Source organism: Kitasatospora sp. NPDC017646 (assembly GCF_044329365.1).
Classification (GTDB): Bacteria; Actinomycetota; Actinomycetes; order Streptomycetales; family Streptomycetaceae; genus Kitasatospora.
The window spans coordinates 106,002-218,984 of sequence record NZ_JBIRJC010000004.1; the positions used below are offsets into that span (position 1 = coordinate 106,002).

Below are 112,983 nucleotides of genomic sequence, written 5' to 3' on the forward strand. Positions count from 1 at the left end.
GAGGTGGGCGCATGAGCGAGCACAGCGAGCGAGTCATCAGCAGGTGCGGGTCCCGCGAAGCGGCCGCCGAGCGCAGCGAGGTGGGCGCATGAGCGAGCACAGCGAGCGAGTCATCAGCAGGTGCGGGTCCCGCGAAGCGGCCGCCGAGCGCAGCGAGGTGGGCGCATGAGCGGCCCCATCCGACTCGTGCCGGACGAGGGCGGCCCCGAGCGGACGATGCAGCTGCGCACCCTGCCGCTGAAGCGCCGCCGCCCCGCCCCGGCCGCCGAGCCCGACCCCGCCGAGCAGCTCGGCCTCTCCGACGACCCGTTGGACGAACTCGCCGAGCGCCTGCACGACATCTGCGCCGACGCCGTCCACCCGTACGAGATCGCGGCCTTCCTGGAGTCCGACGGCCTCTCCGACGAGCAGGCCGCCCTGCTGTACGGCCGCCCCGACGCCTTCACCGTCGCCGAGGAGCTGTTCGAGAAGGTCGAGCGCCGCTACCCCGGCCCGAGCTCCGAGTTCGCCAACCCCTGGCGGGCCGACCCCTGGCGCTGCGTGGTGCGCGGCCTGGTGTTCGCCCTGCCCGGGCTCGGTTACCTGCTCGGCGCCAACCTGTTCGCGACCACCCGGATGCGCTTCGGCCTGCCCTCGGGCATGCTCGCGCTGTCCATCGCCACGCTGGTCAGCTGGGGCTTCAACCAGGCGCTGGCGCACCGCGCGTACCGCTGGCTGGGTCGGCTGCGCCGCCGGGAGGCCGCGGTCTGCCTGGCGATCGGCGCGCCGATCGGCGCGCTGCTGGCCTCCGCCGCCGCGTACGTGGTCGGCGGGCCGCTCGGCGCCCTGTGGTTCGCCGCCGGGCAGTCCTGCTACCTGGGCGCGGCCACCGCGCTGCTGGTGCTCGGGCGGGAGAAGTTCCTGCTGCTGGCGCTGGCCCCGGCCTCGGTCGGCGCGGGCGTGGTGCTGGCGGTCGACGTCCCGGAGCTGGTCCGTACGGTGGTGCTGCTCGCCTCGGTGGCGCTGGCGGTCGGTCTGGCCGTCCGGGAGCTGCTGGTCGCGGCCCGCGGCGGCGAACGGGACGGCGTGGAGCTGAAGCTGCCGATCCGCCAGGAGGTCCCGCACCTGCTGTTCGGACTGGCCTGCGGCGCGCTCACGCTGATCGCCGGTCTCGGCGAGACCGTCCACCAGGCCGTGCACGCGGCCTCCCACGTCGTGCACGCCCACCCCGGGCACGCCCACGCCGTGGCCGAGGTGAGGACCACCCCCACGGGCCCGGCCATGATCGCGCTGACGCTCAGTCTCGGCCTCGCCGAGTGGCTGCTGTTCCGCTACCGGGCGATGGCCGTGGCCGCACTGCGCACGAGCCACACCACCGGGCAGTTCACCCGCCGCACCGGCGGGATCCTGCTCGGCTGCCTCTTCATCTACCTCACCACCGTGGCCGCGCTGGACGCCGCCGCGACCGTGCTGTGGCCGGGCGCCCCGTCGCTCGGTGTGCCGCAGCTCGGCGCGATGCTGCTCCTGGGCGGCTCGCTCTGGCTGGCGCTGCTGCTGAACGCCTTCGGGTTCAGCTGGAGCACCGCCCTCATCTGTCTGGCCGCCGCGGTCGCCGAGAGCGTCGGGCTGCTGACCGGTGCGGACCCGATCGTCCTGCAGCTGATCGGCTGCGGGGCGGCCGCACTCGTCCTCACCGCCACCGCCGGGCCCGCGCTCGGCCGCACCACCCAACACCGCTGACACCTCAGCTCCGCTGAAGGGCCAGCCTCCACCGAGAACACCACCGGCCGGCTGTCACGGGACGTCCGGCCGCTCCCGAAATCGAGAAAGCGAATCCGCATGAGCAGCGTCGCGGTTACCGGAGCCGAGGGCTTCATCGGCTCCCACCTCGTCGAGACCCTGGTCGCCGACGGGCACCACGTCCGCGCGATGGTCCAGTACAACTCCTTCTCCTCCTTCGGCTGGCTGGAGACCCTGCCCCAGGAGGTGCTGGACTCGGTCGAGATCGTCCTCGGCGACGTCCGGGACCCGGGCTCGGTCAACGGCCTGGTCAAGGGCACCGAGGCGGTCTACCACCTGGCCGCCCTGATCGCGATCCCGTACTCCTACCGCGCCCCCCACTCGTACGTGGACACCAACGTCACCGGCACCCTGAACGTGCTGGAGGCGGTGCGCCACCTGGAGATCCCGCGCCTGGTGCACACCTCCACCAGCGAGACCTACGGCACCGCGCAGACCGTGCCGATCACCGAGGACCACCCGATCAACACCCAGTCCCCGTACGCCGCCTCCAAGGCCGGCGGGGACCGCCTGGCCGACAGCTACCACGCCAGCTTCGAGACCCCGGTCGTCACCCTGCGCCCGTTCAACACCTTCGGCCCGCGCCAGTCGATGCGCGCCGTCATCCCGACCGTGATCGCCCAGGTGGCGGCCGGCCAGACCGAGATCACCCTCGGTGACCTGCGCCCGACCCGCGACTTCATGTTCGTCAAGGACACCGCCAACGCCTTCCGCACGGTGGGCACCGCGCCCGCCGAGACGGTGGTCGGCCGGACCTTCAACGCCGGCACCGGCGGCGAGATCTCGGTCGGCGACCTGGTCACCCTGGTCGGCAAGCTGATGGGCGTCGACCTACTGGTGAAGGAGGACGAGCAGCGCATCCGTCCGACCAACTCCGAGGTCATGCGCCTGGTCGCGGACGCCACCCGGCTGCGCGAGGCCACCGGCTGGGCCCCGCTGTTCAGCCTGGAGCAGGGCCTGGAGCAGACCATCGAGTTCTTCCGCGACCCGGCCAACCTGGCGCGCTACAAGACCGACATCTACAACGTCTGACCGCCGAAACGATCATGCTCGTCCTGGTCACCGAGGTTCGTGTCCTACACATCCTTTCCGTGGGGGAAACACCATGCACGCAGTGATCCTGGCCGGCGGTAAGGGCGTCCGCCTCCGCCCGTACACCACCGCGCTTCCCAAGCCGCTCGTCCCGATCGGCGACCAGCACGCGATCCTGGAGATCGTGATGCGCCAGCTCGCCGCCGCGGGCTTCAAGACCGTCACCCTGGCCATCGGCCACCTCGGCCACATCATCCGCGCCTACGTCGGCAACGGATCGCAGTGGGGCCTGCGGGTCGGCTACGCCGTCGAGGACAGCCCGCTCGGCACCATGGGCCCGCTGCTCACCATGCAGGACCGCCTGCCGGAGCACTTCCTGGTGATGAACGGCGACATCCTGACCGACCTGGACTTCGCCGGAGTGCTCCGGCACCACGAGGAGTCCGGAGCCCCGCTGACGATCGCCACCTACGCCCGTGAGGTGAAGATCGACTTCGGTGTGCTGACCACCGACTCCGGCACCATCACCGGCTTCCAGGAGAAGCCCAGCATCGACTACCGGGTCTCGATGGGCGTGTACGGCGTCTCCCGCACGGCGCTCGCCAAGTACACCCCGGGCCTGCCGCTGGGCTTCGACGAGCTGGTGCTCGACCTGCTGGCCGCCGACACCCCGCCGGCCGCGTACGACTTCGGCGGCTACTGGCTGGACATCGGCCGCCCGGACGACTACGACCGGGCGAACGCCGAGTTCTCGTCGATCCGCCCGGTCCTGATGCCCTTCGAGTCGACCGCCACCGTGCCGGGCGTCGCGGAGCTGCCGGTCCCGGCCGCCCGCACCGCCCCGGACGACGCGGCCGAGGAGCCCGTCGCCGCGGGCGCCGAGAGCGACGGACGGGCCGCGTGAGAATCCTGCTGCTCGGCGGCGACGGCTTCCTGGGCCGTCACGCCTCCGCCGTCCTGCGGTCACTGCCCGGAGCCACCGTGCTGACCGCGGGCCGGCGGCCCGCTCATGACCTCCGGCTGGACCTGGGCACCGCCCAGGCCGGCCCGCTCGGCGAGGAACTGTCCGCGCTGGCCCCCGACGTGGTGGTCAACTTCGCCGGCGCGGTGGCCGGCAGCGCGGTCAAGCTCGCCGAGGTGAACGCCCGCGGTCCGGCGGTGCTCTGCGAGGCGCTCTACCTGGGCGCCCCGAAGGCCCGTCTGGTGCACATCGGTTCGGCCGGCGAGTACGGCGTCTGCGCGCAGGGCGAGTCCCTGACCGAGCAGGCCGACGCCCGCCCGGTCGGCGTGTACGGCGCGACCAAGCTGGCCGGCTCCCTCGCGGTGGCGGGCTCCCCGCTGGACGCGGTGGTGCTGCGGGTGTTCAACCCGGTCGGCCCGGGTGCCCCGGCGGGCTCGCTGCCCGGCCGGCTGGCGGCCGAGCTGCGCCGGGTGGCGCCCGAGGGCGCCGACGGCGTGGTCACGGTGGGGGACCTCTCCGCCTACCGGGACTTCGTGGACGCCCGGGACATCGCCAAGGCGGTCGGCCTGGCCGTCGCCGCCGACGGTCCGCTCCCCCGGGTGCTCAACCTCGCCTCCGGGCGGGCCCAGCCGGTCCGGGCGATCGCCGACGGCCTCGTCGCGGCCTCCGGCTTCACCGGCCGGATCGACGAGAGCGGGGCGGGCTCCGAGCGCTCGGCCGGGGTCTCCTGGCAGCAGGCCGACGTGTCGGCCGCCGCCCGCGAGCTCGGCTGGCACCCGGAGACGGTCCTCGCCGACACCCTGCGTGACCTCTGGCTCGACACCGCCGAACCCGCGCCGACCCCGGTGGTCGCATGACCACCGGGACCGTCCCCGACGGCCGCCTGCTGGTGCCGCTGTACGTCCACCCCGCGGTGGACCCGGCGGCCTGGCGGGCGGTCGCCGCCGCCGACCCCGCCCGGATCGCCGCCGTGGTGCTCAACCTCGCCGACGGTCCGGGCGAGGTGCCGGACCACGTCTTCGCCGAGGCCGCCGAGGAACTCCGGGCGGCCGGCCTGCCGCTGGTCGGCTACGCCGACACCGACTACGGCCGCAGGCCGCACGCGGCCGTGGTCACCGACATCCTGACGTACCGCCAGCGCCACGGCATCAACGGCGTGTACTTCGACCAGGTCGCCACCCACCCGGGCGCGTTGGCGCACTACCGGCGGCTCGCGACGGCCGCCCGCGCGGCCGGCTGCGGCACCGTGGTGTTCGGCCACGGCGAGCACCCGGACCCCGGCTACGCCGAGGTCGGCCTCGCCGACCTGCTGGTCACCTTCGAGGGCGACTGGGACGCCTACCGCGCCATGACGCTGCCGCTGTGGACCGGCCGCCACGCGGCCTCCCGCTTCTGCCACCTGGTCTACGACGTACCGGCCGAGTCCGCCCAGGACGCCTCCGCACTGATCGCCGCCCGGCGAGCCGGCGTCGGCTGTGCCGTGCCGGGTGCCGGGGAGAACCCCTGGCGCACCCTGCCCTACGGCCTGACCGCCGCCGAACTGACCTGACCCGATCCGGAGTTCGACTACCGTGAACCGCCGCACCCGGCTGCTGCCGGCCGCCATAGCCTTCGCCACCGTCACCGCCCTGCTGGTCAGCTCGTGCAGCAGCTCGGGCTCGGAGGACGACCAGGACCCGGCCGACGGCACCCCGAGCAGCTCTCCCGCGGCCACCGCGCCGAGCACCCCCGGCGACGGCTCCGCCACCCCCGGCACGCCCAGTGCCCCCGGCGCCACCTCGGCCCCGGGCACGCCGGGCACCACCACCGCCCCCGGCACGGCGGGCACCACCACCCCGCCCGGTGCCACCGCCCAGCCACCGGCCGGCGCCCGCTGGCAGCCCACCCCGGGCCTGGCCTGGCAGTGGCAGCTCGGCGGCACCGTCGACCAGTCGGTGGACGTACCCGTGTACGACATCGACGGCTTCGAGAACGACGCCTCGGTGGTCGCCGCGCTGCACGCCAAGGGCCGCAAGGTGATCTGCTACATCAACGCCGGCTCCTGGGAGGACTTCCGCCCCGACTCCGCCGCCTTCGCCAAGTCCCTCCAGGGATCGGACACCGGCTGGAAGGGCGAGAAGTGGTTCGACATCCGCAAGCTCGACCAGCTGAAGCCGCTGATGGCGGCCCGCTTCGACATGTGCAAGAGCAAGGGCTTCGACGCCATCGAGCCGGACACCATCGAGGCCTACAACCAGAACAGCGGCTTCCCGCTGACGCCCGACGACCAGCTCAAGTACAACCGGATGCTGGCCCAGCTCGCGCACGACCGCGGTCTGGCCATCGGCCTGAAGAACGACCTGGACCAGATCCCCGCGCTGCTGCCGGACTTCGACTTCGCGGTCAACGAGGAGTGCTCGCAGTTCGACGAGTGCGACCGGGTCTCGCCCTTCGTCAAGGCGGGCAAGGCGGTCTTCCACGTCGAGTACAAGCTCGACACGGACCAGTTCTGCGCCAAGACCAAGGCGCTGGGCTTCAGTTCGATGCAGAAGAAGCTCGACCTCAACGCCTGGCGCAAGCCCTGCTGAGGACGGGCTCCCCCGTCGTCGGGTGACCCGGGCGGGTGCGGGCCCGGCTCCTGGCCGCGGAACCAGGAGCCGGACCTACACCCGCGCGAGGGTCACTTGACCGCCAGCCAGACGACCGCGCCCAGGACGACCAGGGCGACGACGGCGACCAGCGCGATCACGCCGGTGCGACTGCCGCTCTTGCTGCTGCTGCCGTAGGTGGAGACGGAACCCGGTGCCTGACGCGCCGGGCTCTCGTCGACGAACGCCCGGAACATCTGGGTGCTACCGGCGGGGTCGTAGTCGTTGTCAGCCATGGCACGGACTCTAACGAATCCGCCCACCTCAGGCACACCCCGGACCCCTCCTGCGGCCGACGGACCACCCGGGCGTGCGACAACGGCACGACGGGATCGTGAAATCCGCGTGACGGACGGAATGCGCTGCCGCGCAAGCGGGTTGACTGCTGGCATGACCACCGGGAACCACAGCCGGGTTCGCCTCGGCACCTCCGACCTGTCCGTCCACCCGCTCTCCCTGGGCGGCAACGTGTTCGGCTGGACGGCCGACGAACAGCAGTCCTTCGCCGTGCTGGACGCCTACGCGGCCGCCGGCGGGAACTTCGTGGACACCGCCGACACCTACTCCTCGTGGGCCCCCGGCAACACCGGCGGCGAGTCCGAGACGGTCATCGGCAACTGGCTGCGCAGCCGGGGCAACCGCGACGACATCGTGATCGCCACCAAGGTCGGCATGCACCCCGAGGCGCGCGGCTTGGGCGCGGCCACCATCAAGGCCGCCGCCGAGGCCTCGCTGCGCCGCCTGGGCGTGGACCACATCGACCTGTACTACACCCACCGGGACGACGACACCCCGGTCGAGGAGTTCGTGACCGCGCTGGACGAGCTGGTCCGCGCGGGCAAGGTCCGGGCGGTCGCCGCCTCCAACATCTCCGCCGAGCGGCTCGCCGAGGCGCTGGCCTTCGCCGAGCGCGAGGGCCTGGCCAAGTACGTCGCGGTCCAGCCGCACTACAACCTGGTCTCCCGCGGCACCTTCGAGGGCCCGCTGGCCGAGGTGGTCGCCGAGCACGGCCTCGCCACCGTGCCGTACTACGCGCTCGCCTCCGGCTTCCTGACCGGCAAGTACCGCCCGGGCGGCGCGGGTGTCGACAGCGCCCGTGCCGAGGGCGCCGCCCGCTACCTGGCCGAGCCGCGCGGCCCCAAGGTCCTGGAGGCACTGGACTCGGTCGCCGCCGCCCACGGCGTCGAGCCCGCCGGCGTCGCCCTGGCCTGGCTCGCCGCCCGCCCGACGGTCGCCGCCCCGATCGCCAGCGCCCGCACCGTCGACCAGCTGCCCCCGCTGCTGGCCGGCGTCACGCTGGAGCTGACCGTGGCGCAGACCGCGCTGCTGGACGAGGCCTCCGCCTGAGCACGCGACCGGGCCCCCGGCAGCGGAGTGCTGTCGGGGGCCTGGCGTGCTCTTCGGCTACGGCCGCCCGAAGTGGGTCGGGTAGTAGCCCGGGTTGAGCGTCGATATCCGGACGGTCCTGCCCGGCCGCGGCGCCTCCACCGGCCCCCAGGAAGAGGTCGGAGAGCACGTGCGAGGCGTTGCCGCAGGCCTGCGGCACGGTGCCGAGGTCCTCGTCCACGGTGACGGTGAAGGTCTGGCGCAGCACGGGCGGGGCGGTGGTGCTCCCGTTCCGGGCGGTGGAGCGGTGCTCGACCCGGAACTCCACGGTGCGGACGGTCCCGGAGAGTTCCAGGGTGCCCTCGGCGGCCGATCCGGCCGCGTCGTCGGAGGCACCGTCGACCGTCCAGCCGGTCCAGCCGGTGCGGGCGACCAGGGTGGGGGCGGCGGGCGAGCCGCCGACGAGGATCAACCGGGCCGGGTGCCGGTGGTGCCGGAATTCCCGGTGGCCAGCGCGGCCAGCCCGCTGAGGTACAGCCGGGGGTTGCGCACCGGTTGGGAGAAAACCAGCCGAACGGTTCCGACGGTGCGCCAGGAACAGTCCGCCTGCGGACGGTTCTGGGCGATGCGAAAGGAGTGGGCCGGGTCGCCCGGGTGCATTCCGTCCGCGTACACCACTGCGGAATGCCCCCCTCCGGAACGGTCGGCCAGTCGGCCCGGCTCGGCGCCGACGTCCGTACCCGGCGCGGCCGTGAAGTCGAGCTGGACGGCGAGTCCGGACGGAAGCACCGCCCGGCGCTGCGCCGACCAGGCGTCAGGGGACTGCCAGGCGGCCGAGAGCGGGGCGTTCCAACCGGTCAGCCCCGACCGTGAGGACGGCCAGGGCGGCAGCTGTGCGGGGAAACCGTCGGCTCATCCGGCTCTCCTGCAGGGTCGGCTGCCGGGTGACGGTCAGTCCGGGCACAAGATCCGACAAGACGGAATCACGGTCCCGGACCGGTCAGACCCCGACACCTGTGTTTTCAGCCGCGTCCCCACCCGTTCGGCAGCCACCCGGGCAACAGGACGGGACGCGCCCGGAACGGCTGCATTCCGTCCGTGAGCCGGCAATGGATCCCACCCGAACGGTCGGACCGCCCGAACGCCCGAGAAGCGGGAATTCCGGCCGGATTCGGCGGACACCGGCGCCCGGAGACCGACCATTCGTCGAGGGGCTCTGTTCGAATTACCCACCGGCTCAGTAGAGTCGGGCCCGTGACCCTGGACCCCGTGCTCGTCAAGCGCAGTTCCGCGGCCGTCGAGTCCCATGGCCCCGCCGTCGCCGAATACCCCTACCGGCACCTGTTCGAGCACGCTCCCGGTGTCCGCGGCGCGGTGCTCACCGAAGCCCGGTCGGCCTAGCCGGGGGCGGTCCGGTGGCCTTCGACCCCGCGGTCGTCCGCGCCAGCTTCGCCGTCGTCGAACGCCGGGCCGACCACTTGACCACCTTCTTCTACGCCCACCTGTTCAGCCACAACCCCGGGCTGCGTCCCCTCTTCCCCGCCCAGCTGCACGAACAGCGGGACCGGCTGTTCGCCGCGCTCACCCGGATCGTGCTGCAGCTGGACGAACCCGACCGGCTCACCGAGTACCTGCGGGCGCTCGGGCGCGACCACCGGAAGTTCCAGGCCGCGCCCGAGCACTACCCGGCCGTCGGGGCCAGCCTGATCGCCGCGCTGCGGCAGTGCTCCGGCCACTCCTGGACGCCGGAGACCGAGAAGGCCTGGACCGAGGCCTACACCGTGATCGCCCGGATCATGACCGAGGCCGCCGACGACCTCCCCGAGCACCAACCGGCCTGGTGGGAGGCAGAGGTCGCCGCCCGCCGCCGGGCCGCGCCCGACCTGGTCGTGCTCACCCTCGCCCCGATGCGCCCGTACCCCTTCGCGGCCGGCCAGTACGTCACCCTCAGCAGCCCCCGGGCACCCCGGGTCTGGCGGCCGTACTCGCTCGCCAACGCGCCGCGCCCGGACGGCAGCCTCGAACTGCACGTACGGCGGGTGCCCGGCGGGCAGCTGAGCCCCGTCCTGGTGGAGGACGTGATGCCCGGCGAGCTGCTGCGGCTCGGGCCGCCGCTCGGCGGGGCCGTGCTCGCCCCCGCGTCGGACCGGCCGCTGCTGCTGGTCGCCGCGGGCAGCGGCTGGGGGCGGGCCAAGGCACTGCTGGAGCAGCTCACCGCCGAACAGCCGGGGCGGGAGGCCACCGTCCTGCTCGCGGCCCGCTCGGCGGCCGCGCAGTACGACCTGGACACGGTGCGGCGGCTGCTGGCCCGCAATCCCCGGCTGCGGGTGCTGACGGCCGCCCCCGACGACCCCGCCGGCCCGGGCGGGACCACCGCGCTGCTGCGTGAGACGCTGCTCGGGCACGGGGACTTCACCGGCTGGGAGGTCCACCTCTCCGGCCCGCCGGCGCTGGTCGCCGAACTCGCCGAACTTCTCCGCGCCCTGGGGGCCGCCCCCGAGCTGGTCCGTCACGACCCGGCGCCGGCGACCTTCAACCGGGCCCGGCCGCTGACCAGCTCGGACTGGTTCCTGGACCGCCGGGACGTGCCGTGGATCAACCGGACCGACCTGGAGTGACCTGCGTCACGGGGCCGGGACGGCCCCGGAGAACGGAGAAGCCCCCGGCCAGTGGCTGGGGGCTTCTCGCTGGTGCGCTCAGCAGGATTCGAACCTGCAACCTCTTGATCCGTAGTCAAGTGCTCTATCCGTTGAGCTATGAGCGCAAGGAACGGGCGAACCCGATCTTGCGGAGTTTGGTGCGCTCAGCAGGATTCGAACCTGCAACCTCTTGATCCGTAGTCAAGTGCTCTATCCGTTGAGCTATGAGCGCTCGCCCCGGCGAACCGTGCCTCCGGGGCGTTGCGTGGACAACATTACATGACCTGCGACGCAGGGCGAAATCGATTGATCCGGCCCCTCCGGGCCGGCCGGTGATCAACCCCCGGACATGCAGAGGAGCCCCGCCGACAAGATCGTCGACGGGGCTCCCGGCTGCGGAGGCTGAGGGATTTGAACCCTCGATCAGGAATAACCCCGAAACCGCATTAGCAGTGCGGCGCCATAGACCGGACTAGGCGAAGCCTCCCCACATGGACCGCACCCGCGCGAAGCGGACCCGTTCCGTGTGTCAGTGATGATGCCACAACCGTGGGGTTCGACACCAACCACCGCCAACGTTACTAGGCGGGTCGTCCCCGCCGCAAAGAAGAATGAGATACTGCCGACTCCGGAGGAGCTGCCCTGAGCCGAGGAGACCTGTCGACGTGAGCAGCAGGCCGATCCGAGGCGCTGCTCGCCTCGACGCCATACTCGACGCCCTGCCCGACGCGTTGTTGCTGGTGAACAGCAACGGCACCGTCGTGGACGCCAACAGCGCCGCGGTCCAGGCACTGCAGGCGCCGGGCACCTCGCTGGTCGGCATGGGCGTGCTCGGCCTGCTGCCCGAGTTCGACCCCAGCCGCATCCCCGGCTCGATGCGCCCGGCCACCCGCGACGGCGACGCCCTCGACCGCCCGGTCCGGATGACCGCCCACCGCACCGACGGCACGACCTTCCCGGTCGAGGTCTCCGGCAACGACTTCGCCACCGACGGCGGCGACGGCTACGGGCGCTCCCCGTACGACCCCTACCGCGACGGCCCGCGCGCCTCCTCGTCCTCCGACCTGCTCCTGCTGCTGGTCCGCGACCTCTCCGGGCGGCTCGGCGTCGAGGCCGAGCTGCGCCGCCAGCACAAGCAGACCGAGATGATCCTGCGCGCCGCCGCCGAGGGCGTGCTCGGCGTGGACCTCGAAGGCCGCTGCGTCCTGGTCAACCCGGCCGCCGCGCACATCCTGGAGTACCGGGCGAGCGAGCTGGGCGGGCGCGAGCTGCACCCGCTGATCCAGCACTCCCGGGCCGACGGCACCCCGCTGGCGCTGGAGGAGTCCGCGCTGCTGGACACCCTGACCTCCGGGCGCAAGCACCGGGTGCGCGGCACCGTGCTGTGGCGCAAGGACGGCCGCCCGGTCACCGTCGACCTCACCACCGCCCCGGTCCGGGACGGCGACCAGCTGGTCGGCGCGGTGATGACCTTCACCGACCGCAGCCGCGAACTCGCCCTGGTCGCCCGCAACGAGCACCTCACCGCCGTCCTGGAGAGCGAGCTCGGCGGCGCGCTGAGCGCGCTGAACCAGCGGCTGGACCGGCTCGCCGCCGATCCGGCCGGGCAGCTCTGGCCGGAGGCCAACTGGACCCTGCGCCGGCTCGCCGACGAGTGCCGCCGGTTCGGCAAGCTGATCGACGGGGTGCTGGAGCACCAGCGCTCCGAGGCCGGCGAGAGCGGACCGGCCGAGGGCAGGGAGGCGAAGGACGGCAAGGACGGCAAGGACGGGCGCAAGGCCGCGCAGCGGGTGCCGGTCGGCCTGGACAAGGTGGTCCGCCGGGCCGTCGAGGAGGCCGGCGAGCTGGTCGGCCCCGGCCGGGTGCGCTTCTCCGTGCACGCCGCCGCGGTCGAGGTGATCGCCGACGAGCGGCGGCTCGCCCAGGCGCTGGCCCACCTGGTCGCCGACGTCAGCGGCACCGGCCTCTCGCTCGACGCCCCCGCCGTCCCCTCCCCCGGCCTGGGCGTCCCCGGGCTGACCGGGCCGGGTCTGGGCAACCCGCCCGCTCCGGCCGCGCCCGCCGAACCGCCGACCGTCGTCCTGGCCGCCGCCCAGCGCGGCGAGGTCGCCCGGGTCGAGATCCGCGGCCCCGGCGTCGGCGGCAGCCCCGTCCACCTGCCGATAGCCCGCGCGGTGGTCGAGCGCCACGGTGGCGTGCTCCAGCCGCACGAGCTGCCCGGCAAGGCCGGGACCACGTACGTGGTCGAGCTGCCGTTGGACCCGGTCGCCGCGAAGGCCGCCGCCGAACGCGCGTCCGCCGAGGGCCGCTCCGACCGGCCGAAGGAGAGCGACAGCGCCGTCCTGCCCGAGCTGCCGGGCATCCCGCAGCTGCCCAGCAGCGGCTCCGCCGCCGAGGACACCGGCAGCACCCCGGCCTCTCCCGGCGCCCCGGCCGGATCGGGCGGAGCCGACGGTCCGGGCGACGAGCAGCCCGGCCGCCCGGCCCCCGAAGCCGAGCCGGCACCCGCCGAGGAGCCCCCCGCCGAGCGCCGCGGGCGCCGCGGCCGGCCCGCCGCCGAGACCCCGGCCCCCGGGACCGCCACCTCCCCGGCCGCCCCGGCCGACCAGTGGCCGAACGCCCCCGCCCGGGTGGAGCGGGCCGTCCCCGAGCAGTGGAACGGCACCGGGAACGACCCCGCGTACGGCCGCCGGGGCCCGGCCACCCCGGAGACGGCGCAGAACGACCCGTGGGGCAAGGACGACGGCCGCTCCGGCCCCGCCTACGCCGTTCCCGTCGAGGGCGGGCGCCCGCGGCAGCAACGGCCCGCCGGCCGGGAGCCGCTCGCACTCGGCCCCGCGCCCGCCGACGCCGCCGCGCGCCCCGACGGCGCCCCCGCCGAGGACGGCGCCGAGGCCAAGCCGCGCCGACGTCGCGCCCTGCCCTCCACCGAGGACGACTCCTCGGGCGGCTTCGCGCTGCCCGGCGTGGGCGACACCCCGGTGTACCCCGGCCTGGAGCACGCCCTGCCCACCGGTCCGGCGCCCGCCCCAGCCGAGCCCGCCGCCGCGCCGACCGGCCGCCGCCGCCGGCTCTCCGTGCCGCCCGGGCCCGCCGCGGACGCCCCGGCCGGCCCCCCCGCCCCGCAGCCCGGTGGCGCGCTGGAGCCCGCCCGGCCCGCGCTGCCCGTCGCGGAGGAGCAGAACGGCCCGCGCCCGGTCGGCAGCGGCCTTGCCGAACTCACCCCGCCGCGCCCGGTGGTCGCCCCGGTCGGCACCCCGCCGGTGCCCGCCCTCCCGCCGCAGCCGTCGGCACCGGTCGCGCCGCGCCCGATGGCCGAACTGCCGGCCGCCGGGGCCGACCGCCCCGACACCGAGCGGCCGCAGCCCGCGTCCGGCGAGCTGGCCAACACCCGCCGGCTGCTGGTCTGGCCCGAGCCCGACCCGGCCACCGGCCAGGCCCTCCAGTCGCGTGGCTACCTCCCGGTGATCGTCCGCTCCCGCGAGGAGGTGGACGCCCAGGTGGCCGGCTTCCCGGCCGCGCTCTTCGTCGACCCGCTGACCAGCCCGATCACCCGCACCGCGCTGCAGTCGCTGCGCACCGCGGCACTCAACAGCCGGATCCCGGTGCTGGTCACCGCCGGACTCGGCCAGGCCACCCGGGACGCCGCGTACGGCGCCGACCCGGCCGTGCTGCTGCGCGCCCTCGCGCCGCGCGACGGCGAGCACCACGCCCCGCGGGTGCTGTTGGTCGAGGGCGACCCGGACATCGCCGCCGCCATGATCAGCAGCCTGGAGCGGCGCGGCATGCATGTCGAGCACGCGGTGGACGAGAACGACGCGGTCGCCCGGGCCAGCAGCGTCCAGCCCAACCTGGTGGTGATGGACCTGTTCCAGATCCGCCGCCGCCGGGTCGGCCTGCTGGACTGGCTGCGCGCCAACGACCGGCTGCACCGCACCCCGCTCGTGGTCTACACGTCGGTGGACCTCGACCCGCGCGAGCTGCCCCGGCTGCGCACCGGCGAGACGGTGCTCTTCCTCGCCGAGCGCTCGACCAGCGAGGACGTCCAGTCCCGGATCGTCGACCTGCTCGGGCGGATCGGCGCGATGGGCGAGGCGGGCGTCGCCGCCGCGGGCTGAGCCCGGACGCGCAGGAGGGCCGGCCCCCCGTTCCGCACGGGGCCGGCCCTCCTGTCGTCCTACTCCTTGCCGAGCGTGGTGACGTCCAGCTCGTCGGCCGCGTAGCCGGCCCGGATCACCTTCTTGTCGAACTTGCCGACCGAGGTCTTCGGGACCGACTCGACGATCGCCCAGCGCTCCGGCAGCTGCCAGGAGGCGATCCGCTCGGCCAGGAAGGCCCGCAGCTCCCGCAGCCCGGCGGTCGCGCCCGGGCGCAGCACGACGGTGGCCAGCGGGCGCTCGCCCCACTTCTCGTCCGGCACCGCGACCACGGCGGCCTCGGCCACCTCGGGGTGTCCCATCAGGGCGTTCTCCAGCTCGACGGAGGAGATCCACTCCCCGCCGGACTTGATGACGTCCTTGGCCCGGTCGGTGAGCGTCAGGTAGCCGTCGGCGGTGATGGTGCCCACGTCGCCGGTGCGCAGCCAGCCGTCCTCGGAGAACTTGTCGTCCGGGCGGACCGGGTCCTGCCCGGCGCCGCCGTAGTAGGCCGCGGCGATCCACGGGCCGCGCACCTCCAGCTCGCCGGCCGCGACGCCGTCGTGCGGCATCCGCTCGCCGCCCGGGCCGATCAGCCGGGCCTCGACCGAGGCCGGGAAGAGGCCCTGGGTGATCCGGTACGGCCACTCCTCCTCGGGGGTGAGGCCGCCCGGCGGCTGGGCGAAGGAGCCGAGCGGGGAGGTCTCGGTCATGCCCCAGGCGTGGAGCACCCGGATGCCGTGGCGCTCGTCGTAGGCCTTCATCAGCGAGGGCGGGCAGGCGCTGCCGCCGATGACCACCATGCGCAGGCTGGAGGTGTCGTAGTCGCCGGCGTCCAGCTCGTCCAGCAGGCCGCTCCAGATGGTCGGGACGGCGGCGCTGACGGTGGGGCGGACGGCGGAGATCATCTCGGCCATCGGCTTGGGCTGGAGGAAACGATCCGGCATGAGGAGGTTGGCGCCGGACATGAAGGCCGCGTGCGGGATGCCCCAGGCGTTCACGTGGAACATCGGGACCACCGGCAGGGCGGTGTCGCGCGGGGTGAAGGCGAAGTTGTCGCCGGTGTTGACCTGCATGCAGTGCAGGTAGATCGAACGGTGGCTGTAGAGCACGCCCTTCGGGTCACCGGTGGTGCCCGAGGTGTAGCAGAGCACGGCGGCCTGGCGCTCGTCGATGTCGCGCTGCCACGGGTAGTCGGTGGGCCGGTCGGCGATCAGCTCGTCGTAGTCGTGCACGCCGCCCGCGAAGCCGGCCAGCAACGAACGGTCACCGGGGCCGGCCACCACGATGTGCTTCAGCGTGGGCGCGAGGTCCGGCAGGACGGCGGCGAGCAGCGGCAGGACGCTGCCGTTGACGATGACCACGCGGTCGGCGGCGTGGTCGACGATGAAGGACAGCTGTTGGGCGGGCAGCCGCAGGTTCAGGGTGTGCAGCACGGCCCCCATCGAGGGGACGGCGAGGTACGCCTCCAGGTGGATGTCGTTGTTCCACATCAGGGTGGCGACGCGGTCGTCCCCCGTCACCCCGAGCTCGTCGCGCAGCGCGTGCGCGAGCTGTGCGGCGCGGGCGCCCACCTCGGCGTAGGTTCGCACGACCGGCCCGGTGACGTCCCAGGTGGTGACGGTCGACCGGGCGTGGACCGTGGACCCGTGCTCCAGGATCCGGGCGACGGTGAGCGGTACGTCCTGCATCGTGCTGAACACGGGTCCTCCTCGACCTGGCGGCACTGGTGGCTCCTACGGCACACCTACCGGGCGGTAATACGCGCGGACGTGCCCGATTGTGCCGTTTCCGTCCACCCGCTGTCAGCATCCCGGACCCGTTGCACGGATCACGGATCCGCCCCCGCTCCCCGCCCCGGGCCGCCGGGGGCGGCTCGGCGGCAGCCGGGGCGGCCGTGGTGGCGACGGGCCGTCGGGCCAACGTGTCAACCAGGCCGCGGGCCCTCGGGAGCCCGCCTTTTCGGGCGCACCCGTCCGTATCCGTCCCGATATTCGTAACGAGCTTGCTGGTTCATTACTCCTTACGGCAAACTCACTGGTATGCCCACCTCCCACCCCAGCGAAACCGCTGCCCCGACGTCGGCCGCCGCCGTCGCCGAGGCCCTTGCCATGCCGCCCGCCCCCAAGGGCGAGCCCGCCGGCGAGCGGGGCAGCTGGCGACGAGGTGGGGAGCCCGGCTCCGCGGCGCCCCCGGGGGTGCGCCCCGGCCGATCCACCGGCCGGTTCGGCAAGGCCCTGCGGCGCCCGGAGCGGATCCCGGCGCCGCTTCTGTGTCTGGTCGCGATGTTCCTGGTGCAGACCGGCATCGCCCTGTCCAAGCCGCTGTTCGGCCCGCTCGGGGTCAGCGGCACCACCTTCCTGCGGCTGGGCTTCGCCGCGGCGATCCTGCTCGCCGTCACCCGGCCCAGGCTGCGCGACAAGCGCCCGCGCGACCTCGCCGCGGCCGCCCTGCTCGGCATCGCCTCCGCCGGGATGACCTACCTGTTCGCCGGGGCGATCGACCGGCTGCCGATGGGCACCGCCGCGACCATCGAGTTCCTCGGCCCGCTCGCGGTCGCCCTGGTGTTCGCCCGGCGCGCCAGCCACCTGCTCTGGGCGCTGCTCGCCGCGGCCGGCGTCGTCCTGCTGACCCTGCTCGGCGAGGGCGACGGCGGCGGCTCGCTCGACCCGGTCGGTCTGCTCTACGCCTTCGGCGCGGCCGCCTGCTACTCGGTGTACATCCTGTTCACCGACAAGGTCGGCGCCACCTTCCAGGGCTTCCAGGGCCTGGCGGTGTCGATGACGGTCGGTGCGCTGGCCCTCGCGCCGTTCGGGCTCGGCGAGGCCTGGGACGGGTTGACCGCCCCCGGCGCCTCGCCGCTGGTGCTGCTCGCCTCGGTGGCCGGGGTGGCGGTGCTGCTGCCGGTGCTCCCGTACGCGCTGGAGATGACGGCGCTGCGCCGGATGCCGCAGCGGGTGTTCAGCGTGCTGGTCAGCCTGGAGCCGGCGGTCAGCGCGCTGGTCGGGCTGGTGGTGCTCGGCCAGCTGCTGGGCGCGGCACAGCTGGCCGGGATCGGCTGCGTGGTCGCGGCCAGCGTGGGGTCCACGCTGACCGGACGGCGCTGACGGTACTCACGGCCCTCGCGGCGCTGACGGCGCTCGCGGTACTCACGGCCCTCGCGGCGCTGACGGCGCTCGCGGTACTCGCGGTACTCGCGGCGCCTACGGCCAGAGCAGGGTGCGGGACCATTCCGGTGTGCGGACCGGGCCGGTGCGGGTGTAGCGCAGCCGGACGTGCCGGCGCTGGGCGTCGCCCTGCCAGAACTCCACTTCGTGCGCCCACAGGGTGTAGACCGCGTGGCCGGGCGCGACGGCGTCCGGGGTGGCCTCTAGCCGGCGGCGGGCGACCGCCACCGCCTCGTCGTACTCCTCCAGCGCGCCCAGCGGCTCGCTCTGCCGGCCGACCAGCGCGCCGACCCGGGCGGCGGGCGAGCGGGTGGCGAACTCGGCGGCGGCGACCAGGTCGGCGGCCCGCTCGACGCTGCCCCGGACCCGCACCTGGCGGCCCAGCTGGGGCCAGTAGACGGTGAGCGCGGCGGCCGGGTGGTGGGCGAGCTGGCGGCCCTTGGGGCTGTCGGCGGCGGCGGAGAAGTTCCAGCCGGTGCCGGCCGCGTCCACGTCGCGCAGCACCAGCACCCGGGCGTCCGGCATGCCGTCGGCGTCGACCGTGGAGAGGGTGAAGGCCTGCGGGTCCAGCACCCCGGCGTCCAGCGCGGTGGCGAGCCAGTCCACGAACAGCGGACCGGGTTCGGCGGGAGCGGCCTCGGGATCGAAGGAGGGCAGCGGGCGGGCCATCGGCGGGCGGCCGAGCAGCAGTTCGGGGACCGACTTCGGCTCGGGCCGGCGCTCCTCCAGCGGTGCCGGGCACGCGTCGGCCTGCGGCTCCGGTGCGGGCCTGGTCCCGTCCGGACCGGTCAGGCCCTCGTCCTCCGCCGCCATCGCGCACCTTCCTTCCGGTTGCCGCGGTCGCCGCCCCGGCCGGGCCGTCCGTTCCGGGCCCGGGCGCGTGGAGCGCTGTCGGAGCGCAACCGTACCGCCGTGGGCCGACGGCTCCGGGCGCGGGCCCTCGGTCGGCGGATCCGGCCCGCTCGCACGGGTGGTGCGCCCCGCACGGTTCCGGAGACCGGTACGACGGGGGTTCATGCCGACCGGGCCCGTTGCCCCCGGACCGGCACCGGACACACCCGTGGGCGGTGCCGATGGCGGCACCGCCCACGGGACCGGTTTCGCGGCGACCCTTTCCGCTGGCCGGTCGAAGCTCTCGTCCGATCCCTCCGGTCCGCACCGGGCGGGAATCCCGCCGGGAGACCGTTTCCGACAACCCCTCCACGGGTGCTCAGCTCACCCGTGGCCGTCCACCTCCGGCGCCCCCGCCGGCGGTGGTGCCCGGGCGGTCAGTCGAAGATCGGGGAGAAGATGACGTTGACGTTCTTGTTGCCCTGGCCGGCCAGGACGTTCCCCGCGTTGTCCTTCACCGCGAGGGTGCTGTTCTGGTTCGAGGCCCCGGAACCGGTGGCCGCCTGTTGGTTCGAGACGTGGTTGCCGTCGACCCCGCCGAACACGTTGCCGGTCCCGGTGTTGGACACCACGCCGGCGTTCGAGCCGGCCGCGGCACCCGCGCCGTTGTCGGCGGCGGCGGCCCCGGCACCCGCCAGCAGCAGCCCCGCGGCCAGCGGGGCGGCGAGTAGGAACCGGGACGCCCGCCGCGTTTTGATGCGAGCCATGTGAGCCTCCAAGAAGCTGTCCGTCGTGCATTGGTCGTGCATGGAGTGCGGGGGTTCGCCGGCCAGACGAACACCTGCGGCTGCGACGCCGGAAGACAGCCTTCCGCAACAAATCGACAAAGCACTAGCTGACGGAGCCGTTTTCGCCCGTTCGCGTGATATCCACCGAGGCCGCGCATAACGGTCCCCCAACCGGACAGTGCGCCGACACCCCGCCACTGAGCTGGGGATTCGCCCGGATGACGGCCGTTGGACGGCCGCCGGGAAGTAGCGCTTCGACATGACACGAACCGCCGGGCGCACTACCCCGGCGCAGAAGACCACGGAACACGCCCCCTAAAAGTTCGGCCACCCTTCCCTGTCGACTTTTTCAGCCATTCACAGACCATCGGAAAGTCATACCGAAAATGCAGGCGATGAGGGGCTCGGGCAGGGATCCTGACCGATGCGGAAATCAGACCATCTTGCCCGGATTGAGAATTCCCAGCGGGTCGAAGACCGCTTTCAGCTGCCGCTGCAGGTCCAGCGCGACCGGCCCCAGCTCACGGGCCAGCCAGTCCCGCTTGAGCAGCCCCACCCCGTGTTCGCCGGTGATCGTGCCGCCCAGCTCCAGCCCGAGCGCCATGATCTCGTCGAAGGAGCGCTGGGCGCGGGCCGTCTGGTCCGGGTCCGAGCCGTCGAAGATCACGATCGGGTGGGTGTTTCCGTCCCCTGCGTGGCTGACCACCCCGATGGTCAGCGCGTGCCGCTCCGCGATCGCCGCGACGCCGTTGAGCATCTCGGCCAGCCGGGAACGCGGTACCGCCACGTCGTCGATCATCGTCGTTCCCAGCCGGTCCAGCGCGGGCAGCGCCAGCCGCCGGGCCGCCAGCAGCAGGTCCGACTCCGCCTGGTCCTCGGCCGGCACCACCTCGGTCGCCCCCGCCTCCCGGCACAGCTCGGCGACCCGCGCCAACCCGGCCTCCCGGTCCGGCCCGTCGAAGGCCACCAGCAGCAGCGCCCGGGTCGACTCCGGCAGCCCCATCTGCGCCAGCTCGTTGACCGCCCGGACGGAGACCGCGTCCATCAGCTCCATCAGCGACGGGGCCAGCCCGGCCGCCATCACCGCGCAGACCGCCGCACCGGCCGTGTCCGCGCTCGGGAACTCCGCCGCCAGCGCCAGCTGCGGAGCCGGCGCCGGCCGCAGCGACAGCACCGCCCGCACCACCACCCCGAGCGTCCCCTCCGAGCCGACCAGCAGCCGGGTCAGGTCGTACCCGGCCACCCCCTTGGCCGTCCGGCGCCCGGTGGACAGCAGCCGCCCGTCCGCCAGCACCACGTCCAGCCCGAGCACGTACTCGCTGGTGACGCCGTACTTCACGCAGCAGAGGCCGCCAGCGCCCGTGCCGATGTTGCCGCCGATCGTGCAGGTCTCCCAGCTGGACGGGTCCGGCGGATAGCTCAGACCCGACTCCGCCACAGCACGCGACAGTTCGGCGTTCACCACGCCCGGCTCGACGACCGCGATCCGGTTCACCGGGTCGATCTCCAGGATCCGGTTCAGCTTGACCAGCGACAGCACGATGCACCCGTCGACGGCGTTCGCCGCCCCCGACAGCCCCGTCCGGGCCCCCTGCGGCACCACCGGCACCCGCAGCTCGGTGGCGGTGCGCAGCACGTGCTGCACCTGTTCGACCGTCTCCGGGAACACCACCGCGGCGGGCGCGCCGGCGGCGCAGAAGTCCGCCATGTCATGGCTGTAGGCGGCGGTCACGTCCGGATCCACCACCACCGCCCCCGCCGGGAGACCCTGCGCCAGTCGGTCCGTCAGATCACTCATCGCCGCCTCCGCTCACCGCCGCGCCGCCTCCACCTCCGCACTCTGCCCGGAGGGCCGGGGGCGGGCAAGTGGGCCTCGGGGCGGGGCGGGCACCATAGGACGGGGTCCGGAGAAGACGCGCAGCAGGCGGAAGGGCCGGGCCAGGGGCGCCGCGGGACGGAGCCGGAAGGCGGCGGCCGGCCGGCGGACGGGCCGGGTGGCCCGCGGGACGCGGCGGAGCGCGGGGCCGGCGCGATGGCCGTCGGAGCCGGTCAGGCGCGTCGGAGGGCCGGGGTGGCGAGGCCCGCCAGGCCGACCGTGCCGGTGGCGAGGGCGCAGAGGAGGGTGGGCAGGCCGGCGCCCGTCGCGTCCGCCACCAGGCCGAGCAGTCCGGTGGACAGCACCAGCGCGAGGCTCTGCACGAGCGTCAGCAGCGCCTGGATCCGCGACAGGTGGGACGCCGGAGCACCGGCGAGCACCAGCGGGCCGAGGTGGCAGGCGAACAGCCCCGAGCCGACGCCCGTCACCGTGCTGCCGGCCACCGCTCCCGCCGGACCGGCGGACAGCGCCAGCAGCGCGATGCCCGTCGAGGCCGTACACAGCCCCGTCGCCGCGCCGACGCCCGCCCGGGGCAGCCCGCCGCGCCAGGCGACCAGCGCCGCCACCGCGAGCACCCCGGCCGCCTGGCCGCCGGTCACCAGCCCGGCTGTCCCCGCCGCCCAGCCGTGCGCCCGGGCCAACAGCGGCCCGAGCAGCGACACCACGGGCAGCAGCGCCCCGGCGGCGGCGCCGGTGAGCAGCAGCGCGGCCCGCAGCAGCGGATCGCCGAGGGCGAGCCGGACCCCGGCCGCCGCCTCCCCCAGCAGACCGACCCGGGCACCGGGCCGCTCCTCCGCCGGCCGCACCCGCAGCAGCACCAGCAGGACCACCCCGAAGCTCACCGCGTCCGCCACCGCCGCGCCCGCGAGCCCGCCCGCCGCGACCAGCAGGCCGCCGAGCGGCGCCCCGAGCAGCACCGCACTCTGCCCGCCCGCCTGCCGCAGCGCGAGCGCCCGGGGCAGCCGGTCGGCGGGCACCAGCCGGCGCGGCATCGAGCCGCTCGCCGGGAGGTGGAACGCGTCGACCGTCCCGGTCACGGCCGCCACCGCGACCAGCAGCCACAGCGGCGCGCCCCGGCCCCTGGCCACCGCGAGCGCCAGGGCGACGGTCGCGGCCAGCATCACCGCGTCCCCGGCGAGCATCACCCGGCGGGCGCCGAACCGGTCCGCGACCGCGCCGCCCAGCAGGACGAGCGCGGTGCGCGGCACGGTGACGGCCGTGAGCACCAGCCCGGCCGCGCCGCCCCCGTACCCGGAGGCGGCCCAGCCGAGGGCGAACCCCAACGCGGCGTCACCGAGCAGCCCTGCCTGGACCCCGGTCAGCCAGAGCAGGTACGGGCGGGGCAGGTACGGCCGGGGCGGCGCGGTGGTGGTCATGCTGGGCGACGCTAGGGCCCTCGACCAGGTCGAGGGCAAAACGGCGCCGGCTACCGGGGGACCACCGGCTCCTGGAGCTCGACGACCCAGCCGGACACGTCCTCCGGGGTCTCCAGGTAGCGCTCGCGGGCGTAGCCGGCCGAGCGGTAGCCGTGCTCCTCGATGAAGCGGGCGAGCGCCTGGAAGCTGCCCATCGCCGCGTCCATCGAGCCGCGGTGGACGATGGTCGCCGCCTCCGCGACCGGCGGCAGGTCGACCACCTCGAAGTCGTCCCGGCCGCCCGGCACCGAGTGCGCGACCTGGACGGCGACCCGGACGAGCACCGAGCCGTCGCCCCCCGGCGCGTCCTCGTAGCGGGCGACGGACGGTCCGACCTCCTCGATCCCGGCCTCGGCGACCCGGCGGCACAGCTCCGTGAACAGCGGGCCGATCACCGGCGTGATGTCCTCGGGCTGGTAACTCGCCGCCACACCGGTCAGTTGGGCCACCCGGACGGACGGCACGGGCTTCACCACGACATCGTGCTCGAACATGTTCCCCTCGCTCTCGATCGTCCGGAGCCTCGCCTCCACCCGGGCCAGCCGCTGTTCGTCCGCGGCGATCGCCGCGGCGAGTTGGGCCCGTCGCAAGCGCAGCATCCCGCGCAGTTCGGCGGCGTCCGGCTGTTCGTCCAGGACGGCCCGCACCTGCTGCAGCGTGAAGCCGAGCTCCTTGAGCGCGATCACCCGGTTCAGCCGGGCGAGTTGGCCCGCCTCGTAGGAGCGGTACCCGGTGGCCGGGTCGACCCGGGCGGGCCTGAGCAGCCCGATCGCGTCGTAGTGGCGCAGCATCCGCACCGACACCCGGCCGTGGCTGGCGAAGTCTCCGATGGTCAACATGGTGCTTCCACTCCACTGCCTCCCACGGTGTCAGGGTCAACCCCGGCCGCCGGAACTCCTCGGAAAACACCGAGGGCGGGTGCCGACTCGATGTCGGCACCCGCCCTGAGCAGGTGGTTCTCCTACCAGCGGAGAGCGTGGGATTCGAACCCACGGTGACGGGTCACGCCACGACAGTTTTCAAGACTGTTCCCTTAGGCCGCTCGGGCAGCTCTCCAGGCGGAGGTCAGCCTAACGGGTCCGGCGGGGTTCGGTGCACACGATTCCGCGCGCCCGGGGGTCACTGGTCGCCGTCCCGCTGGCCGAGCGTGACCTTGGTGGTCATGGTCTGGCCGTTGCGGGTGTACTCGACGTCCACGGTCTCGCCGGGCTTGTGCGTCCAGATCCGGCTGACCAGGGCGGGGCCGTTCTCGATCGGCACGCCGCCGAGCTTGGTGATCACGTCGCCCGGCTTGAGGCCGGCCTTGTCGGCCGCGCCGCCGGGGGTGACGGCCGGCTGGCCCTGGACGTCGCGGGTCTGGATCTGCGCGCCGTCGCCCTTGTAGTCGTCGTTGCGCAGCACGTCGAGCTTGGCGTAGACCGGCTTGCCGGTCTTGATCAGGGTGTCCGCGACCCACTTGGCCTGGTTGATCGGGATGGCGAAGCCCAGGCCGATGCTGCCGGCCCGGCCGTTGGCGGAGGCGTTGGACTGGATCGCCGAGTTGATGCCGATCACCGCGCCGCTGGAGTCGAGCAGCGGGCCGCCGGAGTTGCCGGGGTTGATCGAGGCGTCGGTCTGCAGGGCGTTCATGTACGAGGCCTGCGAGCCGGTCTCGTCGCCGGAGGCGACCGGGCGGTCCTTGGCGCTGACGATGCCACTGGTGACGGTGGACTCCAGGCCGTACGGCGCGCCGATCGCGATCGTGGCGTCGCCGACGTTGACCTTGTCGGAGTCGGCCAGGGCCAGCGGCGCCAGCTTGGCCTTCGGCGGGTTGTCGATCTTGACCACGGCGACGTCGTAGCCCTCGGCGTGGCCCAGCACCGAGGCGCTGTAGGACGTGCCGTCGGCGAACTTGACGGTCAGTTTGCCGCCGTTGAGCGTCGGCGCGACCACGTGGTTGTTGGTGAGGATGTGGCCCTCGGTGTCGAAGACGAAGCCGGTGCCGGTGCCCGACTCCTGGGAGCCCTGCGCCTTGATGGTGACGACGCTGGGCAGCGCCTTCTGCGCGATGCTGGCGATGGAGCCGGGCGCGGGCTCGTTCTTCTGGGTGTTGCTGGCCTGGACGGTGGTGCTGCGGTGGTCGTCGACCGAGCTGCTGCTGTTGGCGTGGTCGGTGGCGACCACGCCGATCGCGCCGCCCGCGACACCGGCGACCAGTGCGACGGCCGCGAGCAGGGCCACCAGGCCGCCGCGCTTCTTGCGCGGGCCGCCGGAGCCGGTCGGGCCGCCGGGGTAGTCGGCCGGGTAGCCGAGCGGGCCGTTCGGGCCGCCGGGGTAGCCCGCGCCGCCGGCGGCGGCGTCGTGGCCGCCCCAGCCGCCGAGCGGCTGGCCGGCACCGAAGGGGTGGTGGCCGTGCGCGGCGGGCCCGCCGGCGGCCGGAGCACCGTACGGCTCCTGGGCGTTGGCGACGGGCACGCCGTGGGTCGGGGTCGCGTACGGGTTGGCACCCGGCGGCACGGCGGGCGCGGCCGGAGCGGCGGCCTGCGCGGCCACGGCCGGGGCGGGCGCGGCCGGGGCGGGCGACGCGGACGGCAGGACCGGGGGCGGGGCGTCGATGTAGCCGGTGACCGGGTCGACGGCCGGCTCCTGGACGTCGGGCGCGGCCGGGGCCTCCGGCGCGGGGACCTTGGTGAAGGCGACGGTGGGCTTGTGCCCGCCCCCGGCCGGAGCGGCCTCGGCGACCGGCGCGGCGTCGGCCGCGGTCGGTACGGCCACCGGCTCGGCCGTCGGCTCTGGGACCCGGCTGAAGGCCATGGTCGGCTTGTGCCCGCTGTCCGCCGCCGGAGCACCGTCGACCGGAGCCGCGTCCGCCGCCGACGGCTCGGCCGCCGGGTCGGCACCCGGCTCGGCCACGGGCTCGGGCACCCGGTTGAAGGCCATGGTCGGCTTGTGCCCGCCCTGAGCGGTGCCGTCGGAAGCGGCGCCCGCCGCCTCATCGGCCCCCGCGGGCTGCTCCCCCTGCGGCCCGGTGGGCCCAACCTCGCGCTCGGTGCTCACGGACGACCTCCATAGCTGACAGATCCAAGGACCATAGTTTTTCGCACCGACGATTCGATTGCCGTAAGGACCCCTCTGAAGAACTCATAAGAATCCTTAGCCGTCACCGACGGCCGGGGGCTCCCCACCCCCGCCCGGCGTCCCGCGATGCGGACCGCGCACCCGTGGCCTTTGGCGTTCGTACCCGTGCCGGTTAGCCTGTCGCTCCAAACTGACACGCGGGAGCTTGGACCCACCAGGCTGAGAGTGCGCATGTCGACGGTACGCCAGGCGAACGGCAGGCTGACCGTCGAGGGGGCGCTGACCGCCGGAACCTGTCCGGGTAATGCCGGCGTAGGGAGTATCGGCCATGCCGCCTGCTTCGCCATCCTCTTCTTCGGGCGCCTCCGCGTCCAAGGAATTCCCCGACCTCCCCGCCGGCTCGGCCACGGCCACGGCGCTGCTCGACCAGCGGGTCGAGGCGCCGCTGGTCCTGGACACCGAACCGCCGCGCACCCTGCGCTTCCGGGACCACTTCGCGCTCTGGATGAACCTCGGCGTCAGCCTGATCGGCTTCTCGACCGCGGCCACCGTGCTCGGTGAGAAGGGCAGCGAACTGTCGCTGGCCGCCGCGGTGACCGCGATCGTGACCGGTACGGCGGTCGGCACCGCGATGCTCGGCGTGGCCGCGCTGATCGGCGCCCGGACCGGCGCCCCTGCGATGGCCAACCTGCGCGGGCTGTTCGGCACCCGGCTGTCCTACCTGCCGACCGTGCTGAACATCGTCCAGTGCATCGGCTGGGGCGTGTTCGAGCTGCTGACCATCGCGGCCGGCGCGCAGACCGTCGCCCACACCACCGGCTACCGCTGGCTGTTCGTGCTGCTCGCGGGCGCGCTGACCACCGCGCTGACGATCTGGCCGCTGGGCTCGATCACGGTGCTGCGCCGCTTCGTGGCCGGGGCGGTCGCGGTCGCGATGGTGTACTTCACCGTCCAGCTGGGCCGGCAGGGCGTGCCCGACCCGGGCGCGGGCAACTGGCACGGCTTCCTGGGAGCCACCGACGCGATGATCGCGGTGTCGATCTCCTTCGTCCCGATGGCCGCCGACTACACCCGGCACTCGCGCACCCCCCGCTCCTCCTTCTGGGGCAGCTTCTCCGGCTACACCGTCGCCCAGGTCTGGTGTTACGTCCTCGGCCTGATGGCGCTGCTGCAGTCCGACGGCGACCCGGGCCGGATCTTCGACTCCTTCCTCGGCGTCTGGGCCGGCTGGCTGTTCCTGCTGGTGCTGGTGCTGCGCGAGACCGACCAGTCCTTCGCCAACGTGTACTCGACCGCGATGTCGCTGCAGAACCTGCTGCCGCGGGTCGACCGCCGGGTGCTGAGCGGCGGGATCGGCGTGCTGACCACCGTGCTGGCACTGCGGATCGACCGGTTCACCGACACGTACAGCAACTTCCTCGGCCTGATCGGCTCGGTGTTCGTGCCGCTGCTGGCGGTGCTGGCGGTGGACTACTTCTTCGGCGCCGGCCGGCACGGCTGGGACCTCTCCGAGCGGGCGCCGTCCCGATGGCTGATGCTGCTGCCGTGGGTGCTGGGCTTCGCCGTCTACCAGTTCATCGCGCCGACTGCGGTGGCCGGCTGGTGGGTGGACTTCTGGACCTCCGCCCAGGAGTCGCTGCACTTCACCCCGCAGGAGTGGACCTCCGCCTCGCTGTTCGCCTTCCTGGTGCCGGCGCTGGCGACCTGGGCGCTCACCCCGCTGACCCGGCGCGCCACCGCGAGCTGACCGGCCGGAGGCGGAGCCGGCCCCACGGGTTGGGACCGTCTTCGCCTCCACGACACCTGCGCCCCCTATCGTTGGGGCCGTGACCAGCCCAGACCTGCCCCCGGCGGTGGCGCGCACCGCGCCCTCCGTCCAGGTGATCGCCCACCGCGGTTCCTCCCACGCGCTGCCCGAGCACACCCTCGCGGCCTACCGGCGCGCGCTCGACGAGGGCGCGGACGCCGTCGAGTGCGACGTCCGGGTGACGGCCGACGGTCACCTGGTCTGCGTCCACGACCGCCGGATCGGCCGGGTCTCCAACGGCCGGGGCACCGTCTCCGCGATGACCCTCGCCGAGCTGGAGGCGTACGACTTCGGAGCGTGGAAGACCGGCAGGCCCAGCACCGACCCCGAACTGCGGGGCGTGCTGCGGCTGGAGCGGCTGCTGGAGCTGGTGGTGGACTGCGGCCGCCCGGTGGACCTGGCGATCGAGACCAAGCACCCGGTGCGCTTCCGCGGCCGGGTCGAGGCCGAACTGCTGCGGATGCTGGAACGGTTCAAGATCGGCGCGGCCCGGGAGGGCGACCGCCCGTCCGCCCGGATCATGAGCTTCTCCTCGATCGCGCTGGACCGGGTGGCCGCCGCCGCGCCCGACTTCCGGCGGGTGTTCCTGATCGAACGGATGCTGCCGCTGCTCGGTCAGCTGCGGCCGGGCCGTCCGCTGCCGGGCGGGGCGCGGATCGCCGGTCCGGGCATCGAGCTGATCAGGGCCAGGCCGCAGCTGGTGCCCCGGCTGCGCGAGCTGGGCCACGAGGTGCACGTGTGGACGGTGGACGAGCCGGCCGACGTCGAACTCTGCCTGGAGCTCGGGGTGTCCGCGATCATCACCAACCGGCCCGCCGAGGTGCTGGCGCAGCTCGGGCGCTGATCCGGGGCGGGAACCGCCGCCGTACCGGTGGGACCCGGTCACTCTGGTCGGCAGGCAAACCTTCCGCGCACGGTATTGCCGGAATTCCCGCCTGCGGGCGACGGAGGGTGAGCGTGGAATGGACTCTCGTCGACCCTGGGTCGTGCTGCTCGAAATGGACTCGCGGGATCCCCCGATGGTCGTTTCCGACGCATTACCAAGGGGCATCCATCCCTCGGCATACGCTGAAGGAGGTCCGGGGGTGGCGTTGATGGTGGCGCGCGAAGTGCCTACTTCATCGACCATGGCAGTGCCGCACGGCCCAGCGAGTGTCGGGGTCGCACGGCGCCGACTGCGTCGAGATCTGGGTGACAGGCAGATACCGGAACCGGTTATTGACGATGCCGTACTGATCCTCTCCGAACTGTTGAGCAACGCCTGTCGGTACGCCCGTCCGCTCGGCCCGCTGCCCGCCCTGGGCCGCGGGACCCGGGCCGAGGTGGTCGACCAGGTGCTGGTCGGCGTCCCGTCCGGGACGCACCCGGCGCCGGGCGGGCGGGAGCGCGAGGACGGCCCGGCCGAGCCGGACGGCGGGGTGCTGGTCCGCTGGCAGATGCACGCCGACGGCGTGCTCACCCTGGAGGTCACCGACGGCGGCGCGGCCACCCGGCCGGTGCCCGGAAGCCCTTCGGTGAGCTCGCGCGGCGGCCGCGGCCTGGGCATCGTCGACCAGCTGGCCAGCGACTGGGGCGTGCGCGACGCGCCCGGCGAGGTGACGGTCTGGGCGGCGCTGCCCGCCCGTGCCCGGCACGCCCGGCGCACCGGCGGCGACGCGCGCAGCGCGTAGCGGGTAGCCGCGGGCCGCGCACGACGCCCGCCCCGGCGCGTCCCGCGCGCCGGGGGAACCTCAGTAGGCTTCCCGGTGAACAGGACCACCGTCCCCGGGAGAGCCGCAGCATGGGCAAGAAGGCCGCCAAGAAGGCGCCGCAGCGCCAGTCCACCACCGCCGTCACGGGTGAGATCCCCGTGGTCGGGGCCCGCGAGGACTGCCCCTGCGGCTCGGGCCGCCGCTACAAGGCCTGCCACGGCCGGGAGGCGTCGCACGCGGTGCAGGAGCTGGTGCACCGCCCGTTCGAGGGCCTGCCGGGCGAGGCCGACTGGGTGGCGCTGCGCGAGCTGGTGCCCGCCGCCACGGTGCCGCTGACGCTGGCCGCCGGAGTGGCCGGGACCGCCGGCGGTGACGTCCCGTCGGTGACCCTGGCGACCGTGCTGCCGCTGGCCTGGCCGGCCCTGCGCCGCCCGGACGGCTCGATCCTGCTGGGCCTGCAGACCCAGTCCTCCTCCGGCGACCTCAGCCGTGACCTCGCGGACGCCCTGGAGCTGGCCCTGGCCACCGAGCCGGGCAGCCCCGTCCCGGCCCGCCGGACCGTTCCCGGCGGCCGCCGTCTCCAGGACCTGCTGGACACCACCGCCGCCTTCACGCCGACCGTGCACACCGGCTTCGAGTTCTGGCTGGAGGACGCCGAGACCGCCACCGGCGAGGTCGCCGCCTCGCTGGAGCGCGCCAACGCCTCGGCCATCCCGACCGAGAAGCTCGCCGGCGTCGACGCCGCCTACTGGTGCGGCACCCCGGACAAGAACCACCTGCGCTGGGTGATGACCGTGCCCGAGGAGCAGCTGCTGGACGCGCTGGCCCGGCTGAACGCCGCCGGCGAGGCCTCGCTCGGCCCGGACACCCGCCTGGTCGGCTCCTTCCGCGCGCACGGCCTGACCGTCCCGGTGTGGGACCTCCCGCTCGCCATGACCGCCGCCGACTGCGAGAAGCCGGCCGCCGAGTTCGCCGAGCGGCTCGCCGCCGTCCTCGCCGACGCCACCCCGCTGACCGCCGAGGAGCGGCGCGCCCGCGCGAACCTGGTGAACCGTCAGGTCACCCTGAACTAAAGCGCGCAGGATCCGGGTGATACGCGTCACATTGTCGCCGCGAAGCCGCAATTTCCGGGCCTGGAGGGCGTCTTGGAAATTGGCGCGGGCGCGGATCCTTGTTACTGTCTAAAGAGTCCGGCCGCTGGTGCATCCCCCGTCGCCAGCGGCCGGATCTTTTGTTTTTCCGGAACGTCCCGCACCGCCGGGCGCCGAGTCCGGTACGACCCGGCGGTCCGTCAGTACGCCGAGCGGCCGCTGTCCAGCCGGACCGTCGCCTCCACCAACTCGCCCAGCAGCGGCCCGACCTGCGGCAACCGGACCCCGCCGCCCACGGCCGGTCGCGGCGCCAGCACCCAGCGCACCCTTCCGGCCCCGCCGCCGGGCGGCAGTGGCAGGAAGCCCCCCGGCCCGTGGTAGCGCAACGAGCCGGGAACCCAAGGGAGTTGGGCGAGCATCTCACCCAAGGCGTCGAGCGAGTACGGGGCCACCAGCAGCGCGTAGCGGCCCGGCATCGCGAGCACCGGCCCGAGCGGCAGCCGCAGCGCCCCCAGGTAGACCAGCGCCCGGGCACCGGCCGCCGCGGGCAGGCTGACCGCCGACACCGCGGAGCCGGTCGCGGCCAGCACCGGCGCGTCCGGGCTCTGCCGCTCCCACCACCAGCGCACCATCCGGGCGTCCGTGGTGGCGGCCAGCAGCGAGGGGTCGTGCGGGTGGGCGCCGGGCACCGGACAGTCCGGGTCGCCGCAGGAGCAGCGGCCGCCGCACAGCACGGTGCCCGGCACCACGGGCCAGCGGTGGTCGACGGCGGCCGTCAGGGCCGCGGCCAGCCGGGCGGACGACTCCTGCGACCGACTCTCCGGGCTCTTCGGGTTCTCACGCATGGCGCTCGTTCCTTTCCCTGACCGCTCGGTTCGCTCCGCCCCACCGACATCCGTCGGGACCCGCCACGCGGGCCCGCGGCGACACGGCCCCGGGCTGCGCGAAGCGGGGCGGGCGGCATGGCGGACGGCGCGGCTAGGACGTGGAGCACGGTGTGGAGCACGACATGAGAAGGGCCGCGCACTGGAACAGCCCCTGGAACGAGAATCCCGTATGCGACCGGATGGACGCCGCCCGGGCGCGCTTGGTTCCACCGTACGAGTGAGAGACTTCCGGCCAGGCCGGGAGCGCGGGCGGCTCGGACATACGATCCCGACGGCCGCCCGGTCCGTCCCCTCGGTTCTGCCCGCTCGCGGCTCGCTCCATGCCTGCGGCCACGACCGGCGCGCGCACCGACCGCGCACGCCCTCCGACCGGGTCGAGCAGCCGCGGAAGCGGCCACCGCGTCGCCCTGGATCTGGACATGCCCCGAATGGCCTGTGTAGAAGTGGTGGCATTGCTGTCGATCAATGACGAGTAGTAGCGAATCGAGGCGAAACACGCCCTTTGGCCGTGCTCGCTCCACATTGGCCGTACCTGGGGGTTCCGCATGGCACGTAGCACCGCGTCAGGAGTGGCGGCATGACCAACTCCCACCCGTCGACGTCCCACCCGTCGCCGACGACCGCCGAACCGGGCGATCCCGGCTGCCCAGGCGGGCTCACCGTCCTCGACCCGCCCGACCTGTCCGGCCCCGCCGACGCATCGGACGGCCCCGCGGACGGCCCCGCGGCACCGTCCACCACCGTGCAGGACCGTTTGGCCGGACGCCTGTCCGATATCACCAGCCTCCACGAGCACACCGGGCGCCTCGTCCGCGCCCGCGGCCTCCCCGCCACCCTGGACGCCGTCCTCGCCTCCGGCGCCGCCCTGCTCGGCGCCGACCGCGGCGTCCTGGTCACCCTGACGCCGGGCGGCGGCCCCGGCCAGCCCGTCGGCCTCGGCCTCGACCGGGCCAGCCTCGGCGCCCTGGAGACCGTCCCCACCGAACAGAGCCTGCTCGCCCGGCTGCTGCGCGAGCACGACCGGCCCGAGCAGCTGCACTCCCCCGACCTCGCCGAGGACCCGGCCATCGGCGACCGGCTGCGCGAACTCGCCGTCCACCTCGGCCTCGGCGGAGCCGTCGGCCTGCCGCTCGCCACCGTCGAGGACGGCCCGCTCGCCGCCGCCGTCTGGTTCTACGACCGGCCCGCCGAACCGACCCCGTGCCAGCGCGAACTGGCCCGCCACTACTGCGAGATCGCCGCCCCGCTGCTCGCCAAGCAGCTGGAGGCCGAGCGCATCCGGCGCACCACCGAGGCGCTGCGCCGCGGCCTGTTGCCCGACCACCTCCCCCGGGCCGCCGGGCTGCGACTGGCCGCCCGGATCGCCCCGGCCGGCCTGGACCGCTCCAGCGGCAGCGACTGGTACGACGCCATCCCGCTGCCGGACGGCACCGTCGGCCTCACCGTCGGCTCGGTCTCCGGCGACGGCCCCGGGGCGGGCCCCGGCTCCGCCCCCGGCGCGGCCGCCGCGATGGGCCGGATCCGGGCCGCGCTGCGGGCGTACGCGGTGCTGGAGGGCGAGGACCCGGTCTCCGTCCTCGGCGACCTGGAGCTGCTGCTCAAGACCACCGAGCCGACCCGCACCGCCACCGCCGTCTACGCCTGGGTCGAGCCCGAGGAGCGCCGGATCACCCTGGCCGGGGCCGGGCACTGCCCGCCGGTCCTGGTCGGCCGGCACGGCGCCGCGTTCGTGGAGACCTCGCTCTCCGCGCCGCTCGGCATGCTGGCCTGCTGGGAGGCCCCCGGGGTCGAGTTCACCGCCGAGCGCGGCGACACCCTGCTGCTCTACACCGAGGGCCTGGCCCGCCGCTGCGGACCGACCCTGCACTCCGGACAGGCCAACCTGCGCCGGGCCGCCGCCGACGCCCCGCGCGACGTACGGATCGACCCGGACCGGCTCTGCGCCCACCTGCTGGCCGTCTGCCCCGACCCGGACGCCGCGCCCGCCACCGAAGACCTGATGCTGCTGGCCGCGCGCTTCGAGTAGGCGCACGAACCCCGGACCGGTGAGCGGCCGGGCGTCCGTACCATGGGACGCACGGCCGCCCGCGCGTGTCGCGACCCGACACCTCCCCCGAGGGCGGCGGTACCACCCCCAAGGAGGCGTTGCACGTGACCGAGGACCGGACCCCCGCGGTGGCCGAGAACCCCGAGGCCGAGGGCGGCGAGGAGCCGCCGCAGTTCAAGGGCCGCAAGAACGGCCTCTACGGCGAGATCTCGGACGAGCTGTCCGCCTCGATGAAGTCCGGCTGGGCCGACACCGAGCTGCACGGCCTCTCCCCGATCGCCCAGGCCCGGTACGCCGCCGAGCGCCGCGCCAAGCTGTCCGCCGCCCACCCCGGCGTGCGCCTGGTCGTCCCCGCCGGCAACCTGCGGGTGCGCGCCAACGACACCGACTACAACTTCCGCGCCGCCAGCGAGTACGTGCACCTCACCGGTGACCAGACCGAGGACGCGGTGCTGGTCGGCGAGCCGACCGGTGACGCGGGCCACGAGTTCACGCTCTACCTGCTGCCCCGCTCCGACCGCGAGAACGGCGAGTTCTGGCTCGACGGCTACGGCGAGCTGTGGGTCGGCCGCCGGCACAGCCTGAGCGAGCAGGAGCAGCTGCTCGGCCTGCCGGCCCGCGACGTCCGCAAGGCCGCCGAGGAGCTGGCCGAGCGCGCCAAGGGCTCCGCCGTGCCGACCCGGATCGTCCGCGGCTACGACGCCGGCCTGGAGGCCGCGCTCGCCGACGTGCTGGACGCCGACGAGGACGCCGGGTTCAAGGAGTTCCTGAGCGGCCTGCGGCTGGTGAAGGACGAGTGGGAGATCGGCGAGCTGCGCGCCGCCTGCGACGCCACCGTCAAGGGCTTCACCGACGTGGTCCGCGAGCTCGGTCAGGCCGTCGCCACCTCGGAGCGCTGGATCGAGGGCACGTTCTGGCGCCGCGCCCGGGTCGAGGGCAACGACGTCGGCTACGGCACCATCGCCGCCGCCGGCCCGCACGCCACCACCCTGCACTGGGTCCGCAACGACGGCGACGTGCGCCCCGGCGAGCTCCTGCTGCTGGACGCCGGCGTGGAGACCCACACCCTCTACACCGCCGACGTCACCCGCACCCTGCCGATCAACGGCTCCTTCACCGAGCTGCAGCGGAAGATCTACGACGCGGTGTACGACGCCCAGGAGGCCGGCATCGCCGCGGTCAGGCCGGGCGCCCGCTTCCGCGACTTCCACGAGGCCTCGCAGCGCGTCCTCGCCGAGCGGCTGCTCGCCTGGGGCCTGCTGGACGCCTCGGCGTACGATGTCGAGAAGGTCCTGGAGCTCGGCCTGCAGCGCCGCTGGACCCTCCACGGCACCGGCCACATGCTCGGCCTGGACGTCCACGACTGCGCCCACTCCCGCCGCGAGGAGCACGTCGACGCCCTGCTGGTGCCCGGCATGGTGCTCACCGTCGAGCCCGGCCTGTACTTCCAGCAGGACGACCTGACCGTGCCGGAGGAGTACCGCGGCATCGGCGTCCGGATCGAGGACGACATCCTCGTCACGGCGGACGGCAACGAGAACCTCTCGGCGGGTCTGCCGCGCCGCTCCGAGGACGTCGAGGCGTGGATGGCCTCGCTCTCCTGACCCGAGCGCCGGAGGGCCAGGCCCCCGTCACACCGGGGGGCCGGGCCCTTGCGCCCGTCGGTGGGGGTCAGCGACGAACGGCGGGACGGACCGTGGTGACGGCGCCGTAGTGGCCGTCCGAGTCACCGCCGACCGCGATCTCCACCGGCCGGGCCGTGTCGGCCCGCTTCAGGCCCACCCGGACGGTGTACTCGGTCGGGTCGCCCTTCATCACACCCGTCAGCTGGGACGGCGCCACTCCGAGCAGTCCGTTGCAGTCCGGGGCCACCTCGAAGTTCTTCCACTCGTCACGGACCTTCACCTCCACGGTGACGTCCTGCCAGGTCAGGCCCTCGCTGACCGCGAGGGGCAGCCGCACCACGGGGCGCAGCAGGCCCGGACCGTCGGGCGACGAGACCGTGAAGGTGAACTCGGTCGGGGTCTTGCCGAGGACGAGGTCGGTCGGGGCGGTCACCGAGGTCACGACCGGACGGTGGCTGTCGACGACCGCCGTGTTCACCACGCTCTTCGCGACGGTGGCGAAGGAGTGCGGCACCACGGCGTCCGCCTCGACGGCCAGCTTGCCGGGCTGGTTGCGCGCGTCGAGCACCATCCGGTACTCGACGGTCCGGCTCTCACCTGCCGCCAGGGTGAAGGCCGCGTCGTCGCCCGTGCGCGCGTAGTCCATCCCACCACCCTGGCTCAGCGACGGCAGGGCCTTCCAGCCGGAACCGTCCTTGCGCTCCAGGGTGCCGTTCGCCATCGCGAGCACCTGCCGGCACTGCGCGCCTTCGAACGGCTGGGTCGCCACCACCGGCGCCACCTGACGGCTGCCCGAGGCGTCGTTGTTCTTCCAGGTCACCGAGAAGGACACCCGGTCGCCGATCTCGACCCGCCGGTTCTCGTCCAGGCCGTTGAAGGTGATGCCGATGTCCTGGGCCCCGGTGCCGCTCCCGGCGGTGGACGGGGTGCCGCTGCCGACGGTGGACGTGGTGCCGCTCTTCGCGTTGTCGCGGGAGGTGCTCCCCGTGGTGCTCCGCGAGGTGCTCCGGGCGGCAGGCGCGTCCCGGTGGCCGTGGGTGGCGGGGGTCGACACCCCGGCGGAGGTGGCCGCCGCGGTCGGGGCGGGGGTGGAAGGGGTACCAGGCGCGGTGCCGAAGGGGGTCGCCGGTGCGCTGACCGCGGGGGCGGCCGGGCGGGTGGCGCTTGCGGCGGACTGGCTGCCGTTCTCCTGGGGGCCACAGGCGGCGAGCCCGACGGCGGTGACGACAACAAGCGGAACAATCTTCGCAATACGGGCGACAACGGACGTGCTCATGTGACAGCCCCCCAAGGACCTGGTGAAGATGATGGTGACGGTGATCGGGTGTGCGGGCGCCTCGTCCCTCGTCCCGAGGAGCCGGCCCGAGTCCCGGCCCCGCCGGCTCGCTCCCCGCCTCTCACCCTGATAGACGTGCATCCCCCCAGGGGGTTGCACATGGGTTCGGAGATTTTTCCGCGAACTCCCCTGGACGCCGAAAGGCGCCGCGACCAGGGGAGGAATCCCTGGTCACGGCGCCTCAGCGGTCCGGCGCGCTACTTCACGACCGTCACCGGAACGGTCTGGGCGCCGAGGACGACCAGCGGCGACCCGACGTACGGCAGTGTCGCCCGGGCGATCACGGGCATCGTTCCGGGACCGTCCGCCGGGTCAAGCGTCAGTCGGTACGTCACCTTCCGGCTCGCGCCCGGTGCCAGTGGGAACCAGGCCGCCTTGTCCACCATGGCGTAGTCCATCCCGCCCCCCGGCGAGATCGTCGGCAGCTGGGTCCAGTGGTCGCCGTCCTGACGCTCGAGCTTGCCCACGTTCATGTCGACGGCCCCGCCGGCCGGCGTCCCCGCGTACTGGTCGGTGTACACCAGCGGCTGGATCTGGGCGTAGGAGTTCTGGCCGGTGTTCCGGTACGTCACCGTGAAGGTGACCGGGACACCCTTGTTGGACACCTGCTGCCCCGGACCGAGCCCGTCGGAGATCGTGACGGCGATGTCGTCGGCGCTCGCGCGGGCGGGCGGCGGCGAAGCGACCGGCGCCTTGTGGCCGCGCACGTCCAGACTGTCGACGATCGACTGCAGGCCGGCCTGGTAGTCAGCCTTCAACCCGTTCGCCACGACGTACACCTGGTCCGGACCGATCCCCCACAGTTGGGCCGTGAAGGTGTCGCCCGGCTTGCAGGTGACCTGCCACTGCGTCTTGTCGGCCGTCTTCCCGGCCACCGCGGGCCGGGTCCGTACGGGCGCGCCGACCGCCGAGTAGGCACCGGCGGGAACGTACGGCCGGCCCCAGATCGGACAGTTCGGCTGGTGGCCCCAGCCGGAGCCGGAGGCCAGGTCGTCCGTCGTCGGCCAGGCGCCGCCTTCGAGTTCGTCCGGGCTGTCGTAGGCCACGACCAGGACGCCGTACGGCTCGCACTGCGTCTGGCTCCAGTTCTGCTGCGAGTCGGTGGGGGCACCCGGACTCAGGACGCAGACCCGGTCGGCCGAGACCGGCACGGCCTTCCACCCGGCCGGAACCCTGAACTTGACGCCCCGGAAGGTGTACGAGCTCGCCGGGCTGGTCGCCGTGGGGGGCGAGGACGGGGTGTCGTCGTCCGCCAGCGGCACGTCCGTCTCCGCGTCGCCGGTCGGAGTGGCGGCCGTGGTGGGGGTGTCGGTCGCGGTCGCGCTGGGCGTGGGCGTCGGGCTCGGGGAAGTGGTGAGGCTGGCGGCCGGGGGCGGGGGGACGTCCTGCTTGGCGACCGGGCTGCCGTGCAGGGCGACCACGCCGATCGCCGCGGCGGCGGCGAGGCCGAGCAGCGGCACGGTGACGGCGTACACCGGGCGCAGCCGGCGCACCCGGCTCCTCGGGGGTGCGGCCGGGCGCAGGTCGTGGGCGGTGATCAGGGACGTACGGGCGTTCATCGCCTCCCGGAGCAGCCGTTCCATCGGGGTCCCGGCCGACCCGTCGTCGTCACCGCCGCCCGGGCGGTGGGGCTTGTCGGTCATCGAACCTTCTCCAGGTGCTTTTCCAAGGCGTCCAGGGCGCGACTGGCGGTGGACTTCACGGCGCCCCGGGACAGCCCCAGGGTCTCGGCTATCTGCGCCTCCGACATGTCGGACCAGTAGCGCAGCACCAGCACCTCGCGCTGGCGGGGGGTCAACTCCTGCAGGGCGACGAGCACCCGCCGGTGTTCGTCGTTGAGCACCGCGTGGTCCTCGGCGGAGGGTGCGTCGGGCTCGTGCGGGGGCACGTACTCCCGGGCGGTCTTGCGGCGGCGCAGCATCGAGCGGGCGCCGTTGACCACCGAGGTCCGCAGGTACCCGAGCGCGTTGTCGAGGTCGTCCAGGTGCTCGCCGTGGCGCTGGTAGAGCTGGGTGAAGGCCTCCTGCACGACGTCCTCGGCCAGGTCCTGGTGGTCGACCAGCAGGACGGCCATCCGGACCAGGCCCAGCCGGTGGGCGTGGTACAGGTCGGTCAGGCTGGGCCGGTCCTCCGCGGGCTTGCGGCCGCCGCGCAGCAGCCGGAAGCCGGAGCGGCGCCGGGCCGCCTGCTGGTCCGTGGTGAGCGGGTGGTCCGGCTCTCCGGCCTCCTGCGCGCCGAACAGTGCGACGACCGCTCCGCGGACTCCGCGGGCTCCCCGGACTCCGCGGACGGAGAGGCCGTGCTCCCGCCGTGGCGCGGCGAACGGCCCGATGGCCATGGACATGTACGGTTCCGCTTTCCCCCGGGACGGTGACGGCGTACTCCGCCGGACCGTCAGGCACCTGATGTCGATCTTGATCGGGGAGATCCTCGCAGCCACCTCCGGCCCGGCTCCCTCCGCCCCCGTAGCAATGGACGTGTGGAACGGGAGGAGGTTGCAGGGGGATTCGAAGAAACATCCGGGGTGGCCGAAACAGCTACACTCACCGGGATTCCGCCACCCGTGAACAGGGGGTTCCGCATGGCCGAGCCGATCGCCGAGCCGACCACCGAGCCGAACGGCGGGGACCGGGTCGCCCGGTCGCGCCCGGTGGCCGTCACCATCGGCCGGCGCCCGGAGCCCGTGCACGACGTCGCGGTGTACGCCTTCGAGGGCATGGCACCGTTCGAACTCGGCGTGGTGGTCGAGGTGTTCGGGCTCGCGCGGCCCGAGTTGGGCGGACTGCTGGCGGCGCCCTGGTACGGCCTGAAGGTGTGCGCCGACCGACCGGGGACGGCACTGGACGCGGTGGGCGGCTTCGCGCTGACCGCCCGGCACGGCCTGGACGACCTCGCGGCGGCCGACACCGTCGTCATCCCCGGCGTGCGCAACGCCTTCAGCGGCGTGGGCGCACCTGGGGGAGTCTCCCCCGGTCTGGTCGAGGCGCTGCGGACGGCGCACGAGCGCGGCGCCCGGATCGTGTCGATCTGCTCGGGTGCCTTCGCGCTGGCCGCCGCCGGGCTGCTGGACGGCAAGGAGGCGACCACCCACTGGCGGTACGCCGAACTGCTCCAGCAGCGGTACCCGCGGGTGCGGGTCAACCCGGACGTCCTGTACGTGGACCACGGCGACGTGCTGACCAGCGCGGGCAGCGCGGCCGGCATCGACCTGTGCCTGCACCTGGTCCGCCGGGACCACGGCGCCAAGGTGGCCAACAGCGTGGCCCGCCGCTTCGTGGTGGCGCCGCACCGGGACGGCGGGCAGGCCCAGTTCATCGAGGCCGCGGTCCGCCCGGTCGAGGAGGACGAGGACGGGGTCGCCCGCAGCATGCAGTGGGCGCTGGACCACCTGTCCGAACCGCTGACCGTCTCGGCGCTGGCCCGGGCCGCCCGGATGTCGGACCGCTCGTACCTGCGGCACTTCACCGCACGCAACGGCACCAGCCCGATGCGCTGGGTGGTCACCCAGCGCATCGCGGCCGGTCTTGCGCTGCTGGAGACTCCGGAGGGGACGGTGGAGGAGATCGCCGCGGCCGTCGGCTTCGAGAGCGCGGCGACCTTCCGGCACCACTTCGGCCGGGTGATGCGCACCTCGCCGACCGCCTACCGGCGCTCCTTCGGGCGCGGGGTGGCGTGACCCGCCCCGCCTGCCGCTACGCCTGCTCGTGGCGGTCGGCGTTGGCCACGATGGCGTCGTGCAGCCACTGGGCCAGGCCGGGGGCGAGCTCCTCGTAGGTGGTGGTCCAGCGCGGGTCCGAGACGTACAGGCAGGCCAGCCCGCGGTGGATGGTGAAGGTGCAGTCGTAGAAGTTCCGGCAGATGTGCTGCCGGTGGGCCTCGGCGAGGTCCATGGCCGCGGTGCCCTCGGCGGGCTCGCCGGCCGTGACCGCCTCGGCCAGGCGGGCGTTGAGTTCGGTCATCTCGGTCTGGATGCGTTGCCAGTCGGCCTTGGTGTAGCCGCCGGTGCGGCGCTGGGACTCGGCCCAGGCCTCGGTGTCGCCCCAGCGCTGTTCGGCTTCCTGCTCCCAGTCCTCCTGGTAGCCCTCGCCGAAGATCTCGAACTTCTCCTCCGGGGTCAGCTGAATGCCCATCCTGCGTGCCTCCATGGCGTGTTCGACGGCTGCGGCGAGGTCCTGGAGGTGCCGGATCCGGTCGGTCAGCAGCTGGTGCTGCCGCCGGAGGTGCTCGCTCGGGCTGACCGAGTCGTCGTCCAGGATCGCCGCGATCTCGTCCAGGGGGAATCCGAGCTCGCGGTAGAACAGGATCTGCTGCAGCCGGTCGAGGTCGGCGTCCACGTAGCGGCGGTAGCCGGCCCGGGTGCGCCCCGCGGGGGACAGCAGGCCGATCTCGTCGTAGTGGTGCAGGGTGCGGACGGTCACCTTGGCGATCTTCGCCACGGCGCCGACCGAGTGGCCCTCGTCCTCGCTCATCCGGAAACTCCTCCCTGGTGCTGACTCCACCCTGCGCTCTCACGTCGCGTGAGGGTCAAGCCGCCTCTCCGGGCCGGGCTCAGACACCGACCGGCTCCCGCTCGCGCCGCCGGGCCGGGCTCAGGCGTCGACCAGCTCCCGCTCGCGCCGCCGGGCCGCCCGACGGCGCCCGTCCCCGCCGCCCCGGGCCGATGGCCGGGGTCGGCGGGTCTGCTGGGTGGGCCAGAGCAGCACGTACACGGCGGAGACCACCACGAAGGCGAGCCGGACGAAGCCGCGGGCCGAGTCGGACGGGAGGAACAGCGTGCCGCCGTACAGCGCGCCCAGCGCGATCCAGCTCCACCACGGGACCAGCCGCTTCTGCCCGACCGCGTCCCAGAGCAGGGTGCCGAGCAGGATCGAGGCGGTGTAGTACGTGTAGACGCTCGGGTCGAGCAGGATCCGGGCGTCCGCGCCGAGCAGCACAACGGCGGGCCAGCGGCCGCGCCACACGGCGACGCAGCCGAGGCCGATGCCCAGCGCGAACTGGGTCGGCCGGTCCCACCAGGGCGTGGACGGGTCGGTGACCCCGAACCAGCGCAGCGCGGAGGCGGGCTGGTTCGGGATGGTGAACTTGGCCGCCGCCATGGTGTCCAGGTTGCCCAGGTAGAACGGCAGCCAGGCGATCGCGACGAGGAGGCAGAACCAGAGCGCGGTGCGCAGCCAGGCGGGCCGGGGCAGGGCCAGGACCAGCGGGGCGAAGGCGATCGCCCAGGGTTTGGAGTCGACCGCCAGGGCCAGGAAGACCGCGACCTGGACGGGCTTGCCGCGGGCCAGGGCATGGGCGGCGAGGGTGGTGAAGAACAGCGCGAGGACGTCGTCCAGGTGCGCGAAGCGGACCGAGACCTCGACCCACATCGGGATGAACGCGAGCCCGGCGATCAGCAGGCGCTGCTGGAGCCGGCGGTGGTTGGTGCCGGTGCCGAGGTAGTGCAGGGCGGCGGTGCGGCCGACCAGGACCAGCATCACCAGGCCGAGCCCGGCGCTCACCGCCTCGGCGACCAGCTGGCCGACGTGCGGGGAGAACGGGGCGGTGAGCCGGGCGGCGGCCAGGCTGACCGGACCGATCTGCAGCTCCGGGTGGTGGGCGTAGAGCGAGAGGCCGCCGTCGGGCTGCCCGCTGAAGAGCAGCTGCTCGCCCTGGCGCAGGTAGTGCCAGGAGAAGCCGCCGCTGGGCTCGACCAGGAAGAACCAGAGCACTGTCCACGCCGTCAGCAGCACGTGGTGCCTACGGAGTGGCAGGCCCGCGATCCGACCGGTCGCGGATTCGTAGTCGGTGGTGGTCTGTGCCGTGCGTTCTCCCCGCACCTGTCCCTCTCCCCGCCGTTCCGCCCCCTCCGGCCGGACATCCTATGTGACGGAGGAGAACGGCCCGTGCCGCCCGGAGGTCCGTCAACGAGGACGGCCGGGCGGCACGGGGGTGGTCGGGGTGCTCAGGAACAGCTCCCCGTTCCGTCAGTCGCGGGTCAGCTCTGCTGCCCGGCCTTGCGGCGGCGCAGCACCACGAGGGTGCCGACACCGGCGACCAGCACGGCGCCGCCGGCGGCCGCGATCGCGGTGGTGTCATCGCCGCCACCGGTGGTGGCGAGGCTCTTGTCCGCGTCGGCGGCGGCCGACTTGGCCTTGGTGACGACGGCCGGGGTGATCTTCGGCGGGGTGACCTTCGGCACGTCCACCGGGAAGTCGATCGGCTGCTGGGCGTCGGTGCTGCTGCCGGACGGGGCCGGGGTGGTGGTCGCGCCGGAGTCGCTCGGGGAGGCGGACGGCGAGGCGGTGCCGGTGGCCGGGGTGGTCGGCGCGGGGGTGGTCGGGGCCGACGTGGTCGGGGCCGGCGTCGTCGGCGTGGTGGTGGGGGTCCCCGTCGCGGTGGTCGAGGACGACGCGGTGGCGGTCGGGCTCGGCTTGCCGGTCTTGGTCGGGGTGGGGGTCGGGCTGGGCTTGCCACCGCCACCGGCCTTGATGGTGAAGCCGGCGCCCTTGATCCCGTCGCAGCTGAAGCGGCCGTTGTCGGACTCGTCGTCGGCGTTGGCCGAGAAGACCACCGGCACGACGCCGGCCTTGCCCAGCGGGGTGTCCTTGGTGAAGGAGACCCGGACGTCGATGTCGATCCGCTTGTCCGGGGCGAGGTAGAGCAGCGCGTCGTCGGCGGGGCCGCCGTCGCTCACGCCACCGAGCAGGATCAGCACCGCGCTGTCGTCGCCGTCACCGCCACCGGGCGCGATCGAGCCGGTCCGCCAGGTGCCGCCGCCGGGCAGGCCGGCCGGCAGCTGGTACTCGACCTTGAGGTCCTTGGCCTTGAGCGTGCCGGCCTTGTTCTTGAACTTCAGCAGCGGGAAGGCGACGAAGTCGTTCTTGGTCGAGTTCTGGATCCGGTAGGAGAAGACACGGGCGTCGCCGCCGGCGACGAAGGTGTCCGGGACGCCGCGAACCGAGAGGTCGAGGCTCTGGTGCTTCGCCTGCGCGGCCTGAGCGGCGGCGGACGGGGCGGCGGCGGACGGGGCGGCGGCGGACGGGGTGCCGGCGGACGGGGTGCCGGGGGAGCCGACGGCCATGGCGCCCTGCGCGCCGGTGAGCACCAGCGAGGACGTGAGCGCGGCGACGCCGGCCAGGGCAAGACTGCGACGTATGGACAAGAGAGACCTCACGGAAGTGTCCGGGCGAGGCCCGGGCGCGAGGGGGCGGCCGCAGACGCCGCGAAACCCCCCGCGAAGCTGAAAGTCCGACGGAGAGTACCGAACGATCCAACCACTCCGGAAGGCAGGTGGCCCGCTGTGGCCCACTTCCGGGGCCAGGGCGTCCGAATCGCCCCAACTACGTCCACTATCAGGGCTTTTGTGCTGCGGCAAAAGATGAGCACAGAGTGACGGGTACACGTCCGGACGGACAGCACCGCACGGCTCTCGATGGCGTGAATGCGTCAGTCGGTCCCGGGCCGGCGTGACGCCCGCCCGGGACCGCGGCGTCGGATCGGCCTCAGCCTCGGCCCCGGGCTCAGCACCGGCGCCGGCCTCAGCCGGCGAAGAAGGACTTGGCCACGATCAGCGCCCGCTCGTCGCGCAGGACGTCCCCCGGGCGGGTGCCGTTGCCGATCAGCGCGCCGCCCCAGCGCATCCCCATGTACTCGGCGGTCAGCTTGAGCGTGCCGATCATGGGCTCGGCCTTGTCCTCCGTGCCGGCCAGGACGGTGACGCCCCAGAGCGTGCCCCCGTTCATCCCGGCGCGGAAGTCCACCCCGGGCACCCGGAACCAGGCCGACCAGTAGTCGAGGTAGAGCTTGGCGGTGGTCGGCAGCGTGTACCAGTACACCGGCGCGACGAACACCAGGTCGGTGGCCTCCAGGGTGGCCTCCAGCAGGGTCTTCTCGTGGCCGACCGGCTCCGGGTAGCTGCCGTCACCGGTGTGCCGCAGGTCCTGGAAGGGCGGCAGCGGGTGGTCGGCGAGCCGCAGCCAGCGCTGCTCCGCACCCTCGGGCAGGCTCGATTCGGCGGCGAGCCGGGCGAGTTGTCCACTGTTGCCGCCGGCCCGCGAGCTGGCGTCGAGGAACAGGAAACGGCGCGGCGCCTCGGCGCCGGACGACTGAACGGTCATCGGTACTCCCCCTGTCAGGTGTTGCGGACAGAGGTGCGAGCACCCGCCGCGCGCCGGGTATTCCACGCCCGCGCCCTGACCGGGGGCCCGCGCGCCGCCTGTCCCACGCTGCCCTGCGCTTCGGGTAAGCAGGGCAGGCAGGAGTCAGGGCGTGCTCGGTCCGGCAGGGCTGCGGGGCAGTCGGCGCGTGCTCAGTCCGGCAGTCCGGCCCGGCGGCGGGCGACCTCGGCGACGGCGGCCCAGTCCTTCTCGCCGTCACCGTGCGCCAGCGCGTCCAGGAAGGCGTCCCGCAGGATCCCGCCGAACGGCAGCGGAACGTGGCGCGCGGCCCCGGCCTCCAGCGCCAGGCCGACGTCCTTGAGCCCGAGCGGCAGCCGGAACCCGGCCGGCTCGTACCGGCGTTCGGCCACCATCGAGCCGTAGCCGGAGTAGATCGGCCCGGGGAAGAGCGTGCCGGTGAACATCTCCACCAGGTCGGTGGGCCGCACGCCGTGGGCCTCGGCCAGGCTGCACGCCTCGGCCATCGACTCGATCGCGCAGGCCAGCAGGAAGTTGGTGCTGATCTTGGCGGTGTTGGCCTGCCGGGGCGCGTCACCGAAGTGCCAGGTGCGCTCGCCCATCGCTGCGAACAACGGCTCGGCCCGCTCCAGCAGTGCGGGCGCGCCCGCGGCCAGGATGTTGAGCTTCCCCGCCTCGGCGACCGGGGGCCGACCGAGGACGGGCGCGGCGACGTAGCCGATGCCGTGCCCGGCGTGCAGCTCCTCGGCGCGTTCGGCCAGCGTCAGCGAGACGGTGGCCATGTTGACGTGCAGGGTCGCCTTCGCACCCGCCAGCAGCTCGGCATCGAGCAGCAGCCCTTCGACCGCCTGGTCGTTGGCCAGCATGGAGACCACCGTGTCGGCGGCGAACACCTCGGCGAGCGAACCGGCCGCCTCCGCCCCCTGGGCCACCAGGGCGGCCACCGGCCCGGGCGAGCGGTTCCAGACCCGTACGGCGTGGCCGGCCCGCAGCAGGCTGCCGGCCATCCCCCGCCCCATCGCGCCCAGCCCAACGAAACCGACCGTCGCCCCGCTCATCCGCGCACTCCCGTCGCCGCCGCCCACCCGTACGGTGGTTCGTCCGGGGCAGACTGTACGTCAGGATCCCTGCGGTTCCAGGGCGATCGGCGCCCGTCGTGCCCAGACGCTAGGCGACTCGGGCCGGACGGCGGAGCCGGCTCGCGGCGGCCCCGCGCTCCAGCTCGGTGACCACGCGGTGGCGCAGCAGTTCGTACTGGGCCTGGAGCCGGCCGGGGCGGGCCGGGCGGGCGACCGGACGGCCGGGGCCGACCAGCTCCTGCGGACCGAACTGCTCGCGGGTGAGGTCGATCTCGAAGCCGGTGGCGAAGCGGTTCCACCAGTGGAGGTCCGTCCGGACCCCGTCGACGTACACCTCGCCCATCATCAGCTCGCCACCGAGCAGGTCGTGCACCACCATGGCCGTCACACCGCACTGGCCGCGGGCGGGATTGTCGGGACGCCAGTGGGCCAGGTCCTCGGGCGCACAGGTGTCGACACCCCAGGAGGAGCGGATCGCACGTTCGATGTCGTTGAGGGTCCACGCCGTCATACCGGGAAGCCTGCCACGCGGCACTGACAACGACACCGGCTTTTCCAAGGGTCACCGCCTGTTCTGCGGCGCCCCCTCCCCTGTTCACCCGAACGAGGACGTGGTGGGGTGGCGGGCGAGAACACGTCCGGCCGGTCGGCGCCCCGGAGGCTGGCCGACCGGCCGGGGCGGGTCACCGCGCCACGGGCAGTCCGTCTCGGTCACTTCGCCAGCGCGGCGACGCCGGCCTGCGCCTGGTGCTCGCCACGTACGACACCGACGCCGACATCACCCGGGCCATCGCCGCGGGCACCACCGGCTACCTGCTGAAGGCCGAGCGGCCGGAGGAACTGTTCGCCGCCGTCCACGCGGCCGCACGGGGCCGGACGGTGCTCTCGCCGCCGGTCGCCCCCCCCCCCGGGTGATGGCGCAGATGCGGGCGCACGCGCCGCAGCTCACCGAGCGCGAGCAGGACATCCTCGAACAGCTGGTGCAGGGACTGGGCAACCGGGAGATCGCCCGGGCGCTGTTCATCAGCGAGGCCACGGTGAAGACCCATCTGGGCCGGGTCTACGACAAGTTGGGCGTGGACACCCGGGCGGGGGCGGTGGCGGTGGCCAAGGAACGCCGGCTGCTGCGCTGAGCGCGCGCCGTCGGAAGGACCGGCTCGACCGGGCTCCGGGGACCATCACTGCGCTGGGCACTCGCGCAGTGTCACTCCGTGCTGACATGATGCATGGAATGTCGGATTCCAAGCCTTCCGTTCGCCGGGCCTGAGGAATGCGGCGGCGGCCTCGCGAAGCTCTGACGAACCCCCAACTGCCTGGTGGGACGCCCATCACACCCGCCCGACCGGACCACCACGATTGTGGATTTTTCGTGGATCCCACTATTGACAAACCAACCACGCGGTTTGTTAGCTTGAGATCAACGACGCCCCCGGTGGAGGGGGCTCGCCGGGTCTGTGCGGACGCTCTCGCCGGAGGGTGATGCCAGGGGGGACGGCGGGATTGCCGGGGTGTCGGGGGGAGCGGCAGCGCCGAAGCCGCGCGACGAGGCGGGGGGGGGGGGGGGGGGGGGGGGGGGGGCCCCCCCCCCCCGGGGGGCGGGGGGGGGGGGGCGCGGGGGGGGGGGCCCCCCCCCCACGCCTCCCCCGGTCGTCACCCCTGCCGCGCCACCGTGACCCGCCCCCCCGTTCACACCAGCGCGCTCCAGTACGCGCAGTGCACACGGGGCAGCGGCGCCGGGTCGGGTTCGCCGGCCCCCGGCAGCGCGGGCACGCGCTCCGAGCAGGCCACCCCGAACAGGCTCGCGGTCAGCCGGATCTCTCCGAACTCACCGAAGCACAGCACCAGTTGCGACCCGTCCCGAGTGGTGGCCGCGACCCCGGGCCGGTCCCGCCCGGCGTTCAGCGAGGTGATCGTCCACCCGCGCCGCCGCCACTGCCGCTCCACCATCTCCGCCAACTCCGGTCGCCGGCCCGGGGAGACGACGGTGAGCACGTCACGGCCCCGGGTGACGTACCAGAGCACCTCCGGCCCACGCCGACCCGGCGCGGACAACCGCACCCCCGCCCGCGGCACCGCCTCCTGCCACTCCGGTGCCGGCCGAACGGCGCCCATCGTGTCCTGAAGCAGGGTCTCGCAGCGCTCCCCGGCATCGAGCTGATCCACCGTCACATCCGGCGCCAGCACCGGCCACCAGTCCGGCGCGGCCGACGCGCCACTGCGGAAACCGTCCGGGCATCCGAGGTTCAGTTCGGCACCACCTGACTGCACAGGGCCCTCCGTACTCCTCCCGGCGTTCAACCCGGGCAGGCATTCCGTCACTGCTTGGACGGTAGCCGGGTACGGACAGTTCCCTCATTCACTCGACCAAATTGCACTGTACGGTGCAGTTGAATCAGTGATCTGCACCGTGTAGTTTACTTGAGCCACCGTCAAGGCCGCCGAGAACCGCCCGGCCCCGGCCCAGCACACCGATCCGGAGGAACCCCGCCATGCCCACCATCACCGTCGGCACCGCCCGCATCCCCTACCGCATCGTCGGCGACGGGCCCGACACCCTCGTCCTGGTCCACGGCACCGGCCCCGGCTCCGGCATGTGGGACGCCATGCTGGACGCCTTCACCGACCGCTACACCGTGCTGCTGCCCGACCTCTCCGGCAGCGAGGCCGCCGAGGACGACGGCGCCCCGCTCACCCTCGAAGCCCTCGCCGAGCAGGTCAACGCCGTGATCGACCATGCCGGCCGCGGCCCCGTCGACCTCCTCGGCTTCTCACTCGGCGCCGTCGTCGCCACCGCGGCCGCCGCCCTGCGCCCCGACCAGGTCCGCCGCCTGATCGCCACGGCCGGCTGGATCAGCGCCGAACAGGACGAGTACCTGCGGCTCTCCATGGCCACCTGGCTCTCCCTCGCCGACGACCCCACCGCCTTCGGCCGGTACGCCACCCTCACCGCGTTCAGCCGCGGCTTCCTGAACCGCATCGGCCGAGCGGCCGTCGAGGCCAACACCGCCTACATGCAGCCGACCCCTGGCACCCTGCGCCACATCACCCTCGACCTCACCCTCGACCTCGCCCCGCTCCTCCCCCGCGTCCAGGCCCCCACCCTGGTGATCGGCTGCACCCAGGACGCCACCGTCCCGGTCGAGAACACCCGCCGCCTCCACGCCGCTCTCCCCACCAGCACCTACACCGAGTTCGACACCGGCCACATCGCCCCCGCCGAAGAGCCCGCCGCCTTCGTCAAGACCGTCCGCGACTTCTTCGCCACCGCCTGACCCCCCCGGCCCCTGACCCGAACCGGCACCCCGAAAACACGAAAGCCGCAGGTCATGTGACCTGCGGCTTTCGGTATGGAGCGGGCGACGAGAATCGAACTCGCGCTCTAAGCTTGGGAAGCTCATGTTCTACCATTAAACTACGCCCGCCTGATGAGCCGTCAGAGACCGCTCGATCCAGTGTCACTGTACCCCATCCGTCGCCGTGGTTGCACGGCCGGCCGGGGGTCGTGGCGGAGCCGGACGGGGGAGGGCGGGGGGCGTACTGTTTGGGCCGCGTGTGAGTGCTCCGGTGGGTGTGGGGTCGGGGCGGCGAGGCATGGTGTGGAATGTCCGGAACATCCCCTAATGTGACGCTGCCCTTGGGCCTGGCCGCCTGGGCGCGATGAGTACGGGTGAGTACTGGGTTAGGGATGGGAAGGGGATCGATGGAGCAGCGCGCCGTCGTTCGTTGTGCCGAGGGGCACCTGTTCAGCACCACCACGTTCCCGATGCAGAACCTCGGTCCGGGCCGGCTCGGGCCCGGTCGGTTGATCCGCTGTCCGCAGTGCGGACGGCTCCGGAGCTCGGTGCTGGCCGACGTGCGGGAGCTGTCCACGGCCCAACTGGCGCAGGCGATGCGGTCGGAGGCCGCTGAGTTCCTGGCCTGACGGCCGGCGGGAGGACACCGGGGCCCCGGACGGATTCGTCCGGGGCCCCGTCGTGCACGTAACCTCGAAGCGTGCTGCTCTCTGACAAGGACATCCGGACCGAAATCGACCTGGGCCGGGTCGTCATCGACCCGTTCGACCCGGCGATGATCCAGCCGTCGAGCATCGACGTGCGTCTCGACCGCTTCTTCCGCGTGTTCGAGAACCACAAGTACCCGCACATCGACCCCTCCGAGGAGCAGCCGGACCTGACCCGGCTGGTCGAGCCGGACGGCGACGACGCGTTCATCCTGCACCCCGGCGAGTTCGTGCTGGCCTCGACGTACGAGGTCATCACCCTGCCCGAGGACGTGGCCTCCCGGCTGGAGGGCAAGTCGAGCCTGGGCCGGCTGGGCCTGCTCACCCACTCCACGGCGGGCTTCATCGACCCCGGCTTCAGCGGCCACGTGACGCTGGAGCTGTCGAACGTCGCGACCCTGCCGATCAAGCTCTACCCGGGGATGAAGATCGGGCAGCTGTGCCTGTTCCGGCTCTCCTCGCCGTCGGAGCACCCGTACGGCTCCGAGCGCTACGGCTCGCGCTACCAGGGCCAGCGCGGCCCGACGCCGTCCCGCTCGTACCTGAACTTCCACCGCAGCCAGGTCTGACCGCGCCACGGCTCTGACCTTTCGCCGCGACTCTGACCGCACCACGACCTGACCGCACCACACCGGAGTGCACGCACGGCGGGGGGGCCGCCCCCCCCCCCCCCGGGGGGGCGCCCCCCCCCCGGGGGGGGGGGCCCCCCGGGGGGGGGGCCGCCCCCCCCCCCCGGGGGGGCCGCCCGCCCGCAGCGTTTCTCAGGCCCGCTTGGGGCTGGTGACCGCGACCAGCTCGGCGCCGTCCTCGGACAGCCGCAGCTCGGTGCGCAGCTCGGCGAGCTCGCCGAGGTGGTGCAGGTGGGTGCCGCCGCAGAAGATCTGCGCGCCGCCCTCGGGCAGCTCGCAGTGCCACTGGCGGCGGGCGGTCAGCTCGGGGCCGGGAACGTCGATCCGGACCGGGGCGTCGGCCGCGACCCAGGCGACGAGCTGCGCGTTGACGGCCTCGGTGAGGGCCGGCAGGGCGTCGGCGAGGGCGGGGAGCTCCTCGGTGGCGTCGACGGTGAAGCCCTTCTTCTTCAGCGACTTGCCGAGCCGGTAGGTGTCCGTGCTGGCCTGGGTGTCCATCACCGAACTGGCCATGGCGAGGCTGTCGAAGTCGGGGTTGCCGAAGGCGTCCGAGCGGCCCGGATCCTTGCGCCAGCGCGGGGCGAGCGCGGCGTTGAGGGCGAGGGCGAGCAGGTGGCAGCCGCTGTGCGAGGCGCTCAGGGCGGCCCGGCGCCCGGCGTCGACGGCGAGGACGGCGGTGCGGCCGGTGAGGTCGCCGGGGTCGGCGTCCAGCACGTGCAGCACCAGCCAGGACCACTCCTCGTCGCCGCGCTTGACCGGGATCTCGGCGCCGACCAGCGGGGCACCGCCGTCCGGGCCGACCGCGCCGGTGAGGCAGTCCACCACGGCCAGCTCCCTGCCGTCGACGGTGAGCGTGCCGTGGTCGGCCGGCTGGTCGGGCCAGGTGTGGTCGAGCGGGTGGAACGGGGTGGCCCCGGTCACCACCGCGTACCGGCCGTCCGCCAAGGGGTGCACCGCCAGCACCGGGGACTCGCCGGTCACCGCCCCGGTCGGGAAGCTGACGTGGGTGGTGGGGAGGGTCATGGCGCACTCCGTGGCTGGGACTGGGGCTGGACGGGGGTGGGCGGGCCCCGCGCCTAACCGGCCGGACCCGCCCACCATTGTGCCCTTCGCCCCTCAGCCCAGTGTCGGCAGCTTGATCAGCACCAGCAGCGCGACCAGCTGCAGGGCCGCGGCGCCCGCCGCCTTGCCCCAGGGCAGGTCGTGCACCCGCCGGACCATGCTGGTCAGCAGGTACGCGCAGAGCATCCAGGTGGCCCAGCCGACGGCCTGCACCACCGCGCTGCCGGAGGGCAGCACCAGGTCGAGCAGCAGCCGGGGGGCGTCGGTCAGCCAGCCGATCAGCGCGGCCAGGCCGACCGTCGACTTCCACGGGCCGTCGCCGCCGAGCTGGCGGGCCAGCGCGTAGGTGACCGTGCCGAAGACCGCCCCGGCCACGGCGAAGCCGACGGCCGCGGCGAACAGACCGGTCAGCGCGACGGAGAAGGTCGAGTTGACGATGTCGTCGTGGGTCAGCCCGATGCCGAGCACCGCGAGCACGCCGTACAGCAGCGAGACGGTGAGGGCGGGCAGCCAGACCTGGTGGTCGCGGGTGCGGTCGAAGATCGCGGTCGGGGTGCGGAAGATGCCGACGAACAGTTCGCGCCACTGCGGCCGGGGCCCGCTCACGTGCGGGGCGGACTGGCCGCCGGCGCGGTAGACGGTGACGTTGTCCTGGCCGTAGGGGGGCTGCTGGTCCTGGCCGCCGTACGGCGGCGGGGGCTGCTGCCCGTACGGCGGCTGCTGCCCGTAGCCGCCGTCGTAGTGGCCCGGCCCGGCCGGCTGGCCGTAGTACGGCTCCTGCTGGTACGGGTCACGCTGCTGCTGGTACGGGTCGACGAGCGGGAAGGCCCGGGTGTTGCCGGGCCGGTCGGCCGCGTACGGGTCGTACCCGTCGCCGACCGTGCCTCCCGGACCGCCGTGACCGCCGGGACCGCCCGGTCCGCCCCGACCGCCGGGACCGCCCACCGGCCCGCCGGCCGCCGTCGGATGCGCGGCCGTGAAGTACTCCGGGCCGTCCACGGGCCCGTCCGTCCGCCCGTACCCCCCGGGCGCCCCCGCAGGCGGCGGAGGAGGGACCGGCCATCCGCCGTGCGGACGGTCGGCGCCCTGACCGCTGTCGTATCGATTACCAGCCACGCTCCGAAGGTACCCGTCCGGCCCAATGCGCGTCGGCCCCGGACGAAGCCGGGGCCGGTTTGCAGCGAGCCTGAGACGAACGGGTCCGAAAGCCGCCCCCGGAGCCGGGCCGGAGGAGCGGACCGAAGGAGCCGCGCCGGGGCAGCCGCGCGGGGCAGCCGCTACCGCTGGGCGGTGACCGAAGGCCCGTGCACCGCCGCGGCCGCCGTGGTGCCGGCCGGGCAGCCGCCCGGGCCGGCCGTGGTGCGCACGGCGCCGACCGGCAGCAGGGTGCCGCAGGCGATCCGGATGCCGGTCGGCAGCTCGTTGTCGGACTCCACGATCGCGCCGTCGCCGATCACCGCGCCGTCCAGCGCCGAGCGGTCGCCGACGGTGGCGAACGCGCCCACGATCGAGTCCTTGACCAGGGTGTCCGGGCCGATCACCGCGCCCGGCAGGATCACGCTGCCCTCGACGATCGCGCCGGCCTCGACCACCGCGTCCGTGGAGACCACGGTGCCGCCACTGAGCACCGCGCCCGGGTGGACGGTGGCGCCGGGCAGCAGCAGGGCGTCGCCGGTCTGGCCGGGCACGGCCGGGGAGTCGACCTTGCCGAGCACCAGGTCGGCCGAGCCGCGCACGAACGCGGCCGGGGTGCCGAGGTCCAGCCAGTACGAGGTGTCGACGACACCACGCAGCAGGGCGCCGGTGGCGAGCAGCTCGGGGAAGGTCTCGCGCTCGACGGACACCTCCCGCCCGGCCGGGATGCGGTCGATGACGGACCGGGTGAAGACGTAGCAGCCGGCGTTGATCTGGTCCGTGACGATCTGCTCCGGCGTCTCCGGCTTCTCCAGGAACTCCAGCACCCGCCCGTTCTCGTCGGTCGGGACGAGGCCGAACGCCCGCGGGTCCTCGACCCGGGTGAGGTGCAGGGTGACATCGGCTCCGGCGGCCACGTGGCCGTCGCGCAGGGCGGCGATGTCGAGGCCGGAGAGGATGTCGCCGTTGAACACCAGGACCGGCTCGTCCGGGCCGCAGGTCAGCCCGGAGGCGGCGTTGCGGATGGCCCCGCCGGTGCCCAGCGGCTCGCGCTCGGTCAGGTACACCAGCTCGATGCCGTACGGGGTGCCGTCCTGGAAGTGGTCCTCGAACACCTCGGCCAGGTAGGAGGTGGCCAGCACCACCCGGGTGACCCCGGCGGCGGCCGCGCGGGCCAGCTGGTGCGCGATGAACGGGACGCCTGCCACCGGCAGCATCGGCTTGGGGGTGTGGGTGGTCAGCGGACGCAGTCGCGTGCCCTTACCACCGACGAGCATGATCGCCTCGGTCATGGTCTGCGCTGTTCCCCTTGTGGTCTCTGCGGCCCGGCCCGGCGGGCCGGTGCCTCCGTCGGTGGTCCGTTCCCGTCCGGAACGGGTCGACCGGCTCGTCGCCGGTCCGGCGCCTACTGTATTTCCTTCCGACCGAATGCCCGTCCGGCGGCCGTGCGATTGACGTCACTCGCCGTCCGCCCGCCGTACCGCCGGCGGTCGCCCGGGGCACCGAAAAACCCGGCCCGGCGGGCGCCTTGGCGGCGTCCACCGGGCCGGGCGGTTGTAGCAGAACTGTCGAACAGCGATCGCGTTACGCGTCCACCGTCGCCGGCTCCTCGGCCTCGGTCGGCGGGGTCGCCTTCACCGAGTCGAGCAGCAGCTGGGCCACGTCGACCACCTTCAGGTGCTCCTTGGCCGCGCCCTCGTTCTTCTTGCCGTTGACCGAGTCGGAGAGCATCACCAGGCAGAACGGGCACGCGGTGGAGACGATGTCCGGGTTGAGCGACAGCGCCTCGTCCACGCGCTCGGTGTTGATCCGCTTGCCGATGCGCTCCTCCATCCACATCCGGGCGCCGCCGGCGCCGCAGCAGAAGCCGCGCTCCTTGTGGCGGTGCATCTCCTGCTGGCGCAGACCGGGGACCTTGTCCATGATCTCGCGCGGCGGGCTGTACACCTTGTTGTGGCGGCCCAGGTAGCAGGGGTCGTGGTAGGTGATCAGGCCCTCGACCGGGTTGACCGGGACGAGCTTGCCCTCGTCGATCAGGTGCTGCAGCAGCTGGGTGTGGTGGATCACCTCGAAGTGACCGCCGAGCTGCGGGTACTCGTTGGCGATGGTGTTGAAGCAGTGCGGGCAGGTGGCCACGATCCGCTTGGTCGGGGCGTCCTCCAGCGCGGCGTTCAGCGTCTCGACGTTCTGCGCGCCGAGCATCTGGAAGAGGAACTCGTTGCCCAGGCGGCGCGGGGAGTCACCGGTGCAGGTCTCCTCCTTGCCGAGGATGGCGAACTTCACGCCCGCGGTGTGCAGCAGCTCGGCGAAGGCCTTGGTGGTCTTCTTGGCGCGGTCCTCCAGGGCACCGGCGCAGCCGACCCAGTAGAGGTACTCGACCTCGGCGGGGTCGATGTCCTCGCCGATCACCGGCACCTCGATGCCGGTCTCCTTCTTGAGCTCCTTGACCCAGTCCAGGCGGGCCTTGGTGGCCATGCCCCACGGGTTGCCCTTGTTCTCCAGGTTCTTGAGCATCGTCCCGGCCTCGGTCGGGAAGTTGCTCTCGATCATCACCTGGTAGCGGCGCATGTCGACGATGTGGTCGACGTGCTCGATGTCCACCGGGCACTGCTCGACGCAGGCGCCGCAGGTGGTGCAGGACCACAGCACGTCCGGGTCGATGACGCCGTTCTCCTCGGCGGTGCCGATCAGCGGGCGCTCGGCCTCGGCCAGTGCGGCCGCCGGGACGTCCTTGAGCTGCTCGGCGGTGGCCTTCTCGGTGCCCTCCATGTCCTTGCCGCCGCCGGCCAGCAGGTACGGCGCCTTGCCGTAGGCGTGGTCCCGCAGGCTCATGATCAGCAGCTTGGGCGAGAGCGGCTTGCCGGTGTTCCAGGCCGGGCACTGCGACTGGCAGCGGCCGCACTCGGTGCAGGTGGAGAAGTCGAGAATGCCCTTCCAGGAGAAGTGCTCGACCTGGGAGACGCCGAAGACGGCGTCGTCGGCCGGGTCCTCGAAGTCGATCGGCGCACCGCCGGAGGTCATCGGCTGCAGCGCGCCGAGCGCCACGGCGCCGTCGGCGTTGCGCTTGAACCAGATGTTCGGGAAGCCCAGGAAGCGGTGCCAGGCCACACCCATGTCGATGTTCAGCGAGACCGTGATCATCCAGATGAAGGAGACCGAGATCTTGATCGTCGCGACCAGCCAGAGCAGGTTGTGCAGGGTGGCGACGCTCAGCCCGGAGAACAGCTTCACCAGCGGGTACGAGACCACGTACGCGGCCGAGTAGTGGTCGGCGCCCAGCTGCGCGCCCTCCAGGCCGCGCAGCGTCAGGATGGCCGCGCCGATGATGAAGATGACGGCTTCGATGAAGTACGCGAAGCCCATGTTGGAGCCCGCGAAGCGGGACTTGCGGCCCGCCTTGTTCGGCAGGCTCAGCTGCCGGATCACGATCAGCACCGCGATGCCGAGGAAGGTCACCAGGCCGAGCAGTTCCTGGAACACCAGGTAGGGCGTCCAGTCACCGACGACCGGGACCTCGAAGTCCGGGTCGAAGAGCTGACCGAACGCGCCGACCAGGGTGAGGATCAGCGCGTAGAAGCCGACGGCGACGCACCAGTGGGCGATGCCGACGACGCCCCACTTGTTCATCCGGGTGTGGCCGAGGAACTCCCGGACCAGGGTCACCGTGCGGGCCACCGGGTCGTTGATCCGCGCGCCCTTCGGGACGGGCTGGCCGAGCCGGATGAACCGGTAGATCTGTGCGATGGCACGAGCGAACAGCGCCACGCCGACCACGGTCGTGCCCAGTGAGATGAGGATCGCTGCTAGCTGCATCCGGCTTCTCCGTACTCCAGCGGCGGTGGGGATAGAGGTCGGTCAAGTGTACTCGTGGGTAACTTATCCACCCACCGGCCGGACACTATCGCCCACTAGCACCTATTCAGAAGCGGCTCAAGGTATGGCGGCAGTCACGTGCCGCCATACTCGCTCATTCGGGTCAAAAAGGAAGGGAGCCACTCGATCGCAGGAAACTTGAGCCGAAGCGACTCATGGCTGTTGACTCGCCCGTACCCCTCGTGCATGCTTGAGTCCGTAAAGCTCAACTCTTCCGTGGAGGTATCTACGATGGCACGCGCGGTCGGCATCGACCTCGGTACGACGAACTCGGTCGTCAGCGTTCTGGAGGGTGGCGAGCCCACCGTCATCACGAACGCCGAGGGCGCGCGGACCACGCCGTCCGTCGTCGCCTTCGCCAAGAACGGCGAGGTCCTCGTCGGCGAGGTGGCCAAGCGCCAGGCGGTCACCAACGTCGACCGCACCATCCGCTCGGTCAAGCGCCACATGGGCACCGGGTGGAAGATCAACATCGACGGCAAGGACTTCACGCCGCAGCAGATCTCGGCCTTCGTGCTGCAGAAGCTGAAGCGCGACGCCGAGGCGTACCTGGGCGAGACCGTCACCGACGCCGTCATCACCGTCCCGGCGTACTTCAACGACTCGGAGCGCCAGGCCACCAAGGAGGCCGGCGAGATCGCGGGCCTGAACGTCCTGCGCATCGTCAACGAGCCGACCGCGGCCGCCCTCGCGTACGGCCTGGACAAGGACGACCAGACCATCCTGGTCTTCGACCTCGGCGGCGGCACCTTCGACGTCTCCCTGCTGGAGATCGGCGACGGGGTCGTCGAGGTGAAGGCCACCAACGGTGACAACCACCTCGGTGGTGACGACTGGGACCAGCGCGTCGTCGACCACCTGGTCAAGGTCTTCCAGGCCGGCCACGGCGTCGACCTGTCCAAGGACAAGATGGCCCTGCAGCGTCTGCGCGAGGCAGCCGAGAAGGCCAAGATCGAGCTGTCCTCGTCCTCCGAGACCTCGATCAACCTGCCGTACATCACGGCCTCCGCCGAGGGCCCGCTGCACCTGGACGAGAAGCTCACCCGCGCCCAGTTCCAGCAGCTGACCGCGGACCTGCTCGAGCGCTGCAAGGTCCCGTTCAACAACGTCATCAAGGACGCCGGCATCTCGCTCGCCGAGATCGACCACGTCGTCCTGGTCGGCGGCTCGACCCGCATGCCGGCCGTCGCCGAGCTGGTCCGCGAGCTCACCGGTGGCAAGGACGCCAACAAGGGCGTCAACCCGGACGAGGTCGTCGCCATCGGCGCCTCGCTCCAGGCCGGTGTCCTCAAGGGCGAGGTCAAGGACGTCCTGCTGCTCGACGTCACCCCGCTGTCCCTCGGCATCGAGACCAAGGGCGGCATCATGACCAAGCTCATCGAGCGCAACACCACGATCCCGACCAAGCGCTCCGAGATCTTCACGACGGCCGAGGACAACCAGCCGTCCGTACAGATCCAGGTCTACCAGGGCGAGCGCGAGATCGCCGCGTACAACAAGAAGCTCGGGATGTTCGAGCTGACCGGCCTCCCGCCGGCGCCGCGCGGCCTGCCGCAGATCGAGGTCACCTTCGACATCGACGCCAACGGCATCATGCACGTCGCCGCCAAGGACCTCGGCACCGGCAAGGAGCAGAAGATGACCGTCACCGGCGGCTCCTCGCTGCCGAAGGACGAGGTCGACCGCATGCGCCGCGAGGCCGAGCAGTACGCCGAGGACGACCACAAGCGCCGCGAGGCCGTGGAGACCCGTAACTCCGCCGAGCAGCTCGTCTACTCGACCGAGAAGTTCATCGCCGACAACGCCGACAAGCTCCCCGCCGACGTCAAGACCGAGGTCGAGACCGCCATCGGCGAGCTCAAGGAGGCCCTGAAGGGCGAGGACATCGCGAAGATCCGCGAGGCCTCGGAGAAGGTCTCCACCACCGCCCAGAAGCTCGGCCAGGCGCTGTACGCCAACGCCGACGCCGCCGGTGCCGCCGCGGCCGGCGAGTCCACCCAGGCGAAGGACGACGACGTCGTCGACGCCGAGATCGTGGACGACGAGAAGCCCAAGGGTGGTGCGTCGGCATGACGGACAAGCCGCAGGGCGGCAAGCCCGGCGACGACTCCGCCGCCGAGGAGGCCGTGATCAAGGCTGCCGAGGAAGCCGCCGCCGGCGGTGCCGGCGAGGGCTCCGAGGACCTCGCCACGGCCAAGCGCGAGCTGGCCGAGCGCACCGCGGACCTGCAGCGTCTGCAGGCCGAGTACCAGAACTACCGCAAGCGGGTCGAGCGCGACCGGCTGACCGTCCGCGAGATCGCGGTCTCCAACATCCTGGAGTCCCTGATCCCCGTCCTGGACGACATCGGCCGCGCCCGCGAGCACGGCGAGGTGACGGGCGGCTTCAAGTCCGTCGCCGAGTCCCTGGAGACGGTCGTCGCCAAGCTGGGCCTGCAGCAGTTCGGCAAGGAGGGCGAGCCCTTCGACCCGACGCAGCACGAGGCGCTGATGCACAGCTACTCCTCGGACGTCACCGAGGACACCTGCGTGCAGATCCTCCAGCCCGGCTACCGCATCGGCGAGCGGATCATCCGCCCGGCGATGGTCGCCGTGGCCGAGCCCCAGCCGGGCACCCAGACGACGGCCGGCCCGGACGCCGAGCCCAAGTCCGCCGACGCGGACGAGTCCGACGGTGGCTCGGACAGCTGACAACCTGTGACAGCTGACAACCAGTGCGCTGCGGAGTCGCGTGCCTGCCAGTACGGCGGCCGACTCCGCAGCGCGCTGTCAACGGCTCCTCCTTCGGCGGCTGTTGACAGCGCAGTGACGATGGACATCGGGAGGTGGCGGAAGCCGTGAGCGAGCGCAGCGAGCGAACCATGAAGAGGTGCGTGTCCCGCTCAGCGGCTGCCGAGCGCAGCGAGGTGGGCGCATGAGTGGCAAGGACTTCGTGGAGAAGGACTACTACAAGGTCCTCGGCGTGCCCAAGGACGCCACCGCCACCGAGATCAAGAAGACCTACCGGAAACTGGCGCGCGAGTTCCACCCCGACGCGAACAAGGGTGACGCCAAGGCCGAGGAGCGCTTCAAGGACATCTCCGAGGCGTACGACGTCCTCTCCGACGAGAAGCGCCGCAAGGAGTACGACGAGGCCCGCAGCCTCTTCGCCAACGGCGGCTTCCGCACCGGCGGCCCCGGCACCGGCAGCTACAGCTTCGACTTCGGCGACCTCTTCAGCGGCAGCCAGGGCGGCGGCACCGGCGGCGGCGGACTCGGCGACGTCTTCGGCGGCCTCTTCAACCGCGGCGGCACCCGGCAGGCCCAGCCCCGGCGCGGCGCCGACGTCGAGACCGAGGTGACGCTCTCCTTCGAGGAGGCGGTGGACGGCGCCACCGTCCCCCTTCGGATGACCAGCCAGGCCCCCTGCCGCCTCTGCAACGGCACCGGCGCCAAGTCCGGCACCACGCCGCGGGTCTGCCCCACCTGTGTCGGCGCCGGCACCGTCAGCCGCGGCCAGGGCGCCTTCGCGCTCTCCGAGCCCTGCAAGGACTGCCGCGGCCGGGGCATGATCGTCGACGACCCGTGCCCCGACTGCCACGGCAGCGGCCGGGCCAGCTCCGCCCGCACCATGCAGGTCCGCATCCCCGCCGGGGTCCAGGCCGACCAGCGGATCCGGCTCAAGGGCAAGGGCGCCCAGGGCGAACGCGGCGGCCAGCCCGGCGACCTCTACGTCACGGTGCACGTCGACCCGCACCCGGTCTTCGGACGCAAGGGCGACAACCTCACCGTCACCGTCCCGGTCACCTTCCCCGAGGCGACCCTCGGCGCCACCATCGAGGTGCCCACGCTCAACGGCCCCGCCGTGAAGCTCAAGCTGCCCCCGGGCAGCGCCAACGGCCTCACCATGCGCGCCCGCGGCAAGGGCGCAACCCGCAAGGACGGCACCCGCGGCGACCTCCTCGTCACCGTCGAGGTCGTGGTGCCCCAGCACGTCACCGGCGACGCGCTGAACGCCCTGGAGCAGTACCGCGAGGCCACCGCCTCCGACGACCCGCGAGCCGCCCTCTTCCGGGCGGCGAAGGGAGCGTGACGACCAGATGTCCCCGAACCCGATGAACCCGACGAACCCGATGGACGCCGGCGGCCCGATCGGCCCCGGCCTCGGCGAGGGCCTGCCCGGCAACGGCCCCCGTCGCACCCGGCGCACCGCCGCGGCCCCGCCGCAGTACGTGCTCACCGAGGACACCCCGGTGTACGTCATCTCCGTCGCCGCCGAACTCTCCGGCCTCCACCCGCAGACCCTGCGCCAGTACGACCGCCTCGGCCTGGTCAGCCCCGACCGCACCGCCGGCCGCGGCCGGCGCTACTCCGCCCGCGACATCCAGCAGCTGCGCGAGGTCCAGCGGCTCTCCCAGGACGAGGGCATCAACCTGGCCGGAATCAAGCGGATCATCGAGCTGGAGAACCAGGTCACCGCCCTCCAGGCCCGCATCACCGAACTGGTCGACTCCCTCGAAGGCGCCGCCACCGCCCTCCAGCAGCGCGAGGCCGCCGTCCACGCCTCCTACCGCCGCGACCTGGTCCCGTACCAGCCCCCCACCCCGCAGTCCAGCGCCCTCGTCGTCTGGCGACCCAAGCGCTGACCCGGGGCCCTGCTCACCCCCAGCCGCCGGCTCCCTCCTGTTCGGGGGGTGCCGGCGGCTGGGTGTTGGTGAGAGAGTGGCGGCTTCGGGTCGGCTACCGGGCGTCTTGACCTCCTGTATTTGAGCTACGCGTCGGATCGCGGTCTCCGATTAAGATCCCTGAGGCCGCGGACTTCAGTCGCGTTGACTACTTGTCCGGTCGACGACAAGGAGCCAGAAGTGAGTGATCGAGAACACCTGGTGAACCACCACGGTCGATCGCCGATCCTGTCTCCCGGCGCACGCAAGCTGTACCTCAAGGCACTGGCTGGGGACGGTCGGCTCGTCAGGGCCGCCTGCACCCAGGAGGAGAACGAGGCGCTCCAGGAGTTGCTGGGAATCGGGCTCCTGATATCCGACAACGACGAGCCCGGGTCATTGTTCGCCGTCGACCCTGAAAAACTCGCCGCCAGTCTGAGCTCGACCTGGCAGCGGCAAGCCCTCGACCTCCTGGCCCGAGCGGTTTCAATTCCAGGTGAATTGACCGATCTGGCGGAGGCATTTCACACTCCGGATCAGAGTGGTGGCCCCATCGAGTACGTCCAGGGCCGGGCACTGATTAATCAGCGGCTGCAACAGGCCATGGCCAGCGGAATGTCGGAGGGTCTCGCCATGCAGCCCGGGGGGCCGCGACCCTCGGAAATGTTGACTTCATTCCTGAAACGGGACCTCGACATCATTCGCACCGGCGCATCGATGCGGTCGATCTACAACGCGAGCACCCGCTACCACCAGCCCACTAGGGACTACGTCGCCACACTTGCCAAAGAAGGGTGGCAGTTTCGTACCCTGGACGAGCCGTACACGCGCCTGTTGATCTTTGATCGACGACTCGCCGTGATTCCCGTCGCCGGAGACAATCTGGCCGCTTTCATCCATGATGCGGCGGTGATCAACTATCTCGCCCAGGAGATTTTCGAACGGAACTGGAGCAGAGCCCTGGATTTCGAGGGCGACCGCACCGTGCCCCAGCAGGTGGTTTCACAGCTCCGACACACCATCATCGACCTGCTGCTGTCCGGAACGAATCACCGAGTCATCGCACGGAGACTCGGCATCAGCGAGCGCACCCTTGCCAGGCACATCGCGGAAATGCGCGAGGAGTACAACGTCGACTCGCTCTTCCAGCTCGGATACGTCCTGGGGCACGCCTCGGGGGCAGACCGCGGGACCACTGGCACCGCAACGCCGGCCCCCTCGGCGGCCGACGGGCCGCCGTAGCCGAACGCGGGCCACCCACAACCGTCGGTGACAGCGGCGCGCAGTCGGGACGCCGCCGACCACGCGCACCGCGCCATTGAACCGCTCGCCATGCGCGGGAGATCCCGCGGCTTCCCCCGCCTGCCGGTGGAGCAATGGTTATGGGTGAGCCCTACCAGTGAAAGTCGTCAGCCACCGTCTCAGCCCCGACAACAGCAACGGTCGCACGGTCATGCGCCGGCCCCGAAGCCCCATAACCCGCGATAGAGACGCAAGCGGCCAAGAGGGAAGCGGCTACTGCCGTGGACAGCACGACCTTACGGACAAGTCGGCATATAGGGGACATGGACCCACCCTCTCTCAAGTCCGCAAGTTGGACTAATAGCACTAGCGTCCACATGATGCCGCATGTCTTGCTCCATTGTCACCCGCCGACCAGCAGGGCGGGCGTCATCTCTCTGCCAGGCATCCAGATGCCAGGGCGTAGCGCTGGACGAAGCCAACGCCACTGATAGACGATCAGTTCGCTCCCGATGGTCCCAAGCAGTCCGAAGAGTTGCCGCTGTACCGTCAAATTTCGTCCTGCTTAACCATCAGATTCCTTGAAGCAGCAACCAAACGCGCCTACCGGCACCGCCTCCTCCACCCGGTCGGCCTTCCCCCGGAGTCGACATGACCGAGCCCTACCTGCGTCAGCACGACAGCCAGGCCCCTGAGGGTCGGCGTGCACGTGTGTTCCTGGCCGCGCCGCTGATGCGGCTGACCGGCCCCGCGGACAGTGTGGTGACGCTCGCCAGCCGGACGCGGCTGACGACGCTCCGCACCACCCTCCTCCGCAGCGGTGCCGCCGTGTACAGCGCGCACCACAGCGACGCCTGGACCGTCGCCGGCCGGGCCCCCGAGCCCCGGGTGCCGTCCGACTTCCGGGCACTGCAGTCCGCGGACCTGGTGTTCGCCTACGTCGGAGCCCCGCTCTCGGCCGGCGTGAGCCTCGAACTCGGCTGGGCGTCGGCCCTGCGGAAGCCGATCGTCCTGCTCGTCGACGAGGCCATCACCCACAACCCGCTGATCGCCACCATCGAGCAGGTCGCCCCCGTCCTGCCGCTGGTCTTCGACGACACCTGGTCGCAGGAGGCCCTCCACCACACCGTCGAGACCGCCCTGGACTGGGCCGGCATGGCGCTCTCCCTCCGCGAGGGCTTCTGGACCGCCCCCGGCGACCGCTTCAACGTCCCCCGACAGCAGGCCGCCGTCCCCGGCTACTGGCCGACCGGCGCCGCCACCGGCTGAGCGGAGCTCACCCACCGGACTCCCCCGTCCGGGCTCCCCGCATCTGCCAGCCGAGCTGGACCAGGGTCTCGGCGTCGTACATCTCACGCAGGCGGGCGATGTGACCGGCCACGGTCCGTTCGCCCAGCCCCATGCCGCTGGCGATCGCCCGCCGCGTGAGCCCCCTGGGCGAGCAGACGACCTCCCGCAGGATCGCGCGGTAGAGCTCGCGGGCGGCGGGATCTGGCAGCTCTGGCTCAGGCATCGCGCGACCCCCGCATCTGCCGGCCGAGCTGGAACAGGGTCTCGGCGTCGCACGGTTCCCACAGGCGGGCGACGTGGCCGGCCACCGTGCGCTCGCCCACGCCCAGCCGCGCCGCGATCGACCGCTGGATCCGGGAGGGCCTCCGCGAGCACGGCGGAGGGGTCAGCCATGGTGTTCTCCGCGGAGGTGCCAGCCGAGGTGGAAGAGGGTCCGGGCGCCGTAGCGGTCGCGCAGGCGGGAGATGTGGCCGGCGACGGTGCGTTCGCTGATGCCCAGGCGGGTGGCGACGGCGCGCTGGGTGAGGCCGCGGGCGAGCAGGCGTCCGATGCGGACGGTGGTGGGGTGGGGGGCGACGAGGTGGCGGTCGGCGGGGGCGAGGTCCTCGGGGCGCAGGCGCCCGCCACCGCGCACGGCGGCGAGGTAGAGGGCGCGTTCGGCGGCTCCGGGCTCATCGGTCATCGCGGGCGCCTCTCATCAGCCAGCCGAGTTGGAAGAGGGTCTGGGCGCCGTAGCGGTCGCGCAGGCGGGAGATGTGGCCGGCGACGGTGCGTTCGCTGATGCCCAGGCGGGTGGCGACGGCGCGCTGGGTGAGGCCGCGGGCGAGCAGACGGCCGACCCGGTCGGGGCTGGTGCGGCCGGGGCCCTGGCCGAGGGCGGCGGCTTCGGCGGTGTCGGCGCGGGTCCAGTCGCGTTCGAAGCCGCTGATCAGGAAGGCGAGGGCAGCCGGGTCGCTGATGAAGGCGGCGGCGCTGTTGTCGTCGTTGGCGGAGATGACGGCGACGCTGCGGTCGAAGACGATCAGTCGTTGGAAGGGTTCGTCGAGGATCCGGATCTGGGAGCCGTGCCGGGTGACTTCCTCGGCGTAGGCGATCGCGGGGGGCTCGGCGAGTGCGACGGGCTGGTAGATGGTGCGCAGCGAGCAGCCGCGCTGGAGGAGCTGGACGTCCTGGGCGAGGGCTACCTGCAGCGCGTCGGCGGGGCGGGGGCCGGGTTGGGCGGTGAGGACCTCGGAGCGGCAGTCGGAGACCAGTTGGGAGATCCGCTGACGGATGTGGACGTGGCCCTCGACGTGGACCGCGCCGCCGGAGCGGCCGGACGGTCGGGGCATCGCGTCGTAGGCGCGGGTGAGGCCGTCCAGGGCGCCGGGGAGGTTCTCGGCGCGGACCAGCAGCCGGGTGGCCTCGCTGCGGAGTTCGGCGCCGAGGCGGTCGCTGACGGAGCGCGGGCTGACGGCGGTGTAGCAACGGTCCATCCGGTTGACCATGACCAGGCCGATGTCGAGGAGTTGCCGGAGTGCGGGGCGTCCGTCGTCGGCGACCCCGGCGAACGGGATGCGCCCTCCTTCGGCGATGATCGCCAGGTACAGCTGCCGGGCGGCCTCATCGGGTTCCCCGTCCTCGGGCACCTGGTGCGGCGTGACCGCCGGTTCCGCCGTCACGTCGCACTCTCCCCTGCCGGACGCGCCTCCCCTGTTCCCCCCAACCCGTACGCACGGTCGGCGGGTACCGGTGGCCGGGGGCGTCTCACGGTACCGGTCGGACGGGTGGACCCCCGGGACCGGGTGCCGTCGCACACCGGATCCCGAGGGTCCCCATCGGCACGCCAGTGCCTGGGCGCTTCCGTCGAGGCGGAGCAGCAACGCCTCGCCGGCTCCGGTTCCGGGCCCCATCACCACACATGGGCCCCTGCCGGGGCTCTTCCCCCCCGTTCCACGGATGCGGGTCGTGCACCCGTGGTCAGTTCTGAAGAGCAAGTCGCCACCATCGGGCTGCGGTGCCCGGACGACCTGGCGTGCCTCCACCCTCACAGCGTGACGGCCGGTGGACAAGTGCCGTCCGAGTGCAGGTTCGCGCAATTGCAGTTATCCGCATCCCGGCAGGAGCGCGGGATCACGGGCGGCGGATCGGATTCCGGTGAAGGCCGAGGCCAGCGGGGGGCGGGAACGGGGGGCGCCGGTTGGCTGTACACCGTCACCCTGCGGCTGCGTGTTCCTGCAGCGACAGCGCGCTCCTGACGGCGGACGCCCGGTGGGCGGCGGTGCAGCCGCCGGTGGCGGCGGGCGTCCGCCGGGTGACGGGCGTCCGCCGCGCGACGGGTCGCCGCGGCTCAGCGCGCCAGCAGCCGGCCGCGCAGCAACCCTGCGGCCGTACCGCCCGCCACCAGCAGCCAGGCCGCGCCCAGCAGCAGGTAGAGGCCGACGGCCAGCCCGGTGAAGCCGCCGAACCCGGTGTGCTTGGCGAGCGCCGCGGCGCCGGTGACGCAGGTGCCGACCGGGAAGGTGTACGCCCACCAGGTCATCGCGAACGGCATCCCGGCCCGCCGGGCGCGCAGGTTGGCGGTGAGCGCGACGGCCAGCCAGAGCATCGCGACGCCGATCACCGCGACGCCGTACAGCTCGGCCAGTGGCAGCATGACGGGCGCCAGCGCGGGCAGCACCGGCCGGGCCGCGTCGGCGAGCTGGTGGATCGCGGTGACGGACTGGCCGAGCGGGCCGAGCACCAGGAACAGCGCGGGGGTGAGCGCCAGAGAGGGCACCTTGCTGTGGAACAGGCCGGTGAACACCACCGGCAGCAGCACCAGGGTGGCCAGCAGGCCGACCCCGAACAGCGCCCAGCAGCCGTACAGCAGGGCCTGCTGCGGCGGGCCCGCGGGCAGGTGCGGGACGAGCGCCGGGCCGCAGGCGGAGGCGACCAGCGGGGCGACCACGGGCAGCAGCCAGGTGGGGTTGGCCTCCAGGGCGGACACCCGGTGCCGGGTGATCATCAGGTACGGGATGCCGCCCGCGACGGTCAGCGCGTACAGGGTGCCGACGCCCCACAGCACGGCGTCCAGGGCGACGGCCGGGCCGGTGCCGATGACCCGCGAGCCGAGCAACAGGGTGCCGAGCCCGACCGCCAGCAGTGCCATCGGCGGGCAGCCGTAGAAGACGGCGGTGGCCGGGTTGTCCAGCAGCTGGGCGCGGGCCACCTCGCGGTGCCGGGTGAGGTGCACCAGCCGGGCCGCCGCCAGCACCAGCAGGGCGGTCGCGCCGAGCGCCCACATCACCTCGCCGAAGCCGACCAGCCCGGGCAGCCGGACCGGCAGGGCGGCGGCGCCGTTGGCCAGGATCGCGGTACCCATCACGGCGGCGTACCAGTTGGGGCCGAGCTGGGCGAGGTCCGGGCGGGGGAGCGGGGAGCCGACCGCGGAAGCGGCGACGGCGCCGGGGACAGCGGCGGGGACGCCGGGGACGACGGGGCGGGCGAGCGGGCGGACATCGGCCGAGGTGGACATGGTTACACCGTCGCCGAGCGGTCCGGCGACCGGTAGCGCCGTGGGTTCTATGAGGACATAGCCTGAACCTATGGCTCTCTCCCCGCACGTCCCCGAACTGGGCGCCCTCGAACTGCTGCTCGCGGTGGCCCGGCTGGGCAGCGTCGGACGGGCGGCCGCCGAACTGGGCGTCAGCCAGCCGACCGCGAGCGCCCGGATCAAGGGCATGGAGCGGCAGATCGGCGTCCCGCTGCTGGAGCGCTCGCCCCGGGGCAGCCGGCCGACCGGGGCGGGCCGGCTGGTGGTCGAGTGGGCCCGGCAGGTGGTGGAGGCGGCGCAGGCGCTGGACGCCGGGATCGACGCGCTGCGCGAGCGGCGGGACGCCAAGCTGCGGGTCGTGGCCAGCCTGACGGTCGCCGAGTACCTGATGCCGGGCTGGCTGCTGGCGCTGGCCGAGGCCAGTCCGGGGACGGCGGTGACGCTGCGGACGGCGAACTCGGCGGAGGTCGCCGGGCACGTGCTGGCCGGGGACGCCGACCTGGGCTTCGTCGAGGGTCCGTCCACCCCACCCGGACTGGCCGGCGCGGTGGTGGCGGCGGACCGGCTGGTGGTCGTGGTGGCGCCCGGCCACCGGTGGGCGCGCCGCCGCACCCCGCTGACCGGGACGGAGCTGGCGGCCACCCCGCTGGTGCTGCGCGAGTCCGGCTCGGGCACCCGGGAGGTGCTGGAGACGGCACTGACGCCGTACGGGGGCGCGGTGCCGCCCCGGTTGGAGCTGGCCTCGTCCACCGCGCTGAAGGCGGCGGCGATGACCGGGGCGGGGCCGGTATGCCTGAGCGAGCTGGCGGTGGTGGAGGAGCTGGCCACCCGGCGGCTGGTCGAGGTGCCGCTGGCGGAGGAGCTGGACCTGCGGCGGCCGCTGCGCGCGGTCTGGCCGGCCGGGCAGCGGCCGGGCGGGCCGGCCCGGGAACTGCTGGGACTGACCCGGCGCAGGCCCGGCCGGGCGCCGAGGCGCGAGGGCTGAGGCCCGGGGGATCCGGCGGCGCTGTTCCCAAAAAAGTTGAGCGGAATACACTCAACTTAGTGCATGCTGTACGCAGCAGCAGTGAAGGACGACGAGGGAGGATCCCCCAGCAGTGGACGCGAGCAAGTTCACCACCAAGACGCAGGACGCCCTGTCCGCCGCGATCCGGCAGGCGGGCGCGGTCGGCAACCCGGACGTCAAGCCGGTGCACATCCTGATCGCGCTGCTGGAGCAGCCCGAGGGCCTCGCCCGGCCCCTGCTGGAGGCGGTCGGGGCGAACGTCCCCCGGATCGACGCCGAGGCGCGCCGCCAGCTGACGGCGCTGCCCAGCGCGATGGGTTCGACGGTCGCCGCCCCCCAGTTGGCCCGGGACACCCTCGCCGTGCTCACCGAGGCCGGCAAGCGCGCGGACGACCTGGACGACCAGTACGTCTCCACCGAGCACCTGATGGTCGGCCTGGCCGCCGAGGGCGGGGCGGTCGCCGAGCTGCTGGTGCAGCAGGGCGCGACGCCCAAGGCGCTGCTGGCCGCCTTCAAGGACGTCCGGGGCAGCGGCCGGGTCACCTCGCCGGACCCGGAGGGCACCTACAAGGCCCTGGAGAAGTTCGGCACCGACCTCACCCAGGCCGCCCGGGACGGCAAGCTCGACCCGGTGATCGGCCGTGACCACGAGATCCGCCGGGTGGTCCAGGTGCTCTCCCGCCGGACGAAGAACAACCCGGTGCTGATCGGCGAGCCCGGCGTCGGCAAGACGGCCGTGGTCGAGGGCCTGGCCCAGCGCATCGTGGCCGGCGACGTGCCGGAGTCGCTGCGCGGCAAGCGGCTGGTCGCACTGGACCTCGGCGCGATGGTCGCGGGCGCCAAGTTCCGCGGCGAGTTCGAGGAGCGGCTGAAGGCCGTCCTGAACGACATCAAGGCCTCCGACGGCCAGGTGGTCACCTTCATCGACGAGCTCCACACCGTGGTCGGCGCGGGCGCCGGCGGCGACTCCGCGATGGACGCCGGCAACATGCTCAAGCCGATGCTGGCCCGCGGCGAGCTGCGGATGGTCGGCGCCACCACGCTGGACGAGTACCGCGAGCGGATCGAGAAGGACCCGGCCCTGGAGCGCCGTTTCCAGCAGGTGCTGGTCGGCGAGCCCAGCGTGGAGGACTCCATCGCCATCCTGCGCGGCCTCAAGGGCCGGTACGAGGCGCACCACAAGGTGCAGATCTCGGACGCCGCCCTGGTCGCCGCGGCCACCCTGTCCAACCGCTACATCACCTCCCGCTTCCTGCCCGACAAGGCGATCGACCTGGTCGACGAGGCGGCCTCCAGGCTGCGGATGGAGATCGACTCCTCCCCGGTCGAGATCGACGAACTCCAGCGCTCCGTCGACCGGTTGCGGATGGAGGAGCTGGCCCTGGAAAAGGAGTCGGACCCTGCCTCGGTCGACCGGCTGGCCCGACTGCGGCGCGATCTCGCCGACAAGAACGAGCAGTTGAGCGTGCTGACGGCGCGCTGGGAGCAGGAGAAGAAGAGCCTCAACCGGGTCGGCGAGCTCAAGGAGCGGCTGGACGACCTGCACGGCGCGCTCGAACGGGCCCAGCGCGACGGGGACTTCGAGCGTGCTTCCAAGCTGATGTACGCCGAGATCCCGGCCGCCGAGAAGGAGCTCAGCGACGCCCAGGAGCGCGCTGCGACCGCGAGTGACGAGCCCGGGGCCGCCGCCGCCTCGATGGTCAAGGAGGAGGTCGGCCCGGACGACGTGGCCGACGTGGTCGCCTCCTGGACGGGCATCCCGGCCGGGCGCCTGCTGGAGGGCGAGAGCGCCAAACTCCTGCGCATGGAAGAGGAGTTGGGCAAGCGCCTGATCGGCCAGGCGGAGGCCGTGCAGGCCGTCTCGGACGCGGTGCGCCGCACCCGCTCGGGCATCGCCGACCCGGACCGGCCGACCGGCTCCTTCCTGTTCCTCGGCCCGACGGGCGTCGGCAAGACCGAACTCGCCAAGGCCCTGGCCGACTTCCTGTTCGACGACGAGCGGGCGATGGTCCGGATCGACATGAGCGAGTACGGCGAGAAGCACTCCGTCTCCCGCCTGGTCGGCGCCCCGCCCGGGTACGTCGGCTACGAGGAGGGCGGCCAGCTCACCGAGGCGGTCCGCCGCCGCCCGTACAGCGTGGTGCTGCTGGACGAGGTGGAGAAGGCCCACCCCGAGGTCTTCGACGTGCTGCTCCAGGTGCTCGACGACGGCCGGCTCACCGACGGCCAGGGCCGTACGGTGGACTTCCGCAACGCGATCCTGATCCTCACCTCCAACCTGGGCAGCCAGTACCTGGTGGACCCGGCCACCCCGGAGGAGCGGAAGAAGGCCCTGGTGCTGGACTCCGTCCGGGCCGCGTTCAAGCCGGAGTTCCTCAACCGGCTGGACGACATCGTGGTCTTTGACCCGCTGGGCACCGACGAGCTCAGCCGCATCGTCGACCTCCAGGTGGCCCGCCTCGGCGAGCGGCTGCGCGAGCGGCGGCTCACCCTGGACGTCTCCGCGGCCGCCCGCGACTGGCTGGCGCTCACCGGGTACGACCCGGCGTACGGCGCCCGCCCGCTGCGCCGGCTGGTGCAGTCCGCGATCGGCGACCAGCTGGCCCGGGCGATCCTGTCCGGCGAGGTCCACGACGGCGACACCGTCCTGGTCGAGCGCGACGACGAGGTCGACCGCCTCACGGTCCGCGGCCGGGGCCCGCTGGAGAAGTAGCAGCCGCACCGGGTACGGGTCGTTCCCCCCGCACGGGCGGGGGGAACGACCCGTACCGCTCCCACGGCCAGTACCGCTTCCGCGCGACGGGCCGCCTCCGCGGGACCGGCCGCGTCGGCGGGCCGCGTCCCTAGTCCCCCGCTGCCCGCCGCTGCCGAGCGCGGTCCCGCCACGCGCGCGCCAGCCGGTGCAGCTCGGCCCCCTGGGACTCCGGCAGGTTCCAGGTCTGGGTGAGCAGCCGCAGCGTGGACACCCTCGGGCAGGACATCCCCCGCTCCAGGTCGCGGATCGACCGGACACTCAGCCCCGATGCCTCGCCCAACTGCTCCTGCGTCATCCCCCGGTCCAGTCGGATGTTCCGCAGCAGCACCCCGAACGAGGCGCCCTCCCTGGTCACCGTACGCTCCATCACCACTCCCCCTATTCGGCTCAAATCACCTCAACTCACCCGGTTGGGAAGGATTTTGGCCCGGGTGAGTTCCGTCGCACGCTAACCGCATCCGGCCCGGACGGCAGGCGAACCCGCGCGCCGGGCGCGTGACGTGGCTCACGCACGCGCCGGGCGCGCGGCAGCGGTCGGCGGAACGACGGAAAGGGCGACGGCACCCCGGACACCGTGCGTCACGACGGCCTCCGCGCCCCCCGGAACGAAGATCGACGCGCCCCTCGGCGCCCCTGTGAGCGGAGCCCCGGATGAGGCAGGATGGGAGGTGGAAAGGGCGGCCTCTCATTGCCGGCCACCACGTGCACTGAGGAAGAGGACCCCCATGAGCATCGACCCGTCGTCCATCCCGTCGTTCGGCGTGCCCCAGGGCGGCCAGCCCGGTGGCCAGGGCGGTCGCCCGGCCGGCCCTCCGCCGATCATCGTCCCGGACCAGGCCCTGGTCACCCAGCTGCTCGACCAGATGCAGCTCAAGCACGTCGTGGACGAGGAGGGCGACCTCACCGCCCCCTGGGAGGGCTTCCGCGTCTACTACATGTTCCGCGGCGAGCAGAAGGAGCTCTTCGCGGTGCGCGCCTTCTACGACCGCGCGTACCCGCTGGAGAAGAAGGGCGAGATCCTCGACCTGATCGACGAGTGGAACCGCGAGACCCTCTGGCCCAAGGTCTACACCCACACCCACGAGGACGGCGTGGTCCGTCTGATCGGCGAGGCCCAGATGATCGTCGGCACCGGCGTCAACCTGGACTACTTCGTCACCACCACCGCGAACTGGACCCAGGCCGCGGTCGGCTTCGAGCAGTGGATCGTCGAGCGCCTCGGCCTGCAGAACGAGATCGAGGGCGAGGACGGCGAGGGCGAGGACGGCGAGGAGGCCTGATCCCGGCCCCCGGCACGCACCCCGCGGCCCGGCCCCCGGCACCTCCGGGCGGCCGGGCCGTCCTTAGCAGCGCTTCCACGACCTCATCCCCGACACCGAGGTCCTGGTCACCGCCGGCGCCACCGAGGCCGTCGCCGCCGCCCTGCTCGCCCTGCTGGAGCCCGGCGACGAGGTGATCGCCCTCGAACCCTTTGCGGGCTGCGGGCGACGCCCCGGGGCCGACTGCGGGGGGAACAAATGGCGGATCCTGATCTGTCCTTGGAGTTCAATCCGGCCGAGCTGGACGGCTGCGGACAGAGCGCCCAGCACATGGGGGCGCCGGACCCCTTCAACCCGAACTTCGTCGCTGGCCCGGTGGCGCCCCGCAGCGCGAAGGCGGCCGAGTAGACGATGGACATCAAGACCCCGCTCGGGGTCGGTGCGGATCACGTGTACGTCGGCACGGCCAAGTACGACCCCGTCGCGATGGCGCCCGCGCCCGGGATGTTCGTTCCCGGTGGGGCTGCGTACGAGACGATCACGAATCCCGACGGGTTGTGGCACGGCACGGACCCGGCGACCAGAGCTTCGGCGCGCAGCGCTTCTCGGTGGCGGACGGGTCAGTGACCGACTCCCACGACAACTACTTCGGGAAGCACGACAAGGGCGGCGACTCGCTCCTCAACATCGGGAAGATCGTGCGCGGCCACGGAAACACGATCACCCGGGAGGACCCGAGGTGAGGGCCGCGGTACGGCGCATGACCGTGCCGGCGGTACTGCTGGCGCTCCTGGTCGGCTGGTACGCCTGGCCGGAGTCCTCGGAACCCACCGTGCCGGTTGAGCAGGCGCAGCACCGGATCGAGGTCGAGCTCGCCGACGTCGCGGGGGCCTTCCACCCGGGGCCGGAGAAGCAGGATGAGCGCTCGACGAGGTACAGAAACTCTGGACCGCGAAGGGGTACGCGGTTCGACGTGAGCAGCGGCTGCTGGAGGTGAAGGATTCGCAGCAGCACCTCCAGTTCCTGATGGGCGCGGACGGCTGTGCCGAGCTGCATGTCTCCGCGGTCGATGTCGCCGACTCCACCGAGCCCGACGGCTCAGGCGGATTCGCGCAGGGGCCACCGGAGTCCATCAAGGCGGAGTGCGCGACGGTCGACGACCCCTACTGGTCGCACTGACACCGCCGAGCACCAGCAGCGCTTCCACGGCCTGACCCACGACCCCGACACCGAGGTCCTGGTCACCGCCGGCGCCACCGAGGCCATCGCCGCCGCCCTGCTCGCCCTGCTGGAGCCCGGCGACGAGGTGATCGCCCTCGAACCCTTCTACGACTCCTACGCGGCCTGCATCGCGATGGCCGGAGCCACCCGCCGCCCGCTCACCCTCCGGGCCCCGCACTTCCGCCCCGACCTCGACGAACTGCGCGCCCTGGTCACCCCGCGCACCCGGCTGCTGCTGATCAACACCCCGCACAACCCCACCGGCACCGTCCTCACCGCCGAGGAACTGGCCGGCGTCGTCACCCTCGCCGTCGAACACGACCTGCTGGTGATCACCGACGAGGTCTACGAGCACCTGGTCTTCGGCGCCACCCACCACCCGCTTGCCGCCCTCCCCGGCATGCGCAAGCGCACCGTCACCATCTCCTCCGCCGGCAAGACCTTCTCCTTCACCGGCTGGAAGGTCGGCTGGGTCACCGCGAGCCCCGCGCTGGTCTCCGCCGTCCGCACCGCCAAGCAGTACCTCACCTACGTCAGTGCCGGCCCCTTCCAGTACGCCGTCGCCGAAGCCCTCCGCCTGCCCGACGACTACTTCCGCGCCCTGCGCACCGAACTGCTCCGCAAGCGCGACCTGCTTCTCGACGGCCTCACCTCGGCCGGCTTCCGCGCCTTCACCCCCGAGGGCACCTACTTCGTCACCACCGACATCACCCCGCTCGGCGAGAAGGACGGCATCGACTTCTGCCGCTCCCTGCCGGAACGCTGCGGCGTGGTCGCCATCCCCAACGCCGTCTTCTACGACAACACCGACGCGGGCCGCAGCCTCGTCCGCTTCACCTTCTGCAAGAAGGACGAGGTGCTCCAGGAAGCAGTGGCCCGGCTCAAGACGCTGACCTGAACACCGAGGCCGCGGGGGACGAACTGGTGCACAGCAGGACGCACTACCAGAGCATTAGGCCCTGCCGGAAGCCCTTGAAAGGGCGGGCACCAGCCGGGCTGCCTCTCCTGACCGCCGAGCTCACCTCTGCGGCTGAATGGCACGAATCTTGGCATAGAGCTCGGAGCCAGGGTCGGTCAGCGCTTCAAGGGTGCGATGGCCCAGCTCCTTGACGCCGCCGGCGGCCGAGAACCTACCGCGGTCGGTCAGCTTGCCAGCGACACCCGCCCACCTCCGGGCTCCGTCCGGAGTTGCTTTGTCCCAATTCACGTTTGACAGGTCTTGCAACAATTCCCCCACGCCCTGCCCCCTGCCCCGTGCCTCATGTGCTGCGATACCGATCGCAGTAAGGACTACTGGCAAGCCGACGACAGTGTCGTGCCGCAGGTGCCGCTGAAGGTGCTCGAACACCTCGGACCAAAGTGCGGTGACTGCATTGCGATCGCCATCTGTCATCTCTTGCGCGAGCGGCCTGTTACCCAAGGCGAAGATCTTCCGGCCGATCAAGCTTGCCGCGACAGCACGACGCAAGGTGGTGAGCGTCATGATCGCGTCGCCGCCGGCACTGACCTGGCGGGCGTTGTAGGACACCTTGCCAACGAGGGGGGGAACGGTCTCGGCGAGCGCCTTTGCCAGTGCCGTGGCAGAGTCCCGGCCGTCCGCAGCAATGGCAACCGCAGGGGTGACGGCCACACCGAGGATGTTGAGATCGTGGAAGGCCTGGCTGCTCCATCCGAGGGAGCGGTCATGATCGACGACGACCGCAAGCGGCTCGCTGCCGGTCGCCGGGTGACGATTACGCAGGCTGAGCCGAGCCAAGTACTGAGTCTCACCATCGTCATGAAAAGCTTTGGTGCCAGGCGGGATGTGAGCAACCGTCACCGCGTTCGGCGCTTCCGACATCCGATAGATGATGATCTTGTCAAGGAACACCAGACTCATCGGCGGCGTGACGTAGTCCTCGCCTTTGATCATGCCTCGCTCCAGGTAGGCAGCGTAGGCCGGGACGTTCTCACGTTTGGCCTTGTTGTCAGCGATCATCCGTTGGGCTCTTGTACGCATCTCGTACGCCTGCCGCACTCGGTAGTCCTCCTCCCGCCGCCTCGGGTCCTCCGTCAGGCTCGGGTTGATCACGAAGGACTCCATCTCCTCCAGCGTCGGCCTGATGAGGAACCTGCGCCCGTCAATAACGAGGCACGGCAAGAGCATGCCGGGCAGGGGCAGTGAGCTGGTGTCTAGCACCGGATAGTCGGAGGACTGCACCATGACCGGGTCCTTTCGGCGAGCCGGGGAGCCCGCAGCCGCGAGAGAGGTAGCGACGATGTCCAAGGTTTTCTGACCGCGGCTCAATTCGTCAACACCGCGGCCGAGTTGACCGGAACCGCGGTAGGGTGCCAGCGTAAGCAAGGACGGGCAACCGCCCGATCCACCCGCCAGCACGTCGGCGCCGGTACAGACGAACTCCTCTGCCAGGATCGCAACTGGCAAGGCCGTCAACGAGGATCAGGGAAGTGGTGGGGACGATCAGCAAGCTCGAACCTGCGGACCGCGTGGTGGTGCCGATGAACCAGCCAACGGCCGTCGCGTTCCTGGATGAGAGCGGCGCCATCGCGAAAGACCGCTTCTTCGCCGTCGGGTGCCTCAAGCTGGAGGAGCCTGCACGGCTTCTCCGCGCCGTACAACTGCTTCGCGACCGGGAGCACTGGTACCAAGAGATCCACTACGTCGCCCTCACGCGTGACACACTGCCTTTCTACCGCAAGGTAGTTGACCTGCTCGTCGAGTCGGATGCCGTGTTCTCGTGCTTCGTCTGCGACCGCGACGCCGCTGACCCAGTAGCACGGTTCGGCGGCCAGTTCGAGGCATACGAATCCCTCGCGTTCCAGCTCCTCCTCGGAAGCATCCGACCGTTCGAGGTGGTCACGGTCCTCGCGGACAACTACTCCACCCCGGCAGGCGTGACGTTCGAGGAGTCCATCAAGGCTCGCGTCAACCAGCGCCTCCAACGCCTTGCCGTCTCCAAGGTCGTCCGGCTCGACTCGCGGGCCGCCGACGCCCTACAACTCGTCGACCTGCTCGTAAGCGCCGTTGCGTTCGAGTTCCGCCAGAGCGTAGGCGCGGCCGGCTTGCGAAGCCCGAAGGCCCAACTCGCAGGCTATGTCCGCCAGAAGTACGAGGTTGCGACGTTCCTCAATGGCTGCAAGACCGAAGCACTCAACATCAAGATCTACCGCGACAACCAGCTCGTCCCAGCCCAGGGCGGCAGCGCAACGACCAACGCCGACAGCTCAGCGTAACCAATGGTTGCAATCCTCGGTGCGGTCCATCTAGACTACCGGTGCGGGTGTGGGCCTCTGGCCTTTAGCCCGTTTTTTCTTTCCTGGACCGTCAGCGTGTCGATTCCGCCCTCAGGTCTCCAGCCGAGGTCCCGCCTCGCCCCAGATCATCTGCAGCATCCACGCTCAACAGCTCACCGGCCAGCTCGTCACGGGCGTGAGCCTTGAACACGTTCTCCGGGCCGTGGTCGGATCGGCACTGGCGCTGCCCGGGAATCACCCGTCCTCCACACTTGCCGTGCAGCGTAGCTGTCCACCCACCGAGGGCACGTTCGCTCACGCGGGAGCGTCAGAAACAGGTGCACGAAAACGGAGTCACCTGGGTCACCGCGAGCCCCGCGCTGGTCTCCGCCGTCCGCACCGCCAAGCAGTACCTCACCTACGTCAGTGCCGGCCCCTTCCAGTACGCCGTCGCCGAAGCCCTCCGCCTGCCCGACGACTACTTCCGCGCCCTGCGCACCGAACTGCTCCGCAAGCGCGACCTGCTTCTCGACGGCCTCACCTCGGCCGGCTTCCGCGCCTTCACCCCCGAGGGCACCTACTTCGTCACCACCGACATCACCCCGCTCGGCGAGAAGGACGGCATCGACTTCTGCCGCTCCCTGCCGGAACGCTGCGGCGTGGTCGCCATCCCCAACGCCGTCTTCTACGACAACACCGACGCGGGCCGCAGCCTCGTCCGCTTCACCTTCTGCAAGAAGGACGAGGTGCTCCAGGAAGCAGTGGTCCGGCTCCAGCAGCTCTGACGGGCGACGACTGCGCGGAGCTGCGGCCCGGCCGGGCCGAAGAGCTGCAACTGTCGCATGCGCAAACCGACTTGATGGCGCCGTCACCCGGTAGCCGGACTGTTCACCGTCAGTCACTGCCGCCGGCGAGCGGGCCGTAGCCCAACCGGAGTCGGTTTGTGCAAGAGGGCGGGGGACTCCCGGAGTGCGTTGCGCTCCTGCGGCGCCGAAGGGGGTTTCGCGCGCCCCCTTTATCGGGGCCAACTCTGGCCCGACACCAGTGCTGATTAGCGATCAACTGCCCTAGGTGGCATGCTCTTTTGCTGCCCGTTGGGCAAATCCGGCGACCCGCCGGGTACGCCCGGCCGCCCTCCATCGCGCTGCGTGTGGAGGGCGGCGGCGTGTAGAGCGCGCGAAGGGCGCACACCCAGCGCGCACGGCGCACGGGCCGGTGACAGGGGCGCGCGCTGTGCAAAGTCGCACACCGGGTCGATCAGAGCCGGGAAGCAGGTGAGCTCGAAACGGTGAATGCTTGACAAAGTTGGGTAAATCACCGACGGACCCGGCGTATTCATGCTTCTCTGCTGCTGAATCTCCAGCCGGAATCCTTCCTTCCACGGTCGGCCGCGCCCAGGGCCGCACAGCCACGAACAGCCTCGCCATCGCCTAGGCCTACTCGCTGCTGCTCGGCGGGCGCGCACGGAGCTGAAACGCGGAGCCGAGCATGCTCACCACACTGCAGACCTCCTACACGGACACCCGCGCCGGTGACCTGGCCTGGTGCCTCGGCGGCGACCCGCTGCCCGCTCTCGCCGTCCGCGACCTGAGACTCGACGGCGGCCGCCCGGGTGCGTCCGGAACCCTCCAGCTGCGGCTGCTGGGCGCCTCGCACCAGGTGATGATCTCGGCCGGCCCCGGCGACTGCCTGGAGACCGTCGCCTGCCTGCCCGGCCGCCGCACCCCGCTGCCGGCCCGGGTGGCCAAGCAGGTCGGCGGCTGGGAGTACGAGTTCGCCGCCCGGATCGAGGCGCTGCCCCCGCACGACTTCGCGGCCCGCGCCCAGGAGCTGCTGGCCCTGGTCGAAGGACACCCGCGCGGCCTCGCCGGGGTCTTCCCGGGCGACCCGAGTGCCTTCACCGCCCTGGTCACCCAGGGCGGTCAGAACCGTCTGCTCTGGCGGACCTGGCACGCCTACCCGCAGGAGGGCCAGCTGGTCTGCACCCGCTCCTCGTTGGTGGTGTCGGGGACGTGACGACCCACGAGCCGGGCAGGACCACCTGTCCGGTCTTACGCCACCCAGTACAAGCCTACGAATCGCACGCAGGAACGATTCGTCAATCCGACGGCCCTCACTGTCCGTCGGATGGGCGCAGCTATCCGTCCCGCACGTCCCCTAGCGTTTGTTCGTGATCAACCATCCGGCCGGTCCGCCCGCACACCCGCAAGTGGACCTCGACGACGGCACCCCACCCCTGCCCGGGCGAAGCCTCATCGCCCTGCCCGCCCGCCGTCGGTCCCGGCTGCGCTCCCGCCCCCGGCTCGCCCGGCTCACCGTCCTGCTGGCCGCGTTCGTCTGCGCGGCCTGCGGACTCGTCTACGAGCTCGAACTGGTGGCGCTCGGCGACTACCTGCTCGGGGACTCGGTCACCCAGACCTCCGTCGTGCTCTCCGTGATGGTGTTCGCGATGGGACTCGGCTCGCTGCTCGCCAAGCGGCTCACCCGCCGCCCGGCGACCGCCTTCGCCCTGGTCGAGTGCGCCCTCGCGCTCACCGGCGGACTCTCCGTCCTCGCCCTGTACTCCTGCTGGGCGTGGATCGGCCGCTACCAGGCCGCGATGGTCGGCCTCACCTGCCTGATCGGCATCCTCATCGGCGCCGAGATCCCCCTGCTGATGACCCTCATCCAGCGGATCCGGCGCGAGGACGCCGGTCGCGCGGTCGCCGACCTGTTCGCCGCCGACTACGTGGGCGCGCTGATCGGCGGCCTCGCCTTCCCCTTCCTGATCCTCCCCCGCCTCGGCCCCGGTGACGGCGCCCTGCTCACCGGGGCGGTCAACGCCGTCGCCGGGGCCGCCGTGGTGCTCTGGCTCTTCCGCGAGGAACCGGCGCCCCGGATACGACGGCTGCTCTGGGGCGGCTGCGCCCTCGTCCTCGCCGTGCTCGCGGGCGCCGCCGCGGGCTCCGACTCCGTCGAACGCGCCGCACGGCACGCCCTCTACGGCGACCAGGTCCGCTACGCCACCCGCAGCCGGTACCAGGAGATCGTGCTCACCGGCCCCGCCGACGGCCCGCTCCGGCTCTACCTCGACGGGCGGCTCACGGTCTGCGGGCCCGACGAGTACCGGGGCAGTGAGGCACTCGTCCACCCCGCCCTGGCCGCCGGACCCGACACCCGGATCCTGCTGCTCGGCGGCGGTGACGGCCTCGCCCTGCGGGAGGTGCTGCTGCACCGGGGCGTCCGCTCCGTCCGGCTGGTCGACGCCGACCCGGCCCTCCCCCGGCTCGCCCGCACCGACCCCGGGCTCGCCGCCCTCAACGGCCACTCCCTCGACGACCCCCGGGTCAGCACCACGTCGGCCGACCCGCTGGCCTGGCTGCGCGGCGCGACCGGCGAGGAGTACGACGTGGTGCTCGTCGACCTGCCCGCGCCCTCCGACCGCGGGCCGGTCGAGTTCCACTCCCAGGAGTTCTACGGCCTGGCGGCCCGGCTGCTGGCCCCCGGTGGCCGGATCGCCGTCCGGGGCGGCGAGGGCGGGGACGGGGCCGCGGACGGCCTGTGGCAGATCGAGTCGGGGATGCGGGCCGCCGGACTGCTGACCACCCCCTACGCGGTCCAGGGCAGCGCCACCGGCACCTGCCGCCCCGGCCCGCCGGAGGCCTTCCAGGACTTCCTGCTCGCCGCGGCCACCCCGCCCTCGCTCACCCTCGCCCCCGACGCCCCTGCACCCCGCGCCCTCAGCCCCGACGCCCTCGGCAGCTCCACCACCCGCCTCACCGCCCTCCGCCCGCCCCGGCCCCCGGCCCCGCTCACGCTCCTCGGGCCACGCTGACGAGGAGGTCGGGCCCGGCGGAAGGCAGGGCGGGAGAGGCCGGCCGAGCTCGAAGTGACTCGCAGCGCCGACGGACCCGCCGGAGCCGCACGCACGCCCACCCCGGCCGCGCTCACGCTCCTCGGGCCACGCCGCCGACGGCCCACCGGGCGATCGTGGAAAGTCGGGCGGTGGTGGGTAGGGACCGGGCGGGGCCCAGTCGGTAGGCTCCGTGGCATGGAGCATGAGGTTGTCGTCCCGATGTCCGCAGAGCTGGTGCGGCAGGCCTTGCAGGATCCGGCGCTGCTGGCGCGGAGCGTGCCCGGGCTGAGCACCGAGCCGGCGGCGGTCGGGGCCGGGTCGGCCGAGGAGATCGGCGGGCGGCTGAAGCTTCGGATCGGCGGCTCCACGATCACCTTCAAGGGCGTGCTGTCGCTGATCGAGGGTCGCAACGGTGTTCTCACCGTGTTCGCCGAGGGTCAGGAGGCCCGGGGCAGCGGTGAGGCGACCGCCACCGTACGCGTGAGCGTCACGGACGGCGCCGAGGACGGCACCGCGACGGTCCGCTTCACGGGCGATCTGAGCGCCACCGGTCGGCTGACCGAGTTCGACGCCGAGACCCTCGACGCCACCGGTCGCCGCCTGCTGGAGCGCTTCGCCACCGCGCTCACCTCCCCGGACGGCCCGGACGCCCCGGAGGAGGGCGACGAGGAGCTCGCGGACGGGACCGGGAACGAGAACGGCGGCGAGGGCACGGACGGGACCGGGGCCGACGCCGAGATCGTCTTCATCGAGGAGCGCCAGGACCAGCCCGGCGACGACCTGGACGACGACCTCTCCGACCTGATCGCCTTCTCGGACGCCGACGCCGAGCGCTTCGGCCTCCCCACCGGCTCCGCCGACGACGCCGAGGACGAGGACGACGACGTCGACGACCACGACGACGAGGCCGACGCCCCCGGGGACGGGGTCGCCGAGGAGCTCCCCGCCCAGCCCCTGTTCGCCTACGAGGACGAGCCCGAGCTCAGCGGCCCGGTGCGCCGCAGCATCGTCGGCCGCTCGGCCGAGGAGGTGGACCACGCCCCGCCGCGCGGCCGGTACGCCCCGGCGCTGCCGGCCCGCAGCGCGCGGGCCCGGGCGGCGTCCCGCTGGGGCGGCGAGGCGGGCGGCATCGTGGTGCCGGGCACCGGCGGCCGCAACGCGGTGCCGTGGGTGATCGGTGGTTCGGTGGCCCTGCTGGGCGGTGCCGTGGTGCTGGTCAGGGCGCTGCGCCGCCGCTAGCCGGGAGCGCCCCGCGGGAGTTCAGGGCCTAGACTGAACGCCCATGAGCAACGACCGCGACGCCCTGCTGGCACAGATCAAGGACAAGGCCGTCGTGCACGGCAAGGTCACCCTTTCCTCCGGCAAGGAGGCCGACTACTACGTCGACCTGCGCCGGATCACCCTGGACGGCGAGGCCGCCCCGCTGGTCGGTCGGGTGATGCTGGACGCGACCTCGCACCTGGAGTACGACGCCGTCGGCGGTCTGACCCTGGGTGCCGACCCGGTGGCCACCTCGATGCTGCACGCCGCCGCCGCGCGCGGGCGGAAGCTGGACGCCTTCGTGGTCCGCAAGACGGGCAAGGCGCACGGCCTGCAGCGCCGGATCGAGGGTCCGGAGGTGAAGGGCCGCCGGGTGCTGGCGGTCGAGGACACCTCCACCACCGGCGGCTCGGTGCTGACCGCCGTCGAGGCGCTGCGTGAGGCGGGCGCCGAGGTGGTCGGTGTCGCGGTGATCGTCGAGCGCGGTGGCGCGGGCGCCGTCGAGGAGCAGGGCCTGGAGTACGTGACCGCGTACACCCTGGACGACCTGGGCCTCTGACCGTACGGGACCCCGGACAACACGAAGGGCCGGGTCCTGTTTCACGTGAAACCACGTGGAACGGGACCCGGCCCTCGAAGCAACGACGGCGGGGCCATCCACAGCGGGGCCGTCGACACGAGGCCAGCCGCAGCGAGGCCGTGAACGAGGACCTCAGCCGCGCCGGTGCCGCCCGCTGCCGCCGCCCTGCACCGCGTCCGCGGCGGGCGCCTCGACGAGGCCGGCCTTCTTCTTCCTGCGCTCACGCATGACCTCGACCAGGATCGGCGAGATCGACAGCAGCACGATCAGCAGCACCGCCGGGATCAGGTACTTGTCGATCACCGGGGCGAGCGCGTCGCCGAAGAAGTAGCCGATCAGCAGCATCGACTCGGTCCAGAGCACACCGCCGACGACGTTCCACACGAAGAAGGTCCTGGCGGGCATCTCCAGGGTGCCGGCCACCGGGTTCAGGAAGGTGCGGATGATCGGCATGAAGCGGGCCAACACCACGGCCTTGCCCGAGCCGAACTTGTTGAAGTACTCCTCCGCCTTGACCACGTAGTCGCGGCGGAAGATCTTCGAGTCGGGCTTGTCGAACATCTTCGGCCCGACCTTCGCCCCGATCAGGTGCCCCAGCTGGGCACCGGCGATCGCCGCGATCGGGCAGCCGGTGAGCAGGACGGCGATCGGCAGCTTGGCGCCGTCGCCGAGCACCGAGGAGGCGGCGTTCGAGGCGGCGACACCTCCGATGATCAGCAGCGAGTCGCCCGGGAAGAAGAAGCCGACCAGCAGGCCGGTCTCCGCGAAGATGATCGCGATCAGCCCGATGGCGCCGAGGGACGAGATCAGGGATTTGGCGTCGAGCAGGTTGACGGCCAGCTGGTTGTAGTCCACGGGCGCAGGATAGCGGGCGTACCTTTCCGACGACTTCAGGCCGAGGCCCGCGAGCACGCGTCCGGCCGCGCGTCCGGGCCCGCCGTCGACTTCCGGCCGCCCCTCCCCGGGCGACGTCCCGACAGGCGGGCTCCTGCTGACCTGCGGGCACGAGTCTGGGAAGATGGCCCCGGCGTCCGGTCCGCGGCGGCCCACCACCCTCATGGCCGTACCGCGGAGGTCGCCTCGAACCTTGGTGCCGGAGAGCCACACCGCAGCGCCGCGCGTCGGCGGGCCGGCACGGAGTCGTCACGAAGGCGTACACAGCGTCGGACAGCACCGTCCGTACGCCGCAACCCGACAGGAGCGGATCGCATGCCCATCGCAACTCCCGAGGTCTACAACGAGATGCTCGACCGGGCCAAGGCGGGCAAGTTCGCCTACCCGGCCATCAACGTCACCTCGTCGCAGACCCTGCACGCCGCGCTGCGTGGTTTCGCCGAGGCCGAGAGCGACGGCATCATCCAGATCTCGACCGGTGGCGCGGAGTTCCTGGGCGGCCAGCACAACAAGGACATGGTGACCGGCGCGGTCGCGCTCGCCGAGTTCGCGCACATCGTCGCCGCCAAGTACGACATCACCGTCGCGCTGCACACCGACCACTGCCCGAAGGACAAGCTGGACGGCTACGTCCGCCCGCTGCTGGCGATCTCCGCCGAGCGCGTGGCCAAGGGCGAGAACCCGCTGTTCCAGTCGCACATGTGGGACGGCTCGGCCGAGACCCTCGCCGACAACCTGTCCATCGCCCAGGAGCTGCTGGCCCAGGCCGCAGCCGCCAAGATCATCCTCGAGGTCGAGATCACCCCGACCGGCGGCGAGGAGGACGGCGTCTCGCACGAGATCAACGACGAGCTGTACACCACCGTCAACGACGCCGTGCGCACCGCCGAGGCCCTCGGCCTGGGCGAGAAGGGCCGCTACCTGCTGGCCGCCTCCTTCGGCAACGTGCACGGCGTGTACAAGCCGGGCAACGTCGTGCTGAAGCCGGAGCTGCTGCGCGAGCTGCAGGACGCGATCGGCAAGCAGTACGGCAAGACCGACCCGTTCGACTTCGTCTTCCACGGCGGCTCGGGCTCCACCGCCGAGGAGATCGCCACCGCGCTGGAGAACGGCGTCGTGAAGATGAACCTGGACACCGACACCCAGTACGCCTTCACCCGCCCGGTGGCCGGCCACATGTTCGCCAACTACGACGGCGTGCTGAAGGTCGACGGCGAGGTCGGCAAGAAGAACACCTACGACCCCCGCACCTGGGGCAAGCTGGCCGAGGCCGGCATGGCCGCCCGCGTGGTGGAGGCCGCCGAGCAGCTGCGCTCGGCCGGCAAGCGCCTGAAGTGAGCCCGCTGGGGGCCTGAGGAACAGGGCCCGGAACGGTCGTGCCCCCGGCGGTCTCCCGCCGGGGGCACGGTCATGTCCGGTTGGTTCCGTGGTCCTACTGCTTGAGCTCCGCGTACGCCTCCGCGCTGCTGTCCTTCAGGAACTGCCAGCAGCGGGCCTCCTCCTCGGTCTCCTTGATCGCGCCGGCCGCCCGGGCGAGCGCCGCCAGGCAGCGCAGGAAGCCGCGGTTGCCGCGGTGGTCCCACGGCACCGGCCCGTGTCCCTTCCAGCCGCTGCGGCGCAGCTGGTCGAGGCCGCGGTGGTAGCCGGTGCGGGCGTAGGCGTACGACTCGACGTAGCGGCCGGCCGCGTAGGCGTCGTCGGCGAGCATGGCCCAGGCGAGGCAGAAGGCCGGGAATTCGGCGGCCACCTGGGTCGGGGAGGCCGACTCCTCCGCCAGCATCCGGTAGGGCTGCTCGTCCTCCGGCAGGAGGGTCGGTTCGGGGCCGTCGAGAAGATTCCTGTGAATCGCCATGCGTGCAGTCTGCCACCCGCGGCCCAGGGGTCAACCGCCGAGGCTGCATACCTGGTATGTAGACATTCACCCATTCGCATGCCAAGGTGTCGCTCGTGCCCGCAGTCAGATCCGCCCGCAGGCGAGCCACTCCGCCCAAGAACGCTCGCAGCGCCCGTCGACGCCGCAGGACACGCCGCCGGATCGGCCCTGGCATGCTCACGGCACTGGTTGCCTCCGTGCTGCTGCTGGGCCTGGCCGCCTTCGCGCTGAACCGCCCCGCGGACGCCCCGGCGCCCGCCGCGACCGCCCAGGCCCGGGTCGCCCCGCCCGGCGAGCAGTCACCCAGCACGGCACCGGCGGCCCCGACGCCCACCGGCACCCCCACCCCGACCCCGACGGCGGCCCCCACCCCCACGGCCACCGGGCCCGACCCCGGCCCCACCAAGGGCTCCGGCACCTTCAGCATCGCCCCCGCCAGCGCCAAGGCAGTCGGTAGCGGCACCGTGCGCCGCTACCGGGTGGAGGTCGAGGACGGCATCGGCATCGACGCCGCCTCGGCCGCCGGGCAGATCCACGGCATCCTCGGCGACCGCCGCGGCTGGACCAACGACCACAAGAACGCCTTCCAGCTGGTCGCGGGCGGCTCGTACGACTTCACCGTGAAGATCGCCTCCCCGGCCACCGTGGACAAGATCTGCGGCGCCTCCGGCCTGGACACCCACGGCGAGGTCAACTGCAACGTCGGCAACCAGGTGCTGGTCAACTCCAAGCGGTGGAACACCGGTTCACCGCAGTTCAGCGGCCCGTTGGACGAGTACCGGGCGCTGATCGTCAACCACGAGGTCGGCCACCGGATCGGCCACGGGCACGAGACCTGCCCCGGCCCCGGCAAACCCGCGCCCGCGATGATGCAGCAGATCTACGGCCTCAAGGGCTGCGCGCCGAACGCCTGGCCGTACTCCGCGGACGGCACCTACCTGAGCGGCCCGGCCGTCCCGTAGCCGTGCCGTAGTGCAACGGAGTTGAGACCCGAACGGCAACCGGCCGGCACAACCACGGCCTACCCTCCGATCATGACCGCTGCCCAACGCCGAAAGCTCACCGCCGCGTTCGCCATCGCCGGGATCACGCTCGGCGCCGCCGCCTGCTCGTCCTCGTCCGACACCGGCAGCGCCACCGGTGGTGGAGCACTCTCCTACGACCGCGTCCGGTCCACCGCCCTGGACCTGTCCAAGGACAAGTCCAGCACCTGCCCGTTCGGCCTCGACTTCGCGAAGGCCGCGTCCGGAGCCGGGATCACCGGCACCGTCGCCCCCGCCGTGACGGACGGACGCTCCGTCACGGGCAACACCGGGGAGGGCGTCCCCGCCCAGCCCTGGCCCTCGGGGGACACCAGTCACCCGCCGACCATGACCGAGATGCCGGCCGTTCCCCCGAACGCCGAGATCACCTGCTCCTACACGGTCGGCGCGTCCACCGTCGACGTCGAGCTGATGGCCGTGCCGAAGAACGACTACGGCATCAGCATGATGCTTCCCGCGATCGCGCGAGCCGGGCTGCTGAGTGTGGACCAGCTCTCCCGGTTCTCCGCCGACCGGCCCGCCGTCGGGCAGACCAAGCTCACCCCGGGTGGCGGCAGGGCCGCCGTCGCCCGGATCGCGCTGCACGGCGACGGCGACCTGGTGCTGATGCTCGACCAGAACACCACCGGCCAGGCCGCCCAGGACCCGGCCCTCGCCGGCGAGCCGCTGCGCAAGGCCGCCGAAGCCCTGGCCGGGCAGCTCAAGGGCTGACCGACCGGTTCGAGGACAGCCGCTACCCCAGGACCGGCAGGTACTCCGCCAGGTCGCTGCGCTCCCCCGAGGCGGCCACCCCGTGGTCCGCCACCGCCGCCGCCCACGGCACCCGGCCGGTGGCCAGCCGGATCCAGGTCAGCGGGTCGGTCTCGACCACGTTGGGCGGGGTGCCGCGGGTGTGCTTGGGCCCCGGGACGGCCTGGACGACCGCGTACGGCGGGATCCGCAGCTCGACCGCGCCGCCGGGCACCCGGTCGGCGAAGGCGTCCGCCAGCAGCCGGGTGACGGCGGCGACGGCCTGGCGGTCGTGCGGGAAGGCGGCGAGGCCCAGCGCGTCGGCCAGGTCGTCGGCGTGCACGACCGCCTCGACGAGCCGGGTCACCAGGTAGTCGGCCAGGAGCATCGACCGCCCACTCAGCAGGGGGATCCGCCGCCCGGGTTCGGCGACCGCCGGACCGTCCAGCACGGACCGCACGGCGTCCAGCTGCCGGTCGAACGCGGCGGCCACGTCCTCGGGCGGGCCGGCGAACGCGTCCGCCGCGAAACGGGTCACCGCGGTGTCGACCGTGTCGGCCATCGTCCTGCTCAGCCCGGCGTAGTCGCTCAGCGAGATCACCGGCCCCGGCGACGGTTCGTCCAGGCGGGCCGGCAGCGAGCCCAGCGCCAGACTCAGATGGGCCACCAACTCCCGTACCCGCCAGGAGCCGAGACGGGTGGGCCGGTCCAGATCCGGCGCCGACAGCCGGTGCACGGCGGCGCGCAGCGCCTCGTTCTGCGCCGCCAGCGCGGCGCGGACCTTCTGCGGTTGGTACGTACGGGACTTGGCAGGCATGGGGCCCAACATACGCCGAGGGGCGGACGGTTCCGGAATGGAACCGCCCGCCCCCTCGGAACAGCCAGGTCAGGCCAGCAGGGCCTCGATGACGCCGGTGTGGGCTTCCTTCAGCTCGGCCAGCGAGACGGTGAACTGCCCCTGGATGTCCAGGGCGTCGCCGTCCACGACACCGATCCGGGTGGCCGGCAGGCCACGCGCGGTGCACATGTCGTTGAAGCGGAGCTCCTCGCTGCGCGGCACCGCCACGACGGCGCGGCCGGCCGACTCCGAGAACAGGAACACGAACGGGTCCGTGCCCTCGGGCACGACGATCCGCGCGCCGTGGCCGCCCTTGAGGCAGCTCTCCACGAGCGCCTGGCCGAGGCCGCCGTCGGACAGGTCGTGCGCGGCGTCGATCATGCCGTCGCGCGAGGCCGAGATCAGGATCTCGCCGAGCAGCCGCTCGCGCTCCAGGTCCACCGCGGGCGGCAGGCCGCCGAGGTGGTCGTGGACGACCTGCGACCAGGCCGAGCCGCCGAGCTCGTCCGCCGTGTCGCCGAGCAGGTAGAGCAGCTGCCCCTCCTCGGCGAAGGCGACCGGGGTGCGCCGGGTGACGTCGTCGATGACGCCGAGCACCGCGACCACCGGGGTCGGGTGGATGGCGACCTCGCCGGTCTGGTTGTACAGCGAGACGTTGCCGCCGGTGACCGGGGTACCGAGCACCAGGCAGGCGTCGGCCAGGCCGCGGGTGGCCTCGGCGAACTGCCACATCACGTCCGGGTCCTCGGGGGAGCCGAAGTTGAGGCAGTCGGAGACGGCGAGCGGCTTGGCACCGCCGGCCGCGACGTTGCGGTACGCCTCGGCCAGGGCCAGCTGGGCGCCGGTGTACGGGTCCAGCTTGGCGTAGCGGCCGTTGCCGTCGGTGGCGACCGAAACGCCGAGGTTGGTCTCGTCGTCGATCCGGATCATGCCCGAGTCCTCGCCGTGCGAGAGCACGGTGTTGCCGAGCACGTAGCGGTCGTACTGGTCGGTGATCCAGGACTTGGAGGCCTGGTTCGGGTGGCTCGCGACCTTCAGCAGGTCGGCCTTGAGGCCCTCGCCGGTGGTCGGGCGGGCCAGCCGCTCGGCGGTGGGGGCGTCGGCCTGCAGCGCGTCCTGCCAGCTCGGGCGGGCGTAGGGGCGCTGGTAGGTCGGGCCCTCGTGGGCGACGGTGCGCGGGGGCACGTCCACCACGAGCTCGCCGTGCCAGAAGATCTCCAGGCGCTCGCCGTCGGTGACCTCACCGATGACGTTGGCGATGACGTCCCACTTCTCGCAGATCTCCAGGAAGCGGGCGACCTTGTCGGGCTCGACGATCGCGCACATGCGCTCCTGCGACTCGCTCATGAGGATCTCCTCCGGCGAGAGCGTGTGGTCGCGCAGGTGCACGGTGTCGAGGTCGATCCGCATGCCGCCGGAGCCGGCCGAGGCCAGCTCGCTGGTGGCGCAGGACAGACCCGCGCCGCCGAGGTCCTGGATGCCCTTGACGAGCTTCTCCCGGAAGATCTCCAGGGTGCACTCGATCAGGAGCTTCTCCTGGAACGGGTCGCCGACCTGGACGGCCGGGCGCTTGGCCGGCTTGGTGTCGTCGAAGGTCTCGGAGGCCAGCACCGAGACGCCGCCGATGCCGTCGCCGCCGGTGCGGGCGCCGTACAGGATGACCTTGTTGCCGGCGCCGGAGGCCTGCGCGAGGTGGATGTCCTCGTGCTTCATGACGCCCACGCACAGTGCGTTGACCAGCGGGTTGCCCTGGTAGCAGGAGTCGAAGACGACCTCGCCGCCGATGTTCGGCAGGCCCAGGCAGTTGCCGTAGCCGCCGATGCCCGCGACGATGCCGGGCAGCACGCGCCGGGTGTCCGGGTGGTCGGCCGCACCGAAGCGCAGCGGGTCCATCACGGCGACCGGGCGGGCGCCCATCGCCAGGATGTCGCGCACGATGCCGCCGATGCCGGTGGCCGCGCCCTGGTAGGGCTCGATGTACGACGGGTGGTTGTGCGACTCGACCTTGAAGGTCACCGCGTAGCCCTGGCCGACGTCGACCACACCGGCGTTCTCGCCGATGCCGACGAGCATCGCGTCCGAATCGGGCTTCTTCTCGCCGAACTGCTTCAGGTGCACCTTGCTGCTCTTGTACGAACAGTGCTCGGACCACATGACCGAGTACATCGCGAGTTCGGCGCCGGTCGGGCGGCGGCCGAGAATCTCCCGGATGCGCGCGTACTCGTCCTCCTTGAGGCCGAGTTCGGCCCACGGCTGGGCGGCGTCCGGGGTCTGCTCGGCGTTCTTGACGGTGTCGAGGCTCATCAGGCGTTCACCAGCTGCTTCAGTACGGAAGTGAAGAAGCCCAGGCCCTCGGTGGTCGGACCGGTGAGCGGCTCCACGGCGTGCTCCGGGTGCGGCATCAGGCCGACGACATTGCCGGCGGCGTTGGTGATGCCGGCGATATCGCGGTACGAACCGTTCGGGTTGCCGTACCCGTCAGCGGCGTTGCCGCGGGCGAGGTACCGGGCCACGACGCGGCCCTCCGCCTCCAGTTCGTCCAGGACGTGCGCGTCGGCGACGAAGCGGCCCTCGCCGTTCTTCAGCGGGACGACGATTTCCTGGCCCACCGAGTAATCCCCGGTCCAGGCCGTCTCCGCGTTCTCGATGCGCAGCTTCTGGTCGCGGCAGACGAAGTGCAGCGAGTCGTTCCGGGTGAGGGCGCCGGGCAGCAGGTGCGATTCGCACAGCACCTGGAAGCCGTTGCAGATACCCAGGACCGGCATTCCGAGCCTGGCCTGCTCGATGACGGTCTCCATCACCGGCGAGAAGCGGGAGATCGCGCCGCAGCGCAGATAGTCGCCGTAACTGAATCCGCCCGGCAGGACGACGGCGTCGACCTGGTGGAGATCCTTGTCACGGTGCCAGAGGGCGACCGGCTCGGCGCCGGCCAGGCGGACCGCACGCTGGGCGTCACGGTCGTCGAGCGAGCCGGGGAAAGTGACGACGCCGATGCGGGTGGTCACTTCGCCGCCTCCTCGACGCGGACGGTGAAGTCCTCGATCACGGTGTTGGCGAGAAAGGTCTCGGCGGCTTCGCGGATACGGGCGAGCGCGGCGTCGTCGACCGGACCCTCCAGCTCCAGCTCGAAACGCTTGCCCTGGCGGACGTCGGCGATCCCGGTGAATCCGAGACGGGGCAGTGCACGCTGCACCGCCTGTCCCTGGGGGTCGAGGATCTCCGGCTTGAGCATGACGTCGACTACGACGCGTGCCACTGGCACTCCCGGTGGTGTCTTCGGTGAGGCGGGGGAACTCCAGACTACCGGCCGTTTGGGGGAGGAATGCTGGCCGGGGAGGGTGACGCGCGTAGACCCAGGACCCTTACGCCGCAAGGGATCCGACGTCCCCACCCCCCGTCCGGCCCGGCCCGTTTCCGGGGTTTCGGGGCCGCGAACGGGACCCCCCGGAGAACACCCGAATACGGCACTTGGGGACAGAACCGCCCGTCCCGCACGCCGGTATCCGGCAGTCCCGCGAAGACTCGTGAATATCCGGAAAAGAATGCCGGACTCTTCGATTTCGACCCCCTTCGGGTGCAGAATAGGGCCACCTGTCGCGGCAAGTGCTGCGTATCCGGCGGGCCACCAGGCCTGCCCGTGTGCGCTTGCGCGAGTTGGTGCACATCAGGCCACGGGGCGCACTCCGTGAACCGGCGGCCGAATTGCCGAGAGGATTGACACCCATGGCTCAGCGTGTAGTTGTCACGCTCTCCGACGACCTGGACGGCGGCGCCGCCGCGGAAACCGTCCACTTCGGCGTCGACGGGAAGTCGTACGAGATCGACCTGTCCGTGGACAACGCGGAAAAGCTGCGGGAGGCCCTCGCCCCGTTCGTCGCGGCCGGCCGGCGCCAGAGCCGCACCGGAAAGTCCTTCCGCCGCACCGCGCTCACCCCGGACCCGGCCGCCGTGCGCGCCTGGGCCCTGTCGCGCGGCATGGAACTGCCGGCCCGCGGCCGGATCCCCAAGCACGTGTACGAGGCGTTCGCCGAGGCGAACTGACCCCGTCGGGGCACCTTCCCCGGTCGCCCTGCCCGCCCGGACCGAAAGGGTGGGGCGACCACCCCGAACGATGCTGTAGAGTATTCCTCGTCGCCGCAACGGAGAGATCCGAAGAGGCGGCGGGTGCCCCACCAGGCACCATGCGGACGTGGCTCAGTTGGTAGAGCATCACCTTGCCAAGGTGAGGGTCGCGAGTTCGAATCTCGTCGTCCGCTCGCAGTGCGCGAGCACAGCACAACTCAATAGTTTGACCATGCGGACGTGGCTCAGTTGGTAGAGCATCACCTTGCCAAGGTGAGGGTCGCGAGTTCGAATCTCGTCGTCCGCTCCAGAGCGAAGGCCCCCTCGATCGAGGGGGCCTTCGACGTTTCGGTTCCGCTGATTGCAGCGGCACTGCTCCTCCCCCATTCCCCCATGACATTTGTCATCGCCGACCCGTGGATCCGCACCACCGACCCGTGACGGCGCGCACTGCCCGCGCGCCCGGGGCGGCGGAAGGCTCGGGGGCATGGAAACGAGCGAGCCCGGCCGCCCCGGCGACAGCGTGATCGAGGTCACCGACCTGCACCGGCACTACGGCACCGGCGCCACCGAGTACCACGCCGTCCGCGGCGTCGACCTGACCGTCGGCCGCGGCGAGCTGTTCGCCCTGCTCGGCACCAACGGCGCAGGCAAGACCTCCACCATGGAGGTCATCGAGGGCCTGGCCGCGCCCAGCGGCGGCACCGTCCGGGTGCTCGGCCACGACCCCTTCAAGGAGCGCGCCGCCGTCCGTCCGCGGATCGGCGTCATGCTCCAGGAGGGCGGCTTCCCCGGCGAGCTCACCGCCGCCGAGACCGGCCGCACCTGGGCCGGGGTGACCAGCGGCGCGCGCCCGGTCGCGGAGGCGCTGGAGCTGGTCGGCCTCGGCCACCGGGCCGGCGTCCGGGTCAAGCAGCTGTCCGGCGGCGAACGGCGCCGGCTCGACCTCGCGATGGCCCTGCTCGGCCGCCCCGAGGTGCTCTTCCTGGACGAGCCCAGCACCGGCCTCGACCCGGAGGCGCGCGCCGCCGTCTGGCGGCTGGTGCGCGAGCTGCGCGCCCAGGGCACCACGGTGCTGCTCACCACCCACTACCTGGAGGAGGCCGAGGAACTCGCCGACCGGCTGGCCATCATGCACGGCGGCCAGATCGTCACCACCGGCACCGTCGCCGAGGTGATCGCCGGCCGGCCCTCCAGGATCACCTTCGAACTCCCGGAGTTCACCGGGACCGCTCTGCCCGTCCTGCCCGGGGCCGAGGTCACCGTCGACGGCCGCAAGGTCACCGTGCAGAGCGTCGGCCTCCAGGACACCCTCACCGACCTGCTCGGCTGGGCCCGGCACCACGGGATCGCGCTCGGTGCCCTGGACGCCCGCAGCGCCTCGCTGGAGGAGGCCTTCCTCGCCATCGCCTCCGAGGCCGCCCACCAGGCTCCGCCGCAGTCCCCCGCTGCCACCCGTCCCGCCCGCCGCCTGATCGGATCCGCCCGATGACCACCGCCGTCCCCGCCACCGACACCGTCACCGGCCCCCCGAGCACCACCGCCGGCCGGCTGCTCGCCCTCGGCCGGGCCGAGGCCACCCTGCTGCTGCGCAACCGCACCGCGCTGTTCTCCGCCGTGGTGCTGCCGGTGGTGCTGGTCAGCGTGCTGCACGGGACGCTCAAGAAGCAGTCCGAGAACAACCCCGGACTGGACGTCCACTCGCTGCTGGTCTACGGCTCGGTCGGGATGGTCCTGGCCTTCGTCGTGTACTACAACCTGACCGCCGCGTACGTGGGGCGGCGCGGCGAGCTGGTGCTCAAGCGGCTGCGCACCGGCGAGGCCAGGGACCTGGAGATCCTGCTCGGCACGGCCGTCCCCTCGCTCGTCCTCGGACTCTTCATGGCCGCCCTGATCGGGATCGGCGGCAGCGTCGGCCTGCACCTGGCCGTACCGGTCAACCCCGTGCTGATGCTGGTCGGCCTGCTGATGCTGCTGGCCACCATGATCGCCCTGGCCGCGCTGTCGAGCGCCTTCACCAAGACCGTGGAGAGCGCGGGCATCACCACCCTGCCGGTCATGCTGGTCATGCAGTTCGGCTCCGGCCTGTTCGTCCCGCTGGAAGTCATGCCCTCGCAGCTGGCCGACGTCTGCCGCCTGCTGCCGACCACCCCCGCCTTCCAGCTGATCCGGGTCGGCTGGTTCGGCACCGACGGCTCCGCCGTCGCGACCGACTTCCTCGGCAGCTGGGGCGCCGCCGCCCCGCACCTGGTCACCGGCGCCGTCTGGCTCGGCCTGGCGGTCTGGGGCGCGGTGCGCTACTTCCGCTGGGAGCCGCGCCGCTGACGAGCGGAATCGGAAGATCCATCCTCGTCTGACCTCTGATATGAAGGCGGAGCAATATCGCGGTCGAACGGGGGGCAGAGGATTTGAGAATGCGGTCACCGCTTCGTGACTGGCGGAGTCTGAGCAAGCCGCAGCGCACCGAGTTCTACCTCCGCTGGTGCCTCTACCTGATGGCCCTGTTCCTCCTGCCCGGTGTGCTCGTCGCCATCGGCAGCGGAACCGGACCGGCCGGGAACGGAACCGGACCGGCCGGGAACGGCCCCGCGGTCCGGATGTCCCTCCTGATCGGCCTCGCCACCACCCTGGTGCTGCTGCGGACCTTCCGGGTGACCCTCGACCACTACCTCCGGCGGCCCACCGACCACCGACGCTGGATCGCCCTCACCATCGGCCTGGTGGTGGCCGGTTCGTGGGCGGCCCTGCTGGTGGGACCGACCGGCGACACGACGGAGCAGCCGGTGCAGATCCCGTTCACCGCCCTCGTCGCCGGCTACCTGCTGATCTTCGGCTTCAGCCCGGTGTGCGTGGGACTGACTCCGCGCTGGTCCGCCCCCGCCGGGCTCGGCATGGTGCTGGCGGTCCTCCCGGCCATGGTGCTGGCCGGGATCGGTGTGGCCGCGGCCACCGGATTCCTGATGGTCATGACGATCGCCATGGCCTTCCTCGGGGCCAGCTGCCGCAGCTTCGCCTGGCTGACCGCCATCGTCTGGGAACTGGACGCCGCCCGCGAGGCGCAGTCCCGGCTGGCCGTCGCCGAGGAGCGGCTGCGCTTCTCCCGCGACCTGCACGACGTGATGGGCCGCAACCTCACCACCATCGCGCTGAAGAGCGAACTCGCCGTCCAGCTCGCCCGGCGCGGACGCCCGGAGGCGGCCGAGCAGATGGCCGAGGTGCAGAGGATCGCCCAGGAGTCTCAGCGCGAGGTCCGGGACGTCATCCGCGGCTACCGCACCGCCGACCTGCACGCCGAGGCGATCGGCGCCCGCGCGGTGCTGCGCGCCGCCGACGTGCACTGCGTGATCGACCTCGGCGAGGAGGCCGACCGGCTGCCGCCGCCGGTGCAGTCGGTGCTCGGCTGGGTGATCCGCGAGTCCACCACCAACGTGCTGCGGCACAGCGAGGCCGCCCGCTGCCTGATCCGGCTGCGGCGGGAGGACGGCCGGGCGGTGCTGGAGCTGGAGAACGACGGGGTGCCCGCCGTGCCGCTCCCCTCCCAGGGCGGCGGCACCGGGCTGCGCGGCCTGCGCGAGCGGCTGGCCGCCCACGACGGCGAGCTGACCGTCCCGGCCGCCGCACCCGGCACCTTCCGGATGCTCGCCACCGTCCCGCTCTGATCCCGCTGCCGCCGAGGAAGGCCCTCCGATGACCGACACCGAACCCGTCCGCGTCCTGCTCGCCGACGACGAGCACCTGATCCGCGGCGCGCTGGCCGCGCTGCTCTCGCTGGAGGACGACATCGAGGTGGTCGCCCAGGCCGGCTCCGGCCCGGAGGCGCTGGCGATGGCCCGGGCCCACCGGCCGGACATCGCCGTGCTGGACCTGCAGATGCCCGGCAAGGACGGCATCGAGGTGGCCACCGAGCTGCGCCGGCTGCTGCCGGACTGCCGCTGCATGATCGTCACCGGCCACGGCCGCCCCGGCTACCTGAAGCGGGCTCTGGAGGTGGGAGTCCGGGGCTTCCTGCCGAAGACCGTGTCGGCGGCCGACCTGGCCGGCATCATTCGCACCGTGCGCTCGGGCGGCCGGTACGTGGACCCGGAACTGGCGGCGGACGCGATCAGCGCCGGGGAGACCCCGCTGACCCCGCGCGAGACGGACGTCCTGGAGCTGGCCGCGGACGGCACCCCGATCGCGGAGATCGCCGAACGGGCCGCGCTCTCCCAGGGCACCGTGCGCAACTACCTGTCCTCGGCGGCCACCAAGCTGGGCGCGGAGAACCGGCACGCGGCGGTGCGGATCGCCCGCGAGCACGGGTGGATCTAGCTGGTGCGTGTCGGAAACGCCCCGTGCCCACGGGCCCCGCTCGTGCGGGTCAGACCCAGCTGGTGCCGGTCAGCCGCTCGTACACCTCGATGTACTTGGCGCGGGTCTGCTCGACCACCTCGGCCGGCAGCTCCGGCGGCGGCTGCTCGCTGTAGCGGTCCCAGCCGGAGGCCGGGGAGACCAGCCAGTCGCGGATCAGCTGCTTGTCGAAGGAGGCCTGCGAGCGGCCCGGCCGGTAGTCGTCGGCCGGCCAGTAGCGCGAGGAGTCCGGGGTGAGAACCTCGTCGCCGATCACCAGCTCGCCGTCCAGCAGGCCGAACTCGAACTTGGTGTCGGCCAGGATGATGCCGCGGTCGCGGGCGATGTCCCGGGCCCGGGCGTAGACGTCCAGGGTGGTGCGGCGCACCTGGGCGGCCAGCTCGGCGCCGATCCGGCGGGCGGTCTCCTCGTAGGGGACGTTCTCGTCGTGCTCGCCGACCTCGGCCTTGAGGGCGGGGGTGTAGATCGGGGCGGGCAGCTCGGAGCTGTTCTCCAGGCCCTCCGGCAGGGCGATGCCGCAGACCGTGCGGCTCTCCTCGTACTCGGTCAGGCCGGAGCCGGCCAGGTAGCCGCGGGCGACCGCCTCGACCGGGATCATGTCCAGGCTCTTGCAGATCAGCGTGCGGCCCTTCCAGTCGGCGGGGGCGCCGGCCGGGACCTCGGTGGAGATCACGTGGTTGGGGACGATGTCGGCGATCCGCTCGAACCACCACAGCGAGAGCTGGGTGAGCACCCGGCCCTTGTCCGGGATCTCGTTCGGCAGCACCCAGTCATGGGCGGACATCCGGTCGCTGGCGACCATCACCAGCTCGCCCGATCCGGTGCGGTACAGGTCGCGCACCTTGCCGGTGTGCAGGTGGACCAGGCCGGGTACCTGAACCGGCTCGGGCTTGGTGACAAATCCGCTCAAGGTGTCTCAGTCCTCAGGGGTCGTTCACGGGCGTAAGGCACCGCGAAAGGGGAGGTCACTGCCCCGCAGTCTTTCACGCCCGCTCGGCCCCGGTCCTTGCGGCGCCGGAGCTCAGTTCTTGCAGAGCCGGTCCAGCAGGTTGGCGGTGGCCCGCTGGACCCGTTCGTCGGTGAGCCCGGGGCGGCCGAGGGCGGGCGACCAGGCGAAGGTGCCGGCCGCGAAGACGTACGCGCCGCTCGGCGCCCGGTACAGCGAGGTCTCCTGGTAGCGGGTGCGGCCGACCAGGTCCCGGTACGGCGAGTGGGCCAGCAGCACCCGCTCGGTGTGCTCGGGCAGCGCGACCTTGGGGTAGTACCGGTCGGCCTCCCCCGCGACCAGGCCGGGCAGTTCGTCGCCCTCCTGCAGCCCGGTGCCGTCCCAGAGCCAGTGCGCCGTGTGCCGGGCGACCAGCGGGACGGGCGCGGCGACCCGCCCCGAGTACTGCACCCCGAGCAGGTGCTGCTCGGGCTCCCCGGCGTCCCGCCACAGCGCGCTGGCCGCGCCGGGCACCCCGGCGGCCGCACTGCCCGGCCCGGGCTTCTGCCGCTTGCGGCAGTTCAGCAGCCGGTTGGGCTCGCCGGAGGCGGCGGCGCTCAACTCGACCCGCCAGTACATGGTGTTGGCGGACAGGAAGACCAGCGAGGTGCCGCCGTCCCGGGCCCGTTCGGCGGCCCGCCGCATCGGCTCGGACCAGTACTCGTCGTGGCCGGGGAAGACCAGCGCCCGGTGCTCGGTCGGGTCCACCAGGCCGGCGTGCAGGTCGGTGGCGGTGGCGTAGGAGAGGTCGTAGCCGTAGCGCTCGGCCCAGCGGATGAAGTCGTAGGCGTGGCCGACGTGCAGCGGGAGCCCGGCGGTGGCGTGCGGGCGGTCGAAGGAGACCGTGACGGCCGCCTCGGCCTCGCCGACCAGGCCGCCCCGGCCGTCCCAGGCGTGGTAGAGGCTGGCGCCGGTGCGGCCGTCCTCGGGGAACAGGTTGTACGCCTGCCAGGTCACGTCCGGGAGCACCAGGAGCAGTTCGGCGGTGTGCCCCTGGTCGGCGAAGTCCCTCACGGTGAACGGGACGTGGCTGCGGTGCAGCATGTCCGCGGTGGTCAGCACGGCGACGTACGCACCGGGCTTCCAGTGCAGCGGGACCTGCAACCGCCAGGAGTGCCACCAGTGGTGGCAGGAGACCGTCCGCTCGACCACCAACGGGGCGGGCTGGGCCAGCCCGGCGATCAGCGGACTGGACGTCATGTGCCGGGCGCCGTCGCCGCCGTAGTGGCCGATCCGGTAGACATCCACGGTGAACTCGCGGGGCGGGTTGACGGTGACCCGGAAGTCCACCGAGCCGCCGGGGCGGACCACCCCGGCCGAGGCGAAGCCCTTGATCTGCTGGTCCACGTCGTTGGAGCTCTGCGGGGTGCCGACCGGCGGCTTGGGCCGCACGCCCGCCGACAGCGGCTGCTGGCCGGGCGCGTCCACCGAGACGTACCAGGGCACGGCGCCCTCCGCCCCGGCCAGATACTGGTCGGGGCTGCGCAGCCAGGGCAGCGGGCCCTGGCCGAAGGGGTCGGAGACGCTGTAAGCGTGCGTGCCCGACTCCCAGCGGCGGTTGAGTTCGGTCCCCACGCGCCCCTCCCAGGTGCACTTCCGTCCGGGCGGCACGTGCCCCCCGGATGTGCGTGCGGTCTAATACACCACACAGTGCTGGCGCTCCGTCACCCCACGGTAGCAATTGGTGTCGGGAATCTCGCGCGCCTCTCGGGCAGGGCCTCCTGCCTGCGGAGACGGCCGGCGGCCGGGGCTCCCGGGGGCGCGTGCGGGGGCGCCGAGCGCCGCCCGGGAGCCCAGGGCGTGTCCGGCGGTCCCCACCGGGCGCGAATCGCCGGACGCTCCTCAGAGACGCACGGGTTTCTCCAGCCGGACCTCCGCGGCGTCCAGCCAGGCGCGCAGCGGACCGTCCTGGCCCTGCTCCACGGCCTGGGCGACCGGGGCGGCCAGGTCGGTGCGGCGGACGCCGCCGAGCAGCAGCACCGGGCCGTCCAGCCAGTCCAGGCCGGGGGCGCCGCCGGTGGTGTCCACGGCGGCGCAGCAGACCATCGCGGTGACGTGGTCGACCAGCAGGTCGCGGCCGGTGCGGTCGGGTTCGAGCAGCGGGACCGGCGTGGTGGTGCGGGCGAGCTGGGCGGCCAGGGCCGCGGCCAGCTGCTCGCCGTCGCCGTCGGCGAGCCGGACCAGCAGCCGGGTGAGGGTCGGGGCGCCGGGGCGGGACTGCGGGGCCAGCCGGTCCAGGGCGGCCTGCAGGGCGGCGGCCCGGACCCGCCAGCCGGCGTCCACCACCTCGGCCGGGTAGTCGGCCCACTCCAGCTCGTGCCAGGCGCCGGCCGCGGGGCGGCCGAAGAACAGGTCGGCGGCGAGCCGGGACACCGCCCGGTCGACCGTGCCGGGCTCCTCCAGCAGGTCGCAGGCGGGGCGGTCACCGAGCCGGGTGCCGTAGCCGTCGGCCAGCCGGTCACGGCGGGACAGCTCGGTGAGCGCGGCGACCACTCCGGCGTTCAGGTGCGCGGGGTGGCGGCCGAGCCGCCAGGCGGGCAGCGCGACCCGGGTCAGCAGCCGGTCCCAGCCGGCGTAGGCCAGGCCGACCTGCTCCTGGGCGGCGATCCGCAGGCCGTAGTCGACCGCCCTGGCCTGCTCGGAGGCCCAGCCCGCGACGGAGCGCTCCAGTTCGGCGGAGTGGCCGCGGCAGGCGCCCAGCAACCGGCGGGTGATCCGCCGGGTGACCCGGTCGGCGAGCCCGGCCGGGCCGCGGCGCGGCGGGGCGGGCGGAACGGCCAGGGTGGCGCCGCCGAGGCCGGGGGCCGCGCCCGGTCCGGAGTCCAGGCAGGCGTCCAGGCTGCGCAGGAAGCGGCGGGCGGCGGCGATCTCCGGGTCCGCGGAGGCTGCGGTGCCGGCCACCACGGGGGCGAGCAGGGCGCGCAGTTCGCCGGCCCGCATCCACCACAGGAAGGGCGAACCGATCACCAGCACCGGCGCGGGCGCCCCGGGGTGCGGCCGCGGCCGGTGGGAACGCCGCGGCGGCGGGACGTCCTCCAGCCAGCTGTCGCAGTCCGGGGTGAGGGCCACGGCGGAGGGCGCGGGGACGTCCAGCCGGTCGGCCAGTTCGTCGATCAGCCGGTACAGCTCGGGGGCGGCGGCGCGTTCGACCGGCACGGCGGGCGTCTGCGGCGGGACGGCCCGGCGCAGGGCGCGGGCGGTCAGCCCGGCCACCAGCAGGGTGAGCGCGGCGAGTGCGCAGACCACCGAGCGGGCGGTGTCCCACCCGGCGGCGTCGGAGGATCCGGCGGCCCCGATCCGGCCGGTGAACCGGCCCGCGAGCAGGACCACCGCGACGGCGGCGGGCAGCACTGCGGCGGCCAGGGCGAGGCCCCGGATCCGCAGGACCGCTTGGGCGTGAGCGCGCGCGGTGTCGACGGCCATACGGTGCGGCACCCCCTTCGGAGCCCTCGGGCGCCCGCCTACGGGCCCTGAGCCGACTCGAAACGATCAGTTCCGACCGGGAAGCGGAGGCGTCCGATCCCGGCAGTGCATGCTGTGTGGCGCTACTGACATTTTCGACGCGCCGGTCCGGGCGGATGTTCCGGATCGCCCCGGTTTCCACTCGTCCCGGTGACGCCGCCCGGACCTCCCGGTGACGCCGCCCGGACCTCCGTGGCCGATCCGGTGCGAAGCACCGGGCGACCGCCCGGCCGATCGCCGTCCAGCATCCCCCCGCGGGCGCGCCGCTACCCGGCGGCGACCCCGGCGCACGGCCCCGTCGCACGGCGATCCAGCGCACCATAAGGCCGGGCGCCCGGCTGCGTCAGCCGGATGCGGTTGCTGTCACCCGATGGGCTGGAATCCGCCCGCCGAACGGTGCGTCGGCCCCCGGAACCGCCCCCGCCCCGGAAACGCCGGGGGCGCTGCGCCCTGCGGGTTGTTTCCCCTTCCTCGGGGGCTCGCCCGCTTTCCCGCGGGCTCGCCCGCCTCCGAGGCGTTCCCGACCGGTGCGGCCCGACGCGCCGCACGGATGCGGCGGCTGTACGGATGCGGCCGCCGTACGGACGCGGCCCCCGTGCGAGCGGTTCGCACGGGGGCCGCGGGGGCTTGGGTGCCTCAGGCGGTGGCCGCCTTCAGCGCGATGTCGGTGCGGTGCTGGCCGCCCTTGAGCGAGATCCGCTCCACGGCCGCGTACGCGCGGTCGCGCGCCTCGGCCAGGTCGGCGCCGGTCGCGGTGACCGACAGCACGCGGCCGCCGGCGCTCAGCACCCGGCCGTCCTGGTCCGCCTTCGTCCCGGCGTGCAGCACGTACGCGGTGCCGTCCGCCTCGGCCTCGGCCAGGCCCTCGATCGGGTCGCCGGTCCGCGGCGCGGCCGGGTAGCCCTCGGAGGCGACGACCACGGTGACGGCCGCCCCCTCGTCCCAGCGCAGCGGCTCCAGCTGGTCCAGGGTGCCGGTGGCGGAGGCCAGCAGGACGCCGGCCAGCGGGGTGCGCAGCCGGGCCAGTACGACCTGGGTCTCCGGGTCGCCGAAGCGGGCGTTGAACTCGATCACCCGGGTGCCGCGGGAGGTGAGCGCCAGGCCCGCGTACAACAGGCCGGAGAACTCGGTGCCGCGGCGGCGCAGCTCGTCGACGGTCGGCTGCAGGACGGTGTCCAGGACCTCCCGGACCAGCCCGGCCGGCGCCCACGGCAGCGGGGAGTAGGCGCCCATGCCGCCGGTGTTGGGGCCCTCGTCGCCGTCCAGCGCGCGCTTGAAGTCCTGCGCGGGCTGCAGCGGCAGCACGGTGGTGCCGTCGGTGATCGCGAACAGCGAGACCTCGGGGCCGTCCAGGTACTCCTCGATGACCACGCGCTCGCAGGAGGCGGCGTGCGCCAGCGCGGCCGCGCGGTCGGAGGTGACCACGACGCCCTTGCCGGCCGCCAGGCCGTCGTCCTTGACCACGTACGGGGCGCCGAAGGCGTCCAGCGCCTCGGCGGCCTCCTCCGGGGTGGTGCAGACGTAGGAACGGGCGGTGGGCACGCCGGCGCCGGCCATCACGTCCTTGGCGAAGGCCTTCGAGCCCTCCAGCTGCGCGGCCGCGCCGGAGGGGCCGAAGACCGGGATGCCGGCCGCGCGCACGGCGTCGGCGACGCCGGCCACCAGCGGGGCCTCGGGGCCGACCACGACCAGGTCGGCGCCGAGCTCCGCAGCCAGGTCGGCGACCCGGGCGCCGTCCAGCTGGTCGACCGGGTGGACCGTCGCCACCTGGGCGATCCCGGCGTTGCCCGGGGCACAGTGCAACTCGGTCACGGAGGGATCTTGGGACAGGGAGCGGCACAGGGCGTGTTCGCGGGCGCCGCCGCCGATGACGAGGACCTTCACGCCTGGCAGCGTAGTCGGTGGCCTGTTCCGGCCGCTCTCCGGTCCCGCCCGATCCTCGTCGGATCCTCCAGGAAAAGCGGTCCGTACGCCGACGGCCTCGGCCGATCCTCCAAGATCGGCAGCCCTGGATGCGCGGCGGGTACGCGGGTCAGGACGGCGGGTCACCGGGGCCTCGCTCGGACGGGTGAAATCTCGCCGCCCCCCGCAACCCTCCCACCTCGGGTTCCAGTGGCCGAAAGCGGTAACGATCAGCGGGGAAGCGCCCCCACGGTCAGCCATTTGGCGGTAAGAAGTGCTGTTGGACGACCACCGGCAGACGCCATGTCAGCCGATTCGCCGCCAGAACCCAGCCGTCCGCCCGCCACAGGGAGCCCCACAGGTGAGCCAGCCGGAAATGCAGCCCGAGGAGAGTGCCTGGGGCAAGGAGATCGGTGAGGAGGACCCGCCCACCGCAGTCGTGGCCCGGCGGGCCTCCACCCGCCGCCGGGCCGATCTGAGCGCCCGTCAGTTCCCGCTCGGCGACTGGGGCGAGCCCGCCGAACGGCTGGAGGAGCTCTACCGCTGGTCCGAGGAGCGCGCGGTCGAGGCGATCGAGTGGTACCGCCGGGACCGGGTCTGGAAGCGCCGCTGGGCGCGCCTGCTGCGCTTCGCGGCGGCCGGCTTCGCGGTGGGCGGGGTGACCGCCCCGCTGGTGGGCCTGACCGGGGCCCTCGCCCACGCCGCCGGCTGGGGCTACGTGGGCCTCGCGCTCTCCGCCGCCTGCTACGGCGCCGACCGGGCCTTCGGGCTGACCTCCGGCTGGATGCGGGACGTCTCCACCGCGCAGGCGCTGCAACGCCGGCTGGAGGCCTTCCAGTTCGACTGGGCCTCGGAGTGCGTGCGCGAGGTGCTCGGCCCGACCGAGGGCACCGCGGGCGAGGCCGCCGAACGCTGCCTGGGCGTGCTGCGCAGGTTCTGCGAGGACGTCTCGGACGTGGTCCGCACCGAGACCTCGGAGTGGATGCTCGAGTTCCGCGCGTCGATGACCCAGCTGCCCACCCAGTCCGCGGGGTCGTGGGGCGGTCGCACCGAGCCCGGGGTGGGCGCCCAGGTGCGGGTGCTGCCGCCGCCCGGGACCAGGCCCACCATGCCGCGCCAGCGGCCGCCGGAGGGGCCGCTGCGCTGACTCCGGGCCCGCGCAGGACGGGCACCACGGACCACGGACCACGGCACTACGCGAAAACGATCATCGAGCCCTGGCTGACGCTCCTGGTCGCCGCCGCGTACAGGCCCGACCAGGCGTGCCGCTCCCGGGCGAAGGGGTGCAGGTCGTCGATCGGCGGCCCGAACGGCTGCTCCAGGCCGGTCGGGCCGAGCGGCCGGGTCGGGTCCGGAGGGTTGAGCGGGTCGATGCCCAGCGCCGGTGCCACCGCCTGGAGTTCGCGCAGCAGCCCGTGGCTGGAGCCGAGCGGGCCGCCGGAGGCGAGCAGCACCTCGTCCACCAGCGGGATCTGGAACTCGATCGGCACGTACGCGCCGGCGTGGTCGAAGTGCCAGACCAGGTGGGACTGTTCGGCGCTGCTCTCGAACATCTCCAGCAGCTGCTCGTAGTCACCACCGAGCGAGTCGACCGGGGTGATGTCCAGGCCGGTGAGGCCCAACAGGTAGGCGCGGCGCAGGAAGTGCAGCGAGTCGTAGTCGAAGGCGGCTATCGGCTCGACCGCTCCGCTCAGCCCGGGGACGAACTGGTAGACCGGCACCTCGGGCAGTCCGCGCGAGGTCAGCACCGCGTTGTAGAGCGCGAGGTCGTCCCGGAAGGGGTTGTCGGGGCTGTGGCTCAGCACGTCCACCAACGGGACGAGCCAGAGGTCGCAGGCCATGGCCGGCAGTTCCTCTCCGGACGGCGGGATCGCCCGCGGGGGCGGGGCGACGACGGGGGCGGAGTCGCTACCCGGAGGGCCCGTACGGGGCACCCGGTTCGACGACCGCCCACCCTACCGGCCCGGGGCCGGGTGCGGGTCGGGCCGTCCCGGCGGAGCCTCGGGCGGCTGCTCGGGCAGCCGGCGGCCGAACCGGGTGTGTGGCAGCCAGCGCGGTTGCGGCACCAGGCCGAGGCCCAGACCGAGTTCACGGCCCAGCTCCCGGCCGACCTCGTCGCTCCGCCGGGACCGCCCGGCCCCGGCCCCGCCTGGCTCCGACGCGAACGCGGGCTCGGTCTGCGGTCCGGGCCGGGGCTCGGACCGGCGCTCGGACACCGACCGGGCCGGCGGCGGCTCGACCGGGACGGGCAGCGGCTCCCCGTCGGCCGCCTCGGCGAGCAGCCCGAGCACCGCCACCGACTCCAGCGGCCGTCCGGCCAGCCCGGCCAGCAGCCGGACGGTGAACAGGTTGTACTCGCAGATGATCCGGTGCGCGCCGACCAGGTCGTGGGCCCCGATCGCCTCCACCAGGTCCGGGTGGCGGTCCCAGCAGACCCCGGCCAGGGCGGGCATCGCGCGCAGGTAGGGCGCGGCGAACATCCACGACTGCACCCGCAGCCAGTCCAGGTAGTCCCCGATCCGGCGGTTGCCGAGCAGCGCGGAGACCTCCTGCCAGAACCGGCGGTCGCAGCCCACCATCACGTCCAGGTTGCCGGCCCGGGCGGCCCGCACCGCCGCGTCGGCCCGGCGGCGCAGCGAGGGCAGCCGGGTGAGGTCGGGCAGCGCCCGGCGGGCGGAGAACTGGCGGTAGAAGCTGTCGGTGAGCAGCACCCGCGCCTCGAAGATCTCCAGGAAGTCCTCCCAGCACAGCTCCGGCACGGTGAAGCCTCGGTGGTGCTCGGCCCGCAGCAGCCCCTGCGCGCCGAGGTCGACCAGCGCCTCGCGGGCCGGGGTCGCCGAGACGCCGTACAGCTCGGCGATCTCCTTGACGGTGAAGTTGCGGCCGGCCTCCAGTCGGCCGGCCATCATCTCCTCGCGCAGTGCGCCGGCGATCTGCTCGCGCAGGCTGTTGCGGTGGATGACGGGACGGGGGGTGTCGCCAGCGCCGGTGCCGGACATGCGCGCGACCTCCTCGGGCAGGCCGCCGTGCCGACCCGCGACGGACCGGCCGACCGGCGGCAGGGAACACGACGAGTGCTCATCTTCTCAAACCGCCCCGGAGCGGGTCCGAACCAACCCTCCGGAAGGCCGGTCGGCCGGGTCGTCCCCCGTGGACCGCGCCGGACGGGCCGCGGACCCGGCGGGGATCCGCACGGCACGCCCTAACGCTGGACGGGCGCCGGAATGCCGAGCAGGCGGTCCCGCAGCACCGGGAAGTCCTCGCGCGCCCGGCCCACCTCGGCCGGGTCGAACTCCACGGTCAGCACCTCCTCCTCCGCCCCCGCCTCGGCCAGCACCCGGCCCCACGGGTCCACCACGACGCTGTGCCCGGCCTGCTCGACCCCGGCGTGCGTCCCGGCGGTGTTGCAGGCCAGGACGAAGGCCTGCTCCTCCAGCGCCCGGGCCCGGGCCAGCAGCGTCCAGTGCTCGCGCCGCTTCGCCGGCCAGGCCGCCGGGACCACCAGCAGCTGGGCGCCGGCGTCCAGCAGCGCCCGGAACAGCTCCGGGAAGCGCAGGTCGTAGCAGGTGGCCAGGCCCAGGGTGCCGAACTCGGTGGGTGCCGTGACGATCTCCTGCCCGGCGCCCATCACCACCGCCTCGCCGCTGTCGAAGCCGAAGCGGTGGATCTTGCGGTAGGTGTGCACCAGCTCGCCGTCCGGGGCGAACACCATCGAGGTGTTGTAGATCGGGCCGTCCGGGTCGCGTTCGACGATCGAACCGGCGTGCAGCCAGACTCCGGCGGCCCGGGCGGCCGCCGCCATGGCGTCCGAGGTGGGCCCGTCCAGCCTCTCCGCGCCCTCCGACCAGAGGTCGTGGGCGAAGCCGCCCAGCGGCCACAGCTCCGGCAGCACCACCAGGTCGGCGCCCTGCTGCGCCCGTACCAGCGACGCGGCCCGGGCCCGCCGTTCGGCGGGCGGCTCGGCGTCGGACACCGCGAGTTGGATCAATGAAGCGCGCACAGTACCACCGTCCACGGCAAGAGACCTACGATCGTCACCCGAAAGCGCTGCCCAGCTGTCTCCCGGCAGCGTAACGTGCGGTTAGCGTGTGCGCCCGGAAGCCGGAGATCCCGGCCGACCGCGACGGCCGGGCGCCGAGCGTAGGAAAGCTGACGGAGGGCCGGAGATACCCGTGACGGACAACCAGACCGTGCAGGCTTACACCGAGGCGTGGACGCAGAGCATCGAGTCCATATCGGAGCTGGTCGCCCCCCTCCCCGAAGGCTCCTGGAACCGGGCCACCGAGTGCCCCGGCTGGTCGGTCCGGGACGTCGTCTCGCACGTGATCGCGGTGGAGTCCGAGCTGCTCGGCGACCCGCGCCCGATCCACTCGCTGCCGCGTGACCTTCGCCACGTGACCACCGAGTTCGCCCGCTACATCGAGCTGCCGGTCGACAAGCGCCGCTGCCACACCGCGCTGGAGATGACCAGCGAGCTGGAGTACACGATCATCCGCCGCTCCCGCGCGCTGCGGAACGCCAAGCAGACGCCGGGCGAGCTGGTCCGCTGGCCGGCCGGGCCGCTGGCCGGGGAGATCCCGTACCACGAGCTGCTGCGGATGCGGGCCTTCGACGTCTGGGTGCACGAGCAGGACCTGCGCCGGGCCCTGGACACCCCCGGCAACCTGGGCGCCCCGGGCGCGCTGGTCGCCCGGGACGTGCTGCTGGAGCGGCTGCCCAAGGCCGTCGCCCACACCGCCGGTGCCCCGGCCGGGACGACCCTGGTGCTCGACGTGACCGGCCCGGTGGAGTTCCTGCGCACCGTGCGGGTGGACTCCACCGGCCGCGGCAGCGTGGACGAGTCGATCAGCCTGGCGCCCGACGTCCAGCTCACCATGGACTGGGAGACGTACGTCCGGCTCGCCTGCGGCCGCGGCCGCCCCGGGCCGGTGTCCATCGAGGGGGACAAGGAGCTGGCCGAGCGGGTGCTGGCCAACTTCTCCGTCACCATCTGACGCCGTCTGACATCACCTGACACCCCCAGCGCGCGCCACCCGGCGTACACGCACGACCACACGCCGGGTCGGCACCACTCGTGCATCCATGCGTCAACCTCGCACCGGCCACCTCACCTGTTTGGCCTCGTTGTTCCGGGCAGTCCTGCCATCACTCGGAAGAAGGAGGGGCGTCCCCCATGGACGACGAACAGGAACAGCAGGAACAGATGGTGCTGGTGCGGTCGAGCTTCCCGGTCACCGGGCAGCCGATCCGCGTCGTGATGATCGACGGGGAGCCGTGGTTCGTCAGGCGGACGTGTGCCGGGTGCTGGGACGAGGCAACCCCACCGACACCGTCAAGGTGCCGGACTCTCGCCAGCACCGCATCGTCGACGGTAGGTAACCCTTGTTCGGAACAAGGGTTACCACGTTCCCGCAGGTCAGAAAGCCTATCGGCGAGGCACCCGGCCTGACCGTCCACTCGGACGGTTGCTCGTGGAGATGCACGGCGCTCGGATCCACGGAACCGTGCCACAGATCGCCGAACTGATGCGCGAATACGGCGGCTGACCCACCTCGCGTCCATGCCCCCGCTATGCGTGAGTTGAACTCGGGCATAGCGGGGACAAACCGTCCACCAGATGGAGGGTTCGACGTTTCCGCAGGTCAGAAACGCTACGACTCCAAGGCGACAGTCCTTCGCCGCAGCCGGAGGATCATCAGCGTCCCCACCGCCAGCGGCACGTACTGCCAGCAGAACGCCCAGCGGAAGGCGGTGGCCGAGTAGGCCTCGGCGCCGGCCGGGGAGAGGGCGTCCAGCAGCACCCCGATGCCGAAGAGCGTGATCATCGTGCCGATGAAGCCGCCCATGTTGACGATCCCGGAGGCGGTGCCCAGTCGCTCGGCCGGGTTGCGGGTGCGGGCGTAGTCCAGGCCGACGAGGGAGGCCGGGCCGTTGCTGCCCATGACCAGGATGATGCCGACCAGCAGCCACGTCGGCGGGTGTCCGCCGGGCCAGGCCAGGACCAGGGCCCAGCCGAGGCCGGTGGTGGTGATGACGGTGAGCACGATCGGCATCCGGGCCCGCGCCGAGCGGGAGAGCAGCCGGCCGAAGAGGAAGCCGAAGCTCATGTTGGAGAGCACCAGCAGGGTGAGCAGCCCGCCCGCCTCACTCCGGGACATGCCCTGCGCCTCGACCAGGTAGGGCATGCCCCAGAGCAGGCCGAAGGCGTTGCCGGGGAACTGGGTGGTGAAGTGGACCCACAGCCCCAGCCGGGTGCCCGGCTCCCGCCAGCAGTCCAGGACCTGCCGCCGGACCTTCGGGCGGGCGGGCGGCGGGTCAACGGGCCGTACGGGTCGCACGGCCGCCGGCGCCTCCCTGAGGAACAGCGCGACCAGTGCGAACACCGCGACGCCGAGCAGCGCGATCGCGGTGAAGGTGGGCGTCCAGCCCTCGCTGTGCAGCGCCTGGGCGAGCACCACGGTGGTGACCAGGTTGCCGCCCATCCCGGCCAGACCGGTCAGCTGGGCGACGAACGGGTTCTTCGCCGCCGGGAACCACCGGGCGGCTATCCGCAGCACGCTGATGAAGGTCATCGCGTCGCCGCAGCCGAGCACCGCCCGGGAGGCCAGGGCCGGGGCGAAGGAGGAGCTGAAGGCGAAGGCCAGCTGGCCGGCGCTCAGCAGCAGCGCACCGAGCAGCAGGACCCGGCGCGGTCCGAACCGGTCGACCAGCAGGCCCACCGGGACCTGCATGGCCGCGTAGACCAGCACCTGGAGGATCGAGAAGGTGGACAGCGCGGAGGCGCCGATGCCGAAGCGCGCGGCGGCGTCCAGTCCGGCCACCCCGAGGCTGGTGCGGTGGATGACGGCCAGGACGTAGACACTGACGCCGATGGACCAGGCCAGCCAGGCCGCACGCCCACCGGGCGGCGCGGGGTGGGCGGCGAGGACGGCTGCGGCCGGGGGCTCGGCGGTGGCTCGGGGAGCGGGTACGGACAGGGACGGGGCTGAACGAGCTGGCTCCACGGTCATAGTTCGTCCAGATTAGTCATCCCATGATTGGGCGCCCAGGCCCGGGGGGAGGCTGGCCGCTCAGCCGGTGACCGTCCAGGACACCGACCTGGTCATGTAGCGGTCCCGGAAGGCCTCGTCCCGCACCCAGTCCGTGGTGTCCCGGACGGTCGCGGTGACGGTCGCCGGCCGGCCAGGGGGCAGGTTCAGCTGCGCGGTGTCCAGTGAGCCGCCGTTCACGTCCTGCGGGGTCACCGGCACGCCGTCCACCTTCCAGTCGACCTTCAGCTGCCGGGAGCCGGTCAGCGGCAGCGGCCGGACGTCCAGCCGGGGCCGCCCGGTGACCTCGCCGGGCGGCGGGGAGGGGGTGTCGGTCGGCCGGACCCTGCGGTACAGCTCCTCGATGATCGCCTCGCGGGAGGGCAGGTTGTAGGCACTGCCCAGGGTGCGCATCACCGAGTCGGGGGTGGGCCGGTAGAGGCCGTTGGCGCCGCGGTACGCCCCCACGGTGCCGGCACCGTCCGGGGACGCCGCGCCCAGCCAGCGCCACCACTTGGTCTGCTTCTTCTTCATGTCCTCGGCGTTGAGGGTGGAGAGGTTCGGGTAGTCGGCGTCGTCGGGGGCGCTGTCGTACTCGTCGCCGAGGTCCCCCACGGTGTGCCCGATCTCGTGCTGGATGATCCGCCCGGCGTCCGGACTGCCCCCGGCCAGGGTGGTCACCCCGGTGCCCCCGGCGCCGCCGTACTCGGTCGAGTTGGCCAGCGCGATCAGGTACTGCGGCCCGGCGCCGTCCCCGGCGTAGCGGGCGGTGGCGCCCTCGTCGGCGCAGAGCAGCCGGGCGGTCCCCTCGCACCAGAAGTGCATGCCCAGCGGGGTGGCGGGGTTGTGGCCGCGGCTCTCGGTCTCGGCTATCCCGGAGACCGGGGAGACCACTTCGACCCGCCGTATGTTGAAGAACCCCTGGTAGGTGCGGAACGGCTCGACGTCCATCAGGGCGCGCCAGGTCTTGTCGGCCTGTTTCCGGAACAGCTCCTGTTCGTCCGCGGTGTAGCCGTCGCCGAGGAGGACCAGGGTGATCCGGTTGGCCGGGTCCCCGGTCCGGCGTACGTCGAAGGTCGGGGCGGCCGCGGGTATTCGTTGGTCGGCGCGGAGCGCGGTGCGCGGGGGCGCCGCCCGGTCGAGGGTGGCACCCGGCCCGATCACGCCGAACGGCGAGGGGCCGACCAGCTCCAGGGTGGCCGGGAGTACGGCGGCGGACACCAGTGCGAGGGCGGCCAGACTCCGTACGAGACGGCCAGGGTTGCCAGCAGGCATACGGGTGCGTCCTCGGGGCTCCGGGCACCCGGTGTCGCCCGGGTGGTGGAGCGGAGACGTACCCGGAGCGGCGTGTCGCCCCCACCGGCGGACGAAAAAGTCACCGACCTGGCCGAACGATTAGCATCGTCCCGGTCATACCAACCAATTACGTCGATCAGCATCAGCGTGGGGAGCGCTTCCCCAGGTCCAGCAGCAGGTGGGTGCCCAGCCCGAAGAGCAGTCCCCAGAAGGCCGAGCCGATGCCGAACAGGCTCATCCCCGAAGCGCTCGCCAGGAAGGTCACCACCGCCGCGTCCCGCCCGCGCTCCTCGGCGACCGCAGCCGCCAGGCTGCCCTGCAGCGAGGCCAGCAGCGCGACCCCGGCGATCACCGCGATCAGCTCCTTCGGCAGCCCGGTGAACAGGCTCACCAGCACCCCGCCGAAACTGCCCACCAGTACGTACAGCGCACCCGAGGACATCCCCGCGACGTACCGGCGGCGCGGGTCCGGGTGGGCCTCCGGGCCCGAGCAGATCGCCGCGGTGATCGCCGCCAGGTTCACCCCCGGCGAGCCGAACGGCGCCATCAGCAGCGACACCAGGCCGGTGGAGCCGATCAGCAGCCGGTCGTCGGCCCGGTAGCCGAAGGCCCGCATCACCCCGAGGCCCGGGGCGTTCTGCGAGGCCAGCACGACGATGGTGAGCGGCAGCGCCAGCCCCACCGCCGCGGACCAGGAGAAGGCCGGCGCCGTCAGCACCGGCACGGTCGGCCCGCCCGCGCCCAGGTGCAGCGGCAGCCCGACGGTGAGCGCCGCCAGCACCCCGCCGACCAGCAGCGCGACCGGGACGGCGTACCGGGGCGCGAGCCGCTTGGCCAGCAGGAAGGCGGCGAAGCTGCCCACCACCAGCACCGGCGCGCTGTGCACCGCACCGAAGATCCCGGCGCCGAAGGAGAACAGGATGCCCGCCAGCATCGCGTTCACGATCCCCACCGGCACCGCCGCGATCAGCCGGCCGAACCAGCCGGTCACCCCGAACAGCGTCACCACCACCGCGCTCAACAGGAACGCCCCGACCGCCTCCCGGTACGGGTAGCCGCCCAGGCTGGTCACCAGCAGGGCCGCCCCGGGGGTGGACCAGGCGGTGATCACCGGTGTCCGGGTCCACCAGCTGAGCGCGAAGCCGCTCACCCCGCTGCCGATCGCCACCGCCCATATCCAGGAGGCCGTGTGCGCCGCGTCCAGCCGCCCGGCGGCGGCCGCGGCGAGCACCACCACCAGCGGCCCGGAGAAGGACACCGCGACGCAGACCAGCCCCGCCAGCAGCGCCGGCGCCGACACGTCCCCTCGCAGCGACCGGCGTTCCCCGCCCTCAACCGTCGTCTTCTCCGGTCGGACCATCAGCTCATCCGTCATTCCGGCAGTATCCCGAAGCCCGGCCGAAGACTCCCGAAAAAACTCTTCAACCCACCTGCAACCCCAGGCGGGGATGGGCGTCTATACGGATGAAGGCACGGAGAGCGAGACCGGCGGAGCCGGGGGGCGCTTCCGCTCACGAGGAGCGGAGCCGGTCGTCTTCACCCACACACCGTCAGACCATGACCTTGGGGAGTCACGTCATGCGCACGTCCGTTATCAACCGTTTTGCGAAGAACGACCGCGCCTTCTCCGTCCGCCGCCGCGTCGCCGTCCTCGCCGCCACCACCGTCCTGGCGGGCGGTGTCCAGCTCCACGCGATGAGCGACACCGCCTGGGCCTGCGGCAGCTCCACCGGCACGACCTTCCCCGCCCCGACCATCCCCTCCTCCGCGCACCACGGCTCCTTCTCGGCGGGCTTCCACATGACCCCGGGCGGCCAGACCATCACCCCGGGCGGCGCCAAGGTCGAGGTCGGCGTCGGCGTCGGCAACTTCACCGGCGCCCCGTACGAGAACGTCTCCGCGATGCTCTCGCTGTACAACCCGGCGTCGAGCCACCCGGAGGAGGGCGTCGACCTGCGGACCGCCAATCTCCGGCCCGAGGACTTCACCGTCGAGGTCATGAGCGGCGGTGTCTGGAAGCCGGTCGCCCTCCGCCACAGCTGCGACCCGACCCTCTTCACCGTTGCCTCCCCCGCCACCACCGCCACGCGCCTGGAGGACGGCCGAGCCGCCAACTTCATGTTCCGCGTGGGCCTTTCCGCGAAGGCGCCCAAGGACCTGGCCGAGATCCAGATCGGCGTGGGCGCCCAGGCTCCCGGCTTCCCGGGCGTGGCCGGGGACACCCACACCTACCGCGTGGAGCGGGCCGCCCCGACCAAGCCCGCCCCGACCAAGCCCGCCCCGACCACCTCCAAGGCCGCCAAGCCCGCTCCGGCCGAGCCAGCCGCCGACCGCACCCCCGCCGGGAACGCCCAGGCCGCCGAGGCCCCCGTCGCCACCCCGTCCGCCGCGCCGGCGACCACCGCCCCGGCCGGCACGCCGGAGCTCGCGCACACCGGTGCCGCCGAGACCGACACCTTCCTCGCCACCTCCTCCGCAGCGCTGCTCGCGCTCGGCACCGGCGTCCTGCTCGCCGTCCGCCGCCTCCGCCGTCAGCGCTAGTCGAAGGGACGGTCGGAACGGAAGGGGCCCTGCTCCGCACGGCGGTGCGGAACAGGGCCCCTTCCTCATTGCCACCCGGCGGTCAGCCCCAGGTGATCAGGCGCTTCGGGAACTCCAGCAGGCCGGCGATGTCGGC

Annotated in this window: 95 protein-coding genes, 7 tRNA genes, 4 pseudogenes and 1 riboswitch (1 of these 107 cut by a window edge); of the genes and pseudogenes, 53 read left to right on the forward strand and 53 right to left on the reverse strand. The window is 72.8% G+C overall.

Features of this window, described 5'->3' with window-relative positions; genetic code table 11:
* The first annotated feature begins 165 nt into the window (after positions 1 to 165).
* The 6 genes and pseudogenes from ACH4J0_RS08710 (at position 166) to ACH4J0_RS08735 (ending at position 6,339) form a co-directional block, all read left to right on the forward strand.
* Positions 166 to 1,719, forward strand: a complete 1,554-nt coding sequence (locus tag ACH4J0_RS08710) for a hypothetical protein (protein WP_396237681.1) — start codon at positions 166 to 168, stop codon at positions 1,717 to 1,719.
* A 99-nt stretch (positions 1,720 to 1,818) separates the two neighbouring features.
* Positions 1,819 to 2,811 carry an SDR family NAD(P)-dependent oxidoreductase gene (locus tag ACH4J0_RS08715; protein WP_396237683.1) on the forward strand — a complete coding sequence of 331 codons (993 nt, stop codon included), beginning with the start codon at positions 1,819 to 1,821 and terminating at the stop codon, positions 2,809 to 2,811.
* Between the two features lie 73 nt (positions 2,812 to 2,884).
* Positions 2,885 to 3,586: pseudogene (locus ACH4J0_RS08720) on the forward strand (NDP-sugar synthase); the annotation flags it as partial.
* Between the two features lie 125 nt (positions 3,587 to 3,711).
* On the forward strand, positions 3,712 to 4,629 hold the full coding sequence (locus tag ACH4J0_RS08725) for an NAD-dependent epimerase/dehydratase family protein (protein ID WP_396237685.1): 918 nt from the start codon (positions 3,712 to 3,714) through the stop codon (positions 4,627 to 4,629).
* Positions 4,626 to 5,321: a spherulation-specific family 4 protein gene (locus ACH4J0_RS08730; RefSeq protein WP_396237687.1), complete on the forward strand. Its 696-nt coding sequence runs from the start codon at positions 4,626 to 4,628 to the stop codon at positions 5,319 to 5,321. The genes ACH4J0_RS08725 and ACH4J0_RS08730 overlap by 4 nt, the downstream gene beginning before the upstream one ends.
* Positions 5,322 to 5,343: 22 nt before the next feature.
* Positions 5,344 to 6,339: an endo alpha-1,4 polygalactosaminidase gene (locus tag ACH4J0_RS08735; RefSeq protein WP_396237689.1), complete on the forward strand. Its 996-nt coding sequence runs from the start codon at positions 5,344 to 5,346 to the stop codon at positions 6,337 to 6,339.
* Positions 6,340 to 6,431: 92 nt separating this feature from the next.
* Here ACH4J0_RS08735 and ACH4J0_RS08740 read toward each other — a convergent pair whose 3' ends face one another.
* Entirely contained in the window at positions 6,432 to 6,635 is a 204-nt protein-coding gene (locus tag ACH4J0_RS08740) for a hypothetical protein (RefSeq protein ID WP_033346912.1), read from the reverse strand.
* 154 nt (positions 6,636 to 6,789) lie between these two features.
* On the opposite strand from ACH4J0_RS08740, the gene ACH4J0_RS08745 reads away from it, so the two are divergent.
* The gene (locus ACH4J0_RS08745) at positions 6,790 to 7,746 is read left to right on the forward strand and encodes an aldo/keto reductase (protein WP_396237691.1); all 957 of its coding nucleotides are present in this window, start codon (positions 6,790 to 6,792) and stop codon (positions 7,744 to 7,746) included.
* Here the strand turns inward: ACH4J0_RS08745 and ACH4J0_RS08750 are convergent.
* Together ACH4J0_RS08750 and ACH4J0_RS08755 are read right to left on the reverse strand one after the other, a co-directional pair.
* The gene (locus ACH4J0_RS08750) at positions 7,691 to 8,197 is read right to left on the reverse strand and encodes a hypothetical protein (protein ID WP_396237693.1); all 507 of its coding nucleotides are present in this window, start codon (positions 8,195 to 8,197) and stop codon (positions 7,691 to 7,693) included. The genes ACH4J0_RS08745 and ACH4J0_RS08750 overlap by 56 nt on opposite strands.
* On the reverse strand, positions 8,194 to 8,514 hold the full coding sequence (locus ACH4J0_RS08755) for a hypothetical protein (protein WP_396237695.1): 321 nt from the start codon (positions 8,512 to 8,514) through the stop codon (positions 8,194 to 8,196). The genes ACH4J0_RS08750 and ACH4J0_RS08755 overlap by 4 nt, the downstream gene beginning before the upstream one ends.
* Positions 8,515 to 8,979: 465 nt before the next feature.
* On the opposite strand from ACH4J0_RS08755, the gene ACH4J0_RS08760 reads away from it, so the two are divergent.
* Complete coding sequence (locus ACH4J0_RS08760; protein WP_396237697.1) at positions 8,980 to 9,126, forward strand: hypothetical protein; 147 nt, start codon at positions 8,980 to 8,982, stop codon at positions 9,124 to 9,126.
* 14 nt (positions 9,127 to 9,140) lie between these two features.
* Positions 9,141 to 10,343: a globin domain-containing protein gene (locus ACH4J0_RS08765; protein ID WP_396237699.1), complete on the forward strand. Its 1,203-nt coding sequence runs from the start codon at positions 9,141 to 9,143 to the stop codon at positions 10,341 to 10,343.
* A gap of 70 nt (positions 10,344 to 10,413) precedes the next feature.
* Here the strand turns inward: ACH4J0_RS08765 and ACH4J0_RS08770 are convergent.
* From ACH4J0_RS08770 to ACH4J0_RS08780, 3 genes are all read right to left on the reverse strand, one after another.
* Positions 10,414 to 10,489 (reverse strand) — tRNA-Arg (locus tag ACH4J0_RS08770).
* A gap of 31 nt (positions 10,490 to 10,520) precedes the next feature.
* Positions 10,521 to 10,596: transfer RNA gene (locus ACH4J0_RS08775), tRNA-Arg, on the reverse strand.
* A 164-nt stretch (positions 10,597 to 10,760) separates the two neighbouring features.
* Positions 10,761 to 10,851: transfer RNA gene (locus tag ACH4J0_RS08780), tRNA-Ser, on the reverse strand.
* Between the two features lie 178 nt (positions 10,852 to 11,029).
* Here ACH4J0_RS08780 and ACH4J0_RS08785 point away from each other — a divergent pair.
* The gene (locus tag ACH4J0_RS08785; protein WP_396237701.1) at positions 11,030 to 14,482 is read left to right on the forward strand and encodes a PAS domain-containing protein; all 3,453 of its coding nucleotides are present in this window, start codon (positions 11,030 to 11,032) and stop codon (positions 14,480 to 14,482) included.
* Between the two features lie 59 nt (positions 14,483 to 14,541).
* Here ACH4J0_RS08785 and ACH4J0_RS08790 read toward each other — a convergent pair whose 3' ends face one another.
* Complete coding sequence (locus ACH4J0_RS08790) at positions 14,542 to 16,203, reverse strand: long-chain fatty acid--CoA ligase (RefSeq protein ID WP_396237703.1); 1,662 nt, start codon at positions 16,201 to 16,203, stop codon at positions 14,542 to 14,544.
* A gap of 339 nt (positions 16,204 to 16,542) precedes the next feature.
* On the opposite strand from ACH4J0_RS08790, the gene ACH4J0_RS08795 reads away from it, so the two are divergent.
* Positions 16,543 to 17,607: an EamA family transporter gene (locus tag ACH4J0_RS08795; protein ID WP_396237705.1), complete on the forward strand. Its 1,065-nt coding sequence runs from the start codon at positions 16,543 to 16,545 to the stop codon at positions 17,605 to 17,607.
* A 96-nt stretch (positions 17,608 to 17,703) separates the two neighbouring features.
* On the opposite strand, the gene ACH4J0_RS08800 is transcribed toward ACH4J0_RS08795, so the two are convergent.
* The 7 genes from ACH4J0_RS08800 to ACH4J0_RS08830 form a co-directional block, all read right to left on the reverse strand.
* Positions 17,704 to 18,480: a pyridoxal 5'-phosphate synthase gene (locus ACH4J0_RS08800; protein WP_396237707.1), complete on the reverse strand. Its 777-nt coding sequence runs from the start codon at positions 18,478 to 18,480 to the stop codon at positions 17,704 to 17,706.
* A 455-nt stretch (positions 18,481 to 18,935) separates the two neighbouring features.
* A complete protein-coding gene (locus ACH4J0_RS08805) occupies positions 18,936 to 19,265 on the reverse strand; it encodes a hypothetical protein (RefSeq protein WP_396237709.1) in 330 nt (109 codons plus the stop codon).
* A gap of 454 nt (positions 19,266 to 19,719) precedes the next feature.
* A complete protein-coding gene (locus tag ACH4J0_RS08810; protein WP_396237711.1) occupies positions 19,720 to 21,084 on the reverse strand; it encodes an FAD-binding oxidoreductase in 1,365 nt (454 codons plus the stop codon).
* A gap of 251 nt (positions 21,085 to 21,335) precedes the next feature.
* A complete protein-coding gene (locus ACH4J0_RS08815) occupies positions 21,336 to 22,538 on the reverse strand; it encodes an MFS transporter (RefSeq protein WP_396237713.1) in 1,203 nt (400 codons plus the stop codon).
* Positions 22,539 to 22,588: 50 nt separating this feature from the next.
* Complete coding sequence (locus ACH4J0_RS08820) at positions 22,589 to 23,416, reverse strand: MerR family transcriptional regulator (protein WP_396237715.1); 828 nt, start codon at positions 23,414 to 23,416, stop codon at positions 22,589 to 22,591.
* Between the two features lie 129 nt (positions 23,417 to 23,545).
* Positions 23,546 to 23,633 (reverse strand) — tRNA-Ser (locus ACH4J0_RS08825).
* Positions 23,634 to 23,696: 63 nt separating this feature from the next.
* Positions 23,697 to 25,613 carry a S1C family serine protease gene (locus ACH4J0_RS08830; protein WP_396237717.1) on the reverse strand — a complete coding sequence of 639 codons (1,917 nt, stop codon included), beginning with the start codon at positions 25,611 to 25,613 and terminating at the stop codon, positions 23,697 to 23,699.
* A 208-nt stretch (positions 25,614 to 25,821) separates the two neighbouring features.
* Positions 25,822 to 25,970, forward strand: a riboswitch (TPP riboswitch).
* On the opposite strand from ACH4J0_RS08830, the gene ACH4J0_RS08835 reads away from it, so the two are divergent.
* The 4 genes from ACH4J0_RS08835 (at position 25,963) to ACH4J0_RS08850 (ending at position 30,205) form a co-directional block, all read left to right on the forward strand.
* On the forward strand, positions 25,963 to 27,381 hold the full coding sequence (locus ACH4J0_RS08835) for a purine-cytosine permease family protein (protein ID WP_396237719.1): 1,419 nt from the start codon (positions 25,963 to 25,965) through the stop codon (positions 27,379 to 27,381). Its footprint overlaps the riboswitch before it by 8 nt.
* A 79-nt stretch (positions 27,382 to 27,460) precedes the next feature.
* On the forward strand, positions 27,461 to 28,285 hold the full coding sequence (locus tag ACH4J0_RS08840; protein WP_396237721.1) for a glycerophosphodiester phosphodiesterase: 825 nt from the start codon (positions 27,461 to 27,463) through the stop codon (positions 28,283 to 28,285).
* 283 nt (positions 28,286 to 28,568) lie between these two features.
* Positions 28,569 to 29,111 carry an ATP-binding protein gene (locus tag ACH4J0_RS08845; RefSeq protein WP_396237723.1) on the forward strand — a complete coding sequence of 181 codons (543 nt, stop codon included), beginning with the start codon at positions 28,569 to 28,571 and terminating at the stop codon, positions 29,109 to 29,111.
* Between the two features lie 110 nt (positions 29,112 to 29,221).
* Complete coding sequence (locus ACH4J0_RS08850; RefSeq protein WP_396237725.1) at positions 29,222 to 30,205, forward strand: DUF5926 family protein; 984 nt, start codon at positions 29,222 to 29,224, stop codon at positions 30,203 to 30,205.
* A 218-nt stretch (positions 30,206 to 30,423) separates the two neighbouring features.
* On the opposite strand, the gene ACH4J0_RS08855 is transcribed toward ACH4J0_RS08850, so the two are convergent.
* Complete coding sequence (locus tag ACH4J0_RS08855) at positions 30,424 to 31,068, reverse strand: bifunctional DNA primase/polymerase (protein WP_396237727.1); 645 nt, start codon at positions 31,066 to 31,068, stop codon at positions 30,424 to 30,426.
* A 619-nt stretch (positions 31,069 to 31,687) separates the two neighbouring features.
* Between ACH4J0_RS08855 and ACH4J0_RS08860 the strand changes: the two genes are divergently transcribed.
* Together ACH4J0_RS08860 and ACH4J0_RS08865 are read left to right on the forward strand one after the other, a co-directional pair.
* Positions 31,688 to 33,136: a PP2C family protein-serine/threonine phosphatase gene (locus tag ACH4J0_RS08860; RefSeq protein ID WP_396237729.1), complete on the forward strand. Its 1,449-nt coding sequence runs from the start codon at positions 31,688 to 31,690 to the stop codon at positions 33,134 to 33,136.
* A 125-nt stretch (positions 33,137 to 33,261) separates the two neighbouring features.
* Positions 33,262 to 34,761, forward strand: a complete 1,500-nt coding sequence (locus ACH4J0_RS08865; protein WP_396237731.1) for an aminopeptidase P family protein — start codon at positions 33,262 to 33,264, stop codon at positions 34,759 to 34,761.
* A gap of 67 nt (positions 34,762 to 34,828) precedes the next feature.
* On the opposite strand, the gene ACH4J0_RS08870 is transcribed toward ACH4J0_RS08865, so the two are convergent.
* The 3 genes from ACH4J0_RS08870 to ACH4J0_RS08880 all read right to left on the reverse strand — a co-directional run bounded on the left by ACH4J0_RS08870 (position 34,829) and on the right by ACH4J0_RS08880 (position 38,462).
* Complete coding sequence (locus ACH4J0_RS08870; protein ID WP_396237733.1) at positions 34,829 to 36,058, reverse strand: hypothetical protein; 1,230 nt, start codon at positions 36,056 to 36,058, stop codon at positions 34,829 to 34,831.
* A 257-nt stretch (positions 36,059 to 36,315) separates the two neighbouring features.
* Complete coding sequence (locus ACH4J0_RS08875) at positions 36,316 to 37,761, reverse strand: hypothetical protein (protein ID WP_396237735.1); 1,446 nt, start codon at positions 37,759 to 37,761, stop codon at positions 36,316 to 36,318.
* Positions 37,758 to 38,462, reverse strand: a complete 705-nt coding sequence (locus tag ACH4J0_RS08880) for an RNA polymerase sigma factor (RefSeq protein ID WP_396237737.1) — start codon at positions 38,460 to 38,462, stop codon at positions 37,758 to 37,760. Before ACH4J0_RS08880 ends, ACH4J0_RS08875 begins: the two co-directional genes overlap by 4 nt.
* A 237-nt stretch (positions 38,463 to 38,699) precedes the next feature.
* On the opposite strand from ACH4J0_RS08880, the gene ACH4J0_RS08885 reads away from it, so the two are divergent.
* On the forward strand, positions 38,700 to 39,794 hold the full coding sequence (locus ACH4J0_RS08885) for a helix-turn-helix domain-containing protein (protein WP_396237739.1): 1,095 nt from the start codon (positions 38,700 to 38,702) through the stop codon (positions 39,792 to 39,794).
* A gap of 16 nt (positions 39,795 to 39,810) precedes the next feature.
* Here ACH4J0_RS08885 and ACH4J0_RS08890 read toward each other — a convergent pair whose 3' ends face one another.
* From ACH4J0_RS08890 to ACH4J0_RS08915, 6 genes are all read right to left on the reverse strand, one after another.
* Positions 39,811 to 40,587: a MerR family transcriptional regulator gene (locus ACH4J0_RS08890; protein ID WP_396237741.1), complete on the reverse strand. Its 777-nt coding sequence runs from the start codon at positions 40,585 to 40,587 to the stop codon at positions 39,811 to 39,813.
* Positions 40,588 to 40,707: 120 nt separating this feature from the next.
* Positions 40,708 to 41,934: a hypothetical protein gene (locus ACH4J0_RS08895; RefSeq protein ID WP_396237743.1), complete on the reverse strand. Its 1,227-nt coding sequence runs from the start codon at positions 41,932 to 41,934 to the stop codon at positions 40,708 to 40,710.
* Positions 41,935 to 42,092: 158 nt separating this feature from the next.
* Positions 42,093 to 43,259 (reverse strand): LPXTG cell wall anchor domain-containing protein, encoded by a 1,167-nt coding sequence (locus ACH4J0_RS08900; protein ID WP_396237745.1) that lies wholly within the window; start codon positions 43,257 to 43,259, stop codon positions 42,093 to 42,095.
* Positions 43,260 to 43,635: 376 nt separating this feature from the next.
* Complete coding sequence (locus ACH4J0_RS08905) at positions 43,636 to 44,214, reverse strand: flavodoxin family protein (protein ID WP_396237747.1); 579 nt, start codon at positions 44,212 to 44,214, stop codon at positions 43,636 to 43,638.
* Between the two features lie 191 nt (positions 44,215 to 44,405).
* Positions 44,406 to 45,290: an NAD(P)-dependent oxidoreductase gene (locus ACH4J0_RS08910; RefSeq protein WP_396237749.1), complete on the reverse strand. Its 885-nt coding sequence runs from the start codon at positions 45,288 to 45,290 to the stop codon at positions 44,406 to 44,408.
* A 109-nt stretch (positions 45,291 to 45,399) separates the two neighbouring features.
* The gene (locus ACH4J0_RS08915; protein WP_396237751.1) at positions 45,400 to 45,822 is read right to left on the reverse strand and encodes a hypothetical protein; all 423 of its coding nucleotides are present in this window, start codon (positions 45,820 to 45,822) and stop codon (positions 45,400 to 45,402) included.
* 233 nt (positions 45,823 to 46,055) lie between these two features.
* Between ACH4J0_RS08915 and ACH4J0_RS08920 the strand changes: the two are divergent.
* Positions 46,056 to 46,444, forward strand: a pseudogene (locus ACH4J0_RS08920) (LuxR C-terminal-related transcriptional regulator); the annotation flags it as partial.
* Between the two features lie 553 nt (positions 46,445 to 46,997).
* Here ACH4J0_RS08920 and ACH4J0_RS08925 read toward each other — a convergent pair.
* Complete coding sequence (locus ACH4J0_RS08925) at positions 46,998 to 47,474, reverse strand: hypothetical protein (protein ID WP_396237753.1); 477 nt, start codon at positions 47,472 to 47,474, stop codon at positions 46,998 to 47,000.
* 326 nt (positions 47,475 to 47,800) lie between these two features.
* Between ACH4J0_RS08925 and ACH4J0_RS08930 the strand changes: the two genes are divergently transcribed.
* Complete coding sequence (locus tag ACH4J0_RS08930; protein WP_396237755.1) at positions 47,801 to 48,583, forward strand: alpha/beta fold hydrolase; 783 nt, start codon at positions 47,801 to 47,803, stop codon at positions 48,581 to 48,583.
* A 76-nt stretch (positions 48,584 to 48,659) separates the two neighbouring features.
* Here the strand turns inward: ACH4J0_RS08930 and ACH4J0_RS08935 are convergent.
* Positions 48,660 to 48,733 (reverse strand) — tRNA-Gly (locus ACH4J0_RS08935).
* Between the two features lie 278 nt (positions 48,734 to 49,011).
* Between ACH4J0_RS08935 and ACH4J0_RS08940 the strand changes: the two genes are divergently transcribed.
* Together ACH4J0_RS08940 and dcd are read left to right on the forward strand one after the other, a co-directional pair.
* Positions 49,012 to 49,233 (forward strand): hypothetical protein, encoded by a 222-nt coding sequence (locus tag ACH4J0_RS08940; protein ID WP_396237757.1) that lies wholly within the window; start codon positions 49,012 to 49,014, stop codon positions 49,231 to 49,233.
* Positions 49,234 to 49,304: 71 nt separating this feature from the next.
* Positions 49,305 to 49,880: a dCTP deaminase gene (dcd, locus tag ACH4J0_RS08945; protein WP_396237759.1), complete on the forward strand. Its 576-nt coding sequence runs from the start codon at positions 49,305 to 49,307 to the stop codon at positions 49,878 to 49,880.
* 192 nt (positions 49,881 to 50,072) lie between these two features.
* Here dcd and ACH4J0_RS08950 read toward each other — a convergent pair whose 3' ends face one another.
* The 4 genes and pseudogenes from ACH4J0_RS08950 to ACH4J0_RS08965 all read right to left on the reverse strand — a co-directional run bounded on the left by ACH4J0_RS08950 (position 50,073) and on the right by ACH4J0_RS08965 (position 55,949).
* The gene (locus ACH4J0_RS08950; RefSeq protein WP_396237761.1) at positions 50,073 to 50,963 is read right to left on the reverse strand and encodes a metal-dependent hydrolase; all 891 of its coding nucleotides are present in this window, start codon (positions 50,961 to 50,963) and stop codon (positions 50,073 to 50,075) included.
* Between the two features lie 93 nt (positions 50,964 to 51,056).
* Entirely contained in the window at positions 51,057 to 52,001 is a 945-nt protein-coding gene (locus ACH4J0_RS08955) for a Yip1 family protein (RefSeq protein ID WP_396237763.1), read from the reverse strand.
* Between the two features lie 362 nt (positions 52,002 to 52,363).
* Positions 52,364 to 53,428 (reverse strand): annotated as a pseudogene (locus ACH4J0_RS08960) (sugar phosphate nucleotidyltransferase); the annotation flags it as partial.
* A gap of 292 nt (positions 53,429 to 53,720) precedes the next feature.
* The gene (locus ACH4J0_RS08965) at positions 53,721 to 55,949 is read right to left on the reverse strand and encodes a (Fe-S)-binding protein (RefSeq protein WP_396237765.1); all 2,229 of its coding nucleotides are present in this window, start codon (positions 55,947 to 55,949) and stop codon (positions 53,721 to 53,723) included.
* A 291-nt stretch (positions 55,950 to 56,240) separates the two neighbouring features.
* Between ACH4J0_RS08965 and dnaK the strand changes: the two genes are divergently transcribed.
* The 6 genes from dnaK (at position 56,241) to ACH4J0_RS08995 (ending at position 63,162) form a co-directional block, all read left to right on the forward strand.
* On the forward strand, positions 56,241 to 58,082 hold the full coding sequence (gene dnaK / locus ACH4J0_RS08970; protein ID WP_396237767.1) for a molecular chaperone DnaK: 1,842 nt from the start codon (positions 56,241 to 56,243) through the stop codon (positions 58,080 to 58,082).
* Positions 58,079 to 58,699, forward strand: a complete 621-nt coding sequence (gene grpE / locus ACH4J0_RS08975; RefSeq protein WP_396237770.1) for a nucleotide exchange factor GrpE — start codon at positions 58,079 to 58,081, stop codon at positions 58,697 to 58,699. The genes dnaK and grpE overlap by 4 nt, the downstream gene beginning before the upstream one ends.
* Before the next feature lie 223 nt (positions 58,700 to 58,922).
* A complete protein-coding gene (gene dnaJ, locus ACH4J0_RS08980) occupies positions 58,923 to 60,080 on the forward strand; it encodes a molecular chaperone DnaJ (protein WP_396237772.1) in 1,158 nt (385 codons plus the stop codon).
* Between the two features lie 7 nt (positions 60,081 to 60,087).
* Positions 60,088 to 60,633, forward strand: coding sequence for a heat shock protein transcriptional repressor HspR (locus tag ACH4J0_RS08985; protein ID WP_396237774.1), 546 nt, complete (start codon positions 60,088 to 60,090; stop codon positions 60,631 to 60,633).
* A gap of 219 nt (positions 60,634 to 60,852) precedes the next feature.
* Complete coding sequence (locus ACH4J0_RS08990) at positions 60,853 to 61,893, forward strand: hypothetical protein (protein ID WP_396237776.1); 1,041 nt, start codon at positions 60,853 to 60,855, stop codon at positions 61,891 to 61,893.
* Between the two features lie 651 nt (positions 61,894 to 62,544).
* Complete coding sequence (locus tag ACH4J0_RS08995; RefSeq protein WP_396237778.1) at positions 62,545 to 63,162, forward strand: hypothetical protein; 618 nt, start codon at positions 62,545 to 62,547, stop codon at positions 63,160 to 63,162.
* Positions 63,163 to 63,169: 7 nt separating this feature from the next.
* On the opposite strand, the gene ACH4J0_RS09000 is transcribed toward ACH4J0_RS08995, so the two are convergent.
* The 4 genes from ACH4J0_RS09000 to ACH4J0_RS09015 form a co-directional block, all read right to left on the reverse strand.
* Entirely contained in the window at positions 63,170 to 63,406 is a 237-nt protein-coding gene (locus tag ACH4J0_RS09000) for a hypothetical protein (protein WP_396237780.1), read from the reverse strand.
* Between the two features lie 162 nt (positions 63,407 to 63,568).
* Positions 63,569 to 63,865 (reverse strand): helix-turn-helix domain-containing protein, encoded by a 297-nt coding sequence (locus tag ACH4J0_RS09005; RefSeq protein WP_396237782.1) that lies wholly within the window; start codon positions 63,863 to 63,865, stop codon positions 63,569 to 63,571.
* Positions 63,855 to 64,844, reverse strand: coding sequence for a LuxR C-terminal-related transcriptional regulator (locus ACH4J0_RS09010; RefSeq protein WP_396237784.1), 990 nt, complete (start codon positions 64,842 to 64,844; stop codon positions 63,855 to 63,857). The genes ACH4J0_RS09005 and ACH4J0_RS09010 overlap by 11 nt, the downstream gene beginning before the upstream one ends.
* 668 nt (positions 64,845 to 65,512) lie before the next feature.
* Complete coding sequence (locus tag ACH4J0_RS09015) at positions 65,513 to 66,679, reverse strand: TDT family transporter (RefSeq protein ID WP_396237786.1); 1,167 nt, start codon at positions 66,677 to 66,679, stop codon at positions 65,513 to 65,515.
* A 70-nt stretch (positions 66,680 to 66,749) separates the two neighbouring features.
* Here ACH4J0_RS09015 and ACH4J0_RS09020 point away from each other — a divergent pair, with 70 nt between their 5' ends.
* Together ACH4J0_RS09020 and clpB are read left to right on the forward strand one after the other, a co-directional pair.
* Positions 66,750 to 67,682 (forward strand): LysR family transcriptional regulator, encoded by a 933-nt coding sequence (locus ACH4J0_RS09020; RefSeq protein WP_396237788.1) that lies wholly within the window; start codon positions 66,750 to 66,752, stop codon positions 67,680 to 67,682.
* Between the two features lie 112 nt (positions 67,683 to 67,794).
* On the forward strand, positions 67,795 to 70,416 hold the full coding sequence (clpB, locus tag ACH4J0_RS09025) for an ATP-dependent chaperone ClpB (protein WP_396237790.1): 2,622 nt from the start codon (positions 67,795 to 67,797) through the stop codon (positions 70,414 to 70,416).
* 130 nt (positions 70,417 to 70,546) lie between these two features.
* On the opposite strand, the gene ACH4J0_RS09030 is transcribed toward clpB, so the two are convergent.
* Complete coding sequence (locus ACH4J0_RS09030) at positions 70,547 to 70,825, reverse strand: helix-turn-helix domain-containing protein (protein WP_396237792.1); 279 nt, start codon at positions 70,823 to 70,825, stop codon at positions 70,547 to 70,549.
* A gap of 358 nt (positions 70,826 to 71,183) precedes the next feature.
* Here ACH4J0_RS09030 and ACH4J0_RS09035 point away from each other — a divergent pair, with 358 nt between their 5' ends.
* The 4 genes from ACH4J0_RS09035 to ACH4J0_RS09050 all read left to right on the forward strand — a co-directional run bounded on the left by ACH4J0_RS09035 (position 71,184) and on the right by ACH4J0_RS09050 (position 73,836).
* Positions 71,184 to 71,738, forward strand: a complete 555-nt coding sequence (locus ACH4J0_RS09035; RefSeq protein ID WP_030278363.1) for a YbjN domain-containing protein — start codon at positions 71,184 to 71,186, stop codon at positions 71,736 to 71,738.
* 237 nt (positions 71,739 to 71,975) lie between these two features.
* Positions 71,976 to 72,125: a hypothetical protein gene (locus ACH4J0_RS09040; RefSeq protein WP_396237795.1), complete on the forward strand. Its 150-nt coding sequence runs from the start codon at positions 71,976 to 71,978 to the stop codon at positions 72,123 to 72,125.
* Between the two features lie 3 nt (positions 72,126 to 72,128).
* Positions 72,129 to 72,344, forward strand: a complete 216-nt coding sequence (locus ACH4J0_RS09045) for a hypothetical protein (RefSeq protein ID WP_396237797.1) — start codon at positions 72,129 to 72,131, stop codon at positions 72,342 to 72,344.
* Between the two features lie 442 nt (positions 72,345 to 72,786).
* Positions 72,787 to 73,836 carry an aminotransferase class I/II-fold pyridoxal phosphate-dependent enzyme gene (locus ACH4J0_RS09050; RefSeq protein ID WP_396237799.1) on the forward strand — a complete coding sequence of 350 codons (1,050 nt, stop codon included), beginning with the start codon at positions 72,787 to 72,789 and terminating at the stop codon, positions 73,834 to 73,836.
* 120 nt (positions 73,837 to 73,956) lie between these two features.
* Here the strand turns inward: ACH4J0_RS09050 and ACH4J0_RS09055 are convergent, their stop codons facing one another.
* Positions 73,957 to 75,141, reverse strand: a complete 1,185-nt coding sequence (locus ACH4J0_RS09055; protein WP_396237801.1) for a DNA sulfur modification protein DndB — start codon at positions 75,139 to 75,141, stop codon at positions 73,957 to 73,959.
* Positions 75,142 to 75,386: 245 nt separating this feature from the next.
* On the opposite strand from ACH4J0_RS09055, the gene ACH4J0_RS09060 reads away from it, so the two are divergent.
* The 6 genes and pseudogenes from ACH4J0_RS09060 to pyrE all read left to right on the forward strand — a co-directional run bounded on the left by ACH4J0_RS09060 (position 75,387) and on the right by pyrE (position 81,826).
* Positions 75,387 to 76,172, forward strand: a complete 786-nt coding sequence (locus ACH4J0_RS09060; protein WP_396237803.1) for a DUF3800 domain-containing protein — start codon at positions 75,387 to 75,389, stop codon at positions 76,170 to 76,172.
* A 353-nt stretch (positions 76,173 to 76,525) separates the two neighbouring features.
* Positions 76,526 to 76,957: pseudogene (locus ACH4J0_RS09065) on the forward strand (aminotransferase class I/II-fold pyridoxal phosphate-dependent enzyme); the annotation flags it as partial.
* Positions 76,958 to 77,660: 703 nt separating this feature from the next.
* Complete coding sequence (locus tag ACH4J0_RS09070; protein WP_396237805.1) at positions 77,661 to 78,188, forward strand: DUF2617 family protein; 528 nt, start codon at positions 77,661 to 77,663, stop codon at positions 78,186 to 78,188.
* A 154-nt stretch (positions 78,189 to 78,342) separates the two neighbouring features.
* Entirely contained in the window at positions 78,343 to 79,986 is a 1,644-nt protein-coding gene (locus tag ACH4J0_RS09075; protein ID WP_396237807.1) for a polyamine aminopropyltransferase, read from the forward strand.
* Positions 79,987 to 80,202: 216 nt separating this feature from the next.
* Entirely contained in the window at positions 80,203 to 81,246 is a 1,044-nt protein-coding gene (locus ACH4J0_RS09080) for a hypothetical protein (RefSeq protein ID WP_396237809.1), read from the forward strand.
* 43 nt (positions 81,247 to 81,289) lie between these two features.
* Positions 81,290 to 81,826, forward strand: coding sequence for an orotate phosphoribosyltransferase (gene pyrE / locus ACH4J0_RS09085; protein WP_270145783.1), 537 nt, complete (start codon positions 81,290 to 81,292; stop codon positions 81,824 to 81,826).
* A gap of 153 nt (positions 81,827 to 81,979) precedes the next feature.
* Here pyrE and ACH4J0_RS09090 read toward each other — a convergent pair whose 3' ends face one another.
* Positions 81,980 to 82,702, reverse strand: coding sequence for a DedA family protein (locus tag ACH4J0_RS09090; RefSeq protein WP_396237811.1), 723 nt, complete (start codon positions 82,700 to 82,702; stop codon positions 81,980 to 81,982).
* A 354-nt stretch (positions 82,703 to 83,056) separates the two neighbouring features.
* On the opposite strand from ACH4J0_RS09090, the gene fbaA reads away from it, so the two are divergent.
* Positions 83,057 to 84,079 (forward strand): class II fructose-bisphosphate aldolase, encoded by a 1,023-nt coding sequence (fbaA, locus tag ACH4J0_RS09095; protein ID WP_030278348.1) that lies wholly within the window; start codon positions 83,057 to 83,059, stop codon positions 84,077 to 84,079.
* 94 nt (positions 84,080 to 84,173) lie between these two features.
* On the opposite strand, the gene ACH4J0_RS09100 is transcribed toward fbaA, so the two are convergent.
* Positions 84,174 to 84,593 (reverse strand): DUF3151 domain-containing protein, encoded by a 420-nt coding sequence (locus tag ACH4J0_RS09100; protein WP_396237813.1) that lies wholly within the window; start codon positions 84,591 to 84,593, stop codon positions 84,174 to 84,176.
* A gap of 194 nt (positions 84,594 to 84,787) precedes the next feature.
* Between ACH4J0_RS09100 and ACH4J0_RS09105 the strand changes: the two genes are divergently transcribed.
* The gene (locus ACH4J0_RS09105) at positions 84,788 to 85,576 is read left to right on the forward strand and encodes a DUF3152 domain-containing protein (RefSeq protein WP_396237815.1); all 789 of its coding nucleotides are present in this window, start codon (positions 84,788 to 84,790) and stop codon (positions 85,574 to 85,576) included.
* A gap of 72 nt (positions 85,577 to 85,648) precedes the next feature.
* On the forward strand, positions 85,649 to 86,368 hold the full coding sequence (locus ACH4J0_RS09110) for a hypothetical protein (protein ID WP_396237817.1): 720 nt from the start codon (positions 85,649 to 85,651) through the stop codon (positions 86,366 to 86,368).
* Positions 86,369 to 86,390: 22 nt separating this feature from the next.
* Here the strand turns inward: ACH4J0_RS09110 and ACH4J0_RS09115 are convergent, their stop codons facing one another.
* The 4 genes from ACH4J0_RS09115 to purS form a co-directional block, all read right to left on the reverse strand.
* Positions 86,391 to 87,203, reverse strand: coding sequence for a sterol carrier family protein (locus tag ACH4J0_RS09115; RefSeq protein WP_396237819.1), 813 nt, complete (start codon positions 87,201 to 87,203; stop codon positions 86,391 to 86,393).
* Between the two features lie 69 nt (positions 87,204 to 87,272).
* The gene (gene purL / locus ACH4J0_RS09120) at positions 87,273 to 89,528 is read right to left on the reverse strand and encodes a phosphoribosylformylglycinamidine synthase subunit PurL (protein WP_396237821.1); all 2,256 of its coding nucleotides are present in this window, start codon (positions 89,526 to 89,528) and stop codon (positions 87,273 to 87,275) included.
* On the reverse strand, positions 89,528 to 90,229 hold the full coding sequence (gene purQ / locus ACH4J0_RS09125) for a phosphoribosylformylglycinamidine synthase subunit PurQ (protein ID WP_396237823.1): 702 nt from the start codon (positions 90,227 to 90,229) through the stop codon (positions 89,528 to 89,530). The genes purL and purQ overlap by 1 nt, the downstream gene beginning before the upstream one ends.
* Positions 90,226 to 90,480 (reverse strand): phosphoribosylformylglycinamidine synthase subunit PurS, encoded by a 255-nt coding sequence (purS, locus tag ACH4J0_RS09130; RefSeq protein WP_030278336.1) that lies wholly within the window; start codon positions 90,478 to 90,480, stop codon positions 90,226 to 90,228. The genes purQ and purS overlap by 4 nt, the downstream gene beginning before the upstream one ends.
* Positions 90,481 to 90,947: 467 nt before the next feature.
* Here purS and ACH4J0_RS09135 point away from each other — a divergent pair, with 467 nt between their 5' ends.
* The 7 genes from ACH4J0_RS09135 to ACH4J0_RS09165 all read left to right on the forward strand — a co-directional run bounded on the left by ACH4J0_RS09135 (position 90,948) and on the right by ACH4J0_RS09165 (position 95,594).
* On the forward strand, positions 90,948 to 91,265 hold the full coding sequence (locus ACH4J0_RS09135; protein WP_030056585.1) for an Lsr2 family protein: 318 nt from the start codon (positions 90,948 to 90,950) through the stop codon (positions 91,263 to 91,265).
* A 142-nt stretch (positions 91,266 to 91,407) separates the two neighbouring features.
* Positions 91,408 to 91,480: transfer RNA gene (locus ACH4J0_RS09140), tRNA-Gly, on the forward strand.
* 40 nt (positions 91,481 to 91,520) lie between these two features.
* A tRNA-Gly gene (locus tag ACH4J0_RS09145) sits at positions 91,521 to 91,596 on the forward strand.
* Positions 91,597 to 91,773: 177 nt separating this feature from the next.
* On the forward strand, positions 91,774 to 92,778 hold the full coding sequence (locus ACH4J0_RS09150) for an ABC transporter ATP-binding protein (protein WP_396237825.1): 1,005 nt from the start codon (positions 91,774 to 91,776) through the stop codon (positions 92,776 to 92,778).
* A complete protein-coding gene (locus ACH4J0_RS09155; RefSeq protein ID WP_396237827.1) occupies positions 92,775 to 93,611 on the forward strand; it encodes an ABC transporter permease in 837 nt (278 codons plus the stop codon). Before ACH4J0_RS09150 ends, ACH4J0_RS09155 begins: the two co-directional genes overlap by 4 nt.
* Positions 93,612 to 93,700: 89 nt before the next feature.
* Positions 93,701 to 94,945, forward strand: a complete 1,245-nt coding sequence (locus ACH4J0_RS09160; protein ID WP_396237829.1) for a sensor histidine kinase — start codon at positions 93,701 to 93,703, stop codon at positions 94,943 to 94,945.
* A 28-nt stretch (positions 94,946 to 94,973) separates the two neighbouring features.
* A complete protein-coding gene (locus ACH4J0_RS09165) occupies positions 94,974 to 95,594 on the forward strand; it encodes a response regulator (protein WP_396237831.1) in 621 nt (206 codons plus the stop codon).
* 49 nt (positions 95,595 to 95,643) lie between these two features.
* On the opposite strand, the gene ACH4J0_RS09170 is transcribed toward ACH4J0_RS09165, so the two are convergent.
* The 4 genes from ACH4J0_RS09170 to purD all read right to left on the reverse strand — a co-directional run bounded on the left by ACH4J0_RS09170 (position 95,644) and on the right by purD (position 101,964).
* On the reverse strand, positions 95,644 to 96,543 hold the full coding sequence (locus tag ACH4J0_RS09170) for a phosphoribosylaminoimidazolesuccinocarboxamide synthase (protein WP_396237833.1): 900 nt from the start codon (positions 96,541 to 96,543) through the stop codon (positions 95,644 to 95,646).
* A gap of 111 nt (positions 96,544 to 96,654) precedes the next feature.
* Entirely contained in the window at positions 96,655 to 98,193 is a 1,539-nt protein-coding gene (locus tag ACH4J0_RS09175) for a N,N-dimethylformamidase beta subunit family domain-containing protein (RefSeq protein WP_396237835.1), read from the reverse strand.
* Between the two features lie 267 nt (positions 98,194 to 98,460).
* Positions 98,461 to 100,041: a hypothetical protein gene (locus ACH4J0_RS09180; RefSeq protein WP_396237837.1), complete on the reverse strand. Its 1,581-nt coding sequence runs from the start codon at positions 100,039 to 100,041 to the stop codon at positions 98,461 to 98,463.
* Between the two features lie 675 nt (positions 100,042 to 100,716).
* Positions 100,717 to 101,964, reverse strand: a complete 1,248-nt coding sequence (gene purD, locus ACH4J0_RS09185; protein ID WP_396237839.1) for a phosphoribosylamine--glycine ligase — start codon at positions 101,962 to 101,964, stop codon at positions 100,717 to 100,719.
* A gap of 379 nt (positions 101,965 to 102,343) precedes the next feature.
* Between purD and ACH4J0_RS09190 the strand changes: the two genes are divergently transcribed.
* A complete protein-coding gene (locus tag ACH4J0_RS09190; protein WP_396237841.1) occupies positions 102,344 to 103,129 on the forward strand; it encodes an SLATT domain-containing protein in 786 nt (261 codons plus the stop codon).
* Positions 103,130 to 103,175: 46 nt separating this feature from the next.
* Here the strand turns inward: ACH4J0_RS09190 and ACH4J0_RS09195 are convergent, their stop codons facing one another.
* The 3 genes from ACH4J0_RS09195 to ACH4J0_RS09205 all read right to left on the reverse strand — a co-directional run bounded on the left by ACH4J0_RS09195 (position 103,176) and on the right by ACH4J0_RS09205 (position 105,982).
* The gene (locus ACH4J0_RS09195; RefSeq protein ID WP_396237844.1) at positions 103,176 to 103,823 is read right to left on the reverse strand and encodes a hypothetical protein; all 648 of its coding nucleotides are present in this window, start codon (positions 103,821 to 103,823) and stop codon (positions 103,176 to 103,178) included.
* A gap of 114 nt (positions 103,824 to 103,937) precedes the next feature.
* Positions 103,938 to 104,981: a GntR family transcriptional regulator gene (locus ACH4J0_RS09200; protein ID WP_396237846.1), complete on the reverse strand. Its 1,044-nt coding sequence runs from the start codon at positions 104,979 to 104,981 to the stop codon at positions 103,938 to 103,940.
* 203 nt (positions 104,982 to 105,184) lie between these two features.
* Positions 105,185 to 105,982: a carbon-nitrogen family hydrolase gene (locus tag ACH4J0_RS09205; protein ID WP_396237848.1), complete on the reverse strand. Its 798-nt coding sequence runs from the start codon at positions 105,980 to 105,982 to the stop codon at positions 105,185 to 105,187.
* 172 nt (positions 105,983 to 106,154) lie between these two features.
* Here ACH4J0_RS09205 and ACH4J0_RS09210 point away from each other — a divergent pair, with 172 nt between their 5' ends.
* A complete protein-coding gene (locus ACH4J0_RS09210; protein WP_396237850.1) occupies positions 106,155 to 106,976 on the forward strand; it encodes a maleylpyruvate isomerase family mycothiol-dependent enzyme in 822 nt (273 codons plus the stop codon).
* Positions 106,977 to 107,633: 657 nt separating this feature from the next.
* On the opposite strand, the gene ACH4J0_RS09215 is transcribed toward ACH4J0_RS09210, so the two are convergent.
* The 3 genes from ACH4J0_RS09215 to ACH4J0_RS09225 form a co-directional block, all read right to left on the reverse strand.
* The gene (locus ACH4J0_RS09215) at positions 107,634 to 108,992 is read right to left on the reverse strand and encodes a nitrate/nitrite transporter (RefSeq protein WP_396237852.1); all 1,359 of its coding nucleotides are present in this window, start codon (positions 108,990 to 108,992) and stop codon (positions 107,634 to 107,636) included.
* Positions 108,993 to 109,052: 60 nt separating this feature from the next.
* Positions 109,053 to 110,285, reverse strand: coding sequence for a M64 family metallopeptidase (locus ACH4J0_RS09220; protein ID WP_396237854.1), 1,233 nt, complete (start codon positions 110,283 to 110,285; stop codon positions 109,053 to 109,055).
* 163 nt (positions 110,286 to 110,448) lie between these two features.
* Complete coding sequence (locus tag ACH4J0_RS09225) at positions 110,449 to 111,681, reverse strand: benzoate/H(+) symporter BenE family transporter (RefSeq protein ID WP_396237856.1); 1,233 nt, start codon at positions 111,679 to 111,681, stop codon at positions 110,449 to 110,451.
* A 203-nt stretch (positions 111,682 to 111,884) separates the two neighbouring features.
* Here ACH4J0_RS09225 and ACH4J0_RS09230 point away from each other — a divergent pair, with 203 nt between their 5' ends.
* Complete coding sequence (locus ACH4J0_RS09230) at positions 111,885 to 112,847, forward strand: hypothetical protein (RefSeq protein WP_396237858.1); 963 nt, start codon at positions 111,885 to 111,887, stop codon at positions 112,845 to 112,847.
* An 82-nt stretch (positions 112,848 to 112,929) separates the two neighbouring features.
* Here the strand turns inward: ACH4J0_RS09230 and ACH4J0_RS09235 are convergent, their stop codons facing one another.
* A protein-coding gene (locus ACH4J0_RS09235; protein WP_396237860.1) for a dihydrolipoamide acetyltransferase family protein crosses the window boundary here: on the reverse strand, positions 112,930 to 112,983 show its 3' end. 1,383 nt of this gene lie beyond the right edge of the window; only the last 54 of its 1,437 coding nucleotides appear in the window; its start codon lies off the right edge, out of view; the stop codon is at positions 112,930 to 112,932.

Coding starts and splice junctions, on each gene's coding strand:
- ACH4J0_RS08710 (WP_396237681.1), top strand. CDS start 166: ATGAGCGGCCCCATCCGACTCGTGCCGGACGAGGGCGGCCCCGAGCGG.
- ACH4J0_RS08715 (WP_396237683.1), top strand. CDS start 1,819: ATGAGCAGCGTCGCGGTTACCGGAGCCGAGGGCTTCATCGGCTCCCAC.
- ACH4J0_RS08730 (WP_396237687.1), top strand. CDS start 4,626: ATGACCACCGGGACCGTCCCCGACGGCCGCCTGCTGGTGCCGCTGTAC.
- ACH4J0_RS08740 (WP_033346912.1), bottom strand. CDS start 6,635: ATGGCTGACAACGACTACGACCCCGCCGGTAGCACCCAGATGTTCCGG.
- ACH4J0_RS08745 (WP_396237691.1), top strand. CDS start 6,790: ATGACCACCGGGAACCACAGCCGGGTTCGCCTCGGCACCTCCGACCTG.
- ACH4J0_RS08795 (WP_396237705.1), top strand. CDS start 16,543: ATGCCCACCTCCCACCCCAGCGAAACCGCTGCCCCGACGTCGGCCGCC.
- ACH4J0_RS08800 (WP_396237707.1), bottom strand. CDS start 18,480: ATGGCGGCGGAGGACGAGGGCCTGACCGGTCCGGACGGGACCAGGCCC.
- ACH4J0_RS08805 (WP_396237709.1), bottom strand. CDS start 19,265: ATGGCTCGCATCAAAACGCGGCGGGCGTCCCGGTTCCTACTCGCCGCC.
- ACH4J0_RS08810 (WP_396237711.1), bottom strand. CDS start 21,084: ATGAGTGATCTGACGGACCGACTGGCGCAGGGTCTCCCGGCGGGGGCG.
- ACH4J0_RS08815 (WP_396237713.1), bottom strand. CDS start 22,538: ATGACCACCACCGCGCCGCCCCGGCCGTACCTGCCCCGCCCGTACCTG.
- ACH4J0_RS08820 (WP_396237715.1), bottom strand. CDS start 23,416: ATGTTGACCATCGGAGACTTCGCCAGCCACGGCCGGGTGTCGGTGCGG.
- ACH4J0_RS08835 (WP_396237719.1), top strand. CDS start 25,963: ATGCCGCCTGCTTCGCCATCCTCTTCTTCGGGCGCCTCCGCGTCCAAG.
- ACH4J0_RS08845 (WP_396237723.1), top strand. CDS start 28,569: ATGGCAGTGCCGCACGGCCCAGCGAGTGTCGGGGTCGCACGGCGCCGA.
- ACH4J0_RS08850 (WP_396237725.1), top strand. CDS start 29,222: ATGGGCAAGAAGGCCGCCAAGAAGGCGCCGCAGCGCCAGTCCACCACC.
- ACH4J0_RS08855 (WP_396237727.1), bottom strand. CDS start 31,068: ATGCGTGAGAACCCGAAGAGCCCGGAGAGTCGGTCGCAGGAGTCGTCC.
- ACH4J0_RS08860 (WP_396237729.1), top strand. CDS start 31,688: ATGACCAACTCCCACCCGTCGACGTCCCACCCGTCGCCGACGACCGCC.
- ACH4J0_RS08870 (WP_396237733.1), bottom strand. CDS start 36,058: ATGAGCACGTCCGTTGTCGCCCGTATTGCGAAGATTGTTCCGCTTGTT.
- ACH4J0_RS08875 (WP_396237735.1), bottom strand. CDS start 37,761: ATGACCGACAAGCCCCACCGCCCGGGCGGCGGTGACGACGACGGGTCG.
- ACH4J0_RS08880 (WP_396237737.1), bottom strand. CDS start 38,462: ATGTCCATGGCCATCGGGCCGTTCGCCGCGCCACGGCGGGAGCACGGC.
- ACH4J0_RS08885 (WP_396237739.1), top strand. CDS start 38,700: ATGGCCGAGCCGATCGCCGAGCCGACCACCGAGCCGAACGGCGGGGAC.
- ACH4J0_RS08890 (WP_396237741.1), bottom strand. CDS start 40,587: ATGAGCGAGGACGAGGGCCACTCGGTCGGCGCCGTGGCGAAGATCGCC.
- ACH4J0_RS08905 (WP_396237747.1), bottom strand. CDS start 44,214: ATGACCGTTCAGTCGTCCGGCGCCGAGGCGCCGCGCCGTTTCCTGTTC.
- ACH4J0_RS08910 (WP_396237749.1), bottom strand. CDS start 45,290: ATGAGCGGGGCGACGGTCGGTTTCGTTGGGCTGGGCGCGATGGGGCGG.
- ACH4J0_RS08915 (WP_396237751.1), bottom strand. CDS start 45,822: ATGACGGCGTGGACCCTCAACGACATCGAACGTGCGATCCGCTCCTCC.
- ACH4J0_RS08930 (WP_396237755.1), top strand. CDS start 47,801: ATGCCCACCATCACCGTCGGCACCGCCCGCATCCCCTACCGCATCGTC.
- ACH4J0_RS08940 (WP_396237757.1), top strand. CDS start 49,012: ATGGAGCAGCGCGCCGTCGTTCGTTGTGCCGAGGGGCACCTGTTCAGC.
- ACH4J0_RS08950 (WP_396237761.1), bottom strand. CDS start 50,963: ATGACCCTCCCCACCACCCACGTCAGCTTCCCGACCGGGGCGGTGACC.
- ACH4J0_RS08965 (WP_396237765.1), bottom strand. CDS start 55,949: ATGCAGCTAGCAGCGATCCTCATCTCACTGGGCACGACCGTGGTCGGC.
- dnaK (WP_396237767.1), top strand. CDS start 56,241: ATGGCACGCGCGGTCGGCATCGACCTCGGTACGACGAACTCGGTCGTC.
- grpE (WP_396237770.1), top strand. CDS start 58,079: ATGACGGACAAGCCGCAGGGCGGCAAGCCCGGCGACGACTCCGCCGCC.
- dnaJ (WP_396237772.1), top strand. CDS start 58,923: ATGAGTGGCAAGGACTTCGTGGAGAAGGACTACTACAAGGTCCTCGGC.
- ACH4J0_RS08985 (WP_396237774.1), top strand. CDS start 60,088: ATGTCCCCGAACCCGATGAACCCGACGAACCCGATGGACGCCGGCGGC.
- ACH4J0_RS08995 (WP_396237778.1), top strand. CDS start 62,545: ATGACCGAGCCCTACCTGCGTCAGCACGACAGCCAGGCCCCTGAGGGT.
- ACH4J0_RS09000 (WP_396237780.1), bottom strand. CDS start 63,406: ATGCCTGAGCCAGAGCTGCCAGATCCCGCCGCCCGCGAGCTCTACCGC.
- ACH4J0_RS09005 (WP_396237782.1), bottom strand. CDS start 63,865: ATGACCGATGAGCCCGGAGCCGCCGAACGCGCCCTCTACCTCGCCGCC.
- ACH4J0_RS09015 (WP_396237786.1), bottom strand. CDS start 66,679: ATGTCCACCTCGGCCGATGTCCGCCCGCTCGCCCGCCCCGTCGTCCCC.
- ACH4J0_RS09020 (WP_396237788.1), top strand. CDS start 66,750: ATGGCTCTCTCCCCGCACGTCCCCGAACTGGGCGCCCTCGAACTGCTG.
- ACH4J0_RS09030 (WP_396237792.1), bottom strand. CDS start 70,825: ATGGAGCGTACGGTGACCAGGGAGGGCGCCTCGTTCGGGGTGCTGCTG.
- ACH4J0_RS09035 (WP_030278363.1), top strand. CDS start 71,184: ATGAGCATCGACCCGTCGTCCATCCCGTCGTTCGGCGTGCCCCAGGGC.
- ACH4J0_RS09040 (WP_396237795.1), top strand. CDS start 71,976: ATGGCGGATCCTGATCTGTCCTTGGAGTTCAATCCGGCCGAGCTGGAC.
- ACH4J0_RS09045 (WP_396237797.1), top strand. CDS start 72,129: ATGGACATCAAGACCCCGCTCGGGGTCGGTGCGGATCACGTGTACGTC.
- ACH4J0_RS09050 (WP_396237799.1), top strand. CDS start 72,787: ATGTCGCCGACTCCACCGAGCCCGACGGCTCAGGCGGATTCGCGCAGG.
- ACH4J0_RS09055 (WP_396237801.1), bottom strand. CDS start 75,141: ATGGTGCAGTCCTCCGACTATCCGGTGCTAGACACCAGCTCACTGCCC.
- ACH4J0_RS09070 (WP_396237805.1), top strand. CDS start 77,661: ATGCTCACCACACTGCAGACCTCCTACACGGACACCCGCGCCGGTGAC.
- ACH4J0_RS09080 (WP_396237809.1), top strand. CDS start 80,203: ATGGAGCATGAGGTTGTCGTCCCGATGTCCGCAGAGCTGGTGCGGCAG.
- pyrE (WP_270145783.1), top strand. CDS start 81,290: ATGAGCAACGACCGCGACGCCCTGCTGGCACAGATCAAGGACAAGGCC.
- fbaA (WP_030278348.1), top strand. CDS start 83,057: ATGCCCATCGCAACTCCCGAGGTCTACAACGAGATGCTCGACCGGGCC.
- ACH4J0_RS09100 (WP_396237813.1), bottom strand. CDS start 84,593: ATGGCGATTCACAGGAATCTTCTCGACGGCCCCGAACCGACCCTCCTG.
- ACH4J0_RS09105 (WP_396237815.1), top strand. CDS start 84,788: ATGCTCACGGCACTGGTTGCCTCCGTGCTGCTGCTGGGCCTGGCCGCC.
- ACH4J0_RS09110 (WP_396237817.1), top strand. CDS start 85,649: ATGACCGCTGCCCAACGCCGAAAGCTCACCGCCGCGTTCGCCATCGCC.
- ACH4J0_RS09115 (WP_396237819.1), bottom strand. CDS start 87,203: ATGCCTGCCAAGTCCCGTACGTACCAACCGCAGAAGGTCCGCGCCGCG.
- purL (WP_396237821.1), bottom strand. CDS start 89,528: ATGAGCCTCGACACCGTCAAGAACGCCGAGCAGACCCCGGACGCCGCC.
- ACH4J0_RS09135 (WP_030056585.1), top strand. CDS start 90,948: ATGGCTCAGCGTGTAGTTGTCACGCTCTCCGACGACCTGGACGGCGGC.
- ACH4J0_RS09150 (WP_396237825.1), top strand. CDS start 91,774: ATGGAAACGAGCGAGCCCGGCCGCCCCGGCGACAGCGTGATCGAGGTC.
- ACH4J0_RS09155 (WP_396237827.1), top strand. CDS start 92,775: ATGACCACCGCCGTCCCCGCCACCGACACCGTCACCGGCCCCCCGAGC.
- ACH4J0_RS09160 (WP_396237829.1), top strand. CDS start 93,701: ATGCGGTCACCGCTTCGTGACTGGCGGAGTCTGAGCAAGCCGCAGCGC.
- ACH4J0_RS09165 (WP_396237831.1), top strand. CDS start 94,974: ATGACCGACACCGAACCCGTCCGCGTCCTGCTCGCCGACGACGAGCAC.
- ACH4J0_RS09180 (WP_396237837.1), bottom strand. CDS start 100,041: ATGGCCGTCGACACCGCGCGCGCTCACGCCCAAGCGGTCCTGCGGATC.
- ACH4J0_RS09195 (WP_396237844.1), bottom strand. CDS start 103,823: ATGGCCTGCGACCTCTGGCTCGTCCCGTTGGTGGACGTGCTGAGCCAC.
- ACH4J0_RS09200 (WP_396237846.1), bottom strand. CDS start 104,981: ATGTCCGGCACCGGCGCTGGCGACACCCCCCGTCCCGTCATCCACCGC.
- ACH4J0_RS09215 (WP_396237852.1), bottom strand. CDS start 108,992: ATGACCGTGGAGCCAGCTCGTTCAGCCCCGTCCCTGTCCGTACCCGCT.
- ACH4J0_RS09220 (WP_396237854.1), bottom strand. CDS start 110,285: ATGCCTGCTGGCAACCCTGGCCGTCTCGTACGGAGTCTGGCCGCCCTC.
- ACH4J0_RS09225 (WP_396237856.1), bottom strand. CDS start 111,681: ATGACGGATGAGCTGATGGTCCGACCGGAGAAGACGACGGTTGAGGGC.
- ACH4J0_RS09230 (WP_396237858.1), top strand. CDS start 111,885: ATGCGCACGTCCGTTATCAACCGTTTTGCGAAGAACGACCGCGCCTTC.